Annotated in this window: 109 protein-coding genes, 5 tRNA genes, 1 pseudogene and 1 other annotated feature (1 of these 116 running past the window's edge); of the genes and pseudogenes, 36 read left to right on the top strand and 79 right to left on the bottom strand. The window is 46.1% G+C overall.

What is annotated here, in order from left to right:
• Positions 1–363: 363 nt before the first annotated feature.
• The 7 genes from U2H13_RS01670 to U2H13_RS01640 all read right to left on the bottom strand — a co-directional run bounded on the left by U2H13_RS01670 (position 364) and on the right by U2H13_RS01640 (position 7,097).
• Positions 364–1,566, bottom strand: coding sequence for an MFS transporter (locus tag U2H13_RS01670; RefSeq protein WP_045508657.1), 1,203 nt, complete (start codon positions 1,564–1,566; stop codon positions 364–366).
• A 115-nt stretch (positions 1,567–1,681) separates the two neighbouring features.
• The gene (locus tag U2H13_RS01665; protein WP_007609246.1) at positions 1,682–2,770 is read right to left on the bottom strand and encodes a toxic anion resistance protein; all 1,089 of its coding nucleotides are present in this window, start codon (positions 2,768–2,770) and stop codon (positions 1,682–1,684) included.
• A gap of 6 nt (positions 2,771–2,776) precedes the next feature.
• Positions 2,777–4,399, bottom strand: coding sequence for a YceG family protein (locus U2H13_RS01660; protein WP_025650185.1), 1,623 nt, complete (start codon positions 4,397–4,399; stop codon positions 2,777–2,779).
• Positions 4,400–4,472: 73 nt separating this feature from the next.
• The gene (locus U2H13_RS01655; protein ID WP_003156644.1) at positions 4,473–5,246 is read right to left on the bottom strand and encodes a TerC family protein; all 774 of its coding nucleotides are present in this window, start codon (positions 5,244–5,246) and stop codon (positions 4,473–4,475) included.
• 38 nt (positions 5,247–5,284) lie between these two features.
• A complete protein-coding gene (locus tag U2H13_RS01650; protein WP_003156645.1) occupies positions 5,285–5,863 on the bottom strand; it encodes a TerD family protein in 579 nt (192 codons plus the stop codon).
• A gap of 32 nt (positions 5,864–5,895) precedes the next feature.
• A complete protein-coding gene (locus U2H13_RS01645) occupies positions 5,896–6,477 on the bottom strand; it encodes a TerD family protein (protein WP_003156648.1) in 582 nt (193 codons plus the stop codon).
• A 23-nt stretch (positions 6,478–6,500) separates the two neighbouring features.
• The gene (locus tag U2H13_RS01640; protein ID WP_015239102.1) at positions 6,501–7,097 is read right to left on the bottom strand and encodes a TerD family protein; all 597 of its coding nucleotides are present in this window, start codon (positions 7,095–7,097) and stop codon (positions 6,501–6,503) included.
• Positions 7,098–7,372: 275 nt separating this feature from the next.
• Here U2H13_RS01640 and U2H13_RS01635 point away from each other — a divergent pair, with 275 nt between their 5' ends.
• Entirely contained in the window at positions 7,373–8,368 is a 996-nt protein-coding gene (locus tag U2H13_RS01635; RefSeq protein WP_014416842.1) for an LLM class flavin-dependent oxidoreductase, read from the top strand.
• Between the two features lie 43 nt (positions 8,369–8,411).
• Here U2H13_RS01635 and U2H13_RS01630 read toward each other — a convergent pair whose 3' ends face one another.
• From U2H13_RS01630 to U2H13_RS01605, 6 genes are all read right to left on the bottom strand, one after another.
• Entirely contained in the window at positions 8,412–9,251 is an 840-nt protein-coding gene (locus U2H13_RS01630) for a metal ABC transporter permease (RefSeq protein ID WP_007409044.1), read from the bottom strand.
• The gene (locus tag U2H13_RS01625; RefSeq protein ID WP_021495283.1) at positions 9,209–9,904 is read right to left on the bottom strand and encodes a metal ABC transporter ATP-binding protein; all 696 of its coding nucleotides are present in this window, start codon (positions 9,902–9,904) and stop codon (positions 9,209–9,211) included. Before U2H13_RS01625 ends, U2H13_RS01630 begins: the two co-directional genes overlap by 43 nt.
• 54 nt (positions 9,905–9,958) lie before the next feature.
• The gene (locus tag U2H13_RS01620) at positions 9,959–10,918 is read right to left on the bottom strand and encodes a metal ABC transporter substrate-binding protein (RefSeq protein WP_029973931.1); all 960 of its coding nucleotides are present in this window, start codon (positions 10,916–10,918) and stop codon (positions 9,959–9,961) included.
• Between the two features lie 185 nt (positions 10,919–11,103).
• On the bottom strand, positions 11,104–12,783 hold the full coding sequence (locus tag U2H13_RS01615; protein ID WP_376700645.1) for an alpha-glucosidase: 1,680 nt from the start codon (positions 12,781–12,783) through the stop codon (positions 11,104–11,106).
• 82 nt (positions 12,784–12,865) lie between these two features.
• Positions 12,866–13,645 (bottom strand): glucose 1-dehydrogenase, encoded by a 780-nt coding sequence (locus U2H13_RS01610; protein WP_021495285.1) that lies wholly within the window; start codon positions 13,643–13,645, stop codon positions 12,866–12,868.
• Between the two features lie 116 nt (positions 13,646–13,761).
• Positions 13,762–14,883: a tetratricopeptide repeat protein gene (locus U2H13_RS01605; RefSeq protein ID WP_014416837.1), complete on the bottom strand. Its 1,122-nt coding sequence runs from the start codon at positions 14,881–14,883 to the stop codon at positions 13,762–13,764.
• Between the two features lie 109 nt (positions 14,884–14,992).
• Here U2H13_RS01605 and U2H13_RS01600 point away from each other — a divergent pair, with 109 nt between their 5' ends.
• Positions 14,993–15,496, top strand: a complete 504-nt coding sequence (locus U2H13_RS01600; protein ID WP_021495286.1) for a M15 family metallopeptidase — start codon at positions 14,993–14,995, stop codon at positions 15,494–15,496.
• On the opposite strand, the gene U2H13_RS01595 is transcribed toward U2H13_RS01600, so the two are convergent.
• Both U2H13_RS01595 and U2H13_RS01590 read right to left on the bottom strand, forming a co-directional pair.
• Positions 15,493–16,851 carry a YcdB/YcdC domain-containing protein gene (locus tag U2H13_RS01595; RefSeq protein ID WP_072177571.1) on the bottom strand — a complete coding sequence of 453 codons (1,359 nt, stop codon included), beginning with the start codon at positions 16,849–16,851 and terminating at the stop codon, positions 15,493–15,495. The two genes, U2H13_RS01600 and U2H13_RS01595, sit on opposite strands and share 4 nt — an antisense overlap.
• Positions 16,852–17,051: 200 nt before the next feature.
• On the bottom strand, positions 17,052–18,458 hold the full coding sequence (locus tag U2H13_RS01590) for a YcdB/YcdC domain-containing protein (protein WP_376700801.1): 1,407 nt from the start codon (positions 18,456–18,458) through the stop codon (positions 17,052–17,054).
• Positions 18,459–18,580: 122 nt separating this feature from the next.
• On the opposite strand from U2H13_RS01590, the gene U2H13_RS01585 reads away from it, so the two are divergent.
• The gene (locus U2H13_RS01585) at positions 18,581–19,576 is read left to right on the top strand and encodes a DUF5105 domain-containing protein (protein ID WP_061890410.1); all 996 of its coding nucleotides are present in this window, start codon (positions 18,581–18,583) and stop codon (positions 19,574–19,576) included.
• A gap of 43 nt (positions 19,577–19,619) precedes the next feature.
• Here the strand turns inward: U2H13_RS01585 and U2H13_RS01580 are convergent, their stop codons facing one another.
• From U2H13_RS01580 to U2H13_RS01565, 4 genes are all read right to left on the bottom strand, one after another.
• Positions 19,620–20,552: an aldo/keto reductase gene (locus U2H13_RS01580; RefSeq protein WP_376700644.1), complete on the bottom strand. Its 933-nt coding sequence runs from the start codon at positions 20,550–20,552 to the stop codon at positions 19,620–19,622.
• A 129-nt stretch (positions 20,553–20,681) separates the two neighbouring features.
• Entirely contained in the window at positions 20,682–21,752 is a 1,071-nt protein-coding gene (locus U2H13_RS01575; protein WP_017419344.1) for a helix-turn-helix domain-containing protein, read from the bottom strand.
• A gap of 137 nt (positions 21,753–21,889) precedes the next feature.
• On the bottom strand, positions 21,890–22,534 hold the full coding sequence (locus tag U2H13_RS01570) for a triacylglycerol lipase (RefSeq protein ID WP_017419343.1): 645 nt from the start codon (positions 22,532–22,534) through the stop codon (positions 21,890–21,892).
• 196 nt (positions 22,535–22,730) lie between these two features.
• Positions 22,731–23,846 carry a type II asparaginase gene (locus tag U2H13_RS01565; RefSeq protein WP_072177568.1) on the bottom strand — a complete coding sequence of 372 codons (1,116 nt, stop codon included), beginning with the start codon at positions 23,844–23,846 and terminating at the stop codon, positions 22,731–22,733.
• A gap of 177 nt (positions 23,847–24,023) precedes the next feature.
• Between U2H13_RS01565 and U2H13_RS01560 the strand changes: the two genes are divergently transcribed.
• Positions 24,024–24,590, top strand: a complete 567-nt coding sequence (locus U2H13_RS01560) for a TetR/AcrR family transcriptional regulator (RefSeq protein ID WP_014416828.1) — start codon at positions 24,024–24,026, stop codon at positions 24,588–24,590.
• 36 nt (positions 24,591–24,626) lie between these two features.
• Positions 24,627–26,066, top strand: coding sequence for a lincomycin efflux MFS transporter Lmr(B) (gene lmr(B) / locus U2H13_RS01555; protein ID WP_038461173.1), 1,440 nt, complete (start codon positions 24,627–24,629; stop codon positions 26,064–26,066).
• Positions 26,067–26,100: 34 nt separating this feature from the next.
• Here the strand turns inward: lmr(B) and U2H13_RS01550 are convergent, their stop codons facing one another.
• Positions 26,101–27,228 (bottom strand): aminotransferase class V-fold PLP-dependent enzyme, encoded by a 1,128-nt coding sequence (locus tag U2H13_RS01550; protein ID WP_094032895.1) that lies wholly within the window; start codon positions 27,226–27,228, stop codon positions 26,101–26,103.
• Between the two features lie 71 nt (positions 27,229–27,299).
• Here U2H13_RS01550 and pcp point away from each other — a divergent pair, with 71 nt between their 5' ends.
• The gene (gene pcp / locus U2H13_RS01545; protein WP_021495295.1) at positions 27,300–27,947 is read left to right on the top strand and encodes a pyroglutamyl-peptidase I; all 648 of its coding nucleotides are present in this window, start codon (positions 27,300–27,302) and stop codon (positions 27,945–27,947) included.
• Here the strand turns inward: pcp and tatC are convergent.
• The 4 genes from tatC to U2H13_RS01525 form a co-directional block, all read right to left on the bottom strand.
• Complete coding sequence (gene tatC, locus U2H13_RS01540) at positions 27,944–28,669, bottom strand: twin-arginine translocase subunit TatC (protein WP_021495296.1); 726 nt, start codon at positions 28,667–28,669, stop codon at positions 27,944–27,946. The genes pcp and tatC overlap by 4 nt on opposite strands.
• 61 nt (positions 28,670–28,730) lie before the next feature.
• Positions 28,731–28,928, bottom strand: coding sequence for a twin-arginine translocase TatA/TatE family subunit (locus U2H13_RS01535; protein WP_003156681.1), 198 nt, complete (start codon positions 28,926–28,928; stop codon positions 28,731–28,733).
• Positions 28,929–28,940: 12 nt separating this feature from the next.
• The gene (locus U2H13_RS01530) at positions 28,941–30,692 is read right to left on the bottom strand and encodes an alkaline phosphatase (protein ID WP_014416824.1); all 1,752 of its coding nucleotides are present in this window, start codon (positions 30,690–30,692) and stop codon (positions 28,941–28,943) included.
• A 263-nt stretch (positions 30,693–30,955) separates the two neighbouring features.
• Complete coding sequence (locus tag U2H13_RS01525; protein ID WP_003156683.1) at positions 30,956–31,384, bottom strand: cell wall hydrolase; 429 nt, start codon at positions 31,382–31,384, stop codon at positions 30,956–30,958.
• Between the two features lie 153 nt (positions 31,385–31,537).
• On the opposite strand from U2H13_RS01525, the gene U2H13_RS01520 reads away from it, so the two are divergent.
• Positions 31,538–31,921, top strand: coding sequence for a DUF2512 family protein (locus U2H13_RS01520; RefSeq protein WP_376700643.1), 384 nt, complete (start codon positions 31,538–31,540; stop codon positions 31,919–31,921).
• Between the two features lie 38 nt (positions 31,922–31,959).
• On the opposite strand, the gene U2H13_RS01515 is transcribed toward U2H13_RS01520, so the two are convergent.
• The 4 genes from U2H13_RS01515 to U2H13_RS01500 form a co-directional block, all read right to left on the bottom strand.
• A complete protein-coding gene (locus U2H13_RS01515) occupies positions 31,960–32,124 on the bottom strand; it encodes a tryptophan RNA-binding attenuator protein inhibitory protein (protein ID WP_029973943.1) in 165 nt (54 codons plus the stop codon).
• A gap of 88 nt (positions 32,125–32,212) precedes the next feature.
• Positions 32,213–32,463 (bottom strand) — a binding site (T-box leader).
• A gap of 48 nt (positions 32,464–32,511) precedes the next feature.
• On the bottom strand, positions 32,512–33,432 hold the full coding sequence (locus tag U2H13_RS01510; protein WP_022552530.1) for a macrolide 2'-phosphotransferase: 921 nt from the start codon (positions 33,430–33,432) through the stop codon (positions 32,512–32,514).
• Positions 33,433–33,727: 295 nt separating this feature from the next.
• A complete protein-coding gene (locus U2H13_RS01505) occupies positions 33,728–34,675 on the bottom strand; it encodes a DNA-binding domain-containing protein (protein ID WP_007409014.1) in 948 nt (315 codons plus the stop codon).
• Position 34,676: 1 nt separating this feature from the next.
• Positions 34,677–35,969: an ATP-binding protein gene (locus tag U2H13_RS01500; RefSeq protein WP_376700642.1), complete on the bottom strand. Its 1,293-nt coding sequence runs from the start codon at positions 35,967–35,969 to the stop codon at positions 34,677–34,679.
• Between the two features lie 243 nt (positions 35,970–36,212).
• On the opposite strand from U2H13_RS01500, the gene U2H13_RS01495 reads away from it, so the two are divergent.
• The 4 genes from U2H13_RS01495 to U2H13_RS01480 all read left to right on the top strand — a co-directional run bounded on the left by U2H13_RS01495 (position 36,213) and on the right by U2H13_RS01480 (position 41,237).
• The gene (locus U2H13_RS01495) at positions 36,213–37,196 is read left to right on the top strand and encodes a glutaminase (protein WP_065180913.1); all 984 of its coding nucleotides are present in this window, start codon (positions 36,213–36,215) and stop codon (positions 37,194–37,196) included.
• A 24-nt stretch (positions 37,197–37,220) separates the two neighbouring features.
• Positions 37,221–38,657 carry a sodium:alanine symporter family protein gene (locus tag U2H13_RS01490; protein WP_022552527.1) on the top strand — a complete coding sequence of 479 codons (1,437 nt, stop codon included), beginning with the start codon at positions 37,221–37,223 and terminating at the stop codon, positions 38,655–38,657.
• Positions 38,658–38,772: 115 nt separating this feature from the next.
• On the top strand, positions 38,773–39,720 hold the full coding sequence (gene mmuM, locus U2H13_RS01485) for a homocysteine S-methyltransferase (RefSeq protein ID WP_014416816.1): 948 nt from the start codon (positions 38,773–38,775) through the stop codon (positions 39,718–39,720).
• A gap of 113 nt (positions 39,721–39,833) precedes the next feature.
• A complete protein-coding gene (locus U2H13_RS01480; RefSeq protein ID WP_162131137.1) occupies positions 39,834–41,237 on the top strand; it encodes an amino acid permease in 1,404 nt (467 codons plus the stop codon).
• Positions 41,238–41,277: 40 nt separating this feature from the next.
• Here the strand turns inward: U2H13_RS01480 and U2H13_RS01475 are convergent, their stop codons facing one another.
• Positions 41,278–42,345: a branched-chain amino acid aminotransferase gene (locus tag U2H13_RS01475; RefSeq protein WP_015416722.1), complete on the bottom strand. Its 1,068-nt coding sequence runs from the start codon at positions 42,343–42,345 to the stop codon at positions 41,278–41,280.
• Positions 42,346–42,715: 370 nt separating this feature from the next.
• Here U2H13_RS01475 and gltP point away from each other — a divergent pair, with 370 nt between their 5' ends.
• Positions 42,716–43,966 carry a glutamate-aspartate/proton symporter GltP gene (gltP, locus tag U2H13_RS01470; RefSeq protein ID WP_007409006.1) on the top strand — a complete coding sequence of 417 codons (1,251 nt, stop codon included), beginning with the start codon at positions 42,716–42,718 and terminating at the stop codon, positions 43,964–43,966.
• A gap of 36 nt (positions 43,967–44,002) precedes the next feature.
• Here the strand turns inward: gltP and U2H13_RS01465 are convergent, their stop codons facing one another.
• The 10 genes from U2H13_RS01465 to U2H13_RS01420 all read right to left on the bottom strand — a co-directional run bounded on the left by U2H13_RS01465 (position 44,003) and on the right by U2H13_RS01420 (position 51,576).
• Complete coding sequence (locus tag U2H13_RS01465) at positions 44,003–44,971, bottom strand: rhodanese-related sulfurtransferase (RefSeq protein ID WP_031378711.1); 969 nt, start codon at positions 44,969–44,971, stop codon at positions 44,003–44,005.
• A 104-nt stretch (positions 44,972–45,075) separates the two neighbouring features.
• Positions 45,076–45,351, bottom strand: a complete 276-nt coding sequence (locus U2H13_RS01460) for a hypothetical protein (protein ID WP_022552524.1) — start codon at positions 45,349–45,351, stop codon at positions 45,076–45,078.
• 42 nt (positions 45,352–45,393) lie between these two features.
• Complete coding sequence (locus U2H13_RS01455) at positions 45,394–46,209, bottom strand: phosphatidylserine decarboxylase (protein WP_021495306.1); 816 nt, start codon at positions 46,207–46,209, stop codon at positions 45,394–45,396.
• Positions 46,202–46,690 carry a DedA family protein gene (locus tag U2H13_RS01450; protein WP_021495307.1) on the bottom strand — a complete coding sequence of 163 codons (489 nt, stop codon included), beginning with the start codon at positions 46,688–46,690 and terminating at the stop codon, positions 46,202–46,204. The genes U2H13_RS01455 and U2H13_RS01450 overlap by 8 nt, the downstream gene beginning before the upstream one ends.
• A complete protein-coding gene (pssA, locus tag U2H13_RS01445; RefSeq protein ID WP_007409002.1) occupies positions 46,681–47,214 on the bottom strand; it encodes a CDP-diacylglycerol--serine O-phosphatidyltransferase in 534 nt (177 codons plus the stop codon). Before pssA ends, U2H13_RS01450 begins: the two co-directional genes overlap by 10 nt.
• Before the next feature lie 480 nt (positions 47,215–47,694).
• Positions 47,695–48,849 (bottom strand): phosphoribosylglycinamide formyltransferase 2, encoded by a 1,155-nt coding sequence (purT, locus tag U2H13_RS01440; protein WP_022552523.1) that lies wholly within the window; start codon positions 48,847–48,849, stop codon positions 47,695–47,697.
• Positions 48,850–48,930: 81 nt separating this feature from the next.
• Positions 48,931–50,001 (bottom strand): iron-containing alcohol dehydrogenase family protein, encoded by a 1,071-nt coding sequence (locus tag U2H13_RS01435; protein ID WP_021495309.1) that lies wholly within the window; start codon positions 49,999–50,001, stop codon positions 48,931–48,933.
• A gap of 71 nt (positions 50,002–50,072) precedes the next feature.
• Entirely contained in the window at positions 50,073–50,543 is a 471-nt protein-coding gene (locus U2H13_RS01430; protein WP_003156718.1) for a helix-turn-helix transcriptional regulator, read from the bottom strand.
• Between the two features lie 263 nt (positions 50,544–50,806).
• Complete coding sequence (locus U2H13_RS01425; RefSeq protein WP_007609154.1) at positions 50,807–51,250, bottom strand: hypothetical protein; 444 nt, start codon at positions 51,248–51,250, stop codon at positions 50,807–50,809.
• A gap of 191 nt (positions 51,251–51,441) precedes the next feature.
• Positions 51,442–51,576, bottom strand: coding sequence for a hypothetical protein (locus U2H13_RS01420; protein ID WP_257722333.1), 135 nt, complete (start codon positions 51,574–51,576; stop codon positions 51,442–51,444).
• Positions 51,577–51,627: 51 nt separating this feature from the next.
• On the opposite strand from U2H13_RS01420, the gene U2H13_RS01415 reads away from it, so the two are divergent.
• The 3 genes from U2H13_RS01415 to hpaB all read left to right on the top strand — a co-directional run bounded on the left by U2H13_RS01415 (position 51,628) and on the right by hpaB (position 56,389).
• Complete coding sequence (locus tag U2H13_RS01415) at positions 51,628–53,835, top strand: glycoside hydrolase domain-containing protein (protein ID WP_160216703.1); 2,208 nt, start codon at positions 51,628–51,630, stop codon at positions 53,833–53,835.
• Positions 53,836–53,906: 71 nt separating this feature from the next.
• Entirely contained in the window at positions 53,907–54,794 is an 888-nt protein-coding gene (locus U2H13_RS01410; protein WP_021495312.1) for a hypothetical protein, read from the top strand.
• A gap of 149 nt (positions 54,795–54,943) precedes the next feature.
• The gene (gene hpaB / locus U2H13_RS01405) at positions 54,944–56,389 is read left to right on the top strand and encodes a 4-hydroxyphenylacetate 3-monooxygenase, oxygenase component (RefSeq protein WP_025284162.1); all 1,446 of its coding nucleotides are present in this window, start codon (positions 54,944–54,946) and stop codon (positions 56,387–56,389) included.
• Positions 56,390–56,444: 55 nt separating this feature from the next.
• On the opposite strand, the gene U2H13_RS01400 is transcribed toward hpaB, so the two are convergent.
• Complete coding sequence (locus U2H13_RS01400) at positions 56,445–56,687, bottom strand: DUF2651 family protein (RefSeq protein ID WP_007408994.1); 243 nt, start codon at positions 56,685–56,687, stop codon at positions 56,445–56,447.
• Positions 56,688–57,021: 334 nt separating this feature from the next.
• Between U2H13_RS01400 and glpT the strand changes: the two genes are divergently transcribed.
• Both glpT and U2H13_RS01390 read left to right on the top strand, forming a co-directional pair.
• Positions 57,022–58,356 (top strand): glycerol-3-phosphate transporter, encoded by a 1,335-nt coding sequence (gene glpT, locus U2H13_RS01395; protein WP_003156725.1) that lies wholly within the window; start codon positions 57,022–57,024, stop codon positions 58,354–58,356.
• 95 nt (positions 58,357–58,451) lie between these two features.
• A complete protein-coding gene (locus U2H13_RS01390; RefSeq protein WP_007408993.1) occupies positions 58,452–59,339 on the top strand; it encodes a glycerophosphodiester phosphodiesterase in 888 nt (295 codons plus the stop codon).
• A 181-nt stretch (positions 59,340–59,520) separates the two neighbouring features.
• On the opposite strand, the gene U2H13_RS01385 is transcribed toward U2H13_RS01390, so the two are convergent.
• Both U2H13_RS01385 and U2H13_RS01380 read right to left on the bottom strand, forming a co-directional pair.
• Positions 59,521–59,769 carry a DUF2651 family protein gene (locus U2H13_RS01385; protein WP_014720665.1) on the bottom strand — a complete coding sequence of 83 codons (249 nt, stop codon included), beginning with the start codon at positions 59,767–59,769 and terminating at the stop codon, positions 59,521–59,523.
• A gap of 67 nt (positions 59,770–59,836) precedes the next feature.
• The gene (locus U2H13_RS01380) at positions 59,837–61,039 is read right to left on the bottom strand and encodes a hypothetical protein (RefSeq protein WP_376700641.1); all 1,203 of its coding nucleotides are present in this window, start codon (positions 61,037–61,039) and stop codon (positions 59,837–59,839) included.
• 449 nt (positions 61,040–61,488) lie between these two features.
• Between U2H13_RS01380 and U2H13_RS01375 the strand changes: the two are divergent.
• Positions 61,489–61,629, top strand: a pseudogene (locus tag U2H13_RS01375) (glycerophosphodiester phosphodiesterase family protein); the annotation flags it as partial.
• 68 nt (positions 61,630–61,697) lie between these two features.
• Here the strand turns inward: U2H13_RS01375 and U2H13_RS01370 are convergent.
• On the bottom strand, positions 61,698–63,587 hold the full coding sequence (locus U2H13_RS01370; protein WP_021495317.1) for a glycosyltransferase family 2 protein: 1,890 nt from the start codon (positions 63,585–63,587) through the stop codon (positions 61,698–61,700).
• Positions 63,588–63,991: 404 nt separating this feature from the next.
• Complete coding sequence (locus U2H13_RS01365) at positions 63,992–65,611, bottom strand: APC family permease (protein ID WP_014416799.1); 1,620 nt, start codon at positions 65,609–65,611, stop codon at positions 63,992–63,994.
• Positions 65,612–65,796: 185 nt separating this feature from the next.
• On the opposite strand from U2H13_RS01365, the gene U2H13_RS01360 reads away from it, so the two are divergent.
• Positions 65,797–66,057: a hypothetical protein gene (locus U2H13_RS01360; protein WP_003156732.1), complete on the top strand. Its 261-nt coding sequence runs from the start codon at positions 65,797–65,799 to the stop codon at positions 66,055–66,057.
• A 46-nt stretch (positions 66,058–66,103) separates the two neighbouring features.
• Here U2H13_RS01360 and U2H13_RS01355 read toward each other — a convergent pair whose 3' ends face one another.
• From U2H13_RS01355 to U2H13_RS01300, 12 genes are all read right to left on the bottom strand, one after another.
• Positions 66,104–66,802, bottom strand: a complete 699-nt coding sequence (locus U2H13_RS01355; RefSeq protein WP_376700640.1) for a DUF308 domain-containing protein — start codon at positions 66,800–66,802, stop codon at positions 66,104–66,106.
• Positions 66,803–66,910: 108 nt separating this feature from the next.
• Positions 66,911–67,159 carry a sigma-G-dependent sporulation-specific acid-soluble spore protein CsgA gene (locus U2H13_RS01350; RefSeq protein ID WP_025650163.1) on the bottom strand — a complete coding sequence of 83 codons (249 nt, stop codon included), beginning with the start codon at positions 67,157–67,159 and terminating at the stop codon, positions 66,911–66,913.
• An 80-nt stretch (positions 67,160–67,239) separates the two neighbouring features.
• Positions 67,240–67,716 (bottom strand): DUF4879 domain-containing protein, encoded by a 477-nt coding sequence (locus U2H13_RS01345; RefSeq protein WP_376700639.1) that lies wholly within the window; start codon positions 67,714–67,716, stop codon positions 67,240–67,242.
• A 103-nt stretch (positions 67,717–67,819) separates the two neighbouring features.
• Positions 67,820–67,999: a hypothetical protein gene (locus U2H13_RS01340; protein ID WP_021495320.1), complete on the bottom strand. Its 180-nt coding sequence runs from the start codon at positions 67,997–67,999 to the stop codon at positions 67,820–67,822.
• Positions 68,000–68,012: 13 nt separating this feature from the next.
• The gene (locus U2H13_RS01335) at positions 68,013–69,155 is read right to left on the bottom strand and encodes an ABC transporter permease (RefSeq protein WP_014416794.1); all 1,143 of its coding nucleotides are present in this window, start codon (positions 69,153–69,155) and stop codon (positions 68,013–68,015) included.
• Positions 69,152–70,339, bottom strand: a complete 1,188-nt coding sequence (locus U2H13_RS01330; RefSeq protein WP_022552515.1) for an ABC transporter permease — start codon at positions 70,337–70,339, stop codon at positions 69,152–69,154. Before U2H13_RS01330 ends, U2H13_RS01335 begins: the two co-directional genes overlap by 4 nt.
• An 8-nt stretch (positions 70,340–70,347) precedes the next feature.
• Positions 70,348–71,283, bottom strand: coding sequence for an ABC transporter ATP-binding protein (locus U2H13_RS01325; protein WP_014416792.1), 936 nt, complete (start codon positions 71,281–71,283; stop codon positions 70,348–70,350).
• A gap of 141 nt (positions 71,284–71,424) precedes the next feature.
• Positions 71,425–72,069 carry a response regulator gene (locus U2H13_RS01320; RefSeq protein WP_376700638.1) on the bottom strand — a complete coding sequence of 215 codons (645 nt, stop codon included), beginning with the start codon at positions 72,067–72,069 and terminating at the stop codon, positions 71,425–71,427.
• Positions 72,070–72,073: 4 nt separating this feature from the next.
• Positions 72,074–73,204 (bottom strand): sensor histidine kinase, encoded by a 1,131-nt coding sequence (locus U2H13_RS01315; RefSeq protein WP_376700636.1) that lies wholly within the window; start codon positions 73,202–73,204, stop codon positions 72,074–72,076.
• Between the two features lie 10 nt (positions 73,205–73,214).
• Positions 73,215–73,928, bottom strand: coding sequence for a YjjG family noncanonical pyrimidine nucleotidase (locus U2H13_RS01310; protein WP_376700635.1), 714 nt, complete (start codon positions 73,926–73,928; stop codon positions 73,215–73,217).
• Between the two features lie 91 nt (positions 73,929–74,019).
• Entirely contained in the window at positions 74,020–75,405 is a 1,386-nt protein-coding gene (locus U2H13_RS01305) for an amino acid permease (RefSeq protein ID WP_022552512.1), read from the bottom strand.
• A 424-nt stretch (positions 75,406–75,829) separates the two neighbouring features.
• Positions 75,830–76,261: a MarR family winged helix-turn-helix transcriptional regulator gene (locus U2H13_RS01300; protein ID WP_022552511.1), complete on the bottom strand. Its 432-nt coding sequence runs from the start codon at positions 76,259–76,261 to the stop codon at positions 75,830–75,832.
• A 195-nt stretch (positions 76,262–76,456) separates the two neighbouring features.
• Here U2H13_RS01300 and U2H13_RS01295 point away from each other — a divergent pair, with 195 nt between their 5' ends.
• From U2H13_RS01295 to U2H13_RS01285, 3 genes are all read left to right on the top strand, one after another.
• Positions 76,457–76,861 carry a CidA/LrgA family holin-like protein gene (locus tag U2H13_RS01295; protein WP_003156751.1) on the top strand — a complete coding sequence of 135 codons (405 nt, stop codon included), beginning with the start codon at positions 76,457–76,459 and terminating at the stop codon, positions 76,859–76,861.
• Positions 76,831–77,523 (top strand): LrgB family protein, encoded by a 693-nt coding sequence (locus tag U2H13_RS01290; protein ID WP_160182340.1) that lies wholly within the window; start codon positions 76,831–76,833, stop codon positions 77,521–77,523. The genes U2H13_RS01295 and U2H13_RS01290 overlap by 31 nt, the downstream gene beginning before the upstream one ends.
• A 110-nt stretch (positions 77,524–77,633) precedes the next feature.
• Positions 77,634–78,479, top strand: a complete 846-nt coding sequence (locus U2H13_RS01285) for an aldo/keto reductase (RefSeq protein WP_014416784.1) — start codon at positions 77,634–77,636, stop codon at positions 78,477–78,479.
• A 52-nt stretch (positions 78,480–78,531) separates the two neighbouring features.
• Here the strand turns inward: U2H13_RS01285 and U2H13_RS01280 are convergent, their stop codons facing one another.
• Positions 78,532–79,698 (bottom strand): DUF4885 family protein, encoded by a 1,167-nt coding sequence (locus U2H13_RS01280; RefSeq protein WP_115941356.1) that lies wholly within the window; start codon positions 79,696–79,698, stop codon positions 78,532–78,534.
• A 134-nt stretch (positions 79,699–79,832) separates the two neighbouring features.
• Between U2H13_RS01280 and U2H13_RS01275 the strand changes: the two genes are divergently transcribed.
• Positions 79,833–80,714 carry a hypothetical protein gene (locus U2H13_RS01275; protein WP_376700634.1) on the top strand — a complete coding sequence of 294 codons (882 nt, stop codon included), beginning with the start codon at positions 79,833–79,835 and terminating at the stop codon, positions 80,712–80,714.
• Positions 80,715–80,828: 114 nt separating this feature from the next.
• Here the strand turns inward: U2H13_RS01275 and U2H13_RS01270 are convergent, their stop codons facing one another.
• The 17 genes from U2H13_RS01270 to U2H13_RS01190 form a co-directional block, all read right to left on the bottom strand.
• Positions 80,829–81,482, bottom strand: coding sequence for an ABC-2 transporter permease (locus U2H13_RS01270; RefSeq protein WP_376700633.1), 654 nt, complete (start codon positions 81,480–81,482; stop codon positions 80,829–80,831).
• Positions 81,460–82,332 carry an ABC transporter ATP-binding protein gene (locus U2H13_RS01265; protein WP_376700632.1) on the bottom strand — a complete coding sequence of 291 codons (873 nt, stop codon included), beginning with the start codon at positions 82,330–82,332 and terminating at the stop codon, positions 81,460–81,462. Before U2H13_RS01265 ends, U2H13_RS01270 begins: the two co-directional genes overlap by 23 nt.
• A gap of 721 nt (positions 82,333–83,053) precedes the next feature.
• Positions 83,054–84,076, bottom strand: coding sequence for a hypothetical protein (locus tag U2H13_RS01260; RefSeq protein WP_376700631.1), 1,023 nt, complete (start codon positions 84,074–84,076; stop codon positions 83,054–83,056).
• A gap of 131 nt (positions 84,077–84,207) precedes the next feature.
• Complete coding sequence (locus U2H13_RS01255; protein WP_376700630.1) at positions 84,208–84,417, bottom strand: hypothetical protein; 210 nt, start codon at positions 84,415–84,417, stop codon at positions 84,208–84,210.
• A 315-nt stretch (positions 84,418–84,732) separates the two neighbouring features.
• Entirely contained in the window at positions 84,733–85,662 is a 930-nt protein-coding gene (locus U2H13_RS01250; protein WP_376700629.1) for a bacteriophage abortive infection AbiH family protein, read from the bottom strand.
• Between the two features lie 114 nt (positions 85,663–85,776).
• On the bottom strand, positions 85,777–86,883 hold the full coding sequence (locus U2H13_RS01245) for a DUF3800 domain-containing protein (RefSeq protein ID WP_376700627.1): 1,107 nt from the start codon (positions 86,881–86,883) through the stop codon (positions 85,777–85,779).
• Between the two features lie 470 nt (positions 86,884–87,353).
• The gene (gene glmS / locus U2H13_RS01240) at positions 87,354–89,156 is read right to left on the bottom strand and encodes a glutamine--fructose-6-phosphate transaminase (isomerizing) (RefSeq protein WP_007609074.1); all 1,803 of its coding nucleotides are present in this window, start codon (positions 89,154–89,156) and stop codon (positions 87,354–87,356) included.
• Positions 89,157–89,587: 431 nt separating this feature from the next.
• On the bottom strand, positions 89,588–90,934 hold the full coding sequence (gene glmM / locus U2H13_RS01235; RefSeq protein WP_007408011.1) for a phosphoglucosamine mutase: 1,347 nt from the start codon (positions 90,932–90,934) through the stop codon (positions 89,588–89,590).
• Between the two features lie 17 nt (positions 90,935–90,951).
• Positions 90,952–92,391, bottom strand: a complete 1,440-nt coding sequence (locus U2H13_RS01230) for a YbbR-like domain-containing protein (protein WP_014416777.1) — start codon at positions 92,389–92,391, stop codon at positions 90,952–90,954.
• Positions 92,384–93,205: a diadenylate cyclase CdaA gene (gene cdaA, locus U2H13_RS01225; protein WP_003156763.1), complete on the bottom strand. Its 822-nt coding sequence runs from the start codon at positions 93,203–93,205 to the stop codon at positions 92,384–92,386. Before cdaA ends, U2H13_RS01230 begins: the two co-directional genes overlap by 8 nt.
• A gap of 165 nt (positions 93,206–93,370) precedes the next feature.
• Positions 93,371–93,997: an anti-sigma-W factor RsiW gene (gene rsiW / locus U2H13_RS01220; RefSeq protein ID WP_003156765.1), complete on the bottom strand. Its 627-nt coding sequence runs from the start codon at positions 93,995–93,997 to the stop codon at positions 93,371–93,373.
• 13 nt (positions 93,998–94,010) lie between these two features.
• Positions 94,011–94,574: an RNA polymerase sigma factor SigW gene (gene sigW, locus U2H13_RS01215; RefSeq protein ID WP_003156766.1), complete on the bottom strand. Its 564-nt coding sequence runs from the start codon at positions 94,572–94,574 to the stop codon at positions 94,011–94,013.
• Between the two features lie 229 nt (positions 94,575–94,803).
• Positions 94,804–94,875 (bottom strand) — tRNA-Gln (locus U2H13_RS01210).
• Positions 94,876–94,879: 4 nt separating this feature from the next.
• Positions 94,880–94,964, bottom strand: a tRNA-Tyr gene (locus U2H13_RS01205).
• A gap of 19 nt (positions 94,965–94,983) precedes the next feature.
• Positions 94,984–95,056: transfer RNA gene (locus tag U2H13_RS01200), tRNA-Thr, on the bottom strand.
• A 5-nt stretch (positions 95,057–95,061) separates the two neighbouring features.
• Positions 95,062–95,137: transfer RNA gene (locus tag U2H13_RS01195), tRNA-Val, on the bottom strand.
• Between the two features lie 3 nt (positions 95,138–95,140).
• Positions 95,141–95,212, bottom strand: a tRNA-Glu gene (locus U2H13_RS01190).
• Between the two features lie 180 nt (positions 95,213–95,392).
• Here U2H13_RS01190 and U2H13_RS01185 point away from each other — a divergent pair.
• The 12 genes from U2H13_RS01185 (at position 95,393) to U2H13_RS01130 (ending at position 108,951) form a co-directional block, all read left to right on the top strand.
• Entirely contained in the window at positions 95,393–95,845 is a 453-nt protein-coding gene (locus tag U2H13_RS01185; RefSeq protein ID WP_014416775.1) for a DUF523 domain-containing protein, read from the top strand.
• Between the two features lie 18 nt (positions 95,846–95,863).
• Positions 95,864–96,340, top strand: a complete 477-nt coding sequence (locus U2H13_RS01180) for a GNAT family N-acetyltransferase (protein ID WP_007408015.1) — start codon at positions 95,864–95,866, stop codon at positions 96,338–96,340.
• Between the two features lie 99 nt (positions 96,341–96,439).
• Positions 96,440–97,369 carry an N-acetylmuramic acid 6-phosphate etherase gene (gene murQ / locus U2H13_RS01175; RefSeq protein ID WP_061861787.1) on the top strand — a complete coding sequence of 310 codons (930 nt, stop codon included), beginning with the start codon at positions 96,440–96,442 and terminating at the stop codon, positions 97,367–97,369.
• Between the two features lie 127 nt (positions 97,370–97,496).
• Positions 97,497–98,864 (top strand): PTS transporter subunit EIIC, encoded by a 1,368-nt coding sequence (locus U2H13_RS01170; protein ID WP_022552502.1) that lies wholly within the window; start codon positions 97,497–97,499, stop codon positions 98,862–98,864.
• A gap of 18 nt (positions 98,865–98,882) precedes the next feature.
• Positions 98,883–100,166 (top strand): penicillin binding protein PBP4B, encoded by a 1,284-nt coding sequence (pbp4b, locus tag U2H13_RS01165; protein WP_014416772.1) that lies wholly within the window; start codon positions 98,883–98,885, stop codon positions 100,164–100,166.
• 46 nt (positions 100,167–100,212) lie between these two features.
• Positions 100,213–102,126 carry a glycoside hydrolase family 3 protein gene (locus tag U2H13_RS01160; protein ID WP_061861785.1) on the top strand — a complete coding sequence of 638 codons (1,914 nt, stop codon included), beginning with the start codon at positions 100,213–100,215 and terminating at the stop codon, positions 102,124–102,126.
• Positions 102,127–102,141: 15 nt separating this feature from the next.
• Positions 102,142–103,386 carry an exo-beta-N-acetylmuramidase NamZ domain-containing protein gene (locus tag U2H13_RS01155; RefSeq protein WP_017419292.1) on the top strand — a complete coding sequence of 415 codons (1,245 nt, stop codon included), beginning with the start codon at positions 102,142–102,144 and terminating at the stop codon, positions 103,384–103,386.
• 137 nt (positions 103,387–103,523) lie between these two features.
• Entirely contained in the window at positions 103,524–105,119 is a 1,596-nt protein-coding gene (locus U2H13_RS01150) for an AraC family transcriptional regulator (RefSeq protein WP_121984588.1), read from the top strand.
• 87 nt (positions 105,120–105,206) lie between these two features.
• Positions 105,207–106,163 (top strand): ABC transporter substrate-binding protein, encoded by a 957-nt coding sequence (locus tag U2H13_RS01145; RefSeq protein ID WP_003156778.1) that lies wholly within the window; start codon positions 105,207–105,209, stop codon positions 106,161–106,163.
• Positions 106,164–106,182: 19 nt separating this feature from the next.
• Positions 106,183–107,190 carry an iron ABC transporter permease gene (locus tag U2H13_RS01140; RefSeq protein WP_007609051.1) on the top strand — a complete coding sequence of 336 codons (1,008 nt, stop codon included), beginning with the start codon at positions 106,183–106,185 and terminating at the stop codon, positions 107,188–107,190.
• Between the two features lies 1 nt (position 107,191).
• Entirely contained in the window at positions 107,192–108,202 is a 1,011-nt protein-coding gene (gene feuC, locus U2H13_RS01135; protein WP_038461736.1) for an iron ABC transporter permease FeuC, read from the top strand.
• On the top strand, positions 108,199–108,951 hold the full coding sequence (locus U2H13_RS01130) for an alpha/beta hydrolase (RefSeq protein WP_103527202.1): 753 nt from the start codon (positions 108,199–108,201) through the stop codon (positions 108,949–108,951). The genes feuC and U2H13_RS01130 overlap by 4 nt, the downstream gene beginning before the upstream one ends.
• On the opposite strand, the gene U2H13_RS01125 is transcribed toward U2H13_RS01130, so the two are convergent.
• The 5 genes from U2H13_RS01125 to U2H13_RS01105 form a co-directional block, all read right to left on the bottom strand.
• Positions 108,940–109,881, bottom strand: coding sequence for a bile acid:sodium symporter family protein (locus U2H13_RS01125; RefSeq protein ID WP_088056555.1), 942 nt, complete (start codon positions 109,879–109,881; stop codon positions 108,940–108,942). The two genes, U2H13_RS01130 and U2H13_RS01125, sit on opposite strands and share 12 nt — an antisense overlap.
• 150 nt (positions 109,882–110,031) lie before the next feature.
• A complete protein-coding gene (locus tag U2H13_RS01120) occupies positions 110,032–111,465 on the bottom strand; it encodes a SulP family inorganic anion transporter (RefSeq protein WP_021495342.1) in 1,434 nt (477 codons plus the stop codon).
• A gap of 231 nt (positions 111,466–111,696) precedes the next feature.
• Positions 111,697–112,743 carry a zinc-binding dehydrogenase gene (locus U2H13_RS01115; RefSeq protein ID WP_003156784.1) on the bottom strand — a complete coding sequence of 349 codons (1,047 nt, stop codon included), beginning with the start codon at positions 112,741–112,743 and terminating at the stop codon, positions 111,697–111,699.
• Entirely contained in the window at positions 112,718–113,668 is a 951-nt protein-coding gene (locus U2H13_RS01110) for an inositol monophosphatase family protein (RefSeq protein WP_014416764.1), read from the bottom strand. The genes U2H13_RS01115 and U2H13_RS01110 overlap by 26 nt, the downstream gene beginning before the upstream one ends.
• A complete protein-coding gene (locus U2H13_RS01105; protein ID WP_007408029.1) occupies positions 113,665–114,933 on the bottom strand; it encodes an aspartate aminotransferase family protein in 1,269 nt (422 codons plus the stop codon). The genes U2H13_RS01110 and U2H13_RS01105 overlap by 4 nt, the downstream gene beginning before the upstream one ends.
• Positions 114,934–115,161: 228 nt before the next feature.
• On the opposite strand from U2H13_RS01105, the gene U2H13_RS01100 reads away from it, so the two are divergent.
• On the top strand, positions 115,162–115,343 hold the 5' end (the start) of the coding sequence (locus U2H13_RS01100; RefSeq protein WP_376700800.1) for an MFS transporter. 1,030 nt of this gene lie beyond the right edge of the window; 182 of the gene's 1,212 nt are visible here — the first part of the coding sequence; the start codon lies at positions 115,162–115,164; the stop codon falls past the right edge of the window.

Raw genomic sequence — 115,343 nt, 5'->3', positions numbered from 1 at the left:
GCAATCTTTAATACCGTAACACGTTTGTAATAAGTCAAACAAACATCATAATCCCTTTTATTTTGTATCATTACTTTAAAAACATCCCTGTGTCTTATTTTCCTCTGGTATGCTTCTAAATACTCTCTAATCCTCCTTATTGAGGATAAATTATAAAGGAAACCGGGCTTTTATCAGGCTTGAGAACGTTTCCATCGAATGTGCTGCAAACTGATTTCCTATCCTTTTTTTACAAATACAAGAATTTTTTTGCGACATTGTCCCGGAAAAAGAAGTTTTCCCCTCCTAAAAATAAGGAATATTAAGGAAAAATATAGGTCTGCCAACAGACAGCTCACTAAAAAAAGCACCCCAAAAGGGTGCTCATTGCGCAAGCTCTGTCTGTTTCGTTTCTTTTCCGAGAATAAGAATCGTGATGACAGCAACCAGGATGGCCGCACAAAAGACGGCGAAAATTGCAGTAAACGAAACGTTCCGGGCTGCAAGCGATCCGACGAGAAGCGGACCGAAAATGCCGCCGATTCTGCCGACAGCCGCCGTTGTGCCGGAACCGGTCGCACGGATCGCCGCAGGATACTGCTCCGGTGTATAGGCGTAAAGCACGCCCCATGCGCCGAGATTGAAGAAGGACAGCAGCATGCCCGCTGTGAGCAGCATGGCCAATGAATCCGCGGCACCGAAGAAATAAGCGCTGCCCGCCGTTCCGAGCAAATAGATGACTAAGATGGTCTTCCGCCCCGCTTTTTCGATCAGCCACGCCGCAGAGAAATATCCGGGAAGCTGAGCAAGTGTCATCAGAAGGACGTATTCGAAGCTCTCAATCATGCTGTAGCCTTTCATCAGCATCACGCTCGGCAGCCATAAAAACATGCCGTAATATGAAAAGACGACGCAGAACCAAACGACAGACAGCAGCACCGTCGGCCGGATATACGGTTTCGTCCAGACACTTCCCGCCTGCCCGCGTATGCTTTTTTTCTGCGGCAATGCCTGATGCGCCGGTGATTCCGGAAGGCTTTTCCGCAAGTACAGCGCATAAAATGCGGCCAGCGCCGTTAAGAGCAGCGCGGCCTGCCAGCCGAATGACGGTATGACAAAGTAGGAAATCACCGCCGCAAGAAGCCAGCCCGCGGCCCAAAAGCTCTCAAGCAGCACGATGATCCGTCCCCGCTTTTCGGGAGCGGACGCTTCTGACACGAGCGTTGAGGCGACAGGCAGTTCCCCGCCAAGCCCCATTCCGATCAGAAAACGCAATATGAGAAAAACCGTCAATCCCGTTGCGAAAGCGGATATGCCGCTTCCGACAGAAAAGAATAACAGCGTGATCATAAACACTTTTTTCCGGCCGATCCTGTCGGCCAGCATTCCGAATACAAAGGCGCCCGCTGCCATACCGATGGAATTGACGCTTCCGATCCATTTCATTTGATCGGGTGTTAAATTCCAATCAGTGTGAAGCGCGGCGATAATAAACGATAAAATTCCGACATCCATCGCATCAAACAGCCAGCCCATTCCGGCAATCGCCAGAAGTTTTCGCGGAGTGACGGCAGGTTGTTTGTTCATAAGCAGCACCTCAAATCGAAAATGATTACCGTATAAGTTTACACCTGTCTTTACACATTGTCATTATCTTTTTTCGCAAAAAAATCCCGCTTGCCGTAAGCAAGCGGGGTGTGTGTTAATTCTTTAAGACTGCGTTTTTAATATTATCCTGAAGCTGTTGAATCCGTTTCGCGCCGTCTTCTCTGATACGTCTGTTCTCTTCTTCGATCTGTTTCGTTTCCTGCATACCGCTGACAATCGTGTTCCAAGACGTTTCAATCGTCTCAATGTCAATGCTCGGACGGCCTGCCATACGGGCAATCTCCACGCTTTGGTTTGAAATATTTTCAGCGTTGCGCTTCAGCATTTCATTCGTGCGGCGGTCAAGCTCGCTCATTGAATCAGCCACAAGCTTTTGCCGTTTGACTGTGACAGCCTGAATGATGCCGTTTTTGAAAATCGGAATCGTAATGACGAAAGCGGAATTGATTTTCCCGATGAGCTTCGTATTTCCGCGCTGAAGGAGGCGGATCTGCGGCGCCGTTTGCAGCGCCACCATCCGCGCCATATCTAAATCATAGACACGTTCCTCAAGCGCCTGAAGCCCGTCACGAAGCGTATCGAGCTGCATTTGCGCAAGCTGGTTTCCGCCTGCCGCTTTTTCTTCATAAGAAGGAATGAGCGCCTGCATTTCCTCAAGCTTCATCTGCCCGGCAACGACATATTTTTCAAGCTCCATGTAGTAGTTAATGTTGTTTTCATACATCTCTTCTAGCGTATGGTTCGTCTTTGCCATTTCATCTTTGTATTTTGAAATTTCGACGTGGATTTTTTCAATTTCTCCGCCCAACGTGCGGTACTTTTGAAAAATCTTTTCAATCATGCTGTTGCCGCGTTTGAACATTTTAGCGAGAAATCCTTTTGGTTCATCGAAATCATTTTTGTCGAAACGGTCCATGATTTTTCCGAGCTGCGTCAGCATTGTGCCTGAATCCGTGACACTTGTTGTTTTCATCATATTTAAGATGCGGTCTGAGAACTTCGAGATTTCAACTGCCGGTTCTTTTCCGTACTCAAGCAGCTCCATTTGGTTTTTCACGTCAATCTGCTGCGAAATGCGCTGCACCTCAGGGTCTTGGCGCAGCTGCACCCTGATGTCATCTGCTTTTTGTTCAGAAATCTCTTCATTTTTATCAAGAACAAGCGGATTTTGATTTTCTGTCATGTTTATTTACTCTCCCTGCTTTTGCGTAATGGTTCTAAACAGCTTTCTTACGAGTGACGGCTCCTTATATTCCTGCCGAAACACCATGTCCTCCAGCCAATGGACATCAAATTGGCTTTCTTCAATATAATGCTCAATATCTTGATGCCCCGGCGGATTATACAAGATGATATCGACGCCGAATTTATTTAAAAACAACAGAGCGGCGGCGTCAGAACGTGTGAGTTCGCCATTTTGTTCCGTATGATATAAAACGAGTTTCGGAACGGTTTGGGCGTAATCAAACGTCTGAATCAATTGCAGCAGCGAAGCGGGCAGGTTCGTCGCCTGGCGGAACAAATAGATTGCGGCATCCCTTGCCTGCTCGCCGGGCAAAGCCTTCAGCCCGGGGTTTCTGCACATGTCAGAAATCACATTGGCGATGGCGCTCTGCACACCTGAAGGCAGATGCTTGTACTGCCAGATGTTGCTTCTTTTCAGCCTGTCCGCGTCAATCGCTCCTTCTTCGTTCAAAACCTGACTGTAGTGATACTGGTAGTTGGCTTTCAGCTCTTCCGTAAACGGAAAACTGCGGATCATGTGTGTCTCCTGATAGTCCGCGGCGGTATGGAGTCTGTTCCAATATTCTTTCGTATCTTTGGAAACCCCCATCACTTTCGCAAAAAGGTTCGGAACGGCCACCCGCTCCCTGTCCGCTTTAAATTGCGGCCGGATAAACGCCCGCTCCTTCGCAATGAGAAATAACTCATCATACGTCGTTTTTAATGTCACGGACTGCGGGGTATGATCCCTGAACTGCCAAGGCTTATACATCATAGATTCCTCATGGTTCAGCACATGCTCAATTTCTTTCGTTGACCGGTAGGCCGTCGTGGACGTTCTGTCCGGCTTTTCTTTCGGGAATGGCTCAAGGCCGCCTGTTGCGGGGAGCTTTATCACAAAGCTGAGTTCCTCATCCGGATCAATCAAGCTGAACGGATCTTCCGCAGCCGGATGAAACAATAGGACGTCACAGCCGATCAGCATTATATAATAGAGAAAATAGAGCTGGCTTTTGGTAGCGTCTCCATACCACACCACCTTCGGCATCTCACGCTCTATATCGGCTTGTTCGAGCCATGGATTCAGGTGGTTCAGCGAAAACTTTGACACATCCAAGAGCACACGCCGGAAATCGGGATGATTCAGCCCGTTTTCATGCCGGTCCGCAAAGGTTTCCAAAAGCGTCATAAACGCGGTTCTCAGCCGGCGGTGCATAAGCGGATCAGCGTGTTTGGCAAGCAGCCTGCCTCCATCGAGAAACGCGACAAACCTGGAAACCGAAAGCCCTTTCTCCTTTTGATTGACGGAATGAATGTGCTGGAGCGCCTGAAACGTTTCAGGAGCGATAGTCTTATCCAGCGTCTCGCTTAACACATGGATGTTTTCATGAGAAGACAGCTCGAAAAGCTTATTGTAATACTCCGTCTCATCATAAGGAGTGCCCAAAATCCGGACGGCAAGCCGGGTAAACGCCAGCCCGTTTTCCCGCTCATAACCGGGACGTTCCGGCAGCGGCCGCATCAGAAACGTTTCCCAGTCACCGTTTTCCGGCTCGGCCTTTCGGATCACCAATTCTTCCTGCTTCATCATTTTCCTCCTTTCTCTTCATGATTATCGGTACAAAAAAGGAAGGAAATGAAACTCTCCCTCCTTTTTTGTTTTATTCTTCTTTAGATGCAGCCGTTTGCTCCTGAACCTGCTTTTGTTTGTTGAAATAGTGGATAATAAACGTTACCACAAACGCAGCGATGATGATTCCGAAGAACACCACGTGCGGCATTTCATAATCAAAGGCGCTCGCCGCCATTTTCACGGCGATAATCCCGATCAGCACGAAAGCCGTGTTTTCAAGCTCAGGGATTTTATCAATTAAAACAAGGAATACTTTTGCGACTGTACGCATCATGAGAATGCCGAGCATACCGCCGATCAAGAGCACCCACACTTTTTCCGATACCGCAAACGCGGCCAGAATGCTGTCAACAGAGAAGGCCAGATCCATTAACTCAACTGAAACGACAGTGGCCCAGAAAATTCCGAACGTACGGACCATCCATGAATTTTTCTTCATGCCTTCCGTATCGTCATCACCTTCTCCGATCCAGAAATGCTTAATGACGAGCCAAGCCAGGTACAGCGCGCCAAGCACTTTGATCCACCAGAACTTAATGAGCAGCATTCCGATCCCGATAAAGATAAAACGGAAAATATATGCCCCGAACAATCCGTATGTTAATGCTTTCTTCCGCTGTTTTTCAGGCAGATGCCTTACCATCACCGCAAGCACTAACGCATTGTCGGCCGACAGCAGCCCTTCCAGCAGAACCAAGGAACCGATCAGCCCCCATGATACAGGGTCAGTCAGCACCTCACCCCACATTTTCCAATCAAAAAAGGAAGCGTAGGTCGACATAATATGATGTAGAAAATCCAAGTTTTTTCCTCCTATTTAGTAAAACGGTAATTTCCTGCTTACACCTGCAAGCCGTAATTCCGGCAAAGTGATGCCAGACCGCCGGAAAACCCGCTGCCGATGGCGTTAAACTTCCACTCAGCCCCATGTCGGTAAAGCTCACAAACGACAACCGCCGTTTCAATCGAGAAGTCTTCCCCTAAATCGAAACGAAGCAGTTCATTCTGGCTGTTTTCATCGACGACGCGCACGAACGCGTTAGACACTTGTCCGAAATTTTGGCCGCGCGCTTCCGCATCATGAATCGTGACGGTGATGCCGATCTTTTCAATATTTGCGGGTATTTTTGAGAAGTCGACGATAATTTGTTCATCGTCTCCCTCGCCCTCGCCCGTCCGGTTGTCTCCCGTATGGATGACGCCCCCGCTCGGGTGTTCCAGGTTATTGTAGAAAACAAAATCAAGATCATTTACACAGTTGTCATGGGCATCGACAAGAAAAGCCGACGCGTCAAGGTCAAAGTCATGCCCTCCGGAGTACTTGTTCGTATCCCAGCCTAAGCCGATCACCGCTTTTGTAAGACCGGGGTTCGTTTTTGTCAGATCAACACGCTGTCCTTTCGCCAATTGAATAGCCATGTGCTGTCTCTCCCTTCTGTGTTTGATATGGTTCAGCCGATTTGCAGGCCGTAATCTGTCGCAATACGGGCCAGTCCGCCTTGGTAGCCTGAGCCGATCGCGGAAAATTTCCATTCGCCGTTATGTCTGTAAAGCTCCCCTGCGATAATGGCTGTTTCAATTGAGAAATCTTCAGCCAGATCGTAGCGGATCAGCTCTTCATTTGTCTCTTCATTGACAATGCGCACGAACGCGTTGGAAACTTGTCCGAAGTTTTGGCCGCGGGCTTCCGCTTCATGAATCGTGATGACGAATGAAATTTTGTCAATAGCCGCGGGCACCGCGCTCAGGTTGACTCTTACGCTTTCGTCATCGCCCTCGCCCTGGCCTGTCAGGTTGTCGCCTGAATGTGCGACAGAGCCGTTTCCGCCTTCAAGCTGATTATAGAAAATGAAATCATCGGGCGACGCGCATCTTCCTGCTTCATTTAATAGAAAGACGCTGGAATCTAAATCAAAATCATGTCCGCCGTCGTATTTGTTTGTATCCCAGCCAAGACCGACAACGACTTTAGAAAGACCCGGATTTGTTTTAGTCAAATCTACTTTTTGTCCTTTTGCCAATGAAATTGCCATGAGTACACTCTCCTTTTTATCGTTTAGGCGTATCGGTTAACGATATCGCCGATTTTTGTATCGTTTGTGCCTTCTCCTACTGCGGCGAATTTCCACTCGCCGTCCTGGCGGTAGATTTCAGCCGCGATCAGGCTCGTTCTGCCTGAATAGTTATCTCTTAAATTGTAAGTCACCAGTTCTTCGCGATTAGCCTGATCAACAACGCGGATGAACGCGTTTTGAATCATGCCGAAGTCCTGTTTTCGTCTGACGCAGTCGTAAATATTGACGACAAACACAAGTTTATTAATCTGAGCGGGCACTTTCGCTAAATCGATGAGAATTTGTTCATCATCGCCGTCGCCTTCACCCGTCAGGTTGTCACCCGTATGTACGACACCGCCGCACCGGCTTTTCAGATTGCCGAAATAGATGACGTTTTTGCTGTCTGTCATTTTATCATTTTCAAGCATCAGTACGGAAGCGTCACAGTCGATATTGGCACCGCCTCCGCCGAACAGCTTTCCGAAAAAGCCCCCGGATGATACAGGGTCCCAGCCGAGTCCGACCAGCAGTTTTGACAGGCCGGCTTTTCCTTTTGTTAAATCAATCCGCTGTCCTTTTTGTAAAGAGATCGCCATATGATTCACTCCTATTCTGTAAGGGTGCCGCTAAGCACGCCGCAAGTGCGCATTTTTACTAAATTCCGGGACAAGAATCCCGGTGTTTATTAAGATATACGTCTTTTATTATATCAAAGTTTCATAAAACATAAGAATTTTTGGCGAAAAACGGCGAAAAATCACTTCCTATATTCTCCTTCGTTCCGGAGAGAATAGAGAAAACAAAGAAATTGACGGGGACTGAACATTTTTCCTATCCTTGTAACAATACATGTCAGGAAAGGGGCAGACGAGTGATTGATTTAAGCATACTTGATCAGGCGCCCGTATCCAAAGGAAACGGGCCGCACGAGACGCTCCGCCGTTCAGCGGAGCTCGCCCGCCTCAGTGAAGGGTGGGGCTATAAGCGGTACTGGTTTGCCGAGCATCACGGCACAAGAGGGCTCGCAAGCGTTTCGCCGGAAATTATGATCGCTCATACCGCCGCAGCCACAACGTCCATCCGTGTCGGATCAGGCGGCGTGCTGCTGCCGCAGTACAGCCCCTATAAAGTCGCGGAAACTTTCCGTCAGCTTGAGGCGCTGCATCCGAACCGGATTGACCTCGGGGTCGGACGCTCACCGGGCGGCACAACGAAAATCCGGCTCGCCCTCACAGACGGGGTAAAGAAAAGCATGACCGAATTCAACAGGCAGCTTGAGGATTTATCATCCTTTCTGACAGATTCGATTCCCTCGAACCATGCTTATGCAGGAATAAAAACAGCGCCTTTGATTGAAACAGCCCCGCAGCTTTGGGTGCTCGGACTCGGGGAAAACAGCGCCAGACGCGCCGCTCTTCAAGGTGCGGGCTATGTCTTCGGCCATTTCATTAATCCGGAACGCGGGGAAAAAGCTTTTCAGATCTATCGGGACCATTTCCGGGCCTCCGCCCATTTTTCCGCTCCCGCCTCGCTCTGTGCCATTTTCGTCATATGCGCGGCTACGGATGAGAAAGCGGAAGAACTCGCCTTAAGCCAGGATTTATGGCTTCTTCGTGTCGGAAAAGGCGCCGACAGCCGCGTGCCGAGTGTGGAAGAAGCGAAGGCTTATCCGTATTCGCCGGAGGATCGTAAACAGATAGAAGAAAACAGGAAGCGGATGGTGGTCGGCTCTCCTGCCGCAGTGAAACGCCGTCTGCTTGAACTTTCCGAGCGGTATCAGACAAAAGAGATAATGGTGCTGTGCAACGTCTTTGATTTCGAAGCAAAAAAAGAGTCATATGAGCGTCTTGCTGATATATTTCTGTAAAAAAAGCCGTCAAACGGAGCAGCAGATGAGACTGCTGCACCGCTTAACGGCGGTTTTTTCGTTCTTTTCCTTTTTTAAACGCATTCCAAATCCCCTGCAGCGTAAACCCGAGCAGAAGCAGAATGATTAACAGTAAAGTGATTGACGGCCCAGGAGGCGTTCCGAGCTGGTACGAAGACGTCAGCCCCATGAACACACTGAAAAGAGAAATAATAATGGCCGCCGCAAACACCCATTTAAACCCTTTGGCAATACGGATTGCAAAAGCCGCGGGCAGTACGAGGAGCGCGGAAACGAGCAGCACGCCGATAATCGGAATAATGACCGAAATCGCCAGCCCCGTCACGATGCTGAATGACATTGACAGGAGGTTTGTGTTAATGCCTGATGTCTTAGCCGTCGCCTCGTCAAAGGTAAGCAGGTAGAGCGGTCTGTTTAGTATAATAAAATAAAGCAGAATCAGCAGGGTAATGCCTCCGATAATATAGACCTGCTGCTGGCTGACCGTGACAAGCGATCCAAATAAATATTGATCGATGCTCATCGACGCGCCGCCTTTTGACAGGCTGATCAGAAACATCGCAAACGACAGCCCGGCCGCCATTAAGATTGCGATAGATACCTCTGAATATGTACGGTACGCCCGCCGCATGTATTCAATGCCGATCGCTCCGATCGTGACGACAACGATGCTCGCCGCCGTAATATTGGTACTGAGAAAAAAACCGATGGCCACGCCCGACAATGAAATATGAGACAGCGTATCCGCCATCAGCGCCTGTCTTCTCAGCACGAGATATACGCCTAATATCGGCGCCATAATTCCGATCATGCTTCCCGCTAGAAAAGCTCGTCGCATGAATTCCAAGTCAAACATTTCCATCCGCCTTTTTCCCCCCTCTCAAGCCGTATGACTTTATCCAGATACTGCTGTACTTCGTTTTGTTCGTGTGTCACCATGACGACGGTGCGGTTGTGATTTTTCACCTGATGGTGCATAAATTCGTAGAAACCCTGTCTGCTTTCATAATCAACCGCGGTTGTCGGCTCATCAAGCATCAGCAGATCCGGATTGCTCGCAAGCATTCTCGCAATGCAGATTTTCTGCTTCTGTCCGCCGGATAAATCGCCGATTTTCCGGTGGCGGAAATCCCACATTTCCACCATCTTCAGCGCGTTTTCCACCTCGTGGTGATCCGTTTCGTTCAATCGTTTAAACCATTTTCCTTTCGTATAACGGCCTGATTGCACAAGCTCCAGAACCGTGCTTGGGAATCCTGCGTTAAATGAAGAAATCTGCTGCGGAACATAGCCGATTGTCAGGCGTTTTCCGGCTGCATTTTTTTTACTGATCTCGGCCGTTCCTTCCCAAGGTCTGAGCATGCCAAGCATGACTTTCATGAGCGTCGATTTTGACGCGCCGTTCGGTCCTGTAATGCCGACGAATTCGCCGCTTTTGATTTCCAGCGACACGCCGTCAAGCACCGGTGTATGCGAATAACCAAAAACGATATCTTTTAATGTAACGAGATTCATGCTGACCTTCCTTTCCCGCATAGAAATAGTGTGCACCCCGCGGCGCACACTATGTTATTTAACCAATAGCGAATCTTTCAGTGCATCAAGGTTTTTCTCCATAATGTCGATATAACCGATGCCTTTATCCCGTTCTTTTTGGCTTAAACCTTCCAGTGTATTGAGCACTTCCGTTTTCGCGCCGATTTCACCGGCAAGTGTATCTGCAACTTTAGGCGATGCAACTTCTTCAAAGTAGATGATCTTCACATCATGCTTTTTGGCAAACGTTTTGAGATCCGCCAGTTTGGCCGCACTCGGCTCTTCTTCAGGAGAAAGGCCTGCAATCGCGACTTGTTTTAAGCCGTATTCTTTGGCGAGATAGCTGAATGCCGCGTGCTGTGTGATCAATTCTTTTTTCGCCGCTTTATTTAATGTTGTACGGTATAGTTTATCAAGATCCTGCAGTTTTGCAATATATTCTTTACTATTTTTCTCATAGTATGCTTTATTCTTCGGGTCCTGTTTTACGATCTGCGCCGTAATGGTTTTGACCTCTTTTTGCGCAAGAACCGGGCTGAGCCACACGTGAGGGTCCATGCTGTGGCTGTGGTCATGACCGCCGTGTCCATGTTCCTCTTCCTCTTCATCCGAACCTTCGAGTAAGTCAATTCCTTTTGACGCCTTTACAAACTTCGCATGATCAGAGCTCATGCTTTTTTCCGCTGAAGGAACCCATGTCTCCATATATTCGCTGTTGTATACGAAAAGATCGGCGTTTTGAATGCCGGCGATATCTTTCGGCGTCGGCTCCCAATCATGGGGTTCGACCGAAGACGGGATGAGAATGTCTACATCGCCTTTGTCTTTGACAATTTGTTTCGTGAATTCGTACATAGGATAAAAGGTCGTCACGACGTGCAGTTTGCCGCTTTTCGAAGAACCTGACGAACCTTTTGAAGATGAATTGCCGCAGCCCGCCGCGATTAAAAAGCATGCCGCAATGACAATGATTCCGCTCCATTTTTTAAACAAGCCGTTTCCCCCTGTTCTGTAAATCAGAATGATGACGATTTCCAAAGCGTACTTTCTCTTTCATTTGTTACCTATACCATAATAAAACGAAGTAATTACGTTTTGCAAGATATTTTTTTCTAAATTGATATCCGATTTACCTAAAAAGCCCCCGCCATGTATGGACGGGGGCGTCGTATCACATATCAGGCAAGCAGATAAACTCTTGTTTCATAAGGGCGGAATGTGATGCGGGATTCCGTGCCGCCGTCATTTTCATAGTTGCTGAGAAGCAGCTCGGCCCTTTCAGGTTCGGAGCCGTCCGGCCAATAAAAGGCGGCTTCTTCTTTCGATACGTTGCTGATGGACATGAGTTTTTGTCCGTTTGCCTGTCTTTCATACACAAACAGCTGCGGGTCATCAGGAAGCAGCAGGGTGTAGCTGCCTTTTATGATATCAGCATACTGTTTTCTCAGGCGGATCAGTTTTTTGTAAAAGTTCAATATAGAATCGGGATCATCCTGAGCCTCGGCCGCATTGACGGTTTTGTAATTGGGATTGACCTTCAGCCACGGTTCGCCCTCCGTAAATCCGGCATTCTTGCTGCCGTCCCACTGCATCGGTGTACGGGCATGGTCCCGGCTTTTCGCCATAATGGACGCCATGACTTCTTCTCTGTTGCGGCCCATTTCAAATACCCTTTTATGATACATATTGACGGTCTGAATATCTTGATAATCCTCTATTCTGTCAAACGGAGCGTTTGTCATGCCGATTTCTTCTCCCTGGTAAATGTACGGCGTGCCTTTCATGAAATAAAGCAGGGCGGCAAGCATTTTGGCGGATGCTTTGCGGTATGTGCTTTCGTCTCCGAAACGGGATACGATCCGGGGCTGGTCATGATTGCACCAATACAGCGTATTCCAGCCTTGATGTTCCAGTTTTTCCTGCCAGTCTGTGAGCACTTTCTTTAAATCGGACAGCTCAAGCGGTTTTACATCCCAATGCTCTTGGCCCGGCTTTTGATCAAGCTCCATATGCTGAAAATGAAAAATCATATTCAGTTCATGCTCATCGGTTCCCGTGTAGACCAGCCCTTCCTCAGGCGTCACTGATCCGGCCTCGCCGACTGACATCACGTCATATTTGGAAAATACCTCTTTCGTCATTTCTTTTAAGTAATCATGTATCCGTGCCCCGTTTGGCCGGAAAGGCTTCGGATCGGCCCGGCGGGCGATGTAATCTTCATATGGCGGCAAGTATTCTTTTTTTGACAGAAGATGAAGCTGGTCTATTCGCAATCCGTCCACGCCTTTATCGAGCCAAAATCTCATCATCTCGTATACTGATTGCCGAACCTCGGGATTTTCCCAATTCAGATCGGCTTGTTTGACGGCGTTCATATGCAGGTAATATTCGCCCGTATGTTCTTCGTACTGCCAGACGGATTGTCCGTAATCCGACACCCAATCGGTCGGCGGGCCGTCCGCGGTGCCCGGCCGCCAAATATAATAATCGCGGTATTTGCTGTCCGGATTCATTTCCGCCTCTTTGAACCAAGGATGCTCCGTGGATGTATGATTTAAGACGAAATCCATCACGAGCTTTAATCCGCGGCTGCGGCATTCTGTAAGCAGATCGTGAAAATCCTCCATCGTTCCGTAGGATTCCATAATCGCTTGATGATCCGTCACATCGTAGCCGTTATCAACGTTTGGCGACGGGTAAATCGGGCAGATCCATATCACATCAGCGCCAAGTTCTTTTATATAATCGAGACGCGCGATAATCCCCCGCAGGTCGCCTATGCCGTCGCCGTTCGTATCTTGAAAGCTTCGCGGATAGATTTGATAGACAACGGCGTCTTTCCACCAGTCATTCGCCATCTTGCGGCCCTCCTGTTTTTTAGAGAACCATTTCCTTTATGATCCTTCCCTAAACAAAAAAGAGAAGGTTTCCCCCCCTCTTTTATCTGTCCAGCTGAGACGGATAAAGCGTCATGCCTCCGTCGACGAAAAGTGTCGTTCCGGTCACGTAACTCGCTTCTTCCGACACCATCCATGCGGCGGCCGCGGCGACTTCTTCCGGTTTGCCGAAGGCGTTCATCGGAATTTTTTTCAGCTGGGCCTGTTTATGTGTTTCATCTTCCAGATCCTTATTGGACTCCGTGGCGATCGTGCCGGGAGCGATGGCATTCACCCGGATGCCTTTGTCTGCGTAATTGAGCGCCATCGTTTCCGTCATCATTTTGATTCCGCCTTTGGATGCCGAGTACTGCACGTTTTCAGGACGCGGTATTTGCTGATGAACGCTCGATATGTTTAAGACCGTTCCTTTTTTGCCGCGCTCGAGCATATGTTTCAGTGCCGCTTTCGCCCCCAAAAAGGTGCCGGTCACGTTGACGTCGATGACCCTTTGCCAATCCTCCAGGCTCATTTCATGGGGCATCGCTTCGGCTCCGTTAAAGCCGGAATTGTTGACCATCACGTCCACGCCCCCGAAATGCTCCTGCGCGGCATGAAACAGCGCCTGAATCCCTTCTTCTGAGGATACATCGGCTTTTACGGTGACGGCTCGGCCTCCCGCTTTCTCAATGATGTCCGCCGCTTCTTCCGCTCCGGCGGAATCACCGAGGTAGTTCACAACCACATTCATCCGCTCCTTGCCGAAGCGTTCAGCAATGGCCTTTCCGATTCCTTTCGAAGAACCTGTTACGATTGCTGTTTTTCCCTGTAAATCCTGATACATTGTCTCTTTTCCTCCCTGATGTTAATACAGAGCATGTACCCGGTTTTGATCGGCTGAAAACAAAAGGGATCATAAAAAGAACGATGAAACCGAAGCTCCCTCGTTCTTTTTTTTCATTATGCGTAGTTGTTCATTTGCAGCCTTTTTTGCACGCCGACAAGCCTGCTGAAAAAATAAGATGCCGCTTTGTAGTTCTCCCGTTGATGAAAGAAATGAGCCGCGTCCTGAAGCAGTTCCTCTGTGTCAGCCAACAGCTCTTTTGATTCCAGAATGTCAAAATACTCTTTGAGCGAATCCTGTCCGCCTTCCCCCTGATAAAGCTCTTTAATCAGACGGAATTTCGTCAGATAGATCTCATCTTCCCATTCCGCCGCGCTTCTCATGCCCCGCGCGCAGCTGGCGGCGGCTTCACTGTATTTTTCCGTTTTAAAGTAGATATGCGTGAGTGAAAAAACAGCCTGGATGACCTGCCGGAAGCTGTGTGCTTCAAATCCGGCGGCCGCCCGTTCAAAATCCTCCGCCGCCTTGCAAAAGTCACCCAGACTGTACATACAGTGCCCGATATTATAATAGGCCGCAGCAATCATATATTGATCATCAAGCCGCTCCGCGTGCTCCAAGGCGCATTCGAGGTATTCCAGCGCTTTTTTATGCTGCTGGGCGTCCATCAGATTTCCGGCAATGATAAATTTGCACTGCACCCTTCTCATTCCGTATAATTCATATTTCTTGTAAATATCAAGCGCCTGTCCTGCGTAATTCATCGAAAAGAAAGTCTGCTTGATATGATAGTACACCTCAGAAATTTTATACAAAAACTCGGCTTTCTCTATGTCATCTTCCACATATTCAAGTTTTTCCTCAGCCCGCTTATAATGAGAAATCGCTGAGATGAAGTTTTTCTGCTTAAATTCATACATTCCCCTGAAATAGTAAAAATAATATTCCAGTAAGCCGGTCAGCTTTTGCTGGTTCATCTCAATCTCAGTGAGCATTTCAGAGAACGGAGGCTGGCAGTCGCCGTCTTTCATGGGTTTTAATTTATCCAGCATGATGCGGTGCCGAAATTCCATCAATGAAAAATACAACAATAAATCCTGGTTCTCTTCCATATCTTCGAGTTCAAATTGAATCTCCCGCTTCAGCGCTTCAGCTTTATCGGCTTCAAACGCGCGGATCAGCTTATACCATTCATTCATCTTTACGGCCACTTCTTCAGATGGAATCTTGGATTTCATAGATTTGCCTCCTTCCTCCGGCTACTAATTATGTTATATTTTATCATAGCAAATTTATGGCAGTGAGCAAACAAAGATTTTAACCAATTAAAGAAAGAGAGAATTCACCATGAAACTATCAGTCAGAATTGCGCTGCTTTTGATCCTCTTCTTTTCCGCAGACCTATGTTTTTCCTATGTGCAGAAAGAATTGAGGCCGCAGACGGCATTACAAGACAGAGCCATTCCAAACGCTCTTCATCCGCTCGTGAAACAGAATGCGGAGCTATTGCAGACGGCCGCTCTGAAAAAAGGCATCACCGTCGTTATCACAGAGGGTTTCAGATCAATTGAGGAACAAAACGAATTGTACCGTCAAGGACGTTCAAAAAAAGGAAATATCGTCACCTACGCAAAAGGCGGGGAATCTTACCACAATTACGGCCTTGCGATCGACTTCGCCCTGCAAAAAAAGGATGGAAGCCTGATTTGGGATATGACGTACGACGGAAACCGAAACGGCACGCCCGATTGGCTTGAGGTCGTATCGATTGCCAAAACGCTCGGTTTTGATTGGGGAGGCGATTGGAGAGGCTTTAAAGATTATCCTCATTTACAAATGATCCCTGGCTAATAAAACCTTTTCTTTTTTCGCTTTTGCGCATCAATGTACGGAGGATAGACAGGCCTGTACACAAGCTTATATCCTTCATTGCCGGACGGCGTAAAATCGCGCTGCCACTCCAGCCGCAGATGGAAATCGGATAAAAAAGCGGCCTTTGCTTCTTCGGGAGTAACGGCCGGCACCGGATTGATCTTCTCCAGCTGCTCCGGGTCAATGTCAGGCGCCATGTAAGCTTCCACAAGCCCCGTTACGGGACTGACAAGTATTCTCGCAGCGCCGAACCGCAGCGGAATATCCTGATGCCATATGGAAAAATGGAAGCGGAACCTGCCCCTTCCGTCCGTTTTCACCGGGTTCATTTTAAAAAACTCGTCCGCTCTCGGATAAAGCTTGTATAAAAATTGAAGCGCGACGGCCTCACACTCTTCCGCAGAATAAAAGGCCGGGCCCTGATGCTCAATAAAAGATTTAAAGGCTGTCATTTTCCCTGTCTTTTTGTCCGTTTTCATCTTCATTGTATTTTTGTTGCTGCTTTCAAAATAGCTTTCGATACTCAAATCTTTCCGTTCCGGAACCGACCCTTTCCGCCATGTCGTTCCGATCTCATCCCCGAGATCGCGCCGGCGCGTTTGAACCATATCCGCGGTAAACCCCATTAATTCATCCAGGCTGATTTCCCGTTTATGGTCAAACGCGGGAAGCGGTTTTGCCGGCTCATTCCTGTCTTCGCAAAGCTGCTGATCCGGCACGATATCATCTTCACCGGCCGGATAGCTGTAAGCCGGCAGAATCGGTTCATAGACGAGACGCGGTATTTTCTCAAAATTGACCACATCATAGACGAGACTGAATGTCAGCACACTCATATAATGCGAGACGACTTTTTCCCGATCGACGAATGTTTCCGGGACGGGCGCTTCACCCTTATCCCCGTAATAGATAAACTGCACGACGAAGCCGCTCCTGGTTACATCAACGAAAAAACCTGAATCGGGAAGCGGCCGGCCGAGCACTTTTTTTGTATAGATAAATCGGATGCACCCATTGCGTTCTTCCCTCGCCTGAAAGGTGAAATTCATAAAAGTAAGCGGGCGGTGTCTCGCCGCAAACCGAAGAGCCGTCAGCTTTAATTCGGCTTCTGACAGCTGTATGTCTGAATTCGGACAGTCGTTGCGTGAATAAGTAAGCAAAGATCCGTCGTCGCCCAGCTCAATCGTGACCGTTTTATCCGGCTGGTTACGATCTTTCCATATATAATAGGCTTTCGTTTTTTGTTTTTCATCATAATCTTCTATTTCAAGCTCATAGTGCGGCGGTATGTTCCCGATTTCCAGCGCTTTTTTTCTCAGATGTTCTTTCAGCAATGGGGTCATCCTTTCAGAAGAGTGTATAAAAAAGAACTGTTTTTTATTATATAAAAACGCCCTTATCCTTTTAAAGGGAAGAAAGTGCCTTTTATGTGTCTATTTTTAGCAAAGAGGGAAAAGAGCCGTATTCAGAGCGGCACTTTTTCATACAAATGTCACATTCCCTCTGAAAGCCCCGGGACGAACGCCCATGACCTTCAGCCTATTAAACTCGTAATCACTTCTCCCGTATGAGCCTCAATAAACCGCGGGAAAACCGGTTTGTATACGAGCCTGTACACTTTCCCGGAGCTGTCGTCATCGTAACAACGATCCCAAGCGAGCTCTGCTTTGATGGCCCGGCGGATCGCGTCCTTCGCCTCTCCCAATGTCAATGAAGGAACGGGATCGATTTCCTCGAGCTCTTTCGGATCAATTTCCGGCGGCATATATACAGTGACAAGACCCGTCTTTTTGCTGACACAGATTCTCCCCTCTCCGAATCGCAAATCAACACCGCCCGGACAAGCCTTAAATGTAAGCCCTGCGTTTTCTCCTTCATCATCCGGTTCATCATATTGAACCCGGAAATACTGATCCGCTTCCGGAAACATGGCGAACAAAAAGCGGATGGCTCTGTGATGGCATTCTTCCTCGGAAAACACCGGTTCGCCTTCAACTTTTATAAATGACATCACCCCGGTGAGCCGGCCCGATTCTTTATCATACCTTGTTTTCAATACGTGTTCATTCCGTTCTTTTAACAGACTTTCAAAGCTTTTATCTTCCCGTACGGATTTTGTTTTTTCAGGACGCCAGGCAATGCCGATACAGCCCTCTCCAAGATCGCTTTCCCTCTCTTTATAAAAACCGTCGTGCAGCCCGATCATGTCATTGATGCTCATCTTTTCCGCTTCAGGTGCAGGGCGTGAAATCGGGACATACGGCAGCGTGTCGTCTTCCAGCTCTTCATATTCGTCTATTTCTTCATTCTCTTCCTCTTCCTTCAGATCGGCCGATATCGGCCGCGTCGGAGACACGATTTCATAGACGAGATGGGGCTTGTCATCCCCCTGCACATAGACGGACTGATGCAGCACGGTGAACAACAGCTCTGCTTCAATATGTTTGACAAAGTGAGCCAATGCTTCCCGCTTGTCCGCAATTGTTCCGGGTCTTACAAGATTATCGGCCTTCCCATGGTAAGAAAAGCCGGTTACTTCCCCTGTCAAAGACAGATCGACGTAAAACCCGGTCAGCGGGAGCGGCAGACCGTCAGCCATCTGAACATAGGAATATCTCACATCACCATCATTGGCGGAGCCGCTGTTTTCCAATTCGAACTCAGCCAATGCCCCAGGACGATGGGTTTCTAAAAACGCCCGCATCCGTTCTTCTATGTCCGATTCCGAAAGAGCCGGCAGATCAGTCCGGAAAGCCGGACGGGATAAGTATTTCAGTTTTCCGTCTCGGTCTAATTCGACCATGATGCCGGCTTCCGGATCATTCTTATCTTCCCACCAAAACAGAACCTCATCTTCCTGGTATTCTTCCACATTACTCTCATAGCGGGCAGGTACGTTACCGATCCGGAGAGCGAGCTGTTTTAATTCTTCTTTTTTCATCATAACACTTCCTTTTCTTCCAAAAAGATTGATGATTACCAAGACTCTTTTATACAAAACTAGTATAATTAACCTGTCCATCTTCATGACTATCGAATTAATAACAACAGGGGGTAAACCAGATGTCCATCAAAAAAATGAGCGCCGTGTTTTTCATTCTGCTTCTCACGGCATTTACCGCCGCATGCAGCAGCGAAACGAGCGGCGGCCAGGAAAGCAGCACGGCGAAAGTGAAAATAAAAGATACGGCATGGGCCGCTTCCGACGATACTGAGCATTCGGCCGCGCTGAAAGTAACGGTCACCGTCAAAAATACGGGCAAAGACCCGCTTACCGTCAAAAGCAGCGACTTCTCGCTTTATCAGGATGACGCGAAAACAGCCAAGGCCGATAAGGAAGACTTGTTGCAGAGCGGCACGCTTCATGCGGGTAAGACAGTGACGGGCAATCTGTACTTCACGGCTGACGAAGGCAAATCCTATGAATTGGTATATCAGCCGCAGGCAAAAGACGCGAAGCCTTTATCTTATAAACTGAAAGTCAAAGGCACAGCCTCAAACGCAAAACCTGACCCGGCGGACGCATTATCCGCATACATTGATGTGATGCTGTACGGCAAGCACAATAAAGATTTCACCCGCCTGACCGGTGTAAATGAAAAAATGACGGCCGCCGCATATCAGGAATCGGCGAAAGCCAGCTTTATCGCTTCTGCAGGCATTTCACAAGAACAGGCGGATTCAAAAGCCATTTCCGCTATTATTGAGGCCATGTCATCAGCGCTTCGGGATAACACGGAGCTCAAGGTGCATACCAAATCCATGTCAGGCAAAAAAGCCGTCCTTGAAGCAAAAGTGACGCCGCTTGATATGTCTCCGCTTGCGGGCCAGCTGCAAGACCGCGTGCAAGACTATGCCGGAAAGCACCCTGATGCTGATGAAAACGAAATTGTCAGCCACCTGCTTTCTGTCTATCCGGAAGAGTTTATGCGCCTGAAACCGGCTTCTTCTTCCGTTACAAGAGAAATCGAAATGAAGAAAAACGCCCGCGGCCAGTGGTATCTGGATACAGACGCCGATCTGGAAGGATTGACAGAAGCGTTTTTGAAAACGTCCTGACAACAAGAAAGGAAATAGCGCAGGCTATTTCCTTTTTTTATTTTCACTTAAAGATGTCACTGATAAATTGAACCTCATCCTCGGTTAACTGCACATGAAGCGCGTCCAGATTGTGTTTCAGCTGGTCGGGGCGCTTGGCTCCGGGAATGATCGCATCCACCGCCGGCTGCGACAGAAGCCATGCGAGTGCGATATGCGCTGTCTGCACCCCTTTTTCTTCCGCAACGGCCCGAAGCTTATCCACTCGCTCCAGGTTTTGGTGAAAAGCTTCTCCCTGAAACGGCGGCCTGTTCTTTCGGCTGTCCTCAAAGACTGTGTCTTTTGTAAACTTTCCCGTCAGCAAGCCGGAAGCAAGCGGAAAATAAGGAATAAAGGAAATGCCGTTCTTTTCACAATAAGGCAGCAGATCGTGCTCCGCCTCACGCTGAATCAGTGAATATTCCGATTGAAAAACCTCTAAATAGCCGTCGGCGTTAAACTCCTGCAATTGCCGGAAGCTGAGATTGGACGCGCCGATTGCTCTGATTTTCCCTTCGTCCTTCAGTTCTTTTAACGTGCCCGCCACTTCGGAGAGCGGTGTTTTGCCGTCAGGGAAGTGGACGTAATACAAATCAATCACGTCTGTTTTCAGCCGCTTCAGGCTGTTTTCCGCCTCACTCCGGAGAAATTCACGGCTGTTGTCCAGCTCGATCTGTCCGTTGACCTCTTTGTGCGCGCCTTTTGACGCAATCACGAGGCTGTCCCGCACGCCGCGCTCTGCGACAACTTCACCGATTAACTCTTCGGAACGCCCCAAACCGTATATAAACGCCGTATCAATAAAATTGACGCCGCCGTCCAGCGCTATGCGGATGAGTTCTTTTCCCGTTTCATCATTAAGATTCGGAAACAGATTATGTCCTCCGACCGCATTAGCGCCAAAGCCGATACGCTTTACCCGTAAATCCGTCCTGCCCAGCGTACGTGTCTCATCCATGGCTCAGGCTCCCTTCCTTTTATCGCTCTGTTTAGTATTAGATAACCGGTAAGAATTATCCTGCCTGAGAGCCTATCTATAGAAAAAACCTTGAAAAGCGTTTGCCCTTCAAGGTTTTTTTGCTGTGTATTAAGATGTCAGAGCTGCGGCGAAGCGTTCGGCTTCATCCGTGAGAGCACCCTCGATTTCCTTATAGCGGCTGGAAATCGTTGAGGCGCTGACGCCGTACTTCTTCGCCAGCTTGGCTTGAGAAACGGACGCGCCGTTCAGAGAAATGCTGTTCACGTAATATTCGACCGCCGCCGCGAAAGCTTCAGGCTTTCTGATCGTCGGTGTTTTTTTGACACAGAACGTTTTCCACAGATCAATCACGGCCGGAACCAGCTCAGCCGGGTATTCATCCCCGCTCAGGCCTTTTTCAATGGCGTCCGCCGTTTCCTTCTCCATGTCGTTCGCCCACTCTGTCTGTTTTTCTTCAGCAGCCTGCTCAGACTCTTCCGCAGTTGTTAAAAGAGCGGCCAGCACAGTGTCGAAGTTTTCCTGCATAAAGCGCTCAGGCGATTTGCCTTCCGCAAGGGCCGGGGCCGCCGCCTTTTTCACTTTGCTGATTAGAGCTTCGGTCCGCTTCACAGGGAAGATCGTAAATTGCATGAAGAACTCCGCTTTTTCCGCTTCGTGGATCGGATAGCCGAGAATCAGGCTTCCCGCCGGCGGAAGATCCTGCTGGCTGACGTCCATTTCCACTTTGAATTGTTTTTTCGTCATCACATCTTCAAAGTGAATCATTCCTTCTTTCACATCTTCAAGCACCATAACGGCAGGTGTCATGCTTTTCCATGATTCAACGATTTCCCGTGTTTTCGGGCGGTTGATCCCGCCGGCTTTTTTCTGAAGATATTCTTCAAAAATCGTCTTGCCGCCTGCCAGCGGACGGAAGAAAATTCCCCAGATGCCGAGGTTGAAGACTCCGATGTCTTTTGTCTGTCTGTCCAGCTCCGTAATGAATGCGTGCTGGTTAATAAATGATGATATGCCGTCTCTATGTGCTGTAAAGGCGTACTCCATTAGGCTTTCCTGAATCTGTTTCGCTTCTTTTGCCGCGATGTCTGCCGGAATGGCAGCTTCTTTGCTTCCGCAGCATTTTTTATATTTCTTCCCGCTGCCGCATGGGCAAGGGGCATTTCTTTTCACTTTTCCCACAATAAACCCTCCGAATTCTGATATAACTTTATTATTTTAACAAAAATAACTTCAGAGGGCTTGGTTTACGGCGAAAAAAGAATATGGAAGAAAAAAAAGACCCCGGGATATTCTCATTCTCCGGGGCTTTGAAACTGTTAATTTGTATTTTGTCCGCCGCCGTTCAGACCTTCTTTAATCAGCCCGTTTACTTGGCTGTTCATCAAAAGTCCGATGTGTCCGACACCGTGAATCTGCACGTTTTTCCCGCCGATCAGCCGTGACAGCGGGTTCATGACGATTAAGTCCGCTGAGCTGTAAATCGATGTATATAAAATCTTTTGGTTCGGATCAGTCCCCGGAAGCGCCCGGTTGGTCACAAGGCCGTTCGCTCCGCCCAGTGTTACGACGTTTGCGATTTTGTCTCCGCCGTCAAGATTTTTAATGTAATAGAGTGTGTTGGCTCCGCCCATGCTGTGCGCGACGATATCGACTTTACTCGCACCTGTTTCGCTGAGCACTTTTTTCACGTAATTGGACAGTCTCGGCGCATTGTGTCTGTTGTTTCCGGTTTTGTCTAAGAAATCAATGGCGTACATCTCTTTTCTTGACCAGCCTTGGGATGCCAAGTATGTTTTGATTCCCGCGAAGTTAAAGGACGCCCCGCCGATTCCGTGGACCATGACAACAGGGTTATGCCCTGAGGAGGCTTTCGATACGGTCGGCTGGAAGGCAAATACGGAAATGACGGACAGCATACAAACTGTAAGGATGACTAGGATTTTGCTTTTTATATGTTTCATGAACTTTCCTCCTGCTATGTAATATTTTTGCAGTTTTCATTCTATTAGAGGAGAAAAGGAAAAAATAGTGTATTTTTTACTGTTTTCAACAATTAAAAAAAGAGCGGAAAAATGAGAAAGACGCCCCTTTCCCGAAAGCACGCTTATGCTTTAATACGGCATACCAACAAAGGAGAGAACACCCGGTTCTCTACTCCTAGTACTCATTGAAATAGGTTTGAATCCGCTTAGGATCATGCGTTTTTGTCAGCGCAAGCATCAGAAGAATCCGCGCTTTTTGAGGGTTGAGAGAGTTTGAAGCTGTCAAATGGTCTTTTTCATACTCTCGATTAGGTGTTACCGTTCCGTTTCCCGTCCTTGTGGAGCGGACGACCGCCAGCCCGCTTTTGACCGACTTTACGGCGCCTTTTTGGGCCTCATCAGACATTGAGCCGTTTCCCGGGCCTGCAAAAATAATGCCTTGAGCCCCTGATTTTACGGCGGCTTCAAAGAGATAGCTTCCGTCATTTTGATAGCCGTATATAATATCGACCTGCGGCAGTTTATCAAGTTTATCTATCTTGAAATCTGTATCCTTCGTATGCTTTCGGGTCATGATGTTATTAAAATAGACGTCATCAGCAATTGTTCCGATATAACCCATTTCTTCCGATTTGAATGTGTCGGCCGCGGTTGTATTGGTTTTTGTCACATAGCGCGCCGAAGCGATTCTGTCATTTAATACGACAAGCGTCCCCTTGCCTTTCGCATCAGGCGCAGCCGCTGTTTTTACAGCGTTATATAAGTTGGACGGCCCGTCCGCTCCGAGCGCCGTGGATGGCCTCATTGACCCGGCGACAACAACGGGCTTGTCACTTTTGACCGTCAGATTGAGAAAGTAGGCGGTTTCCTCAAGTGTGTCTGTTCCATGTGTAATGACAATGCCGTCTGTATCATCAGACTTGAGCAGCTTGTTTACCCGTTTTGCAAGTTTCAGCAGTGTCTCGTTATTCATATTCTGGCTGCCGATATTCACAACCTGTTCTCCGCTCACATGCGCGACCTCTTTTATCTCCGGAACGGCCTGAATCAGGGCATCAACTCCGATTGCCCCCGCCGTGTACTCCGTAGCGGACGTCTTTGAAGGAGCAGCGCCTGCAATTGTGCCGCCGGCGGCAAGAATTTTAATATTCGGAAGTCCGTCTTTTTTCGCTGGGGCTGCGGCTGCCATCCGGGGCGGTGTTTCTTTCGCTTGAGGAGATTGGGAGCAGCCGGCCGCGATGAAGAGCAGAGCCGTGATAAATGTAATGAAGGGCATGAATTGTTTTTTCATTCTTTTCTCTCCTTTTCTTTATTTATGAAGATTTTCCTCTCACCGGTCAACGCGCTTGTCAGGCAACCTTCCGAAGAAAATAACCGTTAAAAAACCTTGACACCGTCATGCGAAATCAAGATAATAGACCAGTCACTATATTTTAAATTTGTCAAAAATCAGTAAGGTGGGAACATTATGAGCTATGGAGATTCTCGTGAAAAAATCCTCGCCGCGGCAACCAGGCTGTTTCAGCTTCAGGGGTATTACGGCACGGGGCTGAATCAGATTATTAAAGAAAGCGGTGCGCCGAAAGGTTCTCTTTACTATCATTTTCCGGACGGCAAAGAGCAGCTCGCCATTGAGGCTGTCAATGAAATGAGCCATTATATCCGTATGAAAATAAAAGAAAGCCTTGATGCCCATCCTGATCCTGCGGAAAGCATTCAAGCGTTTTTACAGGACTTATCAAGCCAATTCACATGTCCGGAGAACTTTGAAGGGTTTCCTGTCGGTTTACTGGCTGCCGAGACGGCTTTAAAGAGCGAAAAGCTCCGGCAGGCCTGTCAATGCGCTTATCAGGAATGGGAGAATCTGTTCGCGGGCAAATTGAGATCAGCCGGTTTTTCTGATGAGAAAGCGGCGGAAATCAGCACTGTTTTAAATGCCATGATAGAAGGCGGCATCATTGTGTCCTTAGCCAAAAAAGACAAAATGCCGATCCTCCATATTTCTAAACAAATCCCGAACCTGCTGAAGACATAAAATACGAGAGACATGTACGTATAGAAAGAGAGGAGAATGATTTTGGAAAACGCTCAGCCTTCCAAACAATATAAAGTCATGCCGATCATGATTTCTTTACTGACGGCAGGGTTTATCGGCATGTTCAGTGAAACGGCGCTGAATATCGCCCTGACTGACCTGATGAAGGAGTTACATATCACTCCTGCGACCGTCCAGTGGCTGACGACGGGCTATCTGCTCGTTCTCGGTATTCTTGTCCCGGTATCGGGTCTGCTTTTGCAATGGTTTACGACGAGACAGCTGTTTATCGTTTCACTCGCTTTTTCCATTATCGGCACGCTGATTGCAGCGCTTGCGCCGAGCTTTCCGTTTCTTTTGGCGGCAAGAATCGTGCAGGCTTTAGGAACCGGGCTGCTGCTGCCGCTGATGTTTAATACAATCCTCGTCATCTTCCCGCCGCATAAGCGCGGAGCGGCGATGGGGACGATCGGGCTGGTCATCATGTTCGCTCCTGCGATCGGTCCGACATTTTCAGGGCTTGTGTTAGAGCATTTGAACTGGCATTGGATTTTCTGGATTTCCCTGCCGTTTCTTGTGTTGGCTCTTTTATTCGGCATCGCCTACATGCAGAACGTGTCTGACATTACAAAACCGAAAATTGACGTGCTTTCCATTATTCTGTCTACGATCGGGTTTGGCGGCATCGTATTCGGATTCAGCAATGCGGGCGAAGGATCAGACGGCTGGTCAAGCCCGACGGTTATCGGTTCGCTCACTGTCGGTGCGATCGCGCTCATCTTATTTTCCATCAGGCAGCTGACAATGAAGCAGCCGATGATGAATCTGCGCGCTTTCCGCTATCCGATGTTTATTCTCGGTGTCGTGATTGTATTTATCTGTATGATGGTTATCTTATCAACAATGCTTCTATTGCCAATGTATTTACAAAGCGGACTGATGCTGACGGCGTTTACGTCCGGGCTCATCCTGCTGCCGGGCGGTATTTTAAACGGCTTTATGTCTCCGGTGACGGGGCGCCTGTTTGATAAATACGGACCGAAGTGGCTTGTCATTCCCGGATTTGTCATCACGGCAACTGTGCTTTCGTTTTTCTCAAACATTAACGGCGCTTCAACGGCGCTTCTGATTGTCGCGCTTCATACATGCCTGATGATCGGCATTTCCATGATCATGATGCCGGCGCAAACGAACGGCTTAAACCAGCTGCCGCCGGAATTTTATCCGGACGGAACGGCCATTATGAATACGCTCCAGCAGATGGCCGGCGCAATCGGCACTGCGGTGGCGGTCAGCATCATGGCTGCCGGCCAGAAGAATTATATGAGCACCGCGAAAAACCCGAATGATCCTTCCGCATACTCTCACGCGCTGATTGCGGGCGTCCAGCACGCCTTTATCTTCGCAATGATTGTCGCCGTTATCGGCTTGATCAGCGCTTTCTTTATGAAACGGGTCAAAGTGAATCACTCATAAGAAAACAGCAGACTCCCCGTGAGTCTGCTGTTTTTTATATACCGCGCGCTTCAGCCAGTTCATCAATCGCATAGATCAGATCATCGGCCGTGTTATAGAAATGAGGCGCCAGCCGGATGATTTGTCCGCTGGGTGCGCATACGATGTTTTTCCGCCTCAACAGCGCAGCCGTTTCCGCCGCTTTTTCATCCCGTATGGAAATCATGCCGGGTCTGTCATCGGCAGACGGCGGCCCTGTGAGATTCAGTCCTTTTTCAGAAGCGTATTCATACGCAAATGCGCTGAGTTTTTTTACTTCTTGGTGAATGCGGTCTGTGCCGGCATCGTTTACTAGAGATAAAGCCGCCTGTGCCGCATATATGCTGATAAATGCCGGGGTTCCGGTCTCAAAGCGTTTGGCTCCGTCCGCATAAGAAAAACGGGTTAAATCCAGCATTGACGCCCGCTGCTGCCCGAACCATCCGGTGACTTTCGGCTTCAGCCGTTCGGCAAGTTCCTTTCTGACATAAAGAAACGCCGTTCCCGGTATGCCGAGCATATACTTTCTCGCACCCGCGGCCAGCATATCAACTCCCCATTCTTTTACATCAATCGGGATGTGCCCCGCCGATTGATAAGCATCGACAAAAAGAAGCGATCCCTTCTTTGCGGATATCTCGGCAATGCGCTTCATATCCTGGACAAAACCGGACGTATATGACACATGGGGCACACAGGTGAAAAGCGTCTGTTCCGATATGTACGTCTCATACCGCTCTAACGGGATCATTCCATCTTCAGACGGCACGACCGAAAGCTCCATCTCAGTCTGCGCCTTCAAAATGTGGGCGATCGCCGGAAAATCCAATTCCGTATACACCGCCTGTTTCTTTCGGCAATCCGGTAAAGCAGAAACGACGGCCGAGACAGCAGCCGTTACTGAAGGTAAAACGGCGATTTCTTCAGGATGGGCGCCGATCAATTTCGCAAATTCACACCTTGCCTGCTCCGTTCGTCCAATGGCTTCTTCCCAGTTTCCGCCATGCTGAAGCAGGCTTTCCTGGTAGTCATTGATCGCTTTTGAAACCGGCAGGGCAAGAGCGCTTTGAGAGCAGCTGGCGAGCATCGTATGTGTGCGGAGCGCCGGAAATAAAGATCGGTATTGCACCAGAGGCGAATTCAAGACATGTTTCCCCCTTCGGCAGGAATATATGTCCATTATAGAGTATGGGTAAAAGAAAAGGAGGGTTTTATATGGAGAAAAAAGTATTGCTGACAGGCTTTGACCCCTTCGGCGGGGAAACGGTCAATCCTTCATGGGAAGCGGTCAAACGGCTGAACGGTGCCGCTGAGGGCTCCGCCTCTATCGTATCCGAACAAGTGCCGACCGTTTTTTATAAGTCTCTTGCCGTGCTGCGCGAGGCGATCAAAAAGCATCAGCCTGACATTATCATCTGTGTCGGACAGGCAGGCGGCAGAATGCAGATCACGCCGGAACGGGTCGCGATCAATCTCAATGAGGCGCGCATACCGGATAACGAAGGAAACCAGCCTGTCGGGGAAAACATTTCTCAAGACGGTCCCGCGGCCTATTGGACCGGCCTTCCGATCAAACGGATCGTTGAGGAAATCAAAAAGGAAGGCATTCCCTCGGCTGTATCCTACACGGCGGGGACGTTTGTATGCAATCACCTCTTTTACGGCCTGATGGATGAAATCGCCTGCCATCATCCCCACATCCGCGGCGGGTTTATACACATCCCGTACATTCCGGAGCAAACTTTGCAGAAGTCTGCGCCGAGCCTCAGCCTGGATCTCGTAACAAAAGCGCTCAAAATCGCCGCGGTGACCGCCGCGGCGCATGAGGACGATATTGAGACCGGCGGAGGCGAACTTCACTAAGCTGCAGACGGCGCCTCGGCCCATTTCTTCCGGTAAACGATGCGGGACAGCGTCACACTGATTTCATAGAGGACAAGCAGCGGAATCATAACGAGAAAGTCAGACATAAAATCCGGAGGCGTAATCAGCACAGAGACGACGATCAGCACAAAATACGAAAGCTTCCGCGCCTTTGCCAGCCGGGTTGGATTCACGATTCCGAGCCGTGTCAGAAACATGACGGCCAGAGGCATTTCAAATAAAAATCCGAACGGCAATGTAAGATTCAGCATAAAGGTAAAATACTTGTCCGCCGTAAATACCATGTCAAAATGGCCGGCGGACAATTGTGTTAAAAATCCGAGCACAATCGGAAACAGCACAAAATACCCGAAGGAAATTCCGATGATAAACAAAACCGAAAGCCCCGGAATGTAAAGCAAAGCGGCGCGGCGTTCAAACGGGGTCAAAGCCGGCGCCGTAAAACGCCAGAGCTGAAAGGCCGCAACCGGAATCGTTGCCGTAAGGGCGCATATTCCCGCAATCATCATATACACCCATAAAATCTCGCTCGGCCCTAAAACGGCCAGCCTGCCATCCAAATCCTTGATCAGCCAGTCATAAATATCCTGCACAAACCAGCAGGCGCCGATAAAACACACGAGAAAGGCGATAACGGTTTTAATGAGACGCTGCCGGACTTCCTCTAAATGCCCGATCAAGTGGGTTTCTTTTTTATCCAATCGTACATCCTCCTTATAGAGAAAGAGGCAGAAGCGGATTCGTCTGCCCCCATGTCAGGATTCAGCCTGCCGTTTTGTCTTTCTCAGCCGTCTGCTTGTCCGGCTCTTCATTTGAGACCAGTGTTTTTGCGGCGCTTTTAAATTCAAGCAGCGTGCGGCCGGCTGCACGGCCGATTTCCGGAAGCTTTGAAGGTCCGAAAATGATGAGAGCGATGACGAAAATCAGGATCAACCCGGGAATGCCGATATTTGAAAACATGAGTGTGCCTCCTTATTGTGAGATTTTGGCCCGTTTCTTTCTCATTTGCTTTTCATGCGCATTGTTATGGGCGAAGAAACGATCCTCTTCCACCTCGTTCGACTGCTTTAAACCGCCTGCAACCGCAGCTTGAGAGACCTTCCGAATCCCCGTCTGGTCTTTCTGATAAATGAATGAAGCCCGCGTGGATACCTCAGCCCCCGGCTCCGTCACGTACGGCACCACTCTGTAATCCGCTCTCCATTGGGCAGGGGTCACCGTACAGCGGACATAGCCGCGGTAATCGTTGAAAAACTTAATATGCGGGTTTTGTTTTAAGATCTGATCCGTATCGGCCCGTTTATCCGCCCCGTTTCCTCCAGATGTAATGGAAGTCCCGACGAATTCGGCTCCGAAAATCTTTGAATTCGTTTGGTTAAAATCGGTATGCAGGTTTGACGCCCAGCTTGCGTGAACATCACCTGTCAGCACGATGACATTGTTCAGATTTTTGCTTTTTATAAAATTGATGACCCGCTCCCGCTGAGCCGGGTAGCCGTCCCATGAATCCATGCTGTATATCGGATTGGCGGTTGTTCCGAAATTCCATTGCGCGAAAAAGATTTGCTGCGCCAGCACATTCCACTTCGCTTTTGAGGCGGCTAAATTTCCGAAGAGCCATTGCTCCTGTTCTGTCCCCATCAATGTACGCTTCGGGTCTCTCCACTCATCAGAAGGCGGCTTATTCCCGTCGCCGTTGGCCTGATCATCTCTATACTGTCTTGTATCAAGCACATTGAACGATGCCAAATTGCCATAAGAAAATTGCCTGTACAGCCGCATATCAGGACCGTTCGGCAATGACATGCGCCTGAGCGGCATGTGTTCATAATAAGCCTGATAAGCTGCGGCCCTCCTGAGCACAAACGCTTCAACGGATTGGCCTTTTTCAGGGATAACATTGGCATAATTGTTTTCCACCTCATGATCGTCCCACGTCACGACCCACGGAAATGCGGCGTGGGCGGCTTTCAGATTGGCATCAGAGCGGTATTGGGCATGACGGTTGCGGTAATCTGACAGTGTATACACTTCAGCGCTGCTGTGCGTCCTGACATTTCCCGTTTTTGACACATATTCGTTCGGTCCGTATTCATAAATGTAATCTCCGAGATGGAACACGAGATCAAGCTTTTCCTTCGCCATATGTTTATACGCCGTATAATAGCCGTGTTCATACTGCTGGCATGAGGCAAACGCAAACGTCATGGCGGATACGTCAGCGCCGGGAGCGGGCAGCGTTTTCGTCCGGCCGACGGGACTGAGCTCATGCCCGCTTTTAAACCGGTAATAGTACACTTTATTGGGCTTGAGCCCGTCCGCCTCGACATGGACGGAGTGTCCGAGATTCGGCTTGGCCATTTCCGTTCCGCGTTTGACGATGTGACGGAAATGTTCATCAGTAGCGATTTCCCATTTTACCGGCACGGCCTGCTTCGGCATGCCGCCCCCATTCAGCGGGTCCGGGGCAAGACGCGTCCAGAGAATGACGCTGTCAGACAGCGGGTCGCCGGAGGCTACGCCGAGGGTGAACGGATAGTTTGAAAATTTCGGAGCGGCATTCACTTCAAACGCGCCGATGGATTGCGCGATCGCTAACCCGAGGGAAAGACCGGCGATTTTCCCGGCGCCTTGTATAAATGCGCGGCGGTCAAACGTATTGTTCTGAAAGCTTTTGTTCTCCAATTCCTTGATCCATTCATCTAAACGGCCGTCATGTGTCATGTCAGTTCCCCTTTCGTCTCATTGATCGCCCTTATTATAAAAAAGAAATGTTAAACCGCTATGAAGAAGTGTGAAGGGTTTGTAAGGCTGAAAAATGGACGGCGGGAGACATTTTTCACATTGTTTCGACAAACCTTGCCCCGCCGGGAGAAAACCCCCTCTGTTTCTTTTTGGCTTGTCATCCGTCAAGCGCACTTTTTTCCTATTTTTCTTCACAAAAAATTAAAAAAACACCGTTCATTCTAAGAACGGTGCGCCCGGGATTAAAATGTATTGTACACGTTTTCGCACGTCTCACCTGTCGGCTGATAGAAGCAGTGGGATCTGAATCTGGCGACAAACGGCTGGCCATACCAAGTCTGCGGGCAGTTGCCCGGCGGCTTAAAATACCACAGGCTGAATTTAGCCGGCCAAAACCGTTCTCCATTAATGTTCCTGCGGGCAAGCCTCCGCTCGGATTCACGCGGTCTCTGGTAAAAGTATCCGTGAGTCACCGCTTCAAACGCGTGCGGCTGAAACACCATCTGCCTGATGGTGCGCAGGCCTTTAAAATCAGAACAATTCGCCCGCACCCTATTGATTCCCACATTGCCGACCAAAAGCATTCCCTGCTTCCCTTCGCCTTCCGCTTCCGCCCTGAGCAGCCTTGCCATTAGATCGACATCGGCGCTCGACGCTTTTACGACTGCCATCATGACACCTCCCGTATTTTCTCCTTTCATCATATTCAGCAGCGGCCCAGTGATGACAGCCAAAAGCCAGAAAACAAATGTTCACGAAAAAAGGGTTTATATTTCACGTTATGAGGAAACATACTAACATGATTTCCATAAGGAGGAATTCGCATGGAACACATTAAAGCGCTTGCCATTAAAGGCATTATGACCATCATTATTCTGTATCTGATACTCGGCTTAGGTTTTCGCTTTACATTCGGCGACGTGCTGCTGATGACCATTGTGCTGGGAACCGTTTCCTACTTTACGGGCGACTTGTACGTGCTTCCGAGATGGAATAATATCACGGCGGCGTCCGCTGATTTCGGAATCGCGTTTCTTGTCGTCTGGCTGATGGGAATGCCGCTGTCCATGGGCATTTCCGGGGGAAGACTGGCGTTTGCCGCTCTTATTTCCGCCGTCATCATCGCCGTCGGAGAATATTTTTTCCATATTTATCTGATGAGAAAAGACTTGGGCGGGTCCCGTTTTTTAGAACCCCGGTCCGAATAACGTAAAAAAGGCCGGATAACGGCCTTTTTCGTTTGATTTCACTGATCCATATGCTTTCTGATAAAATGCAGCAGCGTGTTTCCTTGAGCGGTCAATATGACACCCTTCGCGCCGCACTTCGGACAGGGCGTCCCTTCTATCTCCTCGCCGGTTCCTTCACAATGCGGACACGTGAGCTCAAGATCGTCGGTTGCGATCACCATGAATATCCCTCCTTTTTTGATTGTCTGTCCGTCTCCAGTCACTTTCCATGGCCATCACCTCCTTAACAACACAAAAAAACCCCGTCCATCAAAGGACGAGGTTTTCGCGGTGCCACCTTTATTAACGGCTGAAGAGCCATTCTCTCAAAAAGTACAGAAACACACGGTTTCAATACTCCTTTCTTGATAACGGGGAAAGAATCCCGGCACCGCCTACTGTCATTTCAGCGCAGCAATTCAGAAGCCCATTCGGCACCGGACGGGGATCGGTTCACAGCGGCCACCGACTCTCTGAACCCCGCGCGCTGATGCGTACTTACTCTTCCTCAGCATTGTTCATCCGTTCTTTTATTTTAAAATGTATCATACGCTGTCATCCGGCGGAAGTCAATAACCTTTCGGATCGGACAGGCCGAGCATGTCCCGCGCCATTTGCATATGCTCCTCTTGCCCCGTCTGAAGCGCGAATTTCGCCGTTTCCACGGGATAAGCGGCCTGCCATTCTGTCACATGCTCCTGCATTTTCGGCCAGACGCGCCCGCCTTCAGCTTCGTAGCTCTTCATCAGCCGTTTTGTTTCTTTTTCTCCTAATATCACTTGATAAAGGACAAAATCCTTGGCCGGATCGGCAACCTTTGCCTCCGTCCAATCGAGGAGACCCGTCACACGCTGATTTTCGCCGATCAAAATATGCGGAGGATGCAAGTCGCCATGGATCAGCGCGGAAAAATCAGGCCAGTACGAACTGTCATTTATCCACGTTTGCCATCTTTTCCAAAGCGGCTCTGAGACCCCGATTTCTTTTTTTATGTGATCCATTGATTCCGCCGCCCTTTGCCTGACGTCATCCGGTTTTATGATTTCAATTCCGGATTTGGAGGCCGCATCCGGGTCTGCCCCGTGCAGCTCGGCTAATGCCGCGGCAAGCGAGCCGACAAAACCGTCTGAAGGCGGCTCGTGTTCCATATTCCAGACATACTGTTTCTTATCCAGATCAATTGCGGCAGCGGGTATTCCGTCCAGTTTCGGATAAGCGATCAGTTCCGGTGTATGAATCCGCCAATCGGGCACTGCTACCGCGGCATGGCTGCGGAGAAACGCGAGAACGCCGCTTTCTGCAGCCGCTCTTTCGATAACATCGGGACGGCGCGGCTTTCGGAGCACCCATGTCATGCCGCTGTCATCTTCAGCAAATACGACTTGGAAGTCCATACCCGTTTCATTTATGTCCGCCCCTTCATATTTTAACCGTAAGCCATTTTCCTTTGCGATGTTCAGAACGGTTTCTATTTCCCTTTGTTTTGTCACTTCGTTTCCCCATTTCCCTTATTTACTGACACAGAGCTTCGCCTGAGGCGGAGGAGAAAGAGATATGTGAAGACGCCAAAAAGAGGGCGGCATAATCGCCGCCCCCTCACTATTACTTCAGGTTCCTTTATTCAGGCAGACAATCCCGGTTTCCTCCGCGCTCAAGGCAGAGACATTGACACTATTTTATTAGTGCGAAAACCGGATTTTGACTTGCCATCAGGACCCCTCCGTTCTTTCTTAGTTAACATTATTTTACACAAAAACCTTATATACGTAAACCCTATTTATCAGCTTACCGGCTGCCTCCGCTGACAAATTTTGATCCTTCGCGTAAATCTTTCGCCTCCAAAAAGAAGACGTGAATGAATTTTTTCATATTCACTTTAACCGGAGAAAGCGGCACGGTTTCCTTAGCCTGCATTTCTTTCATTCTCTTGCTGACAGCGGGGAAATCAAAGAATTTCGAGGCGTAATATTCAAATTTGGGGTTTGAAAAATCAGTTGTGCCCAATGAAGCGAAGTGGTTTAACGAATGAATGACGGCCCTTCTGATCCGCTGTTCCGAGGCTTTGATTTCTCTGTTAACCTCGGCTTGTGCCGCCGCAGGCCCCAGCTTCCGGATGGCGACGTTTGTAAACATCTGCTTTAAAGACGGGATGTTTCTTTCCGCCTGTTCATCCTCAAATAAATAGTGAAGGACGGCCATGAGGTCATGCGCCCCGCTTTCTCCCACGATGCCTAATTCCGATAAAAGAAATTTTCCTGTTTCTTTGATTGATTTCTCGTGCATCCCCCCCGGCCCGCTTTTTTTCGGCTCATTCCGCTGAATAAGACGGCTTAACGAGTGTTGGATATCGCCGATCGAGGTTTCCAGTTCAATCCGCTCTTTTACTTTTCGCAAAACGGTGACGATCTCGATTTTGTTGATCGGTTTGTGGATAAAGTATTCGATGCCGAGAGAATAAGCTTCTCCCACCATTTCCTTTGCCTCCACCTGCGATATCATCACCGCTTTTCCGTTGTACGATCCCTGAAGATGCCGGATCGTCTCAATCCCGTCCCGACCCGGCATCAGCAGATCAATTAATAAAATATCGACTTGTTTAAAATGGAGATAATGCCCTTCAATCTGGCTTCCGTCCTCTGCCTCACCGACGACTTCGCCTAAGTCCTCATCCTCGATCATCTGTTTTAAAATGGAACGGATCGCCCGGTCATCATCAGCTATAAAAAAACGCATATTATGAGTTCATCCTTTCTGCAATCAAATGCTTCACCGGCAGTTTAATCGTAAATATGACGCCTTTTGGCTTGTTATGAAAGGAAATGTCTCCGTCAAGTTCAGTTACGATTTCCTTCACGTAAGTAAGCCCGATGCCCGTTGAAGGTGTGCCGAATTCATCGTATTTGGACGTAAATCCGGGATCATAAACGACCTCTCCGATTTTTTCCGGAATGCCGGGACCGTCATCTTCCGCCTCAAATTCGGCCATCTCCCCCTCCGCCCTGCGCAGCGCGAGGCGGATCTCACCCCTGTCACCCATGGCTTCGACGGCATTGGCGGTCAGATTATTTAAGATCGACAAGACGGTAAAGACGTGATAATCGGGATGATCTCCTTCAATCACGCTCCGGAATTGAATGTCCTTGCCTAAAGATTCGGCGTATTTTTCATTGATTCGGATGACGATGCCGACCAGAGCGGCGGCATTCATGTAATCCCGGAATCTCTCATTGGAAATCAGCTTCGACAGGCCGGCGAATATTCGCTGATTGTCTTTTTTCACTTCATGAATTTCTCCCGCAAGGCGCAGCATTCGGCTCCCGAGCTCCCGGTCGTTCCCGCTCATTTCCCGATATAGCTGATAGGATTCTTTCGTCACATGCTCCGTCGTTTTCAGCGTTTTTTTCAAATGAATCGTTTCTTCATATAAGTTAGACACAATCATCAGCATGTGCTCATGCTGCTTTCTCGTTTGTTTTTCCCTGACCTGAGATTCGTGCAGCTTCATCACGTTGAAAAAACTCAGCACAATAAACGTGTGAGAAACAGCGATAACCGCAATATCCGCCAGCTTGTCCGGCATCATAATCTGCCGGCCGCCGGAAAACTGAACCGTCATTTCAACGGCATCGGACGCAATTTCAATGAGAAAACCGAGAAACCCGATCATCAGCGGCCGATCCCAAAAAAGCCTGACCTTCAGCACATAAAACAAGCAGGCATATGTAAAGTAAAAAAAGAAACTGGGATATTGGCTGAAAAAAGCCTCCGTAAAGCCGGCATGCTCTCCTCCCCAGCACGCCAGGCCGATCCGGAATGCCACAACGGCTGCACCTGTCAACAGCCCTGACAATACTGCCGGCACATGCCGAAGCAGCAGCAGAAAAAAGAAAAAAGCCGGGGCGCCGAAGCTGATCCGGTATACCTCATTCAGGGGGTAAAATTTCAGTTCCCCCGCCAGCGGCACGGTGATCAGCATAAGGGCGAAAAGATAGCCGTCTTTTTTCAGTAAATAGTCGAGCCTGATCATAATCACTTCCTTCTTCTGTCTATTTTGAACAAGACCGATACAGTCCGCAAATTTCTTTAGACCCGAATGGCGGGACACTCCGGCTGATTTATAAATCTATCGGCTTATTTTAAGAATGATTTTGTCGTATTTTGTATGATTCTGTAGATGTCATTATACATTAACATGGAACACGCTATTTTTGAAAACGTTTTCCAAGACCGGTTTCCGCTTCGGACAGGCTTGCAATAGAGGAGGAATGTTATGAAAGATATGGTCAGAGAGCGCCTTGAAAAAGAGGAACTGGCTTCACTTTTACACGATTGGGTCGAGCATTACCGACCGTTTTCCGTCAATGGAAAAAGCGCAAATTATATACCCGCCCTCGGAGAAATCAACGACTCTCAGCTGGGCATTTGCATATTAGAGCCGGATGGCTCAATGATTCATGCCGGTGAATGGAATGTCCCGTTCACATTGCAGAGCATCTCAAAAGTCATCAGCTTTATTGCCGCCTGCATGAACAGAGGCATTTCTTACGTGCTGGATCGTGTGGACGTGGAACCGACGGGTGATGCGTTTAATTCTATCATCCGGCTTGAAATCCATAAACCCGGGAAGCCCTTCAACCCGATGATCAATGCCGGCGCCATTACCGTCGCCTCGCTGCTTCCGGGTGAAACGGCGCATGATAAATTAGAATATCTCTTTTCCGTTTTTGAAAAATTAATAGGAAAACGGCCTCACGTTCACGAGGAGGTCTTCCGTTCTGAATGGCAGACCGCGCATCGGAACCGAGCGCTCGCCTACTATTTAAAAGAAACGAACTTTCTCGAAGCGGATGTGGAAGAAACGCTTGAAGTCTATTTAAAGCAGTGCGCCATGGAGGGTACAACCGAGGACATCGCTTTAATCGGATTGATACTTGCGCATGACGGCTACCATCCGATCCGACGGGAACAGGTCATTCCGAAAGATGTCGCGAAACTCGCCAAAGCCCTGATGCTGACGTGCGGGATGTACAATGCGTCAGGCAAATATGCGGCTTTCGTCGGCGTCCCCGCCAAAAGCGGGGTATCCGGCGGCATTATGGCATTGGTTCCCCCAAGCGCCAGAAGAGAACAGCCTTTTCATAACGGCTGCGGCATCGGCATTTACGGTCCGGCCATTGATGAATACGGCAACAGCCTGACCGGCGGCATGCTGCTGAAACATATCGCACAGGAGTGGGAGCTCAGTATTTTTTAATCAAACGAACCAAGAGGTGATTGGATGCAGGAATTCCTTGAAAATGTAATCGGCTCGGCAAATGATTTTTTATGGTCAAAACTGTTAATCGTACTGCTTCTTTCTCTGGGACTGTTTTTTACGTTCAGATCAAAGGGTCTGCAAGTCCGCATGCTGAAGGAAATGATCCGGGTTTTGAAGGAAGGTGCGGCCGCCCGGACAAAAAACAGCATTTCCCCGTTTCAGGCATTTTGCATCAGTATGGCGGCGCGTGTCGGAACCGGGAATATTACCGGAATCGCCATTGCGATCGCACTCGGCGGTCCGGGCGCTATTTTCTGGATGTGGATTATCGCAGTCATCGGTTCGGCTTCAAGCTTTGTTGAAAGCACGCTGGCCCAAATTTATAAAGTGAAAGATCAAAACGGATTCCGCGGGGGCCCGGCCTATTACATGGAAAAGGGCCTGAAGAAACGCTGGATGGGCGCGCTGTTCGCCGTATTAATCACACTGTCATTCGGGGTTGTTTTTAATTCCGTTCAATCCAATACGATCAGCGTCGCCTTTCAAAACGCGTTCGGCACCAGCCGGCTTACATTGGGCATTATGTTAATCTTGGTTTTCGGCGGCGTAATCTTCGGCGGCGTCAAACGAATTGCGAAAATGGCGGAATACATTGTAGTCGTTTTGGCCGTTTTATATATCGGTGTCGCTTTCTTTGTCATTCTGACGAACATCACCCAATTGCCCGGCGTTCTGTCGCTAATCGTAAAAAATGCGTTCGGCATTGATCAGGCAGCGGGCGGCGCTTTAGGTGCGGCCTTGATGCAAGGTGTAAGACGCGGGATTTTCTCAAATGAAGCGGGTATGGGAAGCGCTCCGAACGCGGCGGCGACAGCTACGACGAGCCACCCGGTGAAACAGGGGCTCATTCAGGCATTCGGCGTCCTGACGGATACGCTTGTCATTTGTACAAGCACGGCGCTTATCATTTTATTTTCAGACGCTTATCACCAGCCGGGACTGAGCGGCATCGCGCTTTCTCAGGCCGCCTTGAGCGACCATGTCGGCGCGTGGGCGTCAGGTTTCCTTGCCGTCTTAATGCTTTTGTTCGGCTTCAGCGCTCTGATGGGCAACTATTATTACGGAGAAACCAATATCGGATTTTTAAGCCAGAACAAAAAATGGCTGTTCATTTACCGCATCTGCGTGCTCGGAATGGTACTGTTCGGCTGTATTTCCAAAGTCCAGCTTGTGTGGGATATGGCTGACTTGTTCATGGGCTTAATGGTGGTCGTGAACTTAATCGCGATTTTCCTTCTGTCGAAAAAAGCGTTTGCCGCTTTGAGCGATTATGTCCGGCAAAAGAAAGCCGGAAAGGACCCCGTCTTTTACAGAGATGTGCTCCCTGATGATGACGGGATCGAATGCTGGGAGTATTCAGACATCGCGAAAAGTGCGAAAGGCAAACACATTTCCTAAACAAAAGGTGTTCGGGCAGCGTCCTGAACACCTTTTTTCTGCCGGTTCATTGACAAAGAGAAAAGCGTCCATTACCCTTTTTATATATTTTCAGTAAAGTCAGAAAGGAAGGCCTATGAATCCCATTACACAAATATTAAATGAATACCCGGTAATGATCATAGACGGCGCGATGGCAACCGAGCTTGAGCGGATGGGCTGTGATTTACATGACGATCTGTGGTCGGCCAAAATTCTTTTGGAGAGACCAGAACTGATCAAACAGGTGCATGCAGAATATTTTGCCGCCGGCGCTGATTGCGCGATCACCGCCAGTTATCAATCGACAATCGAAGGATTTGCAGCGCGCGGCATCCCGGAAACCGATGCGATACGTCTCATTCAGACATCTGTTGAACTTGCCGCACAAGCACGCGATGAATTTTGGGCGCATGAAGAAAACCGTTCACACCGGCCCAAACCTTTGGTCGCCGCTTCTATCGGACCTTACGGCGCGAGCCTCGCTGACGGCTCTGAATACCGCGGCCATTACGGACTGACGGAGGATGAGCTGATCAGCTTTCACCGGCCCCGGATGAAAGCCCTCATAGAATCCGGCGCCGATCTTTTGGCCTGCGAGACCATTCCGTGCCTGTCAGAAGCAAAAGCGATCACAAGGCTGCTGGAGGAATTCCCCGGCACTTATGCATGGATCAGCTTCAGCGCCAAAGACGGACGGCATATCAGCGAAGGCACGCCTATTTCCGAATGCGCGGCCCTGCTTGACTCCTGCAGCCAAATCGCAGCGATCGGCATCAACTGCACACCGATTGAACATATTCCGCCGCTGATAGAAGAAATCAAACGGTCAGCATCCAAACCGATTATCGCCTATCCGAACTCCGGCGAACAATATGACCCAGTGACAAAAACCTGGAAAGGCGCAGCGTGCGAAAACCATTTCGGAAAAAGCGCGCAAAGCTGGTACGAAAACGGCGTGAGCCTGATCGGAGGCTGCTGCCGGACGAAACCTGCGGACATTCAGGCCATTGCCGATTGGGCCAAGACCTTAAAAACAACTTGACTAATCGGAATAGTTTGTATATTCTATTCAAAAAGCCGGTTCGCCGGAATCTCGTGCCGTTCGCCGGCATGAGATTTTTTATTAGAACGGCCCTCGCAGAAAGTTGGAAAACAATGAACAACAAGAACGAGACGAATTTTCAGAGAAGTATGAAAAGCAGACACCTCTTTATGCTATCACTCGGAGGTGTGATCGGAACGGGGCTGTTTTTAAGCTCTGGGTATACCATTCATCAGGCGGGTCCGGCGGGCACCATTTTCGCTTACCTTTTGGGCGCGGGCATCGTCTATCTTGTCATGCTTTGCCTTGGTGAACTGTCAGTAGCTATGCCCGTGACGGGCGCATTCCATACTTATGCGAAAACCTATATTGGGCCGGCGACGGGCTTTACGGTCGCATGGCTGTACTGGCTGACGTGGGCGGTGGCGCTGGGCTCTGAATTCACGGCGGCCGGGCTTTTCATGCAGCGCTGGTTCCCGCATACTTCAGTTTGGATGTGGAGTGCGGTATTCGCTCTTCTCATCTTTTTATTAAACGCCTTCTCCGTGAAATTTTTTGCTGAATCGGAGTTTTGGTTCTCAAGCATTAAAGTCTTAGCCATCTTACTGTTTATTTTATTGGGCGGAGCGGCGATGTTCGGCATCGTCCCGATGAAAAGCGGTGAGGCCGCACCTATGCTGTCGAACTTTACGGATAGCGGCAGCCTTTTTCCAAATGGCTTTTTCCCGATACTGATGACAATGCTTTCAGTAAACTTCGCTTTTTCAGGGACGGAATTGATCGGAATCGCCGCCGGGGAAAGCGCCGATCCGGAAAAAACCGTTCCGCGCGCCATTAAGACCACAGTCTGGCGGCTGGCGCTTTTCTTTATCGGAACGATTTTTGTGCTGTCAGGGATGATCTCCATCAAGGAAGCCGGTGTGATTGAAAGCCCGTTCGTCACGGTATTTGACAGAGTCGGCGTGCCTTATGCGGCCGATCTGATGAATTTCGTCATTTTAACGGCGCTTCTGTCTGCGGCCAATTCAGGGCTGTACGCGTCATCACGTATGCTGTGGTCCCTGTCTAAAGAAGGGGAGCTTCATCCCGCCTTTGCCAGACTGACTTCTAGAGGCATTCCTTTTAACGCTCTGATCTTCAGTATGATCGGCGGCATTCTGTCGTTGTTGTCAAGCGTGGTTGCAGCGGATACAGTCTATCTTGTTCTCGTCTCCGTCTCAGGATTTGCGGTAGTGGCTGTGTGGATGAGCATCGCCGCATCGCAATTTTTGTTCAGAAGACGGTTTCTTACAGAAGGGCACCAGCTTTCAGACTTGAAATACAGGACGCCGGGATATCCGGCCGTACCGATAGCGGCCTTTCTCCTGTGCCTCGCCTCCTGTATCGGCATCGCTTTTGATCCGAACCAGGCCATCGCCCTTTATTGCGGGATTGCATTTATGGCCGTTTGCTACAGCGCTTATTACTTGAAAAACCGGAAAAGCAGAGCCCGCGTGCAAGCCGTAAAATCCCAATAACCAAAAAAAGAACCCTGCAGCGCAAGGGTTCTTTTTTCATTTATACTTCAACCACCCATCTGAACGAATCCCGCACCTTCCCGACTTGGATGCCGGCAATCGTTTCATAGAGCCTTTCTGACACTTCACCGATCAAACCGTTATTCAGCTCAATCGTTTCTCCGTGAATGTGCAGCGCGCCGACCGGCGAGATGACGGCCGCTGTTCCCGTACCGAATACCTCTGACACCTCGCCTCTCATCGCAGCCTCATAGATGTCATCAATGGCGACCTGTTCTTCCCTGACACGGATGCCCCAGCTTTTTAACAGCTCTATCACAGATGCGCGTGTGATGCCCCCGAGAATGCTTCCGTTTAACGCCGGCGTTACGGCCTCTCCGTTTATGATGAAAAAGATATTCATACTGCCTACCTCTTCGGCATATTTCTTTTCCACCCCGTCGAGCCAAAGCACCTGATCATACCCCAGTTCTTCGGCTTTCCGCTGAGCCTGTAAGCTGGCCGCATAATTTCCGGACGTTTTGACGTCGCCCACTCCGCCGGTGACGGCGCGCACATACTCATCCTCCACATAAATGCGGATCGGTTTCAGCTGATCGCCGTAATACGAACCGACCGGCGTCAGAACAACCATGAACTTGTAACGCTTTGAAGGCCGGACGCCTAAAGAAGGCTCAGTCGCAATCACAAACGGACGGATATATAAAGAGGTTCCTTTTTCTATCGGTATCCATTCCTGCTCCAGCTCCACCAATTGTATCAATGCTTCCAGCGCCAGCTTCTCGTCAAGAGGCGGCATGCTCATCCGCCGTAACGATTTATTCAGCCGTTTTATATTTTGGTCAGGACGAAACATCAACACCCGTCCGTCTTCTGACCTGTAAGCCTTCAGCCCTTCAAATACGGCCTGCCCGTAATGGAAAACCGATGCGGAAGGATCCAGATGGACCGGTTCATAAGGTGTGATTCTCGGATCATGCCACCCTCTCTCCTCTTCGTAATCCATGACAAACATGTAATCTGTGAAGTACTTGCCAAATCCCAATGAAGCGGAATCCGGTTTTTCTTTTCTAGCTGTGACCTTACGTCTTTCAATCAGTTGATTCAACAAAAGCACACCTTTCTTATAATTGTTTAAATTTTCAGTCTTTTCTGGGCTGCATGTTTTTTCTGTCCCGAATCTTGTATGCACAGATATATGAGAATGCAGTTGACCGTATCATATCAAATATACCACTTATAAGAGAATAATTATCACAATTTTTGATATTTTCAATCGAAAATCTAACTTTATTTTATTCTCCTTCATTTTTTTCAATGCGGACTTTCTGTCATATTAAATGATTGCGCTTACATAATGTAAAGCAATCCTTTCTTTCGCACAGTCAATAATGTGACAAATTTATGGCGGATAGGAAGGTGGTTGCCGCCTGCTTCACGAATTACGTATGAAATGCGCAAGTAAAAGGGGGATTCGCTTGAAAAAATTTATCGCATTCCAGATTTTGATCGCTTTAGCCATCGGAGCATTGATCGGCCATTTCTTCCCGGATTTCGGGATGGCGCTGCGGCCCGTCGGAGACGGATTTATCCGCCTGATTAAAATGATTGTCGTGCCGATCGTGTTTTCAACCATTGTCATCGGAGCCGCCGGCAGCGGCAGTATGAAAAAAATGGGCAGTCTCGGCATCAAAACGATTATTTGGTTCGAAGTGATTACGACGCTTGTTCTGGCGCTCGGTCTGTTATTGGCGAACGTGCTGAAGCCGGGAGTCGGACTTAACCTCTCTCATCTTGCTAAAAAAGATATTCACGAGCTTTCCGGCTATACGGAAAAAGTAGTCGACCTGAAACAAATGCTTCTTGATATTATCCCCGTTAACATCATTGACGTCATGGCGAAAAACGATCTTCTCGCCGTCATTTTTTTCGCGATTTTATTCGGTGTTGCCGCAGCCGGCATCGGCAAAGCCTCCGCACCTGTCATGAGTTTCTTCGAATCCACGGCAAATATTATGTTCAAACTGACGCAGATGGTGATGGTCACCGCTCCGATCGGCGTTCTCGCCCTGATGGCCGCCTCTGTCGGGCAATTCGGAATCGCGCTTTTGCTTCCGATGCTGAAGCTGATCGGCACTGTGTTCCTTGGGCTGTTCCTGATACTCTTCGTTCTGTTTCCGATCGTGGGGCTTATCTTTAAAATCAAGTACTTTGAAGTGCTGAAAATGATTTGGGATCTGTTTTTGATCGCTTTCTCCACGACAAGCACAGAAACCATTCTGCCTCAGCTGATGGATCGGATGGAGAAATACGGCTGTCCGAAGCGGGTCGTCTCCTTTGTGGTTCCGTCAGGTTTATCGCTGAACTGTGACGGCTCAAGCCTCTATTTATCGGTGTCCTGTATTTTCCTGGCGCAGGCGTTTCATGTGGAGATGCCGCTTTCTCAGCAGCTTCTGATGATGCTTGTCCTCGTGATGACAAGCAAAGGCATTGCCGCCGTCCCGTCAGGCTCACTCGTCGTGCTTCTGGCGACAGCGAATGCCGTCGGTCTCCCCGCGGAAGGCGTCGCCATCATTGCCGGTGTCGACCGCGTCATGGACATGGCGAGGACCGGCGTCAACGTGCCCGGCCATGCAGTCGCCTGCATCGTCGTGTCCAAGTGGGAAAAAGCATTCAAGTATAAAGGACCCGTCACGGCAGACCAGACCGCCCGGACAGAAAGTATGTAAACACAAAAAAGACCACCTCATTGGTGGTCTTTTCTATTAATCAATCGCCGCATGATCCTCTTTTTCAATCAAAGCAAGGCGTTCATTGATTTCTTCCTGAGTCATTTCGTGCTCTTTCACATACATGTTGCGTTCGTTCGTACGGCATTCGTGACTGCAGCTGCGCATGTATTTGTATTCATTCTCAGGTGTGCAGATCATTTTTTTATTACATGCCGGATTTGCGCAGTTCACATAACGCTCGCACGGCTCGCCCGTGAAATAATCTTTTCCGATGATGACGTGCTCTACGCGGTTGACCGGTACGCTGATTCTTTCGTCAAACACGTAGCACTGTCCGTCCCACAGCTGCCCTTTCACTTCAGGATCTTTACCGTAAGTGACGATACCGCCGTCAAGCTGGGACACGTCTTCAAAGCCCTTCTTCAGCAGCCAGCCGGAAAATTTTTCACAGCGTACGCCGCCTGTGCAGTACGTGAGGATTTTTTTGCCTTCAAGCATGTCTTTGTGCTCTTCAATCCAGTCCGGCAGCTCACGGAACGCCTCAATATCAGGTCTGACCGCTCCGCGGAAATGACCGAGATCATACTCATAGTCGTTTCTGGCGTCGATCACGATCGTGTCAGGGTCCTGCATTTGCTCATAAAAGTCTTTCGGTTTCAAATGCTTGCCCGTCGTGACATTCGGATCAACATCATCTTCGAGACGAAGCGTCACCAATTCTTTTTTATGGCGCACAAACATTTTGCGGAATGCATGTCCGTCAGCCTCGTCAATTTTGATCGGCATGTCGGCAAAGCGCGGATCAGCTTTCAGCGCATTCATGTATTGATCCGTCTGTTCAACCGTTCCGGACACCGTACCGTTAATGCCTTCCTCAGAAATCAAAATACGGCCTAACAGACCGAGCTCCTTACAAAACTTCAAATGCTGAGCCGTGAACTCCTCAGGCTCATCAATCTTTACATATTTATAATAAAGTAAAACTCTATATTGTTTTTCCATGATTTATACACCCTGTTCAATTATATTAATGATCGCACACTCTACTATATCATACAGGAAAACGGGCGAAAGATGAACATTTCCGTCCGTACTCTTTCTTCCAGTCACGCTTCGCCTTTTAAAACCTGCTGAAAATAAAACCGATACGTATTGCGCAAAAAGGTCTCAAGCGAAAGGCCGGCCGCGGTCTGATACTTGCCGATAATAAACGGAAAACGTTCACGGCCTTTTGTCCGCAGAAGATCGGCGCTGTCTTCAGCCAGTTCTGAGATGAGCGCCTCAATGACAGGCCGGCATGCGTCCCGCACGGCTTCAAGAATTTGCTGATCCCCTGTATGCTGGTACTGCTCTATCAGCTTTGCCAAATCCTTTTCTTCCATAATGTTCACTTCCTTACACCATATAAAAAAGAGGAGCAGCTTTTATAAAGCGGACGCCTCCTCCTGTGACTCCGCATAACCGATGATCTGGCCGACCTGTAATTCACGGCCTTCAGTCAGGTTATCCGAAGGGGTAAACATATCTTTCTCGAATACTAAAATAACGGTCGATCCAAATGAAAAATAGCCCAGCTCTTCCCCCGTCTCAAGCCTGTTTCCGGTGTTTGTCTGAACGATCGAGTTAATATTCATCGCACCTACCGGAATCATGAGCATCTGCTGATCAGCACGGGTCAGCTCGTACACATAACGGTAATTTTTTGAGAGCACATCTTTCCCGTACTTTAACCCCATCGTATTAACGGGATAGGAGCGTTTCCCCAGCTCGGCCAGCTTCTGATACGTGCAGCTGACGGGAGAATGGAAGCGGTGGTAATGTCTCGGGCTCAGGTAAAGCACGGCAAAACACCCGCCGTTATACTTGTGATCGGCGCTTTTAAACCCCGTCAGTTCGGCGAACGAATAATCCTTCCCTTTTACCATGAAAGTTTGATTGGGATTAATCATGCCCACCGTCTGAACGACGCCGTCCACCGGGCTGACGATGGCGTTCTTCTCTTTTGCCACGGGGCGGAGATTCAAATTAATATCACGAATAAAAAATGACGCCAGTGAATCAAAGTCAGAAGCCGTGCGTTCCGTTTCATTCCAGTTGATGCGATAGTGTTTGGAAAACAGCGGAATCACCGGCTTGCTCAGTTTCGATTCACAGAAGTTTTTAATGAGATAAGACGTCAATCGATTATTAGTCAGTTCAATCAATGAACGATAAAGAACTTTAGCGGCAGTATTAAACATTGATTACTCCTATGAATTTTCCTATAGTAATAAAAATAAAACACCATAAAAACGCTCCGATGGCGGCGAAGCATAAGTAGGTTTTGAATTCCATTCTGCCGATTCCGGAAAAGTAGCAGGTCACGTGTCTGATGCCGGGGATGAAATAACCTAAAATAATGGTGTACGGCCCGTACTTCTTCATCCACCTGTCTACTTTCTCCATCCTCTTTTCCTTCAGGCCGACCCATTTCCCGAACTTATTAATAAACGGCCGGCCGGCTTTTCTGCCGATGAAGTAGCTGATAATCATCCCAAGGAGCGCTCCGATAAAGCTGACCAGAATGGAGAGCCCGTAATTCAGCACGTTTAAATGAGCGAAGTAGCCCACAAGCGTCATCATGACTTCATCCGGAATAGGCAATCCGATAATTCCGAGTGTCAGCATAAGAAAAATTGCGATATATCCGTAATCGGATATTAATTGCTGAACTAATTCCATCTTCTGCTCTCCAGGTTTTCAGGCGCCTGTTTTTTAAAGTGCGGAAATTTAATGTTGCTGACCATTAAATAACCGAGCGCGATCGTTCCCGCCCCCAGAAGAAAAGCGTTATTGATAAAGCTCAAAATGACAAGACACATACCCGCAAACGGAATAGGCATCCCGATAAACGTCGGCAGCTTGCTTTGTTCAATATTAAATCTGGAAAGACGGATCATCCCGCAGATGCTGTAGGAAAGCGCGATTAAAATTCCGATGAACGGAATCGTATATAGTGAAACACTGTAAGCGAGCATGGACGGCGCTACGCCGAACGTCACGAGATCAGCAAAGGAGTCAAGCTCTCTTCCCATCTCCGATACCGCGTTCAGCTTACGGGCGGCCAAACCGTCAAAGAAATCAAGAAACATCCCGGTGAAAATAAAGATCACCGCAGAGTGTATATTATGATACAAAAGGGAATGAATCGATAAGAGCCCGCAAATAAAATTTCCAATTGTAATCATACTAGGTATATAATTCACAGTTTACACAAACCTCCAATTAAAACCATATCAAATCGGACTGCGTATGCATAAAGACTCCATTTTACGGAAACATAAAATGAAACTCTTTCAATGCTATCATTCAAATTCTTTTATTATACAGCATTTGGTGTTATTTGAACAATCTAATCTGGTGATTTTTGTTTTTTGCCGTTCATATTAAGGTAAGCAATCATGGTTTCCTCTATTCCGGATTACCCTGCTTAAATATTCCATGCCGCGGTCCGGATTGTCCGTTCTTGATGAATGAAAAGCCGTATGATGTATTGTTATTTCCTTCTCTGTGAAATGAGAACATTACATATAACGATTGCGGACATAAAAAGTTTCAAGAGTTGAAAAGTCTGACTGATACAAAGCGGCCCATACATTATCTCACAACCCCGTTTTCCAGTATATAGTCTGTCCAAACAAAAAAGGCGCCTTACCATTACGGTAAAAACACCTTTTAAGATCATTTTATGTAATTGATAAATGACTGAGTGCTTCGGCCGCTCTTTCTCTGGCCTCTTCAACGGTCCCGGCTGCAGAAAGCGCAACCGCCATACGGCGTCCGACTTTCGTGACGGGTTTACCGAATACGCGGACCTGAGTGCTTTTTACCGCCAAAGCCTTCTCCAAACCTTCAACCGCATAATCAGCAAGCTCTTTTGGCGCCTTCAGCGGACGGCTTGCCCCCGGCGACAGCTGAGTGATTTCCGGAATCGGGAATCCCAATACCGCGCGGACATGCAGCGCAAACTCCGACAAATTTTGCGTCACAAGCGTAACGAGCCCCGTATCATGCGGACGGGGAGACACCTCGCTGAAATATACTTTATCTTCAGTAAGGAAAAGCTCCACCCCGAACAAACCGTATCCGCCGAGCTCGTCCGTAATGCTTTTCGCAATGTGTTTCGCCTCTTCAATCTGCTGTTCCGTCATATGATGAGGCTGCCATGATTCAATATAGTCACCGTCTTTTTGTTCATGTCCGATCGGCGCGCAAAAGGACGTACCGTTCGCCGCGCGCACTGTCAGAAGAGTGATTTCTGATTCAAACGGAATGAATTCCTCAACGATGACCCGGCCGTTTTTCACCCGGCCGCCTTCCATCGCCATGTCCCAGCAGCTTTTCAGCCCGGAAGCCGAGCGGCACACGCTTTGCCCTTTTCCGGAAGAGCTCATCAGCGGCTTTACCACGCACGGAAAGCCGATTGTTTCCGCCGCTTCTTTAAATTCTTCATATGTATTCGCGAATTCATAGCCGGCAGTCGGAAGATGAAGCGTCTCTGCCGCAAGCCGTCTGATGCCTTCACGGTCCATCGTCAGCTTTGCCGCACGCGCATTCGGAATGACGTGAAAACCTTCTTCCTCAAGCTTCAGCAGCTCATCCGTCGCAATGGCTTCCACTTCCGGCACGATCAAGTCCGGTTTTTCTTTCTCAATGACTTCTCTGACCTGCGCTTTGCCAAGCATATCAATCACATAGCTTTTGTGCGCGGCCTGCATGGCGGGAGCATGCTCATAGCTGTCAACGGCTACAGTGACAACCCCGAGCCGCTGCGCTTCAATGACGACTTCTTTCCCCAGCTCGCCTGATCCTAATAACAACATCTTCTTCGCCTGATACATGTCCTTTGGCCCCTCCCTTTCTATACCCCACTCATTATAACGGAAATATTCAAAAAATAAAGACAAGATAGATGACAAGCTCTATCCTGTCTTTTGCGCTGATTCGAGCGATTCAATCGCCGCTGACACGTCCTTCTCGCGATATTGCCCCATTAAGCATAACGATTCTTCCGCCCGGCAGGCGTGAGAAGCGATGCGGCGCTTGGCTTCCTCATGGTTGTCAAGGATGCCGAGATCACAGAGGCTGACAGGGAAACCGAGCCGGCGGTAAAACGGAAGCAGCTCCTCAATCTCAGGTCTCCGATTCTCGAGCGCGAGCTGCACCAATATGCCGTAAGCAACCTTCTGGCCATGCAGCACCTGATGTGTCTCCTGAAGAAAACTGAGTCCGTTGTGGACCGCATGCGCCCCTGCCATCCTGCACAAACGGCCGCCATACCCGCCGACCGTTCCCGCAAGCATAATGATCGTTTCCGCCGTATGGATGAACGGCACGGACAGCTCGCCTTTCTCCATGCTTCCGACGGCCGCTTCACTGTAACGCAATAACAGATTACGGATATATTCCGCCTGTCTCAGCCCCGCCTGCGCCATCAGCGGCGCCGCCTCCTCCGTATTTCTGATGACCGCCTCAGCCTCATACCATTTCGCCAGCGTATCACCGATCCCGCTTTTCATATATTCAATGGGAGAGGAAAGTAAAAACAGCGGATCAACAAGCGTCAAATAGCTTGAACGCTTATGATAATCCACTCTGATAAAATTGCCGCTCTCATCATACATGACACTTAACGGCGTACTTGCCGCACACGTCCCCGCAATGGAAGGAACCATCACAGCCTCTATATCAAGCCGGTCTGCCGCCGCTTTTGCCAAATCCAAAATCGTGCCGCCTCCGATACCGATGATCACATCCGCGTCTTCCGCCTGCTCACAGACCTTACGCACCGCCTCAGGTGAACAGTATCCTTTATGCTGAATCACATCCCAGGAAGAACCGCCGCCGTAATCGGAGAACGCCTGATAGGATTTGATTCCGGTCACAATAACGGGTTTTCTGAATGTCTCCAGCAGCCCCGGAAGCTCTTTTGCGATTCCTTCCTTGCATATGTACTGATTCGGGCCGCTTCGGACGATATCTTCAGGCTTCATTAGAATCTCTCCTTTGGCTGGAATTTATATATATTTTCCCACTTGTCAGAAAATACATCAACCGGAGGTGCTCAGCGCTTCGCTTCTTCCGCCTCCAAAAACAGCTCATCAAGCCGCTCCAAAGCCTCTGCCTTTTCAAAACTGCTGAACCACAGATCATCATAGGAATCAAGGATACGGTAATGGTGGGAAATCAAATGCTGCTGCAAGCGGAACTCGCCTTTTTTCTCGATGGCTTTCCACCACACCTTGCCGCCCATCGTCTTCCCCTTCGGCCTGTCAATTGTGCGGTGAGCAACCGTTTCAATGACCTCCAGCGGATCATCTCCTAATACGGATTGCAGTGTTTCACTTGATCTGAAAAGCGCGCAAACCGCCACAACGTGCGGCCATTCCGCAAGCGCCCGCCCTTTCTCAATCTGCACCAGCGACTTTTTAGAAAGGCCGATCACATCCGCCATTTTCTCCTGTGTGTAGCCTCTCTCCGACCGGATTTTCTTCAGCTGGACTGAGACAAGCTCAGTCATATAATCTTGATCCATCTCAACCTCCATATTTATCAATATAGCCATTTTACACCGCGGCACGCCTTTTTTATATCAGAACATTTTCAAACGAATCAAAAGAACCCGGGATTGGCTTATCATTGAAGCGATGTACCTTTCCGCATAATCCAGAATGATGCGGTGAATACAAACGTACGCCCGAAGAGACAGGTGCGGGATCCCTGGCGGTTGAGCTCCGGAGAAAATAAAAAGCTGCCGCAGCTGCAGCAGCTAAAACTTTATAGACCGGAAAATCGGCATTATGAAGCGAATACAATCCATCTTGCACTATAATTGACACGTTTTTTCGAACCCTGATTGACCAATTTAAATCTGTATGAATCTCCTTTTTTTAACGAAGGTGTTTCAAAATAAGTCGTTCCGTTTTTCTTTGCATTGGCGGTTTTGATTGTTTTCCAGGCACCTTTGCCGTTGACTTGCTTTTGGACGTATATTTTATACGTGCCCTTCCCTTTACTGTTGGATTTAAAAGTCACGGCTCTCAAGCTGTACTTTTTTGTCGTTTTAGTGAATTTAGGGTGATATGTATTGATCACATAGTTAGTGAAATACCCGCTTTTATAAGTATGAAGCCAGTCTTTAGCCTCTGCTTTTTGCGGAGAAGAAAAACCCATAAAACCAATTCCGCTGATTAAAAGAGTAAAAATAATGATGAGCGACTTAAAAATCTTTTTGCTTTTCATCGAGAAAATCCTTCCTTCCTGTAACTATTTACCCTATTTATGTTAATGACAATATAGCCAATCATAAATCCGTCCAACTAACCATTTTGACCGCAGGAAGAGATGTGAACAGCCCTTGAAATGACTATATGACTACTACTTATGATTCTTGTTATTTTTGATTAAGTGATAAAGTTACTTTAAGCCGCTATTCATTTTGTTGTTTTTGTATCAATTGTCATAGCGAGGTCTTTTCCTATCAATACCTCTTTCAGCGTTTGTGCTGCAGCTGTATGATGGGGCTGTCCCTGCTTGAACAAACTCATAAACCCATGACAAGCTGTCATACGTTTGCCACCTATGAATGAACGCACACTACACGCAATGGAGGGATTGCAATGGACGAAATGGTCCTGGAAACACAACAATGGCTGAATGAGACGTACAAAGGCAGACACGGGTACAACAAGGTGCCGGAAAACGGAAAAACGGGCTGGGATACCATTTACGGTCTGACACGGGCGCTTCAAATTGAGCTTGGTATTTCAGAACCTGCCGATAACTTCGGACCGACGACACAAAGATTGTTTAAACCGTTGAAAAAGCAGGCTCCCGATTCTAAGCCGACAAACATGAATTACATTCTGCAAGGGGCGCTGTGGTGTAAAGGTTTTAACCCCGGCGGATTTTCAGGCGTTTTCTATGAAAATACCGAAAGCGCTGTAAAAGAGTTTCAAAAAGCGGCCGGGCTCACTAAGCAAGACGGCATCGTCACGGCACTCATTATGAAAGCCTTGCTGGATATGAGCGCTTTTCGGTTAGTAGAGGGAGGCGACAAAAGAATCCGCCAAATCCAGCAGAACCTGAACCGGGATTACAATGACTACATCGGCTTGATGCCTTGTGACGGCTTATATGCCCGCGGTACAAACAAGGCTCTCATTTATGCTCTGCAAAAAGAAGAAGGCATGAGCACAAGCGTCGCCAATGGATTTTTCGGAAACGGAACAACCAGCTTATGCCCTACCTTGACTCCCGGCGATTCACGGACAGGCTTTGTTTTGATTGTTCAATACGCGCTTTACTGTAATGGGGAAGCGTTTGATCCCGGTGAATTCGACGGAAAATACGGCGTCGGAGTTGTATCGGCAGTGAAAGCTTTCCAAAAGTTTATGTGCCTGCCGCAGACTGGTTATGCGGACATGCCGACGATTAAAGCTTTATTATCAAGCTCAGGCGACACAACCCGTGCTGCTTCAGCTTGTGACACCGCTGCCATTTTGACGGCAGATACGGCTAAAACTTTGCGTGAGAATGGCTATAAGATCGTGGGAAGATATCTGACCGGGAATGTGCGGACAAGCAGCGGACTGACATCGAAAGCGTTAACGTCAAAAGAACTTTCCGCGATTTTCCATGCCGGCTTAAGCGTGTTTCCGATTTATCAGGACGGCGGCTATGAATCTTCTTATTTTGTAAAAGACCAAGGAACGAGAGATGCGTACAGCGCTGCATCAGCCGCCCGAAGATTAGGCTTTCCGTCAGGAACGACCATTTACTTTGCCGTCGATTTCGATGCGTATGATTATGAAGTCACAGATAAAATCATCCCTTACTTTCAAGAAATCAAGTCAGCTTTTATGAAAATGCAGGCGTTCTCAACTGCGCCGAAATATGAAATCGGTGTATACGGACCGAGAAACATTTGTATCCGGACGTCAGAAGCAGGTCTGACCAAATATAGCTTTACGGCTAACATGTCGACCGGATTCAGCGGAAACCTCGGATACCCGATGCCGAAAAACTGGGCTTTTGATCAATTTTATGAAGGAACGATCGGAAGCGGAGCGGGAAAAGTCGCCATTGACAAAGACGGATACTCCGGAAAAGACTCGGGTGCAAGCAGCGTCCATCCGCCTTCTGATCCTGTGTATGATGCAAGACTAAACACATTAACCAATATTCTGTCAACAATTCCAGCATTGGAAAATTCATCTGGTCTGGCCAATATGATGTTCGAATTCGGTACAACCGAAACCATTTTAGCCTCTCCAACTTTAGATATCTTATTGTCTACTTCAATTCTGTATACGATCCCAAGTGAGGGGTCTGCTAATACAATGACAATAACGAATGGAAAGCCCGGGGCTTATGTTACTGGTTTACTGGGAGATACACAAACAATACTTACGGCTTCAGACATCCGTTCTTATCAAAATTTATTAGACAATCTGAGCCTATCTGTAAGAAACGGTTATCTGGAAATGGCAGTGACCCCATCTGCTCAATCATTAGATGTTTCAATTAAAATCTATACACCTGACATTCCAGTTGCCGATGGGTCCACAACTGGACTTACGACCATGTTTACGTTTAGAATTAAAACGTATAAAGGTGTACCGGTTTCAGCTGCAGAAAGTGAATTAGCGAAGGACTGGGATCTTCTCCCTTCAGGCCTCGTTATTGTTGCAGGGGTGTCTGCTTTCTATTTCTCCTCTAAGATCCTTACTGTTGAAAAACCGACCGAGAATAAAACAGTAGAAGCGGTAACTGAATTCGCCGCAGTTTTACTAGCCCTTTACGCTTATATGACTGATCTCTACTAATCAAAGAAAAACTGCATGAATATCTTATTCATGCAGTTTTATTCCTATTATTTTTTTGGAGGTTTCACTCATTGAATGAAAATCAATCCGCATTTAACACAGCAAAGCAAACTGCACAAAGATTGTTAAAATGTAAGAATGAACAAGAAATGATGGACTTTTTAGCTGAACAGGATGTACATACGCTCAGTCTTTTAAAGTACTATTACTCTGCTCCGGCTCTTCCTTTTCAAATGCTCATGAAGATTGCTTTTTGCTGTATAGTGATGGCGTTGATCTTCACTTCATTCTTGTTTATTCAAGTCAAAACACTCATACCTGTTCCCATTTTATCTGATCTGTTGCCGGCAGTGTTTTCACTGTTTACAATCGGATGTATTGTCGCGTTTTATATGTTTTTTTCGCGCGAAAAGAAAGACCGGTTACCTGACAGCCGCTTAAGAAGAAACACTTACTCCTTCCGGGTTATAAATATGATAAATACAAATCTGGAAAAGAAATATCGTACACTGGCTTCTTTAGCGGGCGGTAAACAAAGTGATGATACACTCGAAGAAAGCATGAAGCAGATTAGCTCTTGTAAAAATGATGAAGAACTGATGAAATGTCTTGAAGAACAAGATACTGAGAAGTTATTCAAGCTGAAAAATCAGTTTTCCAAACCTGACTCCTCATTATTTGATTTTATGAAATGGATTTTTATCGGAAGCGTTATTGCTATGTTTCTGACTGCACTTTTCTCAGGTCAAGTCAGCTATGTTCATGTTCCCCGCCTGCTTCCGTATCTCCTGCTTTTTTTATTCGCCAGGGGCTTAATATATCTAATAAAACTGCTGAAACTGTACCAAAAAGGGCCTTTGCACTCCATTCCTCACTTTACAAAGAACGCTGAAAACATCCGTATCACCGGAATGATAGACTTTGTCCTCGAACAACGATACAAAGACATGATCAGTTAAAAACCCCTCTGCTTAAGGGGTTTTTTATTATGCAATTCCTTCACCCCCCTTATCAAAAAAGGCTCTTCCTCTTTGGAAATAACCGGAACACCCAATTTCGTTTTCAATATAATGAGGTAGTGGATCTGCAAAGAAAGAAGGGCGACATGATGGGTATCATTAACGGCAAAATGTTCATTGACCGATTAAATCAGCTTGGAAATGAGATTTGGCTTGATGGTGAAAAGATCGAGGGACAGATTTCTGAACATCCCGCATTTAAGGGCCTTCTGGAAACGAAGCGCTCTCTTTATGATTTGCAAACGAAACCGGATATGAAAGATCAAATGACTTACAGTCTTCCCGGTAAAAAAGAACGGGCCGGGCTTTCATACCTGCAGCCGAAAACGAAAGAAGACGTAAAAAGAAGAAGAAACATGTTCGAACATTGGGCCAGACACACGCACGGAATGATGGGACGAAGCCCGGATTATATGAATACCGTGCTGATGAGCTTCGCCTCCTCCGCCGCGCTTTTGAAAGACCGCGATCATTGTTTTCCGGAACATGTTCAAGCGCTGTACGAACGCGCTGCTGCACAGGATCTTTCTTTTACGCACACGTTTATCACCCCTCAGGTGAATCGTTCACAAATGGGTGTAAACGTATCGCCGACACCTATCTCGGCAAAAGTCGTCGATAAAAATGAAAAAGGCCTCATCATACACGGCGCCCGGATTTTAGCCACACAAGGCGGCCTGACGGATGAAGTGCTCGTGGTTTCTCTGCCTAAAATGTATTTTGAATCGGATGAAGCGTTCGCTTTTTCAATCCCTTCCAATACAAAGGGAGTAAAATTCATCTGCAGGGAATCTTTCGTACTCGGAAAATCATCGTTTGATTATCCGCTCAGCTCAAGATATGAAGAAATGGATTCTATCGTTGTATTTGATCACGTTTTGGTCCCTTGGGAACGCGTATTTTTTTATAATAATTACGAGGCGGCTTTTGATTTTAATATGAAAAGTTCTTTTAACGCCTTCGCATTTCATCAAGTTATCACGAGACAAATTGTAAAGACGGAGTTTCTCCTGGGCCTCGCCCAAACGCTTGTCGAAGCGATAGATGTGGGCGAATATCAGCATATTCAGGCTAAGATGGCTGAAATCATCACCGGTCTGGAAACGATGAAAGCCCTTCTGGAAAAGTCGGAGAATGATGCGGAAACAGATGAATGGGGTTATATGCGTCCGAGTGTCACTCCGCTTCGTGTGGTCAGCGCGATTTTTCCCGACATCTACCCGCGCTTCACGGAAATCATTCAGCTGATCGGGGCAAGCGGAATGGTGACTTTGCCGACTGAAAAAGCGTTCCGTTCTGACATCAGAGGAGACCTTGACCAATATTTGCAGGCGGCCGAATTGAACGCTGAAGACCGGGTAAAAGTGTTCCGCCTCGCATGGGATTTGACCATGAGCCCCTTCGGAACAAGACAGACACAATATGAGCGGTACTTCTTCGGTGACCCCGTCCGCTTAACCAGCCATCTGTACAGAAGCTATCCGAAAGAAGAACAGACCGCGGTCATCAAGGAATTCCTGCACATTCATAAATAAAACAAAGCAGAGAGCGCATCTCTGCTTTTGATAGCTGGATCGGCTGCCGCCGATCCTATTTTTTATTTTGGCTGATCACCACCATCGTAATATGCGATAACGCGAAAGAGACAAGCGTATACACAACGGCCCACCCGATAAACGAGAAATTCAATACGGTAAATGTGCATATAAGGCAAACGGCTAAAGCGGCAGCCGGCATAATGAACGCGTTTTTAAACAAATACGTTCCGGCGACTGACAAGATGATGATACAAAGCGGCAGAACACCGAACGCAAAATCCAATTCATCAATCAACAGATGCACTCCCTTCGCTTTTCTTAGTTCGGCCTAACACATCTTATGCCTGAGTACAAAATCGAGTACTTCAAATCTTTCGCGCTCCGGCTGATATTCCCTCCGGTTATTTATTCAAAAAAATGAAAACTTTCCTTAAAGCGTTTACATTCACGTCAGACTGTGATAATTTAAGAAAGCGCTATCATACACAAGTTAATGATTTTTGGATGGAGATGAGGAGAACCAGGAAACCCCGCCCTTTCACAAGGGTGATTTCTGGTTCTTTTTGTCATTTTCAAGGAAAGGAGTCATACATACATCATGATAGACGTTCAGCAAAGGGGAGGATATGATGTTTCAATTGTTCAAGCCGGCTCCGCATATTGAGAGATTGGATGATTCAAAGACGGATGCGGCCTATAAACGGCTCAGGCTGCAAGTATTTTTGGGGATTTTCATCGGGTATGCCGGGTATTATTTGCTTCGCAAAAACTTTGCCTTCGCTATTCCTTATTTTCAGGAACAAGGGTTTTCAAAAGGGGAACTCGGCTTGGTGCTTGCGGCCGTATCAATCGCTTACGGCTTCAGTAAATTTATTATGGGGATGGTGTCTGACCGCTGCAACCCGAGGTATTTCCTTGCGACAGGTCTGTTTTTGTCAGGTGTCGTAAACATTTTATTTGTTTCCATGCCATGGGTCACGTCAAGCGTGACGATTATGTTCATTTTTATGTTTATTAACGGATGGTTTCAAGGAATGGGCTGGCCGCCTTGCGGACGAACGATGGCTCATTGGTTTTCCATCAGTGAACGCGGCACGAAAATGTCGATATGGAATGTCGCCCATAACATAGGCGGAGGTATTCTCGCCCCGCTCGTGACTCTCGGCATCGCCATGTTTGTTACTTGGAAAAGCGTGTTTTTCTTTCCGGCGATTATCGCCATCGTCATTTCATTTGTGATTGTTCTTCTCGTTCGGGACACGCCGCAATCCTGCGGGCTTCCGCCGATTGAAGAATACCGGAATGACTATCCGAAACATGCGTTCAAAGACCAGGAAAAAGAGATGACGACCAAAGAAATTCTTTTCAAATACGTGCTGAATAATAAATTTCTGTGGTATATCGCATTTGCCAATGTCTTTGTTTATTTCGTTCGGTACGGTGTCGTTGACTGGGCGCCGACTTATTTGACGGAAGCGAAAGGATTCTCTCCTGAAGATTCCAGATGGTCTTATTTCCTTTATGAATATGCGGGAATTCCGGGAACGATTTTGTGCGGCTGGATCAGCGACCGGTTTTTCAAAAGCCGCCGCGCGCCGGCAGGCGTACTGTTCATGGCCGGCGTATTTATCGCTGTATTGGTCTACTGGCTTAACCCTGCCGGTCATCCGCTCATCGATAATATCGCGCTGATCAGCATCGGCTTCTTAATCTATGGACCTGTCATGCTGATCGGGCTTCAGGCCATTGACCTTGCGCCTAAAAAAGCGGCGGGAACGGCAGCCGGCTTAACCGGGTTTTTCGGCTACATCGGAGGCTCTGCTTTCGCCAACGCCATCATGGGTTATGTCGTAGACCGCTTTGACTGGAACGGCGGCTTTATCATGCTTATCTCCTCATGCGTGCTGTCCATCGTCTTCTTGGCTATGACGTGGAATACGGGCAAGCGGGCGGAGCATGTGTAAGAAAACAACATAAAAGATTAATATTTTTGCAGTACAGCATTTACAACGATTTTCTACACTAGAGACAGATATTGATTTTTAAGGGGGAAGAAAACATGCGGAAACATAAATTGTTTGCTTTGGTATTGCTTTCATTCGGTTTATTGTCATTCATCGTCACGCCTGTATCGGCGGCGGGAAAAGGAAACCTCTTGTCTCCTGACAGAATTTTGACCATTGCCCATCGCGGTGCTTCGGGGTATGTCCCGGAGCACACGATCCTTTCTTATGAAACTGCGCAAAAAATGAAGGCTGACTATATTGAGCTGGATTTACAAATGACAAAAGACGGCAAGCTGATCGTCATGCATGATGAAAAATTGGACCGCACCACAAACGGACAAGGCTGGGTGAAGGATCATACATTAGCCGAGATTCAAAAGCTCGACGCCGGCTCTTGGTTCAATAAGGCCTATCCGGAAAAAGCAAAACCGCAATACGCCGGACTTCGCGTTCCCACACTTGATGACGTGTTAAAACGGTTCGGCAGACATGCAAACTATTATATTGAAACAAAGGCGCCCGAAACATATCCGGGTATGGAAGAAAAACTGATCGCTTCACTGAAAAAATACAAATTGGCAGGTAAGCATGCGAAACTTGGACAAGTTATCATTCAGTCTTTCAGCAGGGACAGCCTTCTGAAAATCAAACAGCTCGATCCGAAACTTCCCGCCGTCCAATTGCTTGAAGCGGAACAGATGACGTCAATGACTGACGCAGATTTAACGGACATTAAAACATATGCCGTCGGAATCGGACCGGATTACAAAGCGCTGAACGCTCAAAATGTCCGAAACATTCGCAGCCACGGCCTTCTGCTTCATCCTTATACCGTGAACAGCGAGGCGGACATGCGCCGTCTGCTGAATTGGGGCGTAACCGGTGTGTTTACCAACTATGCGGATATATTCCAAAAGGTTAAAAAAGAATACAAATCATAAAGCCAGCATGGGTTCGGAGATGATGCCGAACCCGTGTTTTTTTGCCCGATAATGCAAACGCATCATGGGTTATGTAGCGGGCGGAGCATATTATTAAAAGGCTGAGACTCACCTTAATTGTAAAAAGGTATCACTGTAATGATGAATTACTTGTGATACCTTTTTAAACAAAAGGATATAATTATTTATTTCTATTATCTATTTTCTTTCTTATACTATTTGTAATAGACGATAATACAAGTGATACTAAACCATAGACAACCACCCATCCCCAGAAGGATAGATTAAAAACAGTGAACATTAATATGACTGAAACAACTATACTGACAAGCGGCATTATATACACTTTTTTGAAAATATAAGTGAATATAATCGATAAGACGATAATAGAAAGTGGTAAAATACCAAAAGCAAGATCTAGCTCATCCATTATTATTCTCCTTTGTGAATTTAATTTCCCCTTAAGTATACTCACTCAGCTGTCTAGCCATTTATATCTAATCACTCCATATTTCTTTGTTTTTCTTAATCATAAAAAAGTCATATTCAGAAACATGGGCATTGTTAATAATTTTTTCAAGTCCTCTGATAGGAGTAGATTTTAATTTTTTTCCGTTTTTATAAGAGTAAGAATTAATCACATATTTCCCGCCCTTGCTTATTTCTAACAAGAAAATTTTAGACTCGTCAAAATAAGTGAATTTTGCTTGGTTTTCAAATTTTGTCGACCTATTTAACGGGATTTTTTTTCCCGGCTTCATACTTTTCAGATCGAAAGTATAAAGTATTGAATTAGCTGCCAAATGATATAAAGTGTCATTTTTCACAAAAAAGTTATTAGTGGAAAGAGGAATTGCCAGTTGAGAAATTTCCTCAGGGATATTATAGCTGCCTAAAGGAAAAGCCCCTTTGTACTTATTATGCTTTAAATCAATTTCTGCTACTTTGAATTGTACTTTGTTTGATTTATCCGTTTGGTTATATAGTATAAAAAAGGCTGAGCTTTTTTTAACTATTATCTGTGAATAAACACTCCAATTTTCTTCATTTAATATAGGAATTGTTGTTCCTTTCCCTACTGTAACTTTATCTTTATCTATTTTAATACCCTGAAAAGTCGGTGTTTTGATTGAAGAATCTTCATTTATCACGTAAATATATTCACCGTCATTACCGGTACTTGTATAGAAACCCGGAATAATCTTTTCATGAAATCCACTGCCGTTACCCCATCTAATTAAACTATTATAATGGTTTTCACCGACTCCTTGATTATTCAAAAAATAAAAGATATTTCCTTTTATTAAATGGCCTGATGATTGCCCATAAATTGTATGTACTTGATGTTGCATCGGGAATTTCTTAAAGCTATCACCTATCATATATACTTCTTTTTTGTCCTGTCTAACTATGTTTTTTTCATCTTGTGCAATGGTTCCAACCTCAATGGCATCTCCTTTTACAGCTGTTGCCTTTCCTTTTTCATCAATATATACAGTATAACTCCCATCTTTAGGGTAATCTATTGTAGCTGAATAATATATAGCTGCAATTTTATCCTTCAAGAAATACTTTTCCTTTTCTGTTTCAGTTTGTTTAACATCAGAAACTGTATTAGTATATTTAAAAGTTCCGATACATATAAATATACCTATTAATACTATGACCGCAATTATAATTAACCACTTAATTTTGTTCAAATATAATCTCACTCCTTAAAATAATAATGACTCCCTAAATAAACTTAGGGAGTGACGATGCAGAATGTTACAAAAAATTTTCGCTTTTTCATACTTATTACCATCGACTATTTGTTCATTTTTCTATATTTTAATTTATTATACAATTATTTCAAACACGACTTACGTACTGTATTTTCTCTATGGTTAATTATTTGTTTTGTCTCTAAAACTTTGACTTGAAGTACAGGAAAAAGAATGAGCATGGAGAAGAAGGAAATACATAAAAGGATTAATAGTTGCCCAACATATCTTTACATTCATTGTTTAGTATGGAAGACAGTTATTGATAGGGTGGAAGAAACATGCGGAAACATAAGTTGTTTGCTTTAGTATTGCTTTCATTCAGTTTATTGTCACTCATCGTCACGTCTGTATCGGCAGCGGGAAAAGGAAACCTTTTGTCTCCTGACAGCCACGGCCTTCTGCTTCATCCTTATACCGTAAACAGCGAAGCGGACATGCGCCGTCTGCTGAATTGGGGCGTAACCGGTGTGTTTACCAACTATGCGGATATATTTAATTTTGTTAAATCTAATAGGGATCAATAGGTTTACGAATCTAAAGATTTCAAAACAAAAACTGCACGTATATCGCGTGCAGTTTTATAATATTAATTTTAAATATTTCTCCCTTTAAATAAGGGTCTTAGTATATTCTTAACTTTTGCTTTAATAGATTTGCCCTTATAAATAACAGGAACACTTTGTTGCAAATGACCAATAATCACTTCTGCATTCTTTTTTAGCCTAATTTGTTTTAACTCCTGCTTAGTTACTTCAAAACTAAAGTCATATGACATTTTTTTTCGGGTAGAATCTTTAAGTACCACATCAGGTTTAAACACAAGAAACCTTCCAAAATTCACCTGGAAAGAATTCTGTTCTTCAAAACTTAAATCTGTTTCACAATCAAAATGTCCTTTAATCCTAGAACCGCTGCAGGTTAACACAAAGTTTTTAAAATGTAACATTTGATGTTTAACAACAAGAGAAAGATTACCCCATTTAGTTAGATACGAGTTTATAACGATAGGTTCTTTACATCCTTTTGCAATATAAGAAGCATTTTTTAAATAAACGCTTTCTTTCGATTTTAATCTCAATGATTTCGTATAATCTTCTATCTTACTAATTAATCTTAAATCTAATATACCATCTTCGCTATTTAAATGGAGTAAAGATTCTATAGAAATATATGCATAAAAATAAGTAACTTTTTCTTTTTTTATAATTTGCGTATCTATTTCAAAAGGATATTTTTTTTCAAAAAGGCTTCTATAAGCTGGAAATGAAATTGTTTTATCTTTTTGTTCTCTCAAAGAGACTTCGATAAATAAACGCTCATTTGAGGAGTCAACATGTGAATGATAACAAAAACCCTCTAACAAAACGGCATTCTCTAATTTCTCTATTTTTGTTATTTCTCCTTCAAATTTATTATTACGATGAAAGGAAATGGACTCATGCAAGGCCAAATTGTATGCTAATTCTGGTTTTGGATAGACCTTCCCATGTTGTACTACCATGTTACCAGGTTGTTTTTCAGCGTACCAGAAAGCAATTAAATCCTCCAATTGTCCTTTCTCAATTAAACGTAATAAGAGTTTATGGCGGGAAGAAAACTGCTGGTAGTAATCTAAGTATTGGTACTTGTCAAGCATTTTCTTTAATGTATTAAAAATATAGATTTTATCTTCAATTAGAAAAGACTTTGAAATCAGAGCGCTTAACTCCACTTCCATAATCCTTTCCCAGTAATGAAAGAAAATCAGCCGTTTTTTATCTGTTTCAAGGTTCAGTAATTCAATAGATGCCAATGTTTCTTCGATTCTGAACATAAAACTTTTACCTGATAATGGTTTCTTAGTAAGTTGAACCCTTCCTATTGTTTGATGATTGGTCAAATAATAACATGGGTAATCTTTAACAAGGGCTATGGAATTTGAATATGCATACGCTTGAATCATAAACGGTTGATCTTCTCCTAGAGAGAAGTGTTCCGGAAAACGAATATTATGTTTAATTAATAACTCCCGTTTAAATAGCTTTTGAGCACTCATCGTAAAAAGAGCATTGGAACCAGGGAAGGAAAAACAATCTGGATTCTTTTTAAATACAGCCACAGGAACACCTCTATTAATTCCTTCATAACGGCCGATAATTATATCACTTTGATACTGAACTATTTTTTCTTCCATCTTTTCTAAAGCTTCAGGTCCTAAATAATCATCTCCGTCTAGAAAATAAATATAATCACCTGTTGCTGCTTCTATAGCTTTGTTCCTCGGTCTGCCAGGTGCGCCGCTATTCTGCTGATGAATTACTTTAATAAACTTGTACTTGCTCATGTATTCATCTAAAATATTACCGCTTTTATCAGTTGAACCATCATTTACACAGATAATTTCAAGTTTGTCCTCTCCAACTGTTTGGTTCACTACGCTATCGAGACAATCTCTAATTGTGTTTTGATCATTATAAACCGGAATAGCTACAGTAAATATCATCTTTTTTCTCCTTAATTATTGTTTCCTATATAAAAACAAGTCCAGAATTATTCGAATCCAATTTTAAAAGTTTACCATAATTTCTTTCTTTTATAAATATGGGTTAAAAATTTTAATGTGTTTTTAAACCTAGCCACCGTAATCTAGATAATAAGATGGAATATTTCCAATAATTAAATCGAATTTTCCATAAGATCCCTAACAAATGCTTTGATTCATTTCTCTTTGAATTTGGAAAGCTCACTTCATTTAATCCTAAATACGATACTTTGCGGATTTTTAATTTTACCCATAAAAAAACACCTCTAAGTCGTTTTCAGGTATGATACCTGCTTTTCAACTTAAAGGTGCCTTTGTCCTGCGCTTACAGGCCCAGACTCTCAAAAACTTCAACTTTTTATAACTTATTCTTTTCCGGCAGCGGCTTCCGCCTGTCCGCCTTTTAATTGATCGTTGATTGCTTTGGCGTCTTTCAAATACTCAGTCTTGAATCCGCTCTTCAGCGCCCACGCATAGAAGGCAAGGGCAACGATTGCGATCAGCCCCATATCCCAGCCGTACGGAATGATGTTCAGACCGCCGAATTTTTCACTTCCGAGCCATGAAATGACCATCATGCTGAGCAGATAGACAACCATCCAGACGCCGCCTTTAAAGTTTCTGCGGAATCCTTTCCACTTCGCTTTCGCTTGGTAGTAGAAATAAATCGGAAGGCCGATCAAAATGATAAACAGCACCTGCCCTGTTAACGGCCAGCGCGCCCAATACAGCACGAGAGACGCGAACACGAAGCCGAGCGGTGCAACCACGCTCAGGCCTTTCAGACGGAGAGGCCGGTACAAATCCGCCGCCGTCCGCCGCAGCGTCATCACCGTCACGGGACCCGTGATATAAGAAATCAGCGTCGCAACGGAAATGATTTCAGCAAGCACGCCCCATCCTCTGAATAAAAACAAAAAGATAAACGATACGATCAGATTGAAAATCATCGCTTGGCGCGGCACGCCGTACAGCGGATGAAGCTTTCCGAAAATGCTCGGCATATATTTATTTTTTTCCATGCCGTAAATCATGCGGGACGTCGTAGCGGTATAAGTGATACCCGTTCCTGACGGAGATACGAACGCGTCCGCATAAAGAATAATGACAAGCCAGTTGATATTCAATGCGATCGCCAAATCGGCAAATGGAGAGTTGAAGTTCAGGTGACTCCAGCCGTGAACGATCATGGAAGGTTCAACCGCCCCGATAAATGCGATTTGCAATAGGACGTAAATGACGGTTGCGACCAGCAGCGAACCGACAACCGCAATCGGAATCGATTTGCCGGGATTTTTTGCTTCGCCGGCCATGTTAATCGGGCTTTGAAACCCGTTAAACGCAAATACGATACCTGATGTGGCCACCGCCGTCAGCACGCTTGCCCAGCCGTTCGGCGCAATGCTTGAACCGGATGTGAAGTTTCCGCCGTGAAAACCGGTAAACAGCAGCGCTCCGATTGTCAGCCCCGGAATAATGATTTTAAATATGGTAATCAATGAATTCGCTTTTGAAAATAAGTTAACTGTCCAAAAATTCAGTAAAAAGTAAATAATCAGTAATACGGATGCGAAGCCGAGCCCCTCTCCCGTAAGAGTGCCGTTGTGAACGAGATTGCTTGTCCATTTTGCCCATTCCCACGGCCATGAGCTCATATATTGAACAGACGCAACCGCTTCCACCGGAATAACGGAAACAATCGCAATCCAGTTTGCCCATCCTGCGATAAATCCAATAAATGATCCGTGAGAATATTGAGTATATTTTACCATTCCCCCGGCTTCCGGGAACATTGAACCCAATTCACTGTAAGAAAGTGCGATAAACAAAATAACGATCATACCGATAATCCAGGAAATAATTGCGGCAGGTCCCGCAATCTGAGCCGCCCGCCACGCCCCGAATAGCCAGCCGGAGCCAATCATCGACCCAAGTCCGACCATCATGAGTGCAAACGTTCCCATTCTGCGATGTAATTGATTCATAAAGTTAACACCTTTCAATTAAAATATGACTCCAGCGCTATCATATATTTATAATATTATTCTGAAAATAGATTTGTCAATCTTTATCGCATTAAAGCGGAAAGCCAAAATTACCCTTCAGATGTTTAAACAGCCGTTAAGCGGGAATAACTACTGCAAGCCAGAAATAGAAAGGAGTTTTTATCGTGAAACAAAAACTGCTCATTTCAGGACTTGCCGTGTCGACTGTCGGAGTGACTTCCTACCTGCTCAAAGATAAATCAAACCGCCAAAAGGTGATGAACTTTATCCGCAATATGAAAACATCGCTCTCCGGGAAGCAGGATATTGAATCATTCCCCGTCAACAAAGCAGGCAACCCGCATCCCGAAGATATTGAAGATAACAAAATGGTATCCGAAGGCTCCATGTACCCGGTTCAATATTATGATGACAAGAAGAAATAATCTGTTCCCGGGCTGCCCGGCCGTATCAAACGGCGGCAGCTTTTTTTTATGCAGACGGCGTTTTATAGGTCCGCCAATATTGGCGCGATCCTTTCTCCCGCACAGTAATGCCCAGTTTGGATATTTCCGCTTTCAGCTCTTTCGCATCAGCCTTTTCCTCCTCTTTCAGCGCCTTTTCTCTCGCTTTTAAAAGAGCATTTGCCCCCGGCTCCAAATCCGGCGTGTCCGGCACCCACCGTTTGTATTCTTCTTTAAAAGGATCTTCCATCCCCAGCCAGGCATACCCATGCGCGCGAAACGCATCAGCCGCTTTTTCAACCGCCGGCTCAAGCTTCTCCCGAAAAAGCTCCTGTCCTTCAGTGCCTAATAAGACAAGATGCTTCTCATCCGTAAACACACCGGAGATGCTGTCTTTCGAAAACACGCTTTCTTCATTATATATGGTTAAGGACACCTCGCTGTCCGTCACGACCGCCGTAAGACATTCTTTAAAAACAGTTCGCGTCAGCCACATTCCCCCGATTAAGCCGATAACGGCGATGACAGCCGCAGCCTTCCATCCGTGAAAAGAAGCGATCATTTCCAGCGGCCCGATAACAGGCAGCCAATCCAATGTTACGGCCCACTTCGCAATGACCGGCAGAAACCATCCGATGACCAGCCCCAATAATGGCGGCACCAGAAAAACCAAAGCTTTTTCAACCGATGACAACTCAAGAACCGTCTGTTTTTTTATTTCCTTCATGTTTCTCCTCCGTCTGTGTTTTTCACAACTATCCATTATACAAAGGGTTGGATGATTCTGTAAACTGTTTCCGAAACAATAAAAAGCCTCCCGACCGCCGGGAGGCTTTTAAAACAGGAGCTCATATACTTCATTCAATTCCATCGTGCGCTTCTCATCCTGCTCGTTCTCAGCATATTTGATTTCCTTTTCAAGCACCTGATTCAGCGCATCCATTTCCAAATCATTTAGATCTTTCACAAACTCGCCCTCATTTTCATAATGCTTCACCTGAAGCTTTTTATAAATCCTTCGGCACACATCATGCTCCAAGTGGTTCGAAAGCGACTCGCGCAAATATCCGAGTGTCCTGTCCATCATGTAAGCCCTCCCTTTTCTTTAGGAATAGCTTCCCGGAAAGAGAGAAAAACTATACATGAAAGCACCGGGCGGCTGTTTTAACTCTGTACCTGAATGGAGAAAAATCCGCTGCTTAACGGTGTGTACGGCCCGTTCAGCCCCGTTGCGGAGAAAGAGAACGTTCCTGAACTGACATAAGAAAGAGGAACACTGTAATATTTAATATAGCCTGTAACGATATTGCCGTTTTTCGTATATTCATCTTCCAGCGCTTTTGACGTAAGATTTGTAATATTCGTTCCGTTGTTAAACGCCTGGATCGTGTTATTGTTCGGATACCCTTGGAAATATACGGCTAAATAACCCGTTGTACCCTTCATCGGTTTTGATGCGCTGATTTGGTTCGGCCCGATATTTTCCCATTGGTAACTCTGACCGTCAGACGTCACACCGATAATACGGATTTGTGTTAAAGCAGGAGCCGGCGCCGCAGACGCTGATGGAGCCCACAACCCGCTCACAAGCAACAAAACAGCGGCGGTCGCCGCAAATAGCATAACGAGTCTCTTTTTCATGTTTCTTCCCCCTCTTATTCTTTTCGTAGAATCCTATACTATTTTACACGATTTACAAGGAAAAAGATTACATTTTATAAAAGAGTCCGGAACACTTTGTGAACTAGATATGAAACGCTCTTGAAACGCCGTTGATCATGAGAAAGATGCCGCAGATTCTTAACACGACTCTCGAACTTCTGTCATCTTTACCGAAGAAGTTTTTTCCGAGCCTCCCGATCCATACGTTCATTGCGGCTCCCGCGAGCAATTCTATGATTCCGATCATTTCTGCCATATACAAAGCAGCCACCCTTCTAACCGTTTTTTTTCATATGACGGTTTATCATATAAAGTGATAAGACTAATGACGCTGCACCGGCAGCAAGAAACAGGCTCAGCGGCACGATCTGCATGCTGCCTCCGCCATTGTTTTGAAATGAGCCGATCGCCCATTTTTCAGGAGTAAACAACGACAGCATCCGCATGTACTCCGGAGCCGCGTCTAAAGTGAAGAAAGCCCCTCCCAATAAACCCGTGACAGCTATAAAAACGGAAGCAAGCGACGTGAATTGCTTTTGGCTCTTCATGAACGGTATCACGGCCATCGTTACAGCAGTCAGCGCAAACGAGCAGGCCGCAAGCACCGCTCCCGCAGCAAAAACATGATCAGCAAAACGGATATGCAGCATGAATGTTCCGGCAGCGAGGATCACGATAATATGGAGAAGTCCGAAAAGATACGCCGCCGCAAACTTAGAGATTGCATATGCCGTATAGGAAACGGGCGTGCTCAGCAATCTGTCATATGTATGATTTTCTTGTTCATCTATAAATGATCGCAGGCTTTGGACTGCAACGAACCAGATAAACATCACTAAAAATCCGATAAGCCTGTCGGCTGCCTGTCCGCCTTCATAAACGTGATGGCGGTCAACATTGACGGCGGAATGATCCTGAATATCCTTCAAGAGATCAGCTGCCGCCTGCTTCCCGTCGGTGTGCAGCGTGCGGGATATCACTTTTGCATCGCGGACTATTTTTTTCAGCGCGCCCGCCTGCTGCGCAATCAGCTGCTCTGTCAAAACAGCATCACCCTTTTCTTCATTCTGAATAAATGAAACGTTCAATTCATCTCCGGAAAATAATTTTTCTTCAAAATGAGAGCCGATCAGCAATCCGAAGGAAATATCCTGATGATTAACCTTTGTTTTTAATACGTCCTCCGTGACCTTCGTGACTTTTATATGGCCGGCTGTCTGAATCATTTTCATAAATTGCGCTGAATAGGCGCTCTGATCCTTATCAGCTACATATACTTCCTTCTGCTGACTGCCATCCGCAGAAAAGGAAAAGAAATATGTGAGAAGGAGCGGGGCGGAAATCGTCGCAAAGATGGCAGCCCGATTTTGCAGCATCAGTTTCAGCTGATGTCTGATCATGAATAACAGCTGCGTCATGAAACAGCCTCCTTCCGTTTAAACACCCAGATGGTCAAACATAAAAACACGGCGCCGATGGCGGCAAGCTCTGCCAAATCCGCCAGAATACCGCTCAGACCGGCATGCTGCGTGACACTGACATAGCTGTTGATCGCTTTGCCGTTCGGTATCAGCTCCTGCACGATTTTCAAACTGTCAGGCAAGCCGTCTTTTGCGATAAAGCTTCCGCCTAAAAAACTGAATCCGTATAAAATGGGAGCCGCCATGCTTGAGACGGTCTCGTGGTTTTTTGCAGCAACCCCCCAAAGAAGCACGATACTCCCGATCGCAAATGAATAAACAATCGTAACCAGCAATATTTCAAACAAATTGCCCCATTTTACCTGATACAAGATGCTGCTTGCGATGATGACGGCAGCCATTTGCATAAGGATGGCAAGCATGATTCCCAAAAGCTTACCCGCCACATACTGGATACGTAAAACAGGCATTGATTTGATTCTGAATAACGTGTGCTGCTGTCTCTCTTCCACTATCCCGTGAATGAGCGCAAACGCGGTCATAATGGAGAACATGACGACCATTGCGATTGAATAATACTGCATCGCATCAATCGGGGCCGCGTGATTGCCGGCCGACTGTTTCGGAATGGTGACAGCCTGTTCACGTTCACCCGAAAGGCCGCTGATGATTTTGCTGGCATCTCCCTTTGACAGATGTTCCGACTTCTTCAGCACCGCTTTTTCTTCACTGATCTCCGCTTTTACTCTGGTGACAAACGAATCAGCCATCATTTCCACAATGTCTCCGTTTACAGAGCCTTGTTGGTCCGAGATGACTTTGATACTTGTTTTTTCATTGTGTTCTGCCGCTTTTGCAAAGCCTTTCGGCACGTATACAAAAACGGAGACTTTGCCGCTTTCGACAAGCTGTTTCCCTTCTTGGTAACTGCCTATGTCTTTTACACGGATGAGATCAGTTTGTTTCAGCACGTCATTTTTTAATACGTCGCCTAAAGAACTCTCCGCGTGATCCGCATTATAAAACGCGGTCTGAAATGGCTTCACTTTCGAATCGCCGTGAAAAACCGTTCCTAAAATAAAAATCATCAGTGCCGGAAACAGAATCAGTTTTATATAGAAAGACTTTGCTCCGGCCAATAACCGAAAATCTAATAAGATCAGCCTGAATAATATTTTCATGACGCCCCCTATGAATCCCGCAGCGTTTTGCCGGTGAGCCGGAGGAAAATGCTTTCCAGATTGGCTTCCTCGAAATGAATGCCCTTAATGGTGATACCGGTTTTCCTGATATCATCCGCAATATCAAGGATATTGCGATCTGCCGCAGAGACGAGCATCGTAATGGTCTGCTGGCTGACAGCAGCCTCGGCAACACCGGGAATGCGGCGGATTTTTTTAACGGCATCATCATTCAGCCCCTCTGCATTCACGATCAAGGTATCAGAGGCTTTGGCTGACTGCTTCAATTCGTCTTTCGTCCCGCAGGCAATGATTGAGCCGTGATCCATGATCGCCGCTTTTTCACAGAGGTATTCAACCTCTTCCATGTAATGACTCGTGTAGATGACGGTCATCCCTTTTTCTTGATTTAACGTCTTCACGGTTTGAAGAATATGATGTCTGGATTGCGGATCAATTCCGACGGTCGGTTCATCTAAAATGAATAGTTTCGGTTCATTCATTAGCGCGGCACCGATATTCACCCGTCTTTTCATACCGCCTGAAAATTCAGATATCCTTTGATTTCGCTGTTCCTTTAATTCGATGATGTCCAGCACTTCATCAACCCGTTTACAAAGCTCCTTACCGGAAAGTCCGTACAGACTCCCGAAAAAAGCCAGATTATCCTTTGCGCTTAACGCTTGATATAAAGCGATTTCCTGCGGGACGACTCCCATCACTTTTTTTATGGCCGCAGGCTGCTCCTGTAATGAGGTTCCGTCAATGCAGATTGTTCCGCCCGTCGGCGGGAGCACGGTGCTGATCATCGACACCGTTGTTGATTTACCGGCGCCGTTTGGTCCCAGCAGACCGAATATCTCGCCTTTTTCGACGCGCAGTGATATATGATTGACAGCGGTAAAATCGCCGTACTTCTTTGTCAAATCCGTTAATTCGAGCATTCATGCAGCACTCCTTGTGTCATGTCTGCACTTATTCTACTCTCGGCAATCCTTGTTTTCTATTCACTTTCGTACTCGATATGGATATTACTTTCGTCATATGTTTAGTGATAAAAAGGGAGAGAGGAGGGTGAAGCGGGGTTATACCATTTTTTGCAAATATAAAGTAAGCTCGGTTCTGTTTGACACTTCAAGTTTATCGAGGATTCTGGATACATAGTTTTTCACAGTGCCTTCAGTCAGAAATAAGTCTGCGGCAATGCGTTTATTGCTTTTGCCTTCCATAATGTGTTTCGCCACATCAAGCTCTCTCGGCGTGAGAATCTCCGTCAGCTTTGACTGCGGCTCTTCCTGCACCGCAGGGATCTCCATATCATTCAGTGCTTTTACGACGGAAACCGTGATTTTGGGATTCAGCATCATCTTCCCTTCATAAACGGCTTGAAGAGAGGCGATAATTTCATCTGAATCAGCATCCTTCAAGAGATAGCCGTCGGCTCCGCTTTTCAGCCCGGCAAAAATATAGTGATCATCTTCAAACGTTGTCAGAATGATGACTTTTACGGACGGATATCGCGCTTTTACCGCTTTTGTCGTTTCGATTCCGTCCATACCGGGCATTCTGATATCCATCAAAATCACATCAGTTTCGGATTGAGAAAGCAGCCGGAGAACCTCTTCGCCGCAAGAAGCCTCTCCCGATATTTGAATTCCTTCGTGAAGACTCAGAATCATTTTCAGCCCCTCTCTCACAATGGACTGGTCGTCTGCAATCATGACATTCACTTGATTAATCCTCCTTGCACGGAATCCTTATTTTCACGTCAAAACCCGTTTCCTTCCCAGACGAGAAAACAGCCTCTCCGCCAAGTGCGGCTGCTCTTTTCTCAATTCCTTTCAGACCATTTGATTTTATGATCGTTCCGCAGGCTGAGCCGTTATTATGAATATGCGCCAATATCATGTTTCGGTTTTTTTGAATCCGGACAGAAACATATGAAGCATGTCCATGCTTTATCGCATTCGTAATCGTTTCCTGAACGGATTGATAAAGACAATGCTTCACATCCGGCTGTTCCGCTTCTATGGCCGCGTCCATCTCCAGCTCGAAGCATATGCCTCCCGCCTCTTGAAAATGGCTGAAAATGTCACGGAGCTCTTGCTCAAATCCCCGCCCCGGCAAAGAGCCCTGCAGCAGCATAACGGCCTGGCGAAGCTTTAAAATGGATTCTTTCGTAAGATCATGCGCCTTATGAATGATCTGCTTCACTTTGTCCGGCTGATGCCCGGCTGTCTTCCCGGCAAATTCCAAATTCATTTTCAGAGCAGCCAGATAATGACCGAGAGAATCATGCAGCTCCTGCGCAATTCTTGTTCTTTCTTTCGTAACGGCCAGTTCCTCAATCCGGTCTGAATATTCCTTCAGTGTATCATTAGCGATCTTCAGCTCTCGGTTCAGCAATTCAACCTTCGACTTCTCCTGCAGGTTTTTCCGATATAAATAAATCACCGCAAACATGATGAAGTATGGCGGCACGATATCACTGACACCCGCTCCGCCGGCGTATAAAGCTGCGGCAAATGCGGCGGCATTCATCGTTAACAAAACAGCCGAAATCTGCTTATCAGTAATAAGCACCTCCGCCAATAAAAGCACCATTACGGCCTGTGTCCCCACACTATAGACATTGTACAAAAGAACTCCCGCGATAACGCTGCTCAGGAGAAAAGAGCCTTGATATATAGCCGGTCTTCTCTTCATATACAGCGGCCGCAGGCAGTCATTAGCCGTCAGCATCATCACGAGCACAGACAAAAAAACCTTCAGCTCCCCCCGGCCGGGAGGAAGCTGAAGAATCGCATGAAAGATTGATAGTAATGCAAAACCCCTGATCAGTAACTTCGTATGTGCAATCTTCATCGTATTCTCCTTACAGATGAGCGGCGGCTTTTCGCTCCACGTTCAGCACATCATACAGCTCATCAAGCGAATGAATTTCATACGTCGGGATGATCCCGGACTCATTTGCTTTCTTTCCGGGATTAAACCAGCACGTATCCATTCCCGCCATCTGACCGCCTTTTATGTCCGCGCTCAATGAATCGCCGATAATAAGCCCGTGCCCGGCAGAAAAACCGGGAATTCTCGCAAACACGTAATCAAAGTATTCCTTCATCGGCTTTTGAAAACCCGTGTCCTCAGATACAAACACATCTTTAAAGAACGGATACAGACCGGAGTCGCCCAGCCGCTTATATTGTGATCTTGAGACGCCGTTCGTCACGATGTATAAATCAAATAAAGGACTCAGCCGTTCAATCAGCTCATAAGCTCCGTCTATCATCTGGTGCCCTTCTTCTAAGTATTGGCGGTACGCCTGATTCAACAGCACGCCGTCGGCTTCGAGGCCGTATTCTTTAAACAAAAGGGCAAACCGTGTATTCACCACTTCATCGCGGGTCATTTCCCCCTCTTCAAACGCTTTCCACAGCCCCTGATTTAACGCTTTATAACGGGCTTCCACCTCTGCCGTCAGCTCCAGCTTTGAACCTTGAAACAATTTTTGAAGAGCATCGGTTTCTGAAGCGGTAAAATCCAGCAGCGTATTGTCTATATCAAATAATAACGTACGGTAATGACTCATCGATGTTTCCCCCGGTTCTGCTTTTTTAACCAGTATACCACTCGCGGACAAGCCGAAAAAGACACCCCTGTAAGAGAGGTGTCTTTTTGAATTATACAGCGTCTTCTATTTTCGATTTTTCACCAGGCATGCGCTTGCCGATACCGAACGCATAATAGCTGACCGTCACAATCGCCAGGAAAATCACCCCGACAACCAAAGAAATCCGCGTATCTTTGTTAAACCACATGCCGATCAATACCATGAGTAAGAAAGCGATCGTCAAATAGTTTGTAAACGGCGCAAAAGGCATCTTAAACGGATGCTTATCAAGCTCAGCGCCCTTCGCTCTTCTGAAACCGAGATGGCTGATTAAAATGACGAACCACGGAATCATTCCCGGCAGCACACTCGCGCTGTACACATAGACAAAAACTTTCGGAGGCGCGATGTAGTTCAGCACGACACCGATCACAAGTCCGATTAATACCGCAAGCGTACCGAATATCGGCACACCGCTCGAAGAAACTTTCTTAAAGAATTTCGGGGCCTGTCCGTTCACGCCCAATGTATAAAGCATGCGTCCCGCACTGAAAATCCCGCTGTTGCATCCGGACATCGCAGCGGTAATCACAACAAAGTTAATCAAACCGGCCGCCGCCGTAATCCCGACTTTCGCAAATGTCGAAACAAACGGACTGCCGAGTGAGTGAAGCTCATTCCACGGATATACGGTAACGATGACGAAAATCGCACCGATGTAGAAAATTAAAATCCGCCAAATAATACTCTGAATCGCGCTTCGCAGCGTTTTTTGCGGGTCCTTCGCTTCTCCTGCCGTAATCCCTATCAGCTCGACCCCTTGATAGGCCGCAACAACCAAAGACAAAGCAAAGAAAAATCCTGAAAAACCATTCGTAAAGAAACCGCCGTGCGACCATAAATTAGATAATCCGATCGCATGCCCTCCGTTACCGAAACCGAAGAAAATAATTCCGATTCCGGCCACAATCATCAGAATAATGGTGACGATTTTGATCATGGCAAACCAAAATTCAAACTCACCGAAAGATTTTACCGAAATTAAATTCGCCGCACCGAGAATGGCCATGGCGATAATGCCGGGAATCCATGCCGGCAGATCAGGAAACCAATATTTCATATACGAACCGACGGCGATAATTTCAGACATCCCGACGATCACCCATTGAAACCAGTTGCTCCACGCCGTCATATAGCCGGCTAACGGATGTATATACTTATGGCCGAATGTCGCAAACGACCCTGTACTCGGCTCTACATAGAGCATTTCGCCCATCGCACGCATGATAAAAAAGATAAAGATACCTGAGATCGCATAAGCCAGCAGGACAGACGGCCCGGTCCATCCGATCGTGCTGGATGACCCCATGAATAAACCGACACCGATCGTGCCGCCCAGCGCAATCATCTGTATATGACGCGCGCCTAAGCCTCTCTTTAATTCTTTGTTTGCCACTTCGCTTCCTCCTCTTAACAGCTCTGATATATGTGAAATAATGAAGCAGAAGGTGCACCTGTTGAACCTAACTCACTCTTCATTTCCCGCAATATTAGAAATATTCTAGCTTTCTATTGTTATATAATCTCCAATTTCCTTATTCCATCATAATAAATTTCTGTGGAAAATACAATTGTTTTTTTCAGGTAAACACTTGCACCCTAAACCAACAGACTAAAAATAAAGCGCTCTCATTTTTATTGAATTATGAATATTGAGATAATAAATGCCGCAGCCTCCGAGAAACAGGATGTCCCTGGAGAAACATGTTCCGCCCCCTATTCAATATTATTTTTGCTAAGCAGAATGGCGTAAAGTCTTACTCTCTTCCATTCTCCCTTGTATACGCCATAATCCTGCTTAACCCGGCAAAAATCATGCATTAATCGATAAATGCCTCATTCAGCCGCAGCAAAAGCCGGCCGAACATTTCTTTTTCATCGCCTGACCAATCGTCAAGCATATGTCGGTATCGATCAAGACGCATCTTTTTATCAGCTTTTAACCTCTGTTTGCCAAGCTTCGTAATCGCAAACAGACTGACCCGCCCGTCAGAAGGATCGGAAAAACGCTGGATCAGCTCTTTCGACTCCAAGGCCGCGGCCTGGCGTGACAATGTGGAAATATCCAGCTTAAAAGATTCGGCTAATTCCTTTACACGCGCCGGTCCGAATTCATCCAGCTGCCGTAATAACAAATACGCAGCCCTTTCCAGATGTCCGATTTTACGGTCGGAGTTATCAAGATAAACAGCTCTCCTGATAAAAGTGGTGAGCTCATATTCAATTAATTCAATCGGATCTAGTTTTGACAACAGCCTCACTCCTTACAATTGACAACAGCAATATTAGTTGTATAATACAAACATATGCACATTTACTCAGAAAACATATAGAAAGATTTTGCATACATATATTTGTATAGTACAAATATATGCGCAAAAAGTAAAGAAACATATCGAAGCATCAAGAAAGGGGGAAGCTGCTCTTCTCCAAAGAACAGCATTGTCGTGAAAGTCATACGCATCATCTTGCAAATCATTATTTTATTCGCATTTTCCTTTATCGGGGGAGCCGTTCAGCAGTTCTTTCACCTGCCCATTCCCGGAAGTATCATCGGTTTGATCCTGCTGATCATATGTTTATCGGTTAAGATCATTCCCGTCAAAATGATTGAAGACGGAGCCGGATTTTTGCTGTCTTTTCTTCCGCTGTTATTCATTCCGGCCATGACGGGCGTCATCAATTACCCGTCACTGTTTTCCGCCAGCGGGGCTGCTCTGTTTTTAATCATCGTGCTGAGCACCATCGTCACAATGATCGCCGCAGGGTACGCCAGCCAGCTGTTAGAGCACAAAGCCAATCAGAGAAAGGAGAAAAAGAAGTGCAGCAAGCATGTATCGCAATCCTTATAATTTTGTTCACGGCCGCCGCCTATCTGGCTATGGTGAAATTATATGTGCGCTTTCCATATCCCTTTCTCATACCGGTTTTGACGACTACGATTTTCATTATCGCCGTGCTGCTTGTTTTTCATATTTCGTATAAAGACTATATGATCGGCGGCCAATGGATCAATTCACTGCTCGGCCCCGCCGTGGTGGCTTTGGCATACCCGCTTTATAAGCAGCGCCGGGTGTTAATCAAGTATATGTTTCCGATCATCGGCGGCGTGTTGGCCGGTTTATTCTCCGGAATGGTCAGCGGCTTGCTATTTGCAGAGCTGTTCGGCATCAGCCGGAGTTTGATTTTGTCAATCATCCCAAAATCAATTACGACGCCTGTCGCCATACAGATTGCGTCCGGTATCGGCGGTGTCCCTTCCATGACAGTCGTGTTCGTGATGATCGCAGGGTTTTCCGGCGTTATCTTAGGACCGCTGCTTCTCAAGTGGATCCGCATCCGCAGCTCACTCGGGAAAGGAATTGCATTCGGGAGCGCTTCCCATGCGCTCGGCACCTCAAAAGCAATGGAGTACGGAGAATTAACGGTCTCCATGAGTTCTGTTTCCATGACGCTCTGCGCCGTGTTAGGGTCGGTCTTCGGCCCCATCGTAGCATGGATGTTTCAAATTTAAAGCTGACGGTTCTCCGTCAGCTTTTTTCATGTGCGGATCATCTCATTTCCTTCCATTATTATGTTTCATTTGTAAGAATAATGGTAAAGTAGAAAACAAGGAGGGATTTAATGATGACTGGAGCAATTCCGCAAAAGAAACTGCTGGATGGGACAAGCATTCCCGCGATCGGCTTCGGTACATACGCTCTTAATGGAAACAATGGCGTTCATGCCATTACCAGCGCCATTGATATCGGCTACCGTCTGATTGACACCGCTTATAACTATGAAAATGAAGGGACGGTCGGAGAAGCCATCCGCAGAAGCTCTGTTCCGAGAGAACAGCTATACGTGACGTCCAAGCTGCCCGGACGCTACCATGACTATGACAAAGCTGTACAAACCATCCAAGAATCTTTATACCGCGCCGGTCTGGACTACTATGACCTGTATCTCGTCCATTGGCCGAATCCGAAACAAGACCGCTACACGGAAGCATGGCAGGCACTGATTGATGCGAAAAAATGGGGCCTGATCCGATCCATCGGCGTCTGCAATTTCCTGCCTGAGCATATCGAACGGCTCGAACGTGAAACCGGCGTAAAGCCAGGCATCAACCAAATTGAACTGCATCCCGCTTTTAATCAGCAGCAGCAGCGCCAATGGCACGAAGAACAGGGCATCGTGACAGAATCATGGAGTCCGTTATCCCGCGCCGGTGAAGTATTAAACGATCAAAAACTCGGACAGATTGCGGACAAATACGGCAAAACCATTTCTCAAGTCATTTTACGCTGGCATATCCAGCTGGGCGCCATCCCGATTCCAAAATCAGCATCGCCCGAGCGCCAGCTTGAAAACATCTCCGTTTTTGATTTCTCTCTTGATGAAAACGACATGAACATCATCGACTCGCTTACCCGCCCCGACGGACGCATAAACGGCCAAGACCCGGCGGAGTATGAGGAGTTTTAAGAAAACACATAAAGAAAAGCTGACGGCATCATTCGTCAGCTTTTTTCTCAATTTATATACGCACACCCAGCTCCCGTTTCCATTCAGAAAGCCAACCTGTATCCCCAGATCCGTATTGCCTGCTTTGACCGACATCACGCAGAGATCCGTTTTTATACTCAATGGACAGCACCAAATCAGGAATGGTATCATAACCCGTTCTCGCAAGCTTCGTGAGCCCCTGTCCGTAATGGGCGGCCGCTTCTGCCGCCGTATGCTTCAACAAAGGATCGAGCTGCAGCGCTTCCTTATAGACGTCTAAAAGGTCACGGCCGTCTTCTGTGACATACTTTCCGTCCACGATCTGCAAGTCTTTCAGATGATAGCCGGTCACCTCATACATTTCCCGAACGACTTGATATTTCTCATATGTTTCCGGCGTAAACTGCGAGGAGTCATCACTCCGGCTGCGAATGATGTGCGCAAACAGCTCTTTGCTGTTTTCCCCGGAGTTTAAGACGGCTTCAATCTGCTGAGTGAGCTCTTTATCGTCAGTCCCGCTCACTTTTAACAGATAATCAATCGGTGATATCGTAAATGTAAGATTCGCACCCTCCGGAATCTGAATATGATTCCGATGAAAAAGCATATCAATCTGCTGATTCACCTGCGCCCGCTGAAACACCCTTTCATTTTCGACTTGAATCTCTCCGTTGAGCGTTTCACCCCGAAACGCCGCATCACGGAAATCATAGCTCTGGGCTTTTCCCTTAAACAGCCATTCCGTTTCGTTATGATAAGCGGCCTGACGCTCTGATTCTGATAAATCACTCCTGAAATAAGGTGAATCGGCACGCTGGTATTTGTCCTTAATATAACGCAAAGGATCTGATTTTCGTTTATTGATTTCATTGATACGGCTGTATTTCTCATCAAGAATCCTGCTCGCAATATCACTCTCAGACTCATACGGATTATCAGCGTCTATTACCGTCTCATTCCCATTATCCGTAATCGTTTTCTGATTTGCAGATTGATATAAACGGGACAGGCTGCTCCCTTTCTCAGTGACACCGCTCCTTGAATAATTCATCTGGCTCAGATCGCGGGTCCCGCTTGCCTGAATCAATAAGCTGTCCGGCCCTTTTGCCGCATCTTTCCCATTTGTTTTGGAAGAATACCGCTGAAGCACTTGCTGAGCCATTACTTGATTTTTTATATAACGAGCGTTTAGGCGCATGTTTTTAACCTCCGCTTGAGATGATGTTCTAGTGTTTGTATCGGCTGTTTTCCAGTTGATTTTAACCTAAAATAACAAATGTTTACATCATGAGGGTTTTTATGTATGATGTAGTCAAAAAGGGGGATTTTTCCATGAAAAAGTATGTATCTATGCTATTTGTCAGTGCAATCGTATTATCAGGCGTATTGATTGCACCTTCAGCCTCAGCCTCTGCGTCTCAAAAGAACTCATCACAAATAAGCGCTATTACAGGAAATCACTCATTTGAAACTGCCAATCCAGTAGGCTACTGGAAATATAAAAATATTGATACAGCCGTATTGCCGGAAGGGGAAAAAGAATCGTACTTCACTTTCACGGCAAATAAGGGAGAAAGACTCTATGTCAGGAGCTCAACAAGAAGTGAATACAAGGGAATGAGCATTGAAATTTATAATAAAAACAAAGTGCTGATCAGTAAAGGCACAGAAGTGATAAACCCTGATACGCCGCTTCCTTTTATCTATGCCATTACAGATGCGAAAGAAAACAACGAGACGTTCTACGTGAAAGTGTCCCGCGGCTCATACACTGACGATATATACTTTACACTCTCCATTTACGATCGAATCAAAACCGGAAGCGAGACCTTCTCATTCAGCGGCACGGCTGAAAATAAAGGAAATACAAGCCTCAGTTCGAATGGATCAGATTCAACTGTTCTCAGGCTCGACTTAACCAAACAAACAAGCATTCCAAAAGACGCCATAGTGAAAAGAATCAGTACCGCCGCGACTCAAACACCAAGCCAAGGAAACACAAGACACTGCATAATGTCTGAAGAAAATAAAGTGTGGCACCGCGCACTCGCAAACAGCTCCACTCAAGGAAATTACGATATCACACTGGAAGATAACCTCTCAGTCTCAAGCATCTGGAATTTTAAATACAACACACTCGCAACAGCAAAATCGGCTATGAAAAATGTGAAATTGAAGATTGATTATGAGTACGATATGACAACGCAGTTTTAATTAGAAGAACTGCCGCCCATTGTGCGGGCGGCTGTCTCCTTGGAGTTAAAGTGAATTTATGAGCCCGTGCCATGCCTTATCCTGTTGTCACAGCATAAAACATTAAACACGCTGCTAAAATTCTTTTTTATGATATATAGCTGCGGCGATGAAAAATGAAATGATATATAAGATAACGCCGATCATGAGATATATAATCGGGACATATAAAGAAGGATTTATGTGCAAAAATGACAGCGGTACTTGTTCTGCTGCATACCCAACGACACTTTGCAATCCAAAGGTAGCAAAAAGTCCCCCCATTGCCCCTCCAATCACGATAGCATCGGATTTTTCCGGGCCTATCATGTAGAGAAGAGGATAGACGATTGCACCGGCAAAGAGAACGATGAACGTTCCAAAAGAGACAATATTAAATATGCCGTCAATTGGTTCATCAGAACCCAGGCTGTATACAACGAAAATACCATAAGATATTACAGCTCCGATCACAACAACCAAAAGATAAAAGAAATAGTGACTTTGAACAATATTTGTTCTGCTGACGGGTAAAGTCAGGACATACCTGTCATAGCCAGACTTGCTCTCATACTTTATAACCTCAAGTGCGGGCATAACGACAAACAAAATAATCAGCATAGCAACAAAACGATGCATTGAAGCATCCCCAAAATAAAAAATGACTGCTGATACCAATATGGCCAACCCCGTGTATGCAAAGAAACTCCGATAAACCAAGTAATAGTTAGTCAGTAACAGACCTCTCAATGTTTTCACTCCTCGTTAAAAAGACGCTGATTTCTTCTATGGAAATGGTGTTGGCCGTTACGCCATTCGGCAATTTCTGTTGATCCGATACAAGCACACTCCAATAAGATCCATGATTCCTTTTTGCTAGAACGATATCTTCGTCAATCTCAGCCAATCGGCCCTCATCAACGTCTATAACAGTATAGCTTTCAAGAACCTTATCTTTCTCTTCATTTAATAAAATTTCGCCATCTTTCATCATAATGATATGGCTGGCTATCTTCTCGACATCAGTCATAATGTGCGATGAAAGTAAAATACCGCCGTTGCTTTTACTCACAAAGCTTTTTAATTCATTTAACAGAGCATCTCTTGAAGAGGGATCAAGCCCTCCCGTTGCTTCATCCAGGAGTAATAATTTTGCATTATGCGACAAAGCAACAGCTACGGATAACTTCATTGACATGCCGCGCGAGAATGTATTCACTTTTTTGTCCATAGGTAAAGAGAAAGAATGAACCAACCGGTAAAAATGATCTTGATCCCAAGCGTCGAACAGTTTCTTAAATACATGATTCAGCTGCTTTATCGTAAGGTGCGCGGGAAGATTTATCGCATCAAATACGACACCAATATCTTCTTTGAACTTTATATGTTTATCCAGATTCTCTTTACCAAAGATTCTCACTTTACCTCTATCCTGAGAGATTAATCCTAATATCGTTTTAAATGTTGTTGACTTGCCTGCGCCGTTATCACCGATAAAACCGACAATTGATCCGGCAGGCACATTGAATGTAACATCCTTTAAAACAGCTTTATGACCAAAAGATTTGCTGATGTTTCTGATTTCTAAAAGATTTGACATCATTCCACTCCTATCATTGTTGTCAGGACTTTTTTAAGAATTGAACCGGATTATTGCAAAAATGTTGTGATTTTCATATCTAGTCTAGGTATTCATAATGGATCAGGAGCCGGCAAATACAAAAGGGATTTTAAAGTCTTTTTTAATCATAATGTGGATGTGTAATCGATTGATTACGTTTATATAATGGAATATTCACGGTAAAAGTTTATAGACATTTTATTACTTGACAATGTTGGTATTTGATTAGTAGTGGACTGTAAATGTTAGGATTTGAACAAAGATTGATCTAAATGTGTGATTTTATTTGATGTGGTTAATGTTTTATGAAAAAGTTGATTATTTTTAATGTACTAATGCCTCCAACAAATATTAATCCGTCCCGAAATCAAGATGGGTGAAAATTCCTTTAATTAGAATTTTAATTATCTGAAGGTGAATTTGATGCGTTATTACTTAAAATAACTATAAACATCATTAATTATTCTATATTTTCGTTTTTCAATTGAAATAATCCTGAAAATAACATAAAACTAATAATTGTGCCGACTTTTTTAATTAAAATATGCGTCATATTGAATTCGTTAGAATAAAATTCAAAACCTTTGAGAATATTCCTGTGACAGAATAAGAAAAAGCCCAAGTTCAAATTTAATTGAACACCGGAACTTTTTGAGATTACCCGAGATGTTAACTTCTCAAGATTTCAAAATACTATTATTTAAAAACCTTGTATATCATTAACTATTCTTGAATAAAGAAAACCATGTTTTATTTCACGAAAATCATTACTATACACTTTAGCTATATCTCTGTTATCAAACTCTGTTGAATCTATAGGGTTATCTGCATAGGGATTCAAGTATAGAGAAAGCCCATCTAACAAAGATTCTCTATATTTTTTATGTGGAATCATTTTAATTTCAGCTTTTGTATCATAATCGTTATAAGTATAAGTATTAAAATATACACTCTTCTTTTTATTTATGGAAAGTGCTCTCGCTTTCCCTATAGAAGCTACAGAACTAAATAAAATCCCACTGATAAAACTAAATTTCGGGTCATTGAATAATCCTATTGGAATCGGCTCCCCACTCTTTCTTTTTATTATATTATCTGAATACTCGAAATAAGGTTCATTCTCTCTATACTCAGCTTTTACTAAGCCATATAGTACTTTTTCTATCGCACCTATACCTTGACTATAAAAGAATGGCTGTTCAAACGAGCCTATAGCAAGTATAAATGGTTTTCCTTTAACATGATCTAGTTTAGAGTAGTTTTTATGATATTTACCAACCTTGTTTCTGATGCTGTTAGCTATACGCTCTGTTGCTATATGAACAATTTCACCATAGAGCGCAGTATCTTCTATATCACCCTTTTTAAACTTTTCATCTATGGCATTTATTCTATCATATTCAGGTGTCCCATCATCTGCATGTCTAGTGCTTACAGCCTCAATAACCATTTCTAACTTTTTCTTTCTAGTTTCAACAACAAAATCAGGTGAAGAATAGGAATAATCCATTTTAAAGCCTAAATTACCAAAACAAGCATGTAGGTATAGCTCCCAGAAAGCAGTATTAAAAGTTGTTTGAAATTCCTTTGCTAATTTGTTATCTCTATCCTGAAATCCAATTGCCCATGTATTTAACACCTTAACTAGATCTCGATCCTTAGATACATTTATAAAGTTTGGATGCAACTTACCTTCTTCAACTTGAACGCTAAATAAATCCACACTAGTCCCTCCTAATGGTTTTCTTTGAACAGTTTCATTAAAAACTCCCCAACTCTTTAGCACACAATCGGTCATTGTGATTATCTGTTCAACAAATCTTCCATAGTAGCTATGTAGCTTGCATAATCATCTCAACCTAACATTTCCATCACCTCTATACTCATGTTCTTTCCAGATGCATTCTGCAGTGCAAATTCACTATCTATCTGTGCCAATGCTTCAAAGCAACTTTTAATTACATTTCTATAGCTTCCTTCTCCATAATGCATAGATTGATTTCTTCCTGCTAAAATAATCGTAGCAACAGATATGGCTTTTATCTTTGGCTGTAGTTCCTTCACGTTGTTTATATCATTAGTTATTCAATCGTTCCCTATTAGATCACCCAACCCTACTCAGACTTTTTTGTGACGATAAGATATATGCCCCAACTTACCTTTTTGAAGAACAGCCTCCCCCTGCTGTGCTATTGCGATTTCATAGGTAGGAACCAAAATTCAATTAAGGCATTTTTCTATGTAGTAATGCATTAATAGATAACCACCTTTTCTGAAATTTAAATAGTGGATTTCAAAGTCATCCTCGTGAACTGCTTAGCAGTTCCCTTGGGTCGTACTTTGATCATAATTAAATAAGAGACTATAAATTTTATAATGTTAAGAATGTTGTTCTGCGATAAAAAGATCATAAAACTTATCACACGGAATAAATTGTGTTTTCTGTTCATTAACACCTATTTCTTTTATTTGTTCTCTCAATAAATCGATATCATTTTCACAATAATAATAAATGTTCCACTCTACCTCTTCCCTGATTCTTTCCTTTATTTTTTTAAAATAAAGCAAATCCACAGTACTTAGAGAATGACCTATTATCAATACTTTTTCAATAGAATCAAAATTTAATAGAAATAATTGGTGCATATATTTATGTACATCTTTATATGTTTTAGAACAGTACTCAGCTAATATTTTATATATAGGCGCGCTTCGTTCATCATATTGATTTTGAAATTTGCGGTATTTTTCGAAGAAATAAGTTATTCTATCTGAATTTGAATGCCCTAATACTAAATCAAACTCTGAATCTACTACACCGTGTATATGTAAAACGTTTTCTCTCGGAATAGCGTAAACATCTTCCAAAGTAGTTGTATAATTAAAGTTTAAAAATATATCTTGATTGCTTTCTTGAATAAAAGAAGTTCTTTTATTTAAACCATCTAACTCTAGATTTACTTCTTCAATCCATTCTTTCAAATAGGTAGTTAATTTATCTATATACTTAAATTCATATTCAAAATAATACCTTAAAGTATCAGCTATACCGACATTACCACTTTCTAGACCTAAATCCGTATTTTGATACATTTGCTCAAAGAGCACATCTTCGTTTATGTTAGCTAAATTAAATTCAAAACTACTCCATAGAAGTTTCTTTAACTCTTTATCACTCAAATAATATTTCTCTTCAAAATCACTCAAAAAAATGCCGTAGTGTTTTCTTAAAAACGTTCGAAAATCCCAATACTGTGTAGGCAAGCCATGCGCTAAATCAAAACCGTTTCCAATAATAAATAAATTCATATTCTCGTCTCTCATTTCTCCAAAAAAGTTATTCTGATTTATTTTTAGTTTTAAGCATAATTCCTAATGAATCCTCGACATTTATTTGATATAAAATATCAATAAATTGGTGACTTATGAAAAATTATATTCTAAGAAATAGCTAATTTTTAATTCAAAGTCATTACTCCCAATTCCATGTTTGAATCCTGTGCTTATTTCTAGGGAATAAAGCAAAATTTCCTGAAATTTTTTCAGATTATTTTTTTGAGATTCTGAAATCTTACTTAGTATTTCCCCAAGATTTTTTATATTTGCTAATTCCAAAAAATCCATCCAATAACGTAAAACCCCTATAATCAAATCCGAGACTTGCACTAAACGTTCATCTTTTGAATCAACGAATTTATATTTTATACTCTCATGCCCTAATATTTCTTTCAGATTAGCATCCAAAATTTCTTCAATATACAATTCATGATCAAAAATGTGATTTGCATTTGGATAAGTAATTATCAAATTTATAAAAAATGTTGAATAATCACCTATCGCTATCCTGTCTTCGTTATTTTCCAATAGTGTCAATTTTCTCTCTCTGTAACTTTTTAGTATTTTCCGTAAGAATTCTAGATAAAAATCATCATTAATATTTAGAGATCCTAACAAATCTACGAGTTTTTCAACAAACTTATCATGATTTTTAATGTTAGGATAATCCATTTCAAGTAGTAAACTTAAAAATAAATCTCGGTGTTCCTTAATCAATGAATAAAGGCTATTTTTCAAAACTCTATTTAACCCTTGTCCACCAGACCACGATTCTTCCATTGAATCTACTATATCAACAATTGTGTAATAGAAATTATCGACATAAGAATAATGAATTAAATATTTTTTTTCAAAAAGCCACTCAATAAGAACAGCTACTTTTGGTTTTGATATCAACGCTAAGAAGTCTTGCGCATTATTGCGTATATGCTTAAATTTTACTTCAGTAACATTAGCCTGTAATAAAAATGCATCAAATAATTCGTCGATATCATCAGTCGATGCAAAATTATCAGCTTCAAAACCAATTCCACCTAGAATAAAAAATTCGTGTTCATTAACATTAAACCCATCATCTGTGATTTTAAAAGTACGAGGATTATTTGTTTCGTCATAATATAAAATGTATTTTTTCTCTATATTCGTTACTCCTCCTACAGAAGAAATAAAATTATAAATATCAGAATAGTCCATTTCCCCCACCTCTTAGTTTCTTTTCTATCTTATTTATTATTCGCTAATATTTTAGTTTCTGCAACTGCCTTAAAAAATTAAATCTCCACTCGTATACCATCAACCTATACTAAACTCATAACTTCTAGTGATATATACCAGATTAGTTATGTTTTCAAGGAGTGTTTCATCACAACTTTATTTCAAAGCTACAGCCGATTGCTATTTGAAAGGATTGCATATATGTAGGATTAATACGTGTCTGACTTAAATGGAGGGTCAGTTCAAGCATGTGATGAGGTATACACAAAAACGATTTACTAATGATTACATTTATGGATTTTAACCGGAATGCATCTCGTATTATAAAGCAGGTGTTATTCCTTTTCAATATATAAACGGGGATTTCTTTACAATCGCAAAGAGTATGTATTTCTAAATTTCCGCATTAAAAAACCCCTCCGGCTAATAACCAAAGGGGGTTAAATATATTACTCCACAGTCACACTCTTCGCAAGGTTGCGCGGTTTATCAACGTCACAGCCGCGGTGCAGTGCAGCGTAGTAAGCGATCAGCTGCAATGGCACAACAGATACCAGCGGAGCAAGCGCAGGGTTGACTTCCGGCAGGATGAATCTGTCGTCTGCGTCTTCTAAGCCTTTCAGCGAGATGATGCAAGTGTTGGCGCCGCGGGCTGCGACTTCCTTCACGTTTCCGCGGATACTCAGGTTGACGTGTTCTTGTGTCGCCAGTGCAAAGACCGGTGTTCCTTCTTCAATCAGAGCGATTGTTCCATGCTTCAGCTCGCCGCCGGCGAAGCCTTCCGCCTGGATGTAAGAAATCTCTTTCAGCTTCAGGGCGCCTTCGACACACACGAAGTAGTCAAGGCCGCGGCCGATGAAGAAAGCGTTTCTTGAAACAGTCAGGTACTCACGTGCGATCATTTCCATTTCGTCCTTCTGGTCGCAGAGGGCTTCCATGGCGTTTGCCGCAATACCTAATTCTTTGACCAAATCAAAACCGATATCAACGCCGTTGCGTTCTGCTGCAACGGACGCAACGATCGCAAGCACGGCAATCTGAGCCGTATACGCTTTTGTTGATGCAACCGCGATCTCAGGGCCTGCGTGCAGAAGCAATGTGTAATCCGCTTCACGGGAAAGCGTTGATCCCGGAACGTTTGTAATCGTCAGCGCTTTGTGACCCAGCGCTTTGACTTGAACAAGCACAGCGCGGCTGTCCGCTGTTTCTCCGCTTTGAGAAAGGAAGATAAAGAGCGGCTTCTTAGACAGAAGCGGCATGTTATAAGAGAATTCACTCGCTACATGCACTTCAACCGGTACGTTTGCCCACATTTCAATATATTGTTTCCCGACAAGACCGGCATGGTAGCTCGTTCCGCAAGCCACGATATAAATGCGGTCCGCTTCCGCCACGGCGTCAGCGACATCGCCGGCCACGGCCAGTCTGCCGTTTTCGTCCTGATACGTTTGGATGATTTTGCGCATAACAAGCGGCTGCTCATCCGTTTCTTTTAACATGTAGTGAGGGTATGTGCCTTTTTCGATATCACTGGCGTCAAGCTCAGCGATATAAGACGCACGTGTCATGACTTCACCGTCAAGGTTTTTAATCACGGCTTCGTCTTTTGTCACGATCACCATTTCTTTGTCCAAAAGCTCAACGTATTCATTCGTTACTTGAAGCATAGCCATCGCGTCAGATGCCACGACGTTAAACGTATCTCCAAGGCCGATTAACAGAGGGCTTTTGTTTTTTGCAACGTAAATGGTGTCTGTGTTTTCACCGTCAAATAATGCAATTGCGTAAGAACCTTTTAACAGAGTCAGTGTTTTGCGGAACGCTTCTTCTGTGCTAAGTCCTCCCGCCACAAATTGCTCGATCATTTGAACGACTACTTCAGTGTCCGTGTCGCTTTTCAGTTCAACGTTTTCAAGATACTCGCGCTTCAGCTGAACATAGTTCTCGATCACACCGTTATGAACAAGTGTAAAGCGGCCGAGTGCGCTTTGATGCGGGTGAGCGTTCAGGAAGCTTGGTTCGCCGTGAGTCGCCCAGCGTGTATGGCCGATTCCCGCTTGAGATTCAACCGTGTGATCCACCACTTCACGAAGGTCGGCGATGCGGCCTTTTTCTTTGTACACATGCACGCCCTGCTCATTCGCCACAGCGATACCGGCAGAGTCATAGCCGCGGTACTCCAGCTTCTCTAATCCTTTTAACAAAATCTCTTTCGCATCAAGCTGACCGATGTAACCTACAATTCCACACATATTTTCTTCCTCCTAAAGGTGTAAAAGGAGACGAAGAAAGTCAAATTACAAGGGGACTTTCAATCGTCCCCTCCCACATGTTTTTTTGGAAGATCATGTGATTTCTCTTTGTTCGGAGAGTCGCCCCTCCGGTTTGAAGAAATCCTTACGGCTGTGATCTAAATGAATCAGCCGGGAGGCATCCGCCGAAAATTCGATAACCTCCATCCTCGTCAACTAAGCCGTTTTTCGGGCGCTTAGTTCGGGCGCTGTAATTATAAAAGATGCAAACAATCCCGCCTTTCCTGCAAGTGAAAAACAAAGGCTGAACAAGCTTGATTTTACAGCATGTGCCAAGGACGGTCAATTATTTTTTGCCGCCCCGGCATCATGTTTACTATCATATTATGCTGATCGCACTTGTCTTGTTCGCTCTCTGCTTATAAACTTCGCTACTCCGCTCCCATTTCTGTCCGCACGACATCCACGATTTTTGTGACATATTCGTCACAAAGCTCTTTTGTTCTCGCTTCGGCCATCACGCGGACGAGCGGTTCGGTGCCTGACGGGCGCACTAAAATCCGGCCGTCTCCGTTCATTTCTTTTTCCACTTCAGAAATAACGGCCTTCACCTTAGCGTTTTCTTCTACCTTATATTTATCCGTCACTTTCACATTCACTAAGAGCTGCGGGAATTTTTTCATTTCATCCGCAAGTTCTGAAAGGGTTTTGCCGGACGCCTTCAGCGTATTTACAAGCATGATCGCGGACAAAAGACCGTCGCCGGTAGTGTTGTAATCAAGAAAAATAAGGTGCCCTGACTGCTCGCCGCCGACATTATAGCCGTCTTTTTTCATCGCTTCTACGACATAGCGGTCGCCGACTGCCGTTTGAACGCTTTTGATTTCTTCTTTTTCAAGCGCTTTGTAGAAACCGAGGTTGCTCATCACGGTTGATACGACGGTATCATCCTTCAGACGGCCTTCTGATTTCAAATACTTCGCGCATATGTACATAATCTGATCACCGTCGACGATGTTTCCTTTTTCATCGACGGCAATGAGGCGGTCGCCGTCTCCGTCAAACGCAAGGCCTATATCGGCGTTTTTTTCTTTGACGAAAGCACTCAGCGCTTCCGGGTGTGTAGAACCGACGCCATCATTAATGTTTAATCCGTTCGGAGACGTCCCCATTGTAGATACGTCAGCATCGAGATCGGCAAAAAGGTGCGTCGCAATGGAAGATGTCGCACCATGGGCGCAGTCAAGCGCTACATGAATGCCTGTGAAATCTTCGTCCGCCGTCTGCTTTAAAAATTGCAGATACTTTTGAACGCCTTCAAAATAATCGTTCACAAGCCCGAGGTCCGCGCCTGTCGGTCTCGGCAGCTTATCTTCCGGTTCATCCATAAGACGTTCAATCTCGGCCTCCTGCTCATCAGAAAGCTTAAAGCCGTCCCCTCCGAAAAATTTAATCCCGTTATCCTGTACGGGGTTGTGAGAAGCGGAGATCATGACGCCCGCCTCAGCATCCATGGCTTTCGTTAAATAGGATACCCCTGGCGTAGAAATAACGCCGAGGCGCATCACTTCAGCTCCGATCGATAAAAGTCCGGCGACAAGGGCTCCCTCCAGCATATGTCCGGAGATACGTGTATCACGGCCGATCAGCACTTTCGGGCGCTGCTTATCTTTGGTCAGGACATAACCGCCAAAACGCCCAACTTTAAAGGCCAGCTCTGGCGTAAGCTCGCTGTTGGCAACACCTCTTACACCATCTGTTCCAAAATACTTGCCCATTTTGTATCGCTCCTTTTTCATTCTGTTGAAGAAGAATCAGCGCTTGATCCGTCTTCATCCTGGTCTTGATTTTGATCCTGGTTTTGACTTTTATTCTGATCGCTGTCAGTGTCGTCTTCCCGGTTCTTGTTCTTGTCTTTGTCTGCGTCTCCGCTTGTGCCGTTCTTATTGCCGGAATCAGCGGAACCGCCGTTATTTTTATTTGAACGTGTGTTTTTCTTAGAAGTCAGCTTGATCTTAACCGTGTCTTTTGACAGGGACCATGTGACGTTTTGCGGGCCGTTTACTTCAAGCTTTACAGAGTGCTCTCCGTCATCCAAGTCCGAGACATTGGCATACAGTTCAATGTCTGACTTTTTCAACGCCTTAATGTTGGCGGGAGAGCCTTTGGCCGTAATATTTATCGCCTGCGATTCAGGATCGAGAAACTCAATCTGCTGTGAGCCTCCCAGTCCGACCGTCTTGATTCCGACATTGTCAAAATCCTTTTTGTCTTCACTGTCCACTTTAACATGAAGCGTGATTTTTTCCGGTGATACCTTAGTGACACCCTTAGGAAGCGGGATATCGGCATTGATATCGGTATCTTTATCAATTTTGCCTAAATCAAGAGATACGCCGTCAATAAATTCCAGTGAATCCAGCACATCCTGCGGGCCGTAAACCGTCACCTCACTCGGATTCGAGTCAATGCTCGCAACGCTCACCCCGTCCGGAAGACTTCCCTTCCTTTCGATTTTGAAAGGAAGCTTTTTGCTCGGACTGGCTACGGGAACCGTCACTTTAATGACTGACGGTTCAACATCAACAGGAAGTGCGTTGCCGTCTTTGTCATAGACGGTCACCTTCACTTCCTTTTCAATGGTCTCATTTGCATTTTCAAGGTTCACGGATGCTTTTACAAGTGAAATGTTATCAATCACATTTTTCGAACCTGTAATCTGCACGTTTTTCGGGCTGATAATCGGCTGCTGAGGGGTGTATCCCTTTTTCATTTTGCTTTTATTGTAGTATTCAACTTCCACGGGAAAACTCTCAGCCGTTTTTTCCTGAATCGTAACCGTCGTGACTGACGGGTTAATGGAGATCGTCAGTCCGTCCGATACGTTTTTCGCTTTCAATTCGACCTTATGAGTCCCGGTCTTCAGCTTATTCATATCGGCGTATATCTCAAAATTCTTCGTCTGTCTCGCCTTTTTCACCGCGCTTGTCGAGCCTTTAATCGTGACATTTACGGTCTGAGGCACGCCGGTGACGACATAGTTCGCTTCATCATAGTATGCTTTTACAGGAATATCAGTAAGCGTAGCCTCGTCAGTCGTTGATGTCGGAAAAAAGGATTCCCCCGGCTTTTTCGGAGTCGGCGCCTGGTTGTTGTTAACCGCAACGTAAAGCAGCAGCGCAAAGAGCAATGCAATGATCTTTACAGCCCAGCGGTTGTTTAAGAATTTATCCATTTTTCTTGCCCCTCCAGTACCAGCGGTTAGAAGAAGTATCTCTGGCGTTCTTCTTAAACTCGGCTTCAAGCATTTCTTTCAGTGCTTCTTCCGTCAATTCTCTGTGAAGGTCTCCGTTTTTGGCCACACTGATGGCGCCCGTCTCTTCAGATACAATAATGGTTAAGCTGTCCGTCACTTCACTGATGCCGACAGCCGCTCTGTGACGCGTCCCCAGCTCCTTTGAAATAAACGGGCTTTCAGAAAGCGGCAGATAACAGGCAGCCGCCGCAATCTCGTTATTTTTCATAATGACCGCTCCATCATGCAGCGGTGTATTCGGGATGAAGATATTAATCAAAAGCTCCGAGCTGACCTGCGCATTAAGCGGGATGCCCGTCTCAATATAATCGCCCATTCCCGTATCGCGCTCAATCGCGATGAGTGCGCCGATGCGGCGTTTCGCCATGTAGCTGATCGATTTTGTAATCGCTTCAATTGTCTTATGCTGCGCTTCCTCCACGGGGGTTCCGCTCCTGGAAAAGAACCGGCCCCGTCCGAGCTGTTCAAGCGCCCGTCTCAGCTCAGGCTGGAATATAATGATGATCGCTAAAAATCCCCATGTTATCGCTTGGTCCATCAGCCACTGAAGCGTGCTGAGTCCCAAATATGAACTGGCCATCCGGACCAATACGATGACGACGATTCCTTTTAAAAGCTGAACCGCCTTCGTCCCGCGTATGACCATGATTAATTTATATATCACATACCAAACAAGGAGAATATCAACGGCATTGCCGAGGTATTGCAAAAATGGGATGTCCTCAAAAGCCATTTCCTCGTCCTCCAAGAATTCAGTCATTTCGTTTTTCTGTTATGAATTGTGCTGCATGAGCAATATGTACATCATATAGCGTGCTCATTATACCACATTTTGATTTCTCAAGTGAAATGAGCCAGCGCGGCGATGCACAAAAAAAGAGTAAAGCGATTATACGCTTTACTCATCTTCATTCGGGTCCAAAGCGCTCACGACGCCCTGGCCCGCCGATTTCAGTTCGTACCAGACCCAGTCAAACAATTGGTTAATCTCTTCAATCTGCCCGGTGACTTGTCCGGCTGAGGCCATGTATTTTTCTCCGTTGACGACGGTCACATTGCCGTCGACTTTTCCTTCAATGAACAGCTTGCCGTTTTTTACTGTGACATCGCCTTTTACGGTCTCGCCTTCAGGGACGGTGACCGTGTGATTCTGCACGACAAGGTTCGGCTGTTTGGACACACTGAAATTGTGGTCATTATGCCAGCTGTTGAAAAAACCGCCGCCCATTAAAATCACAAAAACCGCTGCGGCTGCAATCATCGGATGAGTTTTGATCCATCGTTTTACAGAAGCGCGTTTTTTCTCTTTTGGAAGATTCGCCATAACTTTGGCAGTAAAATCAGCAGGGGCCGTGACATGCGATGTGCTTCGGACGAGTGCTACGGATTTCTCCATTTCATGAAAATGCCGTTTGCAATTCCCGCATGACTGCAAATGTTGTTTTAATACGTTTTCATCTTCAGGAAGGATATCTCCATCAAGATGCTTATGCATAAGCTGCACGATCTGTTCAGGACAGCTCATTTCATCACCCCACTTAAAGATCCCTCAATTGTTTTCTAAGAGCCTCTCTGCCTCTGTGTATCCTTGTCTTGACGGTGCCGACAGGGATATTCAGAATCTCCCCGATTTCAATTAAAGAGAGTTCGTCAATATACTTTAATACAATAACCGTTCTGTACTTGTCAGGCAGCTTTAAAATCTTTTTCTGAATTGTGTCCGACAGCTCCAATGACAATACGGCGTCTTCAGGGAGAACCCCGTCCGCGGCGATCTGCGAATACATCGTCAGCCCTTCTGCTCCCGCTACTTCTGCGTCCAGATAGTAATCAGGCTTTTTCTTGCGGATGCGGTCAATGGTCAGGTTGGTCGCAATTCTGTAAAGCCACGTTGAAAACTTTCTGTTGATATCGAAACTGTCGATATTGACATACGCTCTGATAAAAGCTTCCTGCGCAATATCTTCCGCTTCGTGAACATTGCCGAGCATGCGGTAGCAAAGCTGGTAAATCTTATCTTTATAAAGGTCAACGATTTCTGCAAACGCATTTTGATCGCCTTTTTTGACTTGCTTGATTCTTTTTTTAATCAGGTTTTCCATGTTTTATCTTACCTCTGCCCTTCACCGGTCTGTATCTATACGTTGATTGTTTTAAAAGGTTTCATTTTTTTATTACATTTATTTTACCAAATTTCAGGCAGGGTGTAGATGGAAAATACAGAATATACTGCCTTAACAGCAGCTTAAAAATAGTATATCTGATGAACAATCAGAAATCGAAACAAAATGCTGATAAAAAAAGACACCTTTATGCAAAAGGTGTCTGAGACTGGGCTAGCTGGATTCGAACCAACGCATGACGGAGTCAAAGTCCGTTGCCTTACCGCTTGGCTATAGCCCAAAAATGGTGGAGGGGGGCAGATTCGAACTGCCGAACCCTGAGGGAGCGGATTTACAGTCCGCCGCGTTTAGCCACTTCGCTACCCCTCCGTATTTTTTTAAAAAACAGTGCCGGCCAGAGGACTTGAACCCCCAACCTACTGATTACAAGTCAGTTGCTCTACCAATTGAGCTAGGCCGGCAAATATGGTGGAGGATGACGGGCTCGAACCGCCGACCCTCTGCTTGTAAGGCAGATGCTCTCCCAGCTGAGCTAATCCTCCATATGACCCGTACGGGATTCGAACCCGTGTTACCGCCGTGAAAGGGCGGTGTCTTAACCGCTTGACCAACGGGCCGTTGTGTCCGCGTCGAGCTGACAAAAGTTATTATATACAGGTTGTACCTCATTTGTAAAGAGAAAAATTATTTTTTTTATTTTCAAACTTTTTTACCCGTTTTTTAACTGAAAAACTCATCCCTCCTCTCTTATTTCATTTATGATGAAAGTATCAAAATATTGAAGGGAATGGACACAGATGATCTTAGTCAGCTCTTGTCTCGGCGGTATCGAATGCAGGTATAACGGCTCTCACGCCGCTTCGGAAAAAATCCGCAGACTCGTAGAAGAAAAGAAAGCTGTTATGGTCTGCCCCGAACTTTTGGGCGGCTTCACCACTCCCCGCGAACCGGCGGAAATCATCGGCGGCACGGGCGAAGACGTGCTGAACGGAACGGCAAAAATCGTAACAGCATCAGGCGAAGACGTTACGGCTTTATATATGGACGGCGCGGAAAAAACATTAGCATACGCAAAAGAAATAGGCGCCGCCACGGTCATCCTTAAAGAAAACAGCCCGTCCTGCGGCAGCAGCTTTATCTATGACGGCACATTCTCAGGAAAAAAAATACTCGGAGACGGCATCACTTCCGCTCTTTTAAAACGGGCAGGCTGCCGTGTTCTATCAGAAGATGAATTGGATCAATTATAAAAAAGGAGAGTAGATATCATGGATGTAGCCCTGTCCTTTTATAAACCGGAGCATGCAGACGGGCTTAACGGGTTTGTGCTGAGTGAAGAAGATAAAAAGTTCACAGCTCTGCCGATAGATGTACTGCCGCAGGCTCTTGTCATCCGGGATCGCTACCCGACAGTCATTTTAAAAGAAGACCGCCCCGTCGGTTTTTTTATTTTACATACCTCAAAAGAAACCATTGCCCCGTATTCGAATAATGTGTCTGCCATTTTGCTGAGTGCGCTGTCCTTACATGCACCGCATCAGGGAAAAGGTTATGCCAAACAAGCGATGCTGCAGCTCCCCGCTTTTGTCGCAAATTACTTTCCTTGGTGTGATGAAATCGTGCTTGCTGTAAACCATCGCAATCATCGCGCAAAGAACCTGTACCGGTCTTCCGGTTTTATTGATAAAGGGCGGCGCAGGATCGGCCCGATCGGTGAACAGCATATTCTGCATCATTTTTTGTGAAAGCGCTTGATTATTCATCTCATCCCTGCCGATTTTTCTTGAAACATCTATTCAGAAGCCCATATACTTCAAGTATTAACGACTTGGGAGGGTACAATCATGACAGACCGGCTTAACATTCACAGATTGACCACAGAAACCAGAAATCCGCAGACCGCTTCAATCCATCAAGCAGACACGATGGAAATTCTCCGCATCATTAACGAAGAGGATTTCAAAGTGGCTGAAGCCGTTCAGCAGGTGCTGCCCGATATTCAGATTGCCGTTCAATTCGCCCATCAGTCCTTACGGCGAAACGGCAGGCTGATTTATGCGGGAGCGGGCACAAGCGGCAGGCTCGGTGTACTGGATGCGGTTGAATGCCCGCCTACATACAGCGTAAGTCCCGACACCGTCATCGGTCTGATGGCCGGAGGGGCAGACGCCTTTTTGCAAGCGGCTGAAGGTATAGAAGACAGCGAGGAAACCGGCGCTCTCGATCTCAAAACGATCGGGCTTACCTCAGAAGACACCGTGATCGCCATCGCGGCAAGCGGGCGCACGCCGTATGCGGCCGGTGCGCTGAAATACGCAAAAACAATCGGCGCCAAAACTGTCGCGCTCACATGCAATAAACACTCATTGATCAGCACTTATGCCGATCACAGCATCGAAGTCGTCGTCGGCCCCGAAGTGATTACAGGGTCAACACGAATGAAAGCGGCGACGGCACATAAAATGATTCTGAACATGATTTCCACGGCCGTGATGATCAAAAGCGGCAAAGTGTACGAAAATTTAATGGTGGACGTTCATGTCAGCAACGAAAAATTGAAAGAACGCGCAATCGGCATTATCCAAAGCATCACGGGCGTTCCGTACGACAAGGCAAAAGAAACGCTTGAGGCCGCAGGCAGCCATGTCAAAACGGCAATCGTCATGCTGAAGACGAATTCGGACGAAACACACGCGAAGGCACTGCTCAAAGAATCAGACGGCTTCATTGACAAAGCCATTGAACAGCACGTTTCAAAAGAAAAAGAACGCTGATCGTTCTTTGGTGGAAATAATGTGCTTTTACGAGCCCGCGCCGTTTTCATAATCGGCGCAGGCGCTTTTAGGACGCGTTTCAGGCACAGCTCCCCGGGAAAAATCGCACGGACAAAGGAGGATCTCCATGAGCAAAGAGGCATTTTATCAGTCACTGGCCAAAGATATCCTGGACAATTGCGGCGGTTCATCGAATATTTCAGGCTTTACCCACTGTATGACACGCCTGAGGATTACACCTTTAGATCAGGACAAAACGGATATTGAAGCGCTGAAACAGCTTGACGGGGTAATAGGCGTCGTCGAAGCCGAAACACTGCAGATCATCCTTGGCACGGGTGTCGTCAATCATGTCGCCGACGCTTTCGCAAAACTTATGTCATCCGGAAAAAACATTGATTTAAAAGAAGCCGCCTCACGGAAAAAAGCCGATCTCAACAGAAAAAACACCACACCCATCACACGGTTTCTGAGAAAAATATCAAGCATCTTCATCCCCCTTATTCCCGCACTCATTGCATCAGGTTTAATCACCGGTATTACGAAAGCCGTCATTCAGGCCGGCTGGCTCCCGAAAGAATCCCAAATCGCACTTATTTTAACGGTTATCGGTTCAGGCTTGTTCACTTACCTCGGCGTCCTTGTCGGCATCAATGCGGCGAAGGAATTCGGCGGGACACCCGCGATGGGCGGCCTTGCGGGCATATTGATCCTTAACCCTGAGATCGCCAATATCAGTTTGTTCGGAGAGAATCTGCTCCCGGGCAGGGGAGGATTAATCGGCGTTCTTTTCGCTGCGGTTTTTATCGCTTATACCGAACGGTTTATCAGAAAGTACGTCCATCAATCCATCGACATTATCGTCACGCCTACATTGTCTTTACTTATCACCGGGCTGGTGACATATGTCGTGTTTATCCCTGCAGGCGGTTTTATTTCTGATCTGATTACATCAGGTTTATTGTCACTGCTGAATGTCGGGGGAGTGCTCTCAGGGTTTGTACTGGGAGCCGCCTTCCTGCCGCTTGTCGTCACCGGCCTGCATCAAGGCTTGACCCCCGTACATTTGGAATTAATCCGATCAATCGGAGATGACCCGCTTCTTCCGATTCTCGCGATGGGAGGCGCGGGTCAAGTAGGGGCGGCCTTCGCCATCTTTATGAAAACAAAAAAAGCCTCATTGAAAAGAGCGATCGGCGGAGGACTTCCATCCGGTCTGCTCGGAATCGGAGAGCCGCTCATCTTCGGCGTCACGCTCCCGCTCGGCCGGCCGTTTTTGACGGCGTGTTTAGGGGCGGGAATCGGCGGCGCCTTTCAAGCCCATTTTCAGGTGGCTACTTTTTCAATCGGTGTCTCCGGCCTTCCGCTCTCGTTTCTCGTACAGCCGGCTCAAATCGTTTTGTATATCATCGGTCTCTTCATCTCTTACGCGGCGGGCTTTGTCTTCACTTATGCGTTTGGATTTAAGGATGACATGGCTGCTGAATTTGAATAAACCGGGAGGGATCAGAATATGAAAACACTGACAGCCGCCATACTCACAATGGTCATCAGCCTCTCTTTTCTGCCGCAGCACAAAGCCGAAGCCCAATCCAAATTATACGACGCAGCAAAGCTCAGAAAGGTTGATCAAATGATTGAAAAAGACATCGCAGCAGGATTCCCCGGAGCCGTCCTCGTCGTCGTAAAGGACGGACGGGTGATCAAAAAGAAAGCATACGGCTACAGCAAAAAATATGACGGGAACACCCTTTTATCCCGTCCGAAAAAAATGAAAACATCAACCATGTTTGATCTAGCTTCCAATACAAAAATGTACGCGGCCAATTTTGCATTACAGCGACTCGTCAGCCAGGGAAAGCTTGATGTGTATCAAAAAGTCTCGGCTTACCTTCCTGATTTCAAAGACAGAAAAAGCGATCCGATTCAAGAAAAAGACCGCATTCGCGTCATCGATGTGCTCCAGCACCAATCCGGTCTGCCGGCAAGCTTTTATTTCTATCAGCCGGACACCGCAGGCCCTTTGTATTCACAAGAACGGGATAAAACGATCCGTTTTCTCACCCAAATCCCGCTTGAATATAAACCGGGAACAAAACACGTATACAGCGATATCGGTTACATGCTTCTCGGCTGCATCATTGAAAACATAACCGGAAAAACCCTTGATGCCTATGCGGAACAAGAACTGTACAAACCGCTGAAACTGACGCACACACTGTTCAATCCGCTGCAAAAAGGCTTTAAAGAAAAAGCATTCGCAGCTACTGAACGTTTAGGCAACACACGTGACGGAGTCATCCATTTCCCTCACATCAGGACATATACGCTGCAGGGGGAAGTTCACGATGAAAAAGCATTTTACTCCATGGGAGGGGTGTCCGGTCACGCCGGGCTGTTTTCCAGAGCTGATGATATGGCCGTCCTTCTTCAAGTCATGCTGAACGGCGGCAGTTATAAACACGTTTCTCTCTTCAATAAAAGAACGGCCGATTTGTTCACAACGGCGGCATCCTCTGATCCGACTTTTGCTCTCGGCTGGCGGAAAAACGGCAGCCCGGATATGGAGTGGATGTTCGGCCCTTATGCAAGCAGGCAGGCATACGGCCATACGGGATGGACCGGCACCGTCACGATTATTGATCCCGCTTATAAGCTGGGGATCGCACTTTTGACCAATAAAAAGCATTCCCCCGTCGTCAGTCCCGGTGAAAACCCGAATGTTTTTGAAGGGGATCATTTCCCGACCGGAAGCTACGGCAGCGTCATAAAAACGATTTATGAAGCCATTGAATGACAACCCATGTCTTTTGTCCAAACTATGACGGCAGGAGGGCACCATCATGAAACTTGTCATCTCAGCTGTATTACTGTTGTTCATTGTTTTCGGCACGCATCATGCATCGACAAAACCGGACATTCCGTCACAGGCGGAACAAGCGGTATCCCGTATGACATTAGATGAAAAATTAGGGCAGATGCTCATGCCTGATTTTCGCAATTGGCAAAAAAAGGGGCAGCCATCACCTGAGGCTCTTACCCAAATGAATGACGAAGTCGCAGGGCTTATTCAAAAGTACCGTTTCGGCGGCGTTATCTTATTTGCAGAAAATGTAAAAAACACTGAGCAAACGGTACGCCTGACAGATGCCTTTCAAAAGGCGAGCCCTGACATTCCGCTATTATTAAGCATTGATCAGGAGGGCGGCATCGTAACTAGACTTGGCGAAGGCACTCATTTCCCAGGCAATATGGCGCTCGGAGCCGCTAGAAAAACAGCCTACGCGTCCCAGACCGGCGCCATTATCGGGAAAGAACTGAAAGCACTGGGCATTAATACGAATTTCGCTCCCGTTCTCGATATCAATAATAATCCCGGAAACCCTGTCATCGGCGTCAGGTCGTTCAGTTCAGACCGAGATCTGACAGCTTCACTCGGCCTTGCCTCAATGAAGGCTCAGCAAAAGCAGGATGTCGCTGCCGCCGTCAAACATTTCCCGGGACACGGCGACACGGATGTCGACAGCCACTACGGCCTTCCGCTTGTCACCCACAATCAAGAAAGGCTGCGTCAAATTGAACTTTATCCGTTCCGGAAGGCCATTCAGGCCGGAGCTGATATGATCATGACAGCCCATGTGCAATTTCCCGCTTTTGACGATACAACCTATAAAAGCAAGCTGGACGGTTCAGACATCCTCGTACCCGCCACACTCTCGAAAAAAGTGATGACTCATCTTCTCCGTGAGGAAATGGGATTTAACGGCGTCATCGTTACGGATGCATTAAATATGAAAGCCATTGCCGATCATTTCGGCCAAGAAGAGGCGGTCGTCATGGCAGTAAAAGCAGGAGTCGATATTGCCCTGATGCCGGCCCAAGTGACTTCGCTGCAAACGGAAAACCGCTTTGCCCGGGTTCATTCCGCTTTAAAAAAGGCGGTACAAAAAGGGGAAATTCCGCTTCAGCAAATTAACAAATCGGTGAAACGCATCATTTCCCTGAAAATAAAAAGAGGGATATATCCCGCACCGAAAGAGACAAATCTGAAAAAGAAGATTGCAAAAGCAAAGAAAACCGTCGGCAGCAAAAATCACCTGAAAGCTGAAAAACAAATCGCGGAAAGGTCCGTCACCGTCTTACAAAACAAAAACCGCACGCTCCCATTCAAACCGAAAAAGAACAGCCGCGTTCTCATTGCCGCTCCTTATGAAGATCAAACAGCGTCAATGGAACAAACCCTTCGGCAGCTCATCAAGAAGAAAAAAATCCGGCCGGTAACCATCAGTAAAATGAACTTCGCCGAGCGCACTTTTCATGATGAGCACAAAAAGCTGGTATCCGACGCGGATTACGTGATTACAGGCTCCTATGTCGTGAAAAATGACCCTGTCGTAAACGACGGCGTGATTGATGATTCCGTCACAGATCCCGGCAAGTGGACGACTGCATTTCCGCGGGCCGTCATGAAAGCCGCACAATCAAACCAAAAACCCTTTGTGCTGATGAGCCTGCGTAATCCATATGACGCTGCGAACTTTGAAGAAGCTGAAGCCCTTATCGCAGTCTACGGCTTTAAAGGATATACAGACGGACAATTTCTCCAGCCAAACATTCCGGCAGGCATTGAAGCGATATTCGGACAGACAAAACCGCAAGGCAGGCTGCCCGCTGACATTCCTTCCGTCACTCATCCGGGAACGACACTCTATCCTTATGGTTTCGGTATCAATCTGAAGACCGGAAAACCGCTTTAAACAGGAGGACTGATCATGAAAAAACAAACGGCTGCGCTTCTTGCCGGATTAGTCGTCATCAGTGCCATGACGGCAGTCTCGGCGGCTTCTGACAGAAACCTTCATACCGCCAAGAAACCAAGCATCCAAACAGGCATCGACCGCCTGCTGAAAGATTATAAACAGGAACTGAAGGGAAAAAGGGTCGGGCTGATCACCAACCCGACCGGTGTGAACAATTCATTGAAAAGCAGCGTTGACGTGCTGTATGAGGCACCAGACATCCAATTGACGGCATTATTCGGACCGGAGCACGGTGTCCGCGGCGATGCTCAGGCCGGAGACAAAGTCACATCCTATATAGACGAAAAAACAGGGCTTCCCGTCTACAGCCTGTACGGGGAAACGAGGAAACCGACGCCTGACATGCTGAAAGATACAGATGTGCTGATTTTCGATATTCAGGATGTCGGAACGCGATACTACACCTACATTTATACAATGGCCTATGCCATGGAAGCGGCCAAAGAAAAAGGCATTCCTTTTTATGTCTTGGACCGGCCGAATCCGCAAGGCGGACGAAATCCGGACGGCCCGGTTCTTGAACCGGATTACGCTTCATTTGTCGGACTGTATCCGATCCCGCTGAAGCACGGCATGACGATCGGTGAGCTTGCTCTTTTATTCAATAAAGAGTTTCATATTGGCGCCGACCTCACCGTCGTAAAAATGAAGCGCTGGAAGCGGACGATGACGATTGAAGATACCGGCCTGCCGTTCGTCCTCCCTTCGCCTAATATCCCGACCCCGGACAGCATATTCGCATATTCGGCGACAGGACTAATCGAAGGCACAAACGTATCCGAAGGAAGGGGCACGACAAAGCCGTTTGAACTGATCGGCGCGCCTTATATGAAAAGCACCGAGCTCGAAGAACGCCTGAACAGTCTCAAGCTTCCGGGCGTCACCTTCAGAGCCGCATCATTTATCCCCAGCTTCTCCAAGCACCAGGGCAAGCTGTGCCACGGCGTACAAGTCTACGTAACAAACAGAAACACATTTGAAGCGGCAAAAACAGGGCTTTCCATTCTGAAAACCATGCATGACTTATATCCGAATGACTTTTCGTTCTTGCCGACAGGCTCTTTTGACAAGCTGATCGGTAACGGCTGGGTACGCAAAAAAATAGAAAAAGGCGCTTCCATTGAAGACATCACCGGCACATATCAACGCCGGCTGGACCAATTCAAAACTCTAAGAAAACAATACCTCATATACTGACAAAATTCGTGTTACACGTGTAACATTTTGACGCATTTCACATTTCCGCTTTTTATAGGAAAACATTCATTTATTTGGTACAATTTCATTGATAACAGTTATCATTTAAATGAATGTTTCCTAAAAGGTGGTTTCTTATGAAAAACACATTATTCTTTCAGCCCATTGATATCATCTCCGTAAAAAAAACAGCCGACCTTCTGTCAGAGCATCAGCTCACTGATTCCCCCGTATTGGTCTTTCATGTGAAAGGCGAGGGACAAATTGATATCGGAACAGACAGCTTTCCGCTGCAGAAGGAAACGCTCTACATCTGTCCTTGTGATGAGACATTCAATATTGCCCCTATATCGTCAGGCGGCATCCATTTGTATATCGTCAGACTCCGTGTTTTCTCCTATTCATCAGATGATGAAGCGATGCTTCCGGATAACGGGGAAGACATCTTCCACGGACTTCAGCAAATGAATATACAAACGGTTGATCATTTGACAAGCCGGCTTCAGTCACTTTCTGAAAACGTGCGATCGGCGGATGCATTGCAGAAAATGAAATATACAGCCGACTTTCAGCAGCTGATGTACGACCTTTATGCCGCAAAAGTATGCCATCAAAATAATACGAAAGCGGCGATCGAACAGACAAAACAATTCATACATGCTCAGTCCGACACAAAAATCACGCTCACCCAGCTCGCTCATATGGCGGGAATCAGTCCCAAGCATTACAGTGAAACCTTTAAAAAACTATACGGGCAGAGCGTAACTGAATATATCACAGACATCCGCATAACCAATGCGAAAAAACTGATGGCCAAGGCAAACTGCAAACTGCGGGAAATCGCTCATCAAATCGGCTACCAGGACGAATTTTATTTCAGCCGCATCTTTAAAAAACATACCGGCAGCTCACCTACAAGCTATATGAAAAAAAGGCGCATAAAAATGGCCGCGTACGGAAAAGAAACGATGGGGCATCTGATTCCTCTGCATCACGTGCCTTACGCTGCGGCGCTGCACCCGAAATGGACGGCCTATTATTACAAACAATTCTCTTCCGATATTCCGGTTCACCTGAGTGCTTACCGTTATAATGCAAATTGGGAAGAGAACCTGCACACGCTGTCCCAAGCTGCTCCGGACATCATTTTCAGTCTTGATTCTGTCAGTGAAGAAGAAAAACAGCGCCTGAATGACATCACTGACGTTTTTTACCTTCCGGCTCAAGAGAATTGGAGAGACCAGTTTCTTCGCACAGCCGCATATTTGAATGAAGAGCAGGAAGCGCGGCACTGGCTTAAAGCTTATCAAAGTCTCGCCCATTCAGCGAAAGATGCTCTTAAACACGTGCGGCATCAGCGGTTCTTATTTGTCCGTGTATATAAAGAAAATATGTACATCGCCCATAACAACAGTATTGAGGATGTCTTCTTCGGTGATTTAGGCTTTGCCTCCGCAAAACCGGAATCTTTTGCTCCTGACGAAAAGATTTCCTTGGAAATGCTGGCGGATTGCCAAGCTGACTGCATCATGCTTTTCACTTGTAAAGAACCGGAAACGCTTCGTTATTTTCAGCGGATTCAGCAGACCGGGATATGGCAGAACCTTAGAGCCGTCAGCAATAAACGCGTGTTTCCCATTTCATCTGACCCGTGGATTGAATATTCTCCAAGCGGACATCAGCGGATGATCGAGCAAAGCATTTCCATTTTATCCGAAGATCGTCCATGGTAATGCCGGAAATTATCCATGGTCTTATCCCAATTCATTCTCTATAATTCCAATTGATAATAGTTATCAATTGAACAGGAGGAACAATAGATGAAGAAATTGGCATTCGCTTTCATGATTTTGCTTTTGGCTTTCACGGCCGCGGCTTGCGGAAGCTCAGAAACATCCGATACAGCAAGTAAAGGAAAGGACGCTTCTTCAGATAAAAAGAAAATCGAATATCTAGGAAAAACATATGAAGTCAAAGCGCCGACTGACAAAATCGCCATTACAGGCAGCGTAGAATCAATGGAAGACGCCAAATTGCTTGACGTTCATCCGGCAGGAGCAATTTCTTTCTCCGGCAAATTCCCGGAACTGTTTAAAGATATTACAGATAAATCCGTATCAACGGGAGAAAAAATGCAGCCGAACATGGAAAAAATTCTTGAGCTGCAGCCGGACGTCATTCTGGCATCAACCAAATTCCCGGAAAAAACGTTGAAAAAATTGAGCGGCACCGCTGAAACGATCCCTGTCTCTCATATCTCATCAAACTGGAAAGAAAACATGATGCTGCTCGCCCAGCTTACAGATAAAGAGAAAAAAGCGAAAAAAATCATCGCAGATTACGAACAGGACCTGAAAAAGACAAAAACAAAGATCAACAGCAAAGCGAAACAGTCAAACGCGCTGGTCATCAGAATCAGACAAGGCAATATTTATATTTATCCTGAACAAGTATATTTCAACTCCACGCTTTACGGTGATTTAGGCCTGAAGGCGCCGGACGAAGTCAAAGCGGCGAAAGCGCAGGAACTGATTTCTCTTGAAAAATTAAGCGAAATGAACCCTGACCATATCTTCGTACAATTCTCTGATGACGAAAACGCAGATAAGCCGGACGCTTTGAAAGACTTAGAGAAAAATCCGATCTGGAAGAGCCTGAAGGCAGTCAAAAAAGACCATGTATACGTCAATACGATTGACCCATTAGCCCAAGGCGGAACCGCATGGAGTAAAATCAGCTTCTTACAGGTTGCGGCTGACAAATTGACTCAAGACTAATAAAGAGTAGGTTTTTCACATGTATGCAAAACGGCGGACACACATTATTATCATTGCTTCACCGATTGCCATTGTTCTGTCACTGCTGCTTTCCGTTTTATACGGCGCAAAGCAGCTTGACTTCCATACCGTGTTCTCCGCATTGCTGCACTTTAATCCGGAGAATACCGACCATCAGATCATATGGCATTCAAGAATCCCGAGGGCTGCCGGCGCTATGTTTATCGGCGCCGCCCTTGCTGTTTCCGGAGCGCTCATGCAGGGAATCACACGGAACTATCTGGCCTCGCCTTCGATCATGGGTGTGTCGGACGGCTCCGCTTTTATCATCACCCTTTGCATGGTATTGCTCCCTCAATCGACATCCATTGAAATGATCATATACTCGTTTATCGGTTCCGCATTCGGCGCCGCTCTTGTTTTCGGGCTGGCCTCCATTCTTCCCGGCGGTTTTACCCCGGTGCAGCTTGCCATTATCGGAACGGTGACCAGTATGCTTCTCAGCAGTCTGTCGGCTGCGCTTTCGATTTATTTTCAAATTTCGCAGGATCTCAGTTTTTGGTACAGTGCGAGACTGCATCAAATGAACCCTGATTTTTTGAAACTGGCCGTCCCGTTTTTTGCGATCGGAATCATCACGGCCATGATTCTCAGCAAAAAGGTCACTGCCGTATCATTAGGAGACGACATTTCAAAAAGTCTGGGACAGCAGAAAAGAACCATCAAACTCATGGCGATGGCGGCCGTTGTCATATTGACCGGAAGCTCGGTGGCACTCGCCGGAAAAATTGCCTTTGTCGGTTTGGTCGTTCCGCACATCACACGTTTTCTCGTCGGATCGGACTACAGCAGGCTGATCCCATGCGCGTGCATCATCGGCGGCGTCTTCCTGACCCTTTGCGACCTTGCCAGCCGATTCATCAATTATCCGTTTGAGACGCCTATTGAAGTTGTCACTTCTATCATCGGTGTTCCTTTCTTTCTTTATTTGATTAAAAGAAAAGGAGGGGATCAGCGTGGTGCGTAAAATGGCCGGAATTTATATCATTCTGATTGCTCTCATATTGCTCGTAAGCTATTTCAGCATGACAAGCGGTTCTTTTTCCGCAAAGCCGGGTGAACTGCTCAGTACGCTTTTCCGCATCCATCCGAATCCGCAATATGACATTTTGCTGTTTCAGCTGAGGCTGCCGCGCATTGTCATGGCTGCTGCCATCGGGCTCGGATTGGGGATAGCCGGAGCCGTTATTCAGGCCATTACCAAAAACGGGCTTGCCGATCCCGGTATTCTGGGCATTAATGCAGGAGCCGGAGCGGGAATCGTCGCGTTTATGCTTCTGTTTCAGGGACAATCTGAAGCGACGGCACTTGCCTCTGCGATGGGTATGCCTGTCTTCGGCCTCATCGGAGGATTGATGGCGGCCGTGCTGATCTATATTTTCGCCTGGCACCGGGGGCATCTGGAATCGGGCAGAATTATTCTCGTCGGGATCGCCATGAATTCAGGATTCAGCGCGCTGTCTTTATTTCTTTCATTAAAAATGGACCCGCAGGATTATGAGATGGCGATGGTTTGGAAAAACGGCAGCATCTGGTCGGCAAACTGGATGACCATTACGGCGATCCTTCCGTGGCTGATCTTGTTCATTCCTCTTCTTATGGCGAAAACGTCATTGCTGGATACCATTCGTTTCGATGAGGACACGGTGAAAAGTCTCGGTGTTTCAACCAATAAAGAAAAAACGATTTTACTCATTGCCTGCATCGCTTTGATCAGCGCATGTGTAACCGCAGCGGGCAGCATGGCATTTGTCGGGCTGATCGCGCCCCATATTTCCCGCAGGCTCGCCGGGATTGAGCACAGATACTCATTACCGGTCAGCGGATTGGTCGGTATGCTCCTCGTCATATCCGCCGACTTTGCGGGCAAATTGTTCTTTCAGCCTTCAGAAGTGCCGGCGGGAATTATTCTTGCGATTCTCGGCGTTCCTTATTTCTTTTTTCTTCTGTTTAAGCAGAAGAAGGGGCTGGATGCATGAGAGGCACCCTTACAGAACACCGGATAAACGGAAAGGAATGCACTGTGTATCTTCCTCCCTCCTATTCGGTTCAAACAGGGGCTTTACCCTGTGTGTACGTACTGGACGGGGGTTCTTTGTTTTTAGAACAGATGGATAAGCTTGAATCCCAATTTGCGAACGGAACACTTCCCGAATTGATTTTTGCCGGCATCAAACCGGCTGACAGGCTCGATGAGTACACACCGTGGCCCGCGCCTTCCCTGAGCCCTGCATTTCATGATTTCGGCGGCAAAGGGAGGCTCTTTCTCGAGGAGCTGACAGATGCCATCATTCCAACTGTAGAAGATATGCATCACATTTCTGCACATCCGGAAACAAGAGGACTGATCGGCGCGTCATTAGGCGGACTGTTTTCGATATACGCGATGCTACAAAAGCCTGTAATATTCGGCAGAATCGGCTGTATTTCCGGTTCCTTCTGGTATGAAAAATCAGCAGATTATGTCCGCTCCGCATCTTTGCGTCCGGCACGGCGGCGTATCTATATGTCTGTAGGCAGCCGCGAAGCTGAGCATAAAAACAACATCCAAAACACCATGATCCGACAAAATAAAGACGTGCATGAAAGCCTGAGGCAAAAAGGCTTTTCTCAATCTCAGCTCTCTTTCACTGTTGAAGAAGGCGCCGTGCACCATCAAGAAGCATTCAAACGACAATTCAATGCAGCACTAAGCTGGCTGTACGGAAAAAACCGCTCACGTAGCTGAGCGGTTTTTTTCATACTTCATCACGACCGGCTTAAGTTCAAAGCGTCTCAGCAAATAGCCGAACAAAGCGGCAAGGATTTGCTGAAAGAGCATCCCGATGACGACCGGAACCGCCACTTGAGACGGAAAGAAAGACACGGCGAGAACGGCTCCGGCGCTGATATTGCGCATGCCCCCTGTATAAATCAGAGACACGATTTCATCCTGGCTCCGCTTCATCAGTCTTCCGATCAGCCAAGCCACGGCATAACCCGTCATGGCAATAAAAAATACCATGCCTGCGATGCCCGCAAATTTGATATCCACGTGCGTGACATACGGCGCGATTTCCGAACTGTTAATGGCAATGACAATCATCAGACAGATTTTTGAAAAAGGAGACAGCGACCGGCTTATCGCCTGAGTCCTTACCGGCGGGGAAAACTGGTTGACCATCATCCCTGCGATGGACGGAATCACCACCATCTCCGCCAGCCCTTTCATCATTCCCCACACATCCATCTGAACATTCGCCCCGGCCAGGACAGACAGGCTTAACGGTACGATAAAAGGAGAAAGCACGGTATCAACCAGGATAATAGACAGCGTCAATCCGACATTTCCCTTATACATCGCAGCCCAAATCAAACTCGTAATTCCGGTCGGAATCACCACACCCATAATCAGCCCCGTCACAGTTAAAGGGTCACCGCTGAAAATCAGATGGCCGCTTCCCCATGCAAAAACAGGCATGAAAATATGCAGAACAAACAATGCCATGATCATCGGGAGCGGCTTCTCGATACTGCGCTTCAGCGATTGAAAATTGGCACTCAGACTGCCCGTAAATGTAATAAATGCAAATATCCACGGCACAGCGCCGGCCATCCAGCTGATATGCTGAGATAACAGCACACCCGCCGCCACACTTGACGGAGTCAAAAGCGGCATGATTCTCCCCAACACTTGGTTCAACTTCTGTAGCCACATCATATGCAAGTCTCCTATATACGGTTTTCAAATCTCATTCATTATAACAATGCAAACCCACAAATTTAACCGAAAAAAAGCCCGGATATATTCATCCGGACTTCACAAATTCTATGCCATTTGTTTCATTAAATCTCGGCTTTTCTGATTTAATCCCTTTAATTCAGCCTCAATTCCGTATTCTTTACATTTGGCGACAATTTTCTCAAGAGCCGCCGCTCCCGAATCATCCCACACGTGGGCATCGGTCAAATCAATGACAATTCGTTTCACGTCTTCATCATAAACGATGGCATTCATCAGTTCAGACACGGAAGCAAAAAAGATTTGTCCCGTTACCTTATATGTTCTGACATCTTTCTGTTCGGAATGTGACACAATCTTCAGCTTAGAAATTTTAGCCGTAAAAAAGATCGCGCTTAGCAGCACACCCGCGAAGACACCCTTTGATAAATCATTTGTCAGGACGACCGTCACGACGGTAATAACCATAACGATCGAATCAGTAAGGGGCGCTTTCCGTAAACCTTTAATCGATGACCAGTCGAACGTGCCGATGGACACCATAACCATCACGGCCACCAGCGCAGCCATCGGAATTTTCATGACGATACCGCTTAATACGGCAATTAAAAACATTAAAAACGCGCCGGCCGTAAAAGCCGATAACCGGCCGCGTCCGCCGGCTTTCGTATTAATGACAGACTGGCCGATCATGGCGCATCCGGCCATGCCTCCGAAAAATCCGTTCACAATATTGGCGATGCCTTGTCCGCGGCTTTCTTTGTTCTTATCACTAACCGTATCCGTCATTTCATCAATGATCTGGGCTGTCAGCAATGACTCGAGCAATCCGACGAATGCAAGCGCCAGTGAATACGGGAAAATAATCCGCAATGTCTCAAACGTCCACGGAACATCCGGTATCAAGAAATGCGGAAGTGAACTTGTAATCCCGCCCATATCACCGACCGTGCGGACATCCGCATGGAAGACCACCGCAATGATCGTCATGACAATAATCGCCACCAGCGGAGACGGCACAGCCGTCGTAACCTTCGGCAATAGATATATGATAGCCAGTGATCCGGCAAGCATGGCGTACATGACCCATGAAGCTCCTTTGAACTGCGGCAGCTGCGCAGAAAAAATCAAGATCGCCAAAGCATTCACAAATCCGATCATGACCGAACGCGGAATAAATTTCATCAATTTCGCTATCTTACTGACACCAAGAATAAATTGAATAATACCTGTCAAAATGGTTGCCGCAAACAAATACTGCAGCCCGTAATCAGCCACCAATGTCACCATGACAACCGCCATTGAACCCGTAGCGGCTGAAATCATTCCCGGTCTGCCGCCGAAGATAGAAATAATAATCGCGATACAAAATGATGCATAAAGGCCGACCATCGGATCGACACCTGCAATAATTGAAAATCCGATCGCCTCAGGGATCAGAGCGAGAGCAACCAGAATACCGGCCAGAATGTCTTTACGGACATTCCCGAACCATTGCTGCTGTAACGTATAATCTTTCAAATGATAACGACTCCTTTTCACTGTAAATATCCGCACCCTATCAGTTGGAAACATTGATTTTCATCTGGGGAATATGAGGCAGGCTTACGGGGAAAAAGAGGACACGCTCAGAGTATAATGTCATTGAGGAAAGGAATTGTTAACAAAGAGTATCATATTAAACTTTAAAGAAATGTGCAAGACCGTATAAATAAGAAAAGAAAACGACTCTCACTGGAGCCGTTTCCGCTTTTATAAAAGTTCCGGATCAGACACAAGAATCGTTTTTATTGCGCTGATATCCTTTCTTTCTTTTGTCACCGGGTCGATGCCCATGAGATGATCAATGGCTTCTTCATAATTCTTCAGTTCCGTCTTTTCCGTAATAAAATCATAGAGCTGCGGAAGGTCGGACGCGCATGCTAACGCGGCCTCCATGATCTGGCGGGCTTCACCTGTGCCCACAATCGTCACGCCGTTTGACAGCAGCTGGTACGGCCTGACCGTCATCTCATACGTATCATCAAAGCCCATCGGCACGATTCTGCCTCCCTTTTCAATAAAAGGATAAGCCCAATCAAGCTGATTGCCGATCGCGTCAAAAATCACATCAAATTTTCTTCCTTGATTAATCCGTTTCACTTCATCCACGGTTAATGCTTCAGGGTGGTAGACATAATCCGATATCCGGCTCGCCGCCTCGCTTCGGAAACTGCCTATTTCAGTCGCAACCGTCAATCGCGCCAGTTTTTTCACCATCATTTGCACAAGCAGTCCGATCGGTCCCGACCCCAAAACCAAGACCGAGTCCTCCGGCTGAATCGAAGCCTTGTCCACAACATTCAGCACACAGGAGAGAGGCTCAACCAATGTGGCCCGCTCCCATTCCATTGAATCCGGAATTCTGTACATGAACCTGTCTTCCCCCACGTAATATTCCGCAAACGTTCCGTGCGCCCCGATTCCGAGCTGCCAATCCTCGAAGGTTTCGCAATAACACGTCAGCCCTCTCCGGCAATAATGACATTTCCCGCAAAACTGCGTAGGATCTATCACGACGCGGTCTCCGACTTTTACATTTGTCACGTCCGGTCCGATTTCCACGACCGCTCCCACCGATTCATGCCCCATAATCATATGATGGGTTGCATTCATTTTTCCTTTCAGCACATTTAAGTCCGTTCCGCAGATACCGGTTCCGAAAATTTTCACTTTCACATCATTGGATTTCCGAATTTGAGGCTCGTCCACCTCTTGATATTCAAGCTTATCATTAGGAGTCCAGACCAACGCCTTCATATTTCTCTTCCTTTCTGCCCCAGCGGATTTGGTCTAACAATGTTTGATGAAGCTCCTTCGTTGATGCCGCAATACATGATTGCTGATTCTGATAACTTAAATCTGTCAGAAGCGTTTCGTCCAAAGACCGGCCGTATGCATCCGTAATGACCACTCCCGCCTTCTTCGCCAAAAAGACGCTTGCGGCAATATCATAAGGAAACAAATGCAGCACCTGCCCGTTCCCGACCTGCTGAAAATCTGAAAGCAGCTTCGGATCATCTTTCAGCAGACGATTGCCGATATCCACATAAGCATCCATCTGCCCCGTGATAATTCGCGAAATCGAATAAGAAGCGCTGTTGAAAACAAAAACCCCGCCATTATTGGCCGACTGGTCAATCAGATGGCCGTATGCGTCCGTCATCAGCTGCGCCGGATGCCCGTTAAATTCAAGGCTCCAAAACATATTTTTAATATCCCGCACTCCGCTCAAATTCGGCAATTCTCCATGATACCCTTCAAAATGAATCGCATCGCTGTATATATCACCGTACATATAAGCGCCTGATTTCAATTCAAGTAAAAAAGCAAATTCGATATCCTTAATCTTTGCGTTTGGCTTATACGAAGCAAGCGCAATCGAAATACACGACATTTCAAGTCCCGCGGCGGCCGGGCGCGTTCCGTCTATCGGATCTACAATTAAAATATATTGCGGATCTTCTCCAATCAGTTTCAGGCCGCCATCCTCCGTGTAAAAAGCAACCGGATGGCCCTTTTCTTGAATATAATCCAGCACCGCCTCCTCAGCAGCGGCGTCTATGTTAAATTGGGCGTCGCCTCCCGGAGAATAGCCGTTTACGAGCCGGTTTTTCAGCGTGCCTTTTTGATTTTTCACCTTTTGATAAACAAATTGTCCAAGCCCAATGATATAATCTCTCACTTGATTTCCTCCAATAGCTTGCGAAGTCTGTAGCAGAGCACTTCGGCTTCACTAAGTGTAATGGTTAAAGGCGGACGGATTTTAAATACATTTCCGAATCCGTAACGGGATGTCCGGAGAATCAGCCCGTAATCCATTGCCCGTTTAGCAATATAATTGGTCAGCTCCACATCCGGTTCATTGTTCTCTTTAACAATCTCCACACCGATCATAAGACCGACGCCTCTTACCTCAGAAATAAAAGCGAAATCCTCTTTCATCGTTTCTAAGCGATCCATAATATAATGACCGACCGTCGTTACATTTTCCAAAAATCCCGGGCGCTGCATAATATCTATGGTTTTACACGCGGCAGCGGCGGCCATCACATTTGAGCCGTACGTGAAGGAGTGCGTATACCCCGGAAGCCCGGTATACTTGTCCTCCGTCAGAGTGGCGGCGACTTGGAAGCCTGTGCCCCCGAGCCCTTTTGCTACCGTCATCATATTAGGTTTCACATCGAAGTGGTCCGCGGCAAACATTTTGCCCGTCCGTCCGAACCCGGTCTGAATTTCATCAAAAATCAGGGCGATATCATGTTCATCACAAAGCTTTCTCAGCTGTTTAAAATACTCTTTAGGCGGAACGACGTTTCCACCGTTTCCGGATATCGGTTCAATAATCATGGCGGCAATTTTTCCATTGCTCGCATACTCAATAAAATCATTAATTCTTTCTACGCACAGCATACCGCATGAATCAGGTTTCTGATTATAAAAACAGCGGCTGCAATACGGATCGGGGACTTGCAGGCCAAAAGAAATTTGCGGCGGGAAAGGTTCTTTTCTGAATGAGTTGCCGGACAAAGCGGAAGTCATATACGTTTGTCCGAGGTGGCTTCGAAATAAGGAGATGACATCGGTTTTTCCGGAGTAATACTGAGCCATTTTAATAGCTCCTTCATTTGCACCGGAACCGCTGCTGACTTTAGGGTGTACTTTTGTGAGATTATCGGGGGCGATTTCTACTAGTTTTTCTGCCAGTTTATTTACGGCGTCTGTTTGAAAAGATGATGTCACATGGATCAGCTTATCGGCTTGTTCTTTAACCGTATCAATGACTTCTTTGTTACCGTATCCTAAATTCAAGTTAAATGTGGCAGAAGCGCAATCAATGTACTCATTTCCCTCTTGATCGTACAGGTAAATCCCTTCTCCGCGCTCCATTACTACATCGTCAACACTGTAATACAAGCTGTCTGGATTCGTGATTTCCTTCGTTCCCACAAATACCACCCCTATGAAATTATTAGAATTTCGCTTTTTATCGTATAAATTATTGAAAATAATGTCAACGATCTTTCTTGTAAAAAATGTTAACAATTTGTTAACGTTACCATAAGGGATGTACGAGAAAAAGTTATGTGATATAGTAACAATACTTGGATTTTTTGTAAAATAATCATGTCATACGAGTAGAGAGAAATATTATTTTACCAATAAGGAGATAAAATGATGAAAACTCGTCTGCTGTGGATAAGCTGTTTTTCTTATGGATCGATTGCTTTTACACTTGTTATTCTGGGAGCCGTACTGCCTGAGTTACTCACACATTATTCACAAAGCTACAGTAATGGCGGAGTATTGGTATTCTCTCAGTTCATGGGCTTTCTCATCGGTGTCATCGGAATGCCATA

This window comes from Bacillus sp. A1, from assembly GCF_042296235.1.
In the GTDB taxonomy this organism is placed as follows: Bacteria; Bacillota; Bacilli; order Bacillales; family Bacillaceae; genus Bacillus; species Bacillus velezensis.
Note: the sequence above shows the minus strand (reverse complement) of the source record. Positions and strands in the feature narration are given on the sequence as shown.

Bases quoted from the DNA above. Each gene is read 5' to 3' on its own strand.
- U2H13_RS01670 (WP_045508657.1), bottom strand. From the start codon at position 1,566: ATGAACAAACAACCTGCCGTCACTCCGCGAAAACTTCTGGCGATTGCC.
- U2H13_RS01665 (WP_007609246.1), bottom strand. From the start codon at position 2,770: ATGACAGAAAATCAAAATCCGCTTGTTCTTGATAAAAATGAAGAGATT.
- U2H13_RS01660 (WP_025650185.1), bottom strand. From the start codon at position 4,399: ATGAAGCAGGAAGAATTGGTGATCCGAAAGGCCGAGCCGGAAAACGGT.
- U2H13_RS01650 (WP_003156645.1), bottom strand. From the start codon at position 5,863: ATGGCTATTCAATTGGCGAAAGGACAGCGTGTTGATCTGACAAAAACG.
- U2H13_RS01645 (WP_003156648.1), bottom strand. From the start codon at position 6,477: ATGGCAATTTCATTGGCAAAAGGACAAAAAGTAGATTTGACTAAAACA.
- U2H13_RS01640 (WP_015239102.1), bottom strand. From the start codon at position 7,097: ATGGCGATCTCTTTACAAAAAGGACAGCGGATTGATTTAACAAAAGGA.
- U2H13_RS01630 (WP_007409044.1), bottom strand. From the start codon at position 9,251: ATGGAAATGTTTGACTTGGAATTCATGCGACGAGCTTTTCTAGCGGGA.
- U2H13_RS01625 (WP_021495283.1), bottom strand. From the start codon at position 9,904: ATGAATCTCGTTACATTAAAAGATATCGTTTTTGGTTATTCGCATACA.
- U2H13_RS01615 (WP_376700645.1), bottom strand. From the start codon at position 12,783: ATGGCGAATGACTGGTGGAAAGACGCCGTTGTCTATCAAATCTATCCG.
- U2H13_RS01610 (WP_021495285.1), bottom strand. From the start codon at position 13,645: ATGTATCAGGATTTACAGGGAAAAACAGCAATCGTAACAGGTTCTTCG.
- U2H13_RS01605 (WP_014416837.1), bottom strand. From the start codon at position 14,883: ATGAAATCCAAGATTCCATCTGAAGAAGTGGCCGTAAAGATGAATGAA.
- U2H13_RS01600 (WP_021495286.1), top strand. From the start codon at position 14,993: ATGAAACTATCAGTCAGAATTGCGCTGCTTTTGATCCTCTTCTTTTCC.
- U2H13_RS01590 (WP_376700801.1), bottom strand. From the start codon at position 18,458: ATGAAAAAAGAAGAATTAAAACAGCTCGCTCTCCGGATCGGTAACGTA.
- U2H13_RS01585 (WP_061890410.1), top strand. From the start codon at position 18,581: ATGTCCATCAAAAAAATGAGCGCCGTGTTTTTCATTCTGCTTCTCACG.
- U2H13_RS01580 (WP_376700644.1), bottom strand. From the start codon at position 20,552: ATGGATGAGACACGTACGCTGGGCAGGACGGATTTACGGGTAAAGCGT.
- U2H13_RS01570 (WP_017419343.1), bottom strand. From the start codon at position 22,534: ATGAAACATATAAAAAGCAAAATCCTAGTCATCCTTACAGTTTGTATG.
- U2H13_RS01565 (WP_072177568.1), bottom strand. From the start codon at position 23,846: ATGAAAAAACAATTCATGCCCTTCATTACATTTATCACGGCTCTGCTC.
- U2H13_RS01560 (WP_014416828.1), top strand. From the start codon at position 24,024: ATGAGCTATGGAGATTCTCGTGAAAAAATCCTCGCCGCGGCAACCAGG.
- pcp (WP_021495295.1), top strand. From the start codon at position 27,300: ATGGAGAAAAAAGTATTGCTGACAGGCTTTGACCCCTTCGGCGGGGAA.
- U2H13_RS01535 (WP_003156681.1), bottom strand. From the start codon at position 28,928: ATGTTTTCAAATATCGGCATTCCCGGGTTGATCCTGATTTTCGTCATC.
- U2H13_RS01530 (WP_014416824.1), bottom strand. From the start codon at position 30,692: ATGACACATGACGGCCGTTTAGATGAATGGATCAAGGAATTGGAGAAC.
- U2H13_RS01525 (WP_003156683.1), bottom strand. From the start codon at position 31,384: ATGGCAGTCGTAAAAGCGTCGAGCGCCGATGTCGATCTAATGGCAAGG.
- U2H13_RS01520 (WP_376700643.1), top strand. From the start codon at position 31,538: ATGGAACACATTAAAGCGCTTGCCATTAAAGGCATTATGACCATCATT.
- U2H13_RS01515 (WP_029973943.1), bottom strand. From the start codon at position 32,124: ATGGTGATCGCAACCGACGATCTTGAGCTCACGTGTCCGCATTGTGAA.
- U2H13_RS01505 (WP_007409014.1), bottom strand. From the start codon at position 34,675: ATGCGTTTTTTTATAGCTGATGATGACCGGGCGATCCGTTCCATTTTA.
- U2H13_RS01500 (WP_376700642.1), bottom strand. From the start codon at position 35,969: ATGATCAGGCTCGACTATTTACTGAAAAAAGACGGCTATCTTTTCGCC.
- U2H13_RS01495 (WP_065180913.1), top strand. From the start codon at position 36,213: ATGAAAGATATGGTCAGAGAGCGCCTTGAAAAAGAGGAACTGGCTTCA.
- U2H13_RS01490 (WP_022552527.1), top strand. From the start codon at position 37,221: ATGCAGGAATTCCTTGAAAATGTAATCGGCTCGGCAAATGATTTTTTA.
- mmuM (WP_014416816.1), top strand. From the start codon at position 38,773: ATGAATCCCATTACACAAATATTAAATGAATACCCGGTAATGATCATA.
- U2H13_RS01480 (WP_162131137.1), top strand. From the start codon at position 39,834: ATGAACAACAAGAACGAGACGAATTTTCAGAGAAGTATGAAAAGCAGA.
- U2H13_RS01465 (WP_031378711.1), bottom strand. From the start codon at position 44,971: ATGGAAAAACAATATAGAGTTTTACTTTATTATAAATATGTAAAGATT.
- U2H13_RS01460 (WP_022552524.1), bottom strand. From the start codon at position 45,351: ATGGAAGAAAAGGATTTGGCAAAGCTGATAGAGCAGTACCAGCATACA.
- U2H13_RS01455 (WP_021495306.1), bottom strand. From the start codon at position 46,209: ATGTTTAATACTGCCGCTAAAGTTCTTTATCGTTCATTGATTGAACTG.
- U2H13_RS01450 (WP_021495307.1), bottom strand. From the start codon at position 46,690: ATGGAATTAGTTCAGCAATTAATATCCGATTACGGATATATCGCAATT.
- purT (WP_022552523.1), bottom strand. From the start codon at position 48,849: ATGTATCAGGCGAAGAAGATGTTGTTATTAGGATCAGGCGAGCTGGGG.
- U2H13_RS01435 (WP_021495309.1), bottom strand. From the start codon at position 50,001: ATGAAGCCTGAAGATATCGTCCGAAGCGGCCCGAATCAGTACATATGC.
- U2H13_RS01430 (WP_003156718.1), bottom strand. From the start codon at position 50,543: ATGGATCAAGATTATATGACTGAGCTTGTCTCAGTCCAGCTGAAGAAA.
- U2H13_RS01425 (WP_007609154.1), bottom strand. From the start codon at position 51,250: ATGAAAAGCAAAAAGATTTTTAAGTCGCTCATCATTATTTTTACTCTT.
- U2H13_RS01420 (WP_257722333.1), bottom strand. From the start codon at position 51,576: ATGACAGCTTGTCATGGGTTTATGAGTTTGTTCAAGCAGGGACAGCCC.
- U2H13_RS01415 (WP_160216703.1), top strand. From the start codon at position 51,628: ATGGACGAAATGGTCCTGGAAACACAACAATGGCTGAATGAGACGTAC.
- hpaB (WP_025284162.1), top strand. From the start codon at position 54,944: ATGGGTATCATTAACGGCAAAATGTTCATTGACCGATTAAATCAGCTT.
- glpT (WP_003156725.1), top strand. From the start codon at position 57,022: ATGTTTCAATTGTTCAAGCCGGCTCCGCATATTGAGAGATTGGATGAT.
- U2H13_RS01390 (WP_007408993.1), top strand. From the start codon at position 58,452: ATGCGGAAACATAAATTGTTTGCTTTGGTATTGCTTTCATTCGGTTTA.
- U2H13_RS01385 (WP_014720665.1), bottom strand. From the start codon at position 59,769: ATGGATGAGCTAGATCTTGCTTTTGGTATTTTACCACTTTCTATTATC.
- U2H13_RS01370 (WP_021495317.1), bottom strand. From the start codon at position 63,587: ATGATATTTACTGTAGCTATTCCGGTTTATAATGATCAAAACACAATT.
- U2H13_RS01365 (WP_014416799.1), bottom strand. From the start codon at position 65,611: ATGAATCAATTACATCGCAGAATGGGAACGTTTGCACTCATGATGGTC.
- U2H13_RS01355 (WP_376700640.1), bottom strand. From the start codon at position 66,802: ATGAAGGAAATAAAAAAACAGACGGTTCTTGAGTTGTCATCGGTTGAA.
- U2H13_RS01350 (WP_025650163.1), bottom strand. From the start codon at position 67,159: ATGGACAGGACACTCGGATATTTGCGCGAGTCGCTTTCGAACCACTTG.
- U2H13_RS01345 (WP_376700639.1), bottom strand. From the start codon at position 67,716: ATGAAAAAGAGACTCGTTATGCTATTTGCGGCGACCGCCGCTGTTTTG.
- U2H13_RS01335 (WP_014416794.1), bottom strand. From the start codon at position 69,155: ATGACGCAGCTGTTATTCATGATCAGACATCAGCTGAAACTGATGCTG.
- U2H13_RS01330 (WP_022552515.1), bottom strand. From the start codon at position 70,339: ATGAAAATATTATTCAGGCTGATCTTATTAGATTTTCGGTTATTGGCC.
- U2H13_RS01325 (WP_014416792.1), bottom strand. From the start codon at position 71,283: ATGCTCGAATTAACGGATTTGACAAAGAAGTACGGCGATTTTACCGCT.
- U2H13_RS01315 (WP_376700636.1), bottom strand. From the start codon at position 73,204: ATGAAGATTGCACATACGAAGTTACTGATCAGGGGTTTTGCATTACTA.
- U2H13_RS01310 (WP_376700635.1), bottom strand. From the start codon at position 73,928: ATGAGTCATTACCGTACGTTATTATTTGATATAGACAATACGCTGCTG.
- U2H13_RS01285 (WP_014416784.1), top strand. From the start codon at position 77,634: ATGATGACTGGAGCAATTCCGCAAAAGAAACTGCTGGATGGGACAAGC.
- U2H13_RS01280 (WP_115941356.1), bottom strand. From the start codon at position 79,698: ATGCGCCTAAACGCTCGTTATATAAAAAATCAAGTAATGGCTCAGCAA.
- U2H13_RS01275 (WP_376700634.1), top strand. From the start codon at position 79,833: ATGAAAAAGTATGTATCTATGCTATTTGTCAGTGCAATCGTATTATCA.
- U2H13_RS01265 (WP_376700632.1), bottom strand. From the start codon at position 82,332: ATGTCAAATCTTTTAGAAATCAGAAACATCAGCAAATCTTTTGGTCAT.
- U2H13_RS01250 (WP_376700629.1), bottom strand. From the start codon at position 85,662: ATGAATTTATTTATTATTGGAAACGGTTTTGATTTAGCGCATGGCTTG.
- U2H13_RS01245 (WP_376700627.1), bottom strand. From the start codon at position 86,883: ATGGACTATTCTGATATTTATAATTTTATTTCTTCTGTAGGAGGAGTA.
- glmS (WP_007609074.1), bottom strand. From the start codon at position 89,156: ATGTGTGGAATTGTAGGTTACATCGGTCAGCTTGATGCGAAAGAGATT.
- glmM (WP_007408011.1), bottom strand. From the start codon at position 90,934: ATGGGCAAGTATTTTGGAACAGATGGTGTAAGAGGTGTTGCCAACAGC.
- U2H13_RS01230 (WP_014416777.1), bottom strand. From the start codon at position 92,391: ATGGATAAATTCTTAAACAACCGCTGGGCTGTAAAGATCATTGCATTG.
- cdaA (WP_003156763.1), bottom strand. From the start codon at position 93,205: ATGGCTTTTGAGGACATCCCATTTTTGCAATACCTCGGCAATGCCGTT.
- rsiW (WP_003156765.1), bottom strand. From the start codon at position 93,997: ATGAGCTGTCCTGAACAGATCGTGCAGCTTATGCATAAGCATCTTGAT.
- sigW (WP_003156766.1), bottom strand. From the start codon at position 94,574: ATGGAAAACCTGATTAAAAAAAGAATCAAGCAAGTCAAAAAAGGCGAT.
- U2H13_RS01185 (WP_014416775.1), top strand. From the start codon at position 95,393: ATGATCTTAGTCAGCTCTTGTCTCGGCGGTATCGAATGCAGGTATAAC.
- U2H13_RS01180 (WP_007408015.1), top strand. From the start codon at position 95,864: ATGGATGTAGCCCTGTCCTTTTATAAACCGGAGCATGCAGACGGGCTT.
- murQ (WP_061861787.1), top strand. From the start codon at position 96,440: ATGACAGACCGGCTTAACATTCACAGATTGACCACAGAAACCAGAAAT.
- U2H13_RS01170 (WP_022552502.1), top strand. From the start codon at position 97,497: ATGAGCAAAGAGGCATTTTATCAGTCACTGGCCAAAGATATCCTGGAC.
- pbp4b (WP_014416772.1), top strand. From the start codon at position 98,883: ATGAAAACACTGACAGCCGCCATACTCACAATGGTCATCAGCCTCTCT.
- U2H13_RS01160 (WP_061861785.1), top strand. From the start codon at position 100,213: ATGAAACTTGTCATCTCAGCTGTATTACTGTTGTTCATTGTTTTCGGC.
- U2H13_RS01155 (WP_017419292.1), top strand. From the start codon at position 102,142: ATGAAAAAACAAACGGCTGCGCTTCTTGCCGGATTAGTCGTCATCAGT.
- U2H13_RS01150 (WP_121984588.1), top strand. From the start codon at position 103,524: ATGAAAAACACATTATTCTTTCAGCCCATTGATATCATCTCCGTAAAA.
- U2H13_RS01145 (WP_003156778.1), top strand. From the start codon at position 105,207: ATGAAGAAATTGGCATTCGCTTTCATGATTTTGCTTTTGGCTTTCACG.
- U2H13_RS01140 (WP_007609051.1), top strand. From the start codon at position 106,183: ATGTATGCAAAACGGCGGACACACATTATTATCATTGCTTCACCGATT.
- feuC (WP_038461736.1), top strand. From the start codon at position 107,192: ATGGCCGGAATTTATATCATTCTGATTGCTCTCATATTGCTCGTAAGC.
- U2H13_RS01130 (WP_103527202.1), top strand. From the start codon at position 108,199: ATGAGAGGCACCCTTACAGAACACCGGATAAACGGAAAGGAATGCACT.
- U2H13_RS01125 (WP_088056555.1), bottom strand. From the start codon at position 109,881: ATGCCGCTTTTGACTCCGTCAAGTGTGGCGGCGGGTGTGCTGTTATCT.
- U2H13_RS01115 (WP_003156784.1), bottom strand. From the start codon at position 112,743: ATGAAGGCGTTGGTCTGGACTCCTAATGATAAGCTTGAATATCAAGAG.